The 115,343-nt window shown below is 70.7% G+C and carries 96 protein-coding genes and 1 pseudogene (2 of these 97 cut by a window edge); 57 read left to right on the top strand and 40 right to left on the bottom strand.

Features of this window, described 5'->3' with window-relative positions; all coding sequences use genetic code 11:
• Both OG266_RS07690 and OG266_RS07685 read left to right on the top strand, forming a co-directional pair.
• Positions 1 to 396, top strand: the 3' end of a protein-coding gene (locus tag OG266_RS07690) for an ATP-binding cassette domain-containing protein (RefSeq protein ID WP_266473245.1). Its footprint begins 528 nt before the window's first position; the window shows 396 of its 924 coding nt (coding positions 529-924); its start codon lies off the left edge, out of view; the stop codon is at positions 394 to 396.
• A gap of 1 nt (position 397) precedes the next feature.
• Complete coding sequence (locus tag OG266_RS07685) at positions 398 to 1,306, top strand: sugar phosphate isomerase/epimerase (RefSeq protein WP_266473244.1); 909 nt, start codon at positions 398 to 400, stop codon at positions 1,304 to 1,306.
• A 515-nt stretch (positions 1,307 to 1,821) separates the two neighbouring features.
• Here the strand turns inward: OG266_RS07685 and OG266_RS07680 are convergent.
• The 4 genes from OG266_RS07680 to OG266_RS07665 are packed head-to-tail and all read right to left on the bottom strand — an operon-like array spanning position 1,822 to position 5,851.
• Positions 1,822 to 2,844: a Gfo/Idh/MocA family protein gene (locus OG266_RS07680; protein ID WP_371543990.1), complete on the bottom strand. Its 1,023-nt coding sequence runs from the start codon at positions 2,842 to 2,844 to the stop codon at positions 1,822 to 1,824.
• On the bottom strand, positions 2,841 to 3,845 hold the full coding sequence (locus OG266_RS07675; RefSeq protein WP_371543988.1) for a Gfo/Idh/MocA family oxidoreductase: 1,005 nt from the start codon (positions 3,843 to 3,845) through the stop codon (positions 2,841 to 2,843). The genes OG266_RS07680 and OG266_RS07675 overlap by 4 nt, the downstream gene beginning before the upstream one ends.
• 45 nt (positions 3,846 to 3,890) lie before the next feature.
• Positions 3,891 to 4,667 (bottom strand): SDR family oxidoreductase, encoded by a 777-nt coding sequence (locus OG266_RS07670; protein WP_371543986.1) that lies wholly within the window; start codon positions 4,665 to 4,667, stop codon positions 3,891 to 3,893.
• A gap of 8 nt (positions 4,668 to 4,675) precedes the next feature.
• Entirely contained in the window at positions 4,676 to 5,851 is a 1,176-nt protein-coding gene (locus tag OG266_RS07665) for a phytanoyl-CoA dioxygenase family protein (RefSeq protein ID WP_371543984.1), read from the bottom strand.
• 107 nt (positions 5,852 to 5,958) lie between these two features.
• On the opposite strand from OG266_RS07665, the gene OG266_RS07660 reads away from it, so the two are divergent.
• Positions 5,959 to 6,990, top strand: coding sequence for a LacI family DNA-binding transcriptional regulator (locus OG266_RS07660; RefSeq protein WP_371543982.1), 1,032 nt, complete (start codon positions 5,959 to 5,961; stop codon positions 6,988 to 6,990).
• A 9-nt stretch (positions 6,991 to 6,999) separates the two neighbouring features.
• Here the strand turns inward: OG266_RS07660 and OG266_RS07655 are convergent, their stop codons facing one another.
• Complete coding sequence (locus OG266_RS07655; protein ID WP_371543980.1) at positions 7,000 to 8,160, bottom strand: Gfo/Idh/MocA family protein; 1,161 nt, start codon at positions 8,158 to 8,160, stop codon at positions 7,000 to 7,002.
• 109 nt (positions 8,161 to 8,269) lie between these two features.
• Between OG266_RS07655 and OG266_RS07650 the strand changes: the two genes are divergently transcribed.
• A complete protein-coding gene (locus tag OG266_RS07650; protein ID WP_371543978.1) occupies positions 8,270 to 9,295 on the top strand; it encodes a LacI family DNA-binding transcriptional regulator in 1,026 nt (341 codons plus the stop codon).
• 202 nt (positions 9,296 to 9,497) lie between these two features.
• Here OG266_RS07650 and OG266_RS07645 read toward each other — a convergent pair whose 3' ends face one another.
• The 3 genes from OG266_RS07645 to OG266_RS07635 all read right to left on the bottom strand — a co-directional run bounded on the left by OG266_RS07645 (position 9,498) and on the right by OG266_RS07635 (position 13,751).
• A complete protein-coding gene (locus OG266_RS07645) occupies positions 9,498 to 11,894 on the bottom strand; it encodes an ATP-binding cassette domain-containing protein (RefSeq protein WP_371543976.1) in 2,397 nt (798 codons plus the stop codon).
• Between the two features lie 278 nt (positions 11,895 to 12,172).
• Positions 12,173 to 12,817, bottom strand: a complete 645-nt coding sequence (locus OG266_RS07640) for a hypothetical protein (RefSeq protein WP_371543974.1) — start codon at positions 12,815 to 12,817, stop codon at positions 12,173 to 12,175.
• A 16-nt stretch (positions 12,818 to 12,833) separates the two neighbouring features.
• Complete coding sequence (locus OG266_RS07635) at positions 12,834 to 13,751, bottom strand: DMT family transporter (protein ID WP_371543973.1); 918 nt, start codon at positions 13,749 to 13,751, stop codon at positions 12,834 to 12,836.
• Positions 13,752 to 13,952: 201 nt separating this feature from the next.
• Here OG266_RS07635 and OG266_RS07630 point away from each other — a divergent pair, with 201 nt between their 5' ends.
• Together OG266_RS07630 and fusA are read left to right on the top strand one after the other, a co-directional pair.
• Positions 13,953 to 14,783, top strand: coding sequence for a DUF429 domain-containing protein (locus OG266_RS07630; RefSeq protein WP_371543971.1), 831 nt, complete (start codon positions 13,953 to 13,955; stop codon positions 14,781 to 14,783).
• A 359-nt stretch (positions 14,784 to 15,142) separates the two neighbouring features.
• On the top strand, positions 15,143 to 17,275 hold the full coding sequence (fusA, locus tag OG266_RS07625) for an elongation factor G (protein WP_371543969.1): 2,133 nt from the start codon (positions 15,143 to 15,145) through the stop codon (positions 17,273 to 17,275).
• Between the two features lie 50 nt (positions 17,276 to 17,325).
• Here the strand turns inward: fusA and OG266_RS07620 are convergent, their stop codons facing one another.
• Both OG266_RS07620 and OG266_RS07615 read right to left on the bottom strand, forming a co-directional pair.
• Positions 17,326 to 19,989, bottom strand: a complete 2,664-nt coding sequence (locus OG266_RS07620; RefSeq protein ID WP_371543968.1) for a DUF6493 family protein — start codon at positions 19,987 to 19,989, stop codon at positions 17,326 to 17,328.
• Positions 19,990 to 19,994: 5 nt separating this feature from the next.
• Positions 19,995 to 21,377, bottom strand: a complete 1,383-nt coding sequence (locus tag OG266_RS07615; protein ID WP_371543966.1) for an SWIM zinc finger family protein — start codon at positions 21,375 to 21,377, stop codon at positions 19,995 to 19,997.
• Between the two features lie 107 nt (positions 21,378 to 21,484).
• Here OG266_RS07615 and OG266_RS07610 point away from each other — a divergent pair, with 107 nt between their 5' ends.
• Positions 21,485 to 22,339 carry a PaaX family transcriptional regulator C-terminal domain-containing protein gene (locus tag OG266_RS07610; protein ID WP_371543964.1) on the top strand — a complete coding sequence of 285 codons (855 nt, stop codon included), beginning with the start codon at positions 21,485 to 21,487 and terminating at the stop codon, positions 22,337 to 22,339.
• A gap of 41 nt (positions 22,340 to 22,380) precedes the next feature.
• On the opposite strand, the gene OG266_RS07605 is transcribed toward OG266_RS07610, so the two are convergent.
• A complete protein-coding gene (locus tag OG266_RS07605) occupies positions 22,381 to 22,803 on the bottom strand; it encodes a RidA family protein (protein WP_266473212.1) in 423 nt (140 codons plus the stop codon).
• Positions 22,804 to 22,979: 176 nt separating this feature from the next.
• Between OG266_RS07605 and OG266_RS07600 the strand changes: the two genes are divergently transcribed.
• The 6 genes from OG266_RS07600 to OG266_RS07575 are packed head-to-tail and all read left to right on the top strand — an operon-like array spanning position 22,980 to position 30,986.
• Positions 22,980 to 23,462, top strand: a complete 483-nt coding sequence (locus OG266_RS07600; RefSeq protein WP_266473210.1) for a cupin domain-containing protein — start codon at positions 22,980 to 22,982, stop codon at positions 23,460 to 23,462.
• Positions 23,459 to 24,361, top strand: a complete 903-nt coding sequence (locus OG266_RS07595; protein WP_371543962.1) for an acyl-CoA thioesterase — start codon at positions 23,459 to 23,461, stop codon at positions 24,359 to 24,361. The genes OG266_RS07600 and OG266_RS07595 overlap by 4 nt, the downstream gene beginning before the upstream one ends.
• Before the next feature lie 41 nt (positions 24,362 to 24,402).
• The gene (locus OG266_RS07590) at positions 24,403 to 26,133 is read left to right on the top strand and encodes an AMP-binding protein (RefSeq protein ID WP_371543960.1); all 1,731 of its coding nucleotides are present in this window, start codon (positions 24,403 to 24,405) and stop codon (positions 26,131 to 26,133) included.
• A 14-nt stretch (positions 26,134 to 26,147) separates the two neighbouring features.
• The gene (locus OG266_RS07585; protein ID WP_371543958.1) at positions 26,148 to 28,538 is read left to right on the top strand and encodes a bifunctional salicylyl-CoA 5-hydroxylase/oxidoreductase; all 2,391 of its coding nucleotides are present in this window, start codon (positions 26,148 to 26,150) and stop codon (positions 28,536 to 28,538) included.
• Positions 28,539 to 28,563: 25 nt separating this feature from the next.
• Positions 28,564 to 29,346 carry a cyclase family protein gene (locus OG266_RS07580; protein WP_371543956.1) on the top strand — a complete coding sequence of 261 codons (783 nt, stop codon included), beginning with the start codon at positions 28,564 to 28,566 and terminating at the stop codon, positions 29,344 to 29,346.
• Complete coding sequence (locus tag OG266_RS07575; RefSeq protein WP_371543954.1) at positions 29,346 to 30,986, top strand: thiamine pyrophosphate-binding protein; 1,641 nt, start codon at positions 29,346 to 29,348, stop codon at positions 30,984 to 30,986. Before OG266_RS07580 ends, OG266_RS07575 begins: the two co-directional genes overlap by 1 nt.
• A gap of 21 nt (positions 30,987 to 31,007) precedes the next feature.
• On the opposite strand, the gene OG266_RS07570 is transcribed toward OG266_RS07575, so the two are convergent.
• Positions 31,008 to 33,377, bottom strand: coding sequence for an ABC transporter permease (locus tag OG266_RS07570; RefSeq protein ID WP_371543952.1), 2,370 nt, complete (start codon positions 33,375 to 33,377; stop codon positions 31,008 to 31,010).
• Complete coding sequence (locus tag OG266_RS07565) at positions 33,374 to 34,066, bottom strand: ABC transporter ATP-binding protein (RefSeq protein WP_266473196.1); 693 nt, start codon at positions 34,064 to 34,066, stop codon at positions 33,374 to 33,376. The genes OG266_RS07570 and OG266_RS07565 overlap by 4 nt, the downstream gene beginning before the upstream one ends.
• A 226-nt stretch (positions 34,067 to 34,292) precedes the next feature.
• On the opposite strand from OG266_RS07565, the gene OG266_RS07560 reads away from it, so the two are divergent.
• Both OG266_RS07560 and OG266_RS07555 read left to right on the top strand, forming a co-directional pair.
• On the top strand, positions 34,293 to 35,615 hold the full coding sequence (locus tag OG266_RS07560; RefSeq protein WP_371552680.1) for a sensor histidine kinase: 1,323 nt from the start codon (positions 34,293 to 34,295) through the stop codon (positions 35,613 to 35,615).
• Positions 35,612 to 36,301 carry a response regulator transcription factor gene (locus OG266_RS07555; protein ID WP_266473192.1) on the top strand — a complete coding sequence of 230 codons (690 nt, stop codon included), beginning with the start codon at positions 35,612 to 35,614 and terminating at the stop codon, positions 36,299 to 36,301. The genes OG266_RS07560 and OG266_RS07555 overlap by 4 nt, the downstream gene beginning before the upstream one ends.
• Before the next feature lie 121 nt (positions 36,302 to 36,422).
• Here the strand turns inward: OG266_RS07555 and OG266_RS07550 are convergent, their stop codons facing one another.
• Positions 36,423 to 37,442 (bottom strand): LacI family DNA-binding transcriptional regulator, encoded by a 1,020-nt coding sequence (locus OG266_RS07550; protein ID WP_371543950.1) that lies wholly within the window; start codon positions 37,440 to 37,442, stop codon positions 36,423 to 36,425.
• A 160-nt stretch (positions 37,443 to 37,602) separates the two neighbouring features.
• Here OG266_RS07550 and OG266_RS07545 point away from each other — a divergent pair, with 160 nt between their 5' ends.
• The 12 genes from OG266_RS07545 to OG266_RS07490 all read left to right on the top strand — a co-directional run bounded on the left by OG266_RS07545 (position 37,603) and on the right by OG266_RS07490 (position 52,070).
• Entirely contained in the window at positions 37,603 to 38,562 is a 960-nt protein-coding gene (locus OG266_RS07545; protein ID WP_371543948.1) for an NAD(P)-dependent oxidoreductase, read from the top strand.
• Entirely contained in the window at positions 38,559 to 39,791 is a 1,233-nt protein-coding gene (locus OG266_RS07540; protein WP_371543947.1) for a M24 family metallopeptidase, read from the top strand. The genes OG266_RS07545 and OG266_RS07540 overlap by 4 nt, the downstream gene beginning before the upstream one ends.
• A 13-nt stretch (positions 39,792 to 39,804) precedes the next feature.
• The gene (locus OG266_RS07535; protein WP_266473186.1) at positions 39,805 to 40,776 is read left to right on the top strand and encodes a thiamine pyrophosphate-dependent dehydrogenase E1 component subunit alpha; all 972 of its coding nucleotides are present in this window, start codon (positions 39,805 to 39,807) and stop codon (positions 40,774 to 40,776) included.
• The gene (locus tag OG266_RS07530) at positions 40,764 to 41,741 is read left to right on the top strand and encodes an alpha-ketoacid dehydrogenase subunit beta (RefSeq protein WP_266473185.1); all 978 of its coding nucleotides are present in this window, start codon (positions 40,764 to 40,766) and stop codon (positions 41,739 to 41,741) included. The genes OG266_RS07535 and OG266_RS07530 overlap by 13 nt, the downstream gene beginning before the upstream one ends.
• Positions 41,742 to 41,761: 20 nt before the next feature.
• The gene (locus tag OG266_RS07525; protein WP_371543945.1) at positions 41,762 to 42,988 is read left to right on the top strand and encodes an amino acid ABC transporter substrate-binding protein; all 1,227 of its coding nucleotides are present in this window, start codon (positions 41,762 to 41,764) and stop codon (positions 42,986 to 42,988) included.
• A 1-nt stretch (position 42,989) separates the two neighbouring features.
• Complete coding sequence (locus OG266_RS07520) at positions 42,990 to 43,871, top strand: branched-chain amino acid ABC transporter permease (RefSeq protein WP_371543943.1); 882 nt, start codon at positions 42,990 to 42,992, stop codon at positions 43,869 to 43,871.
• On the top strand, positions 43,868 to 45,730 hold the full coding sequence (locus OG266_RS07515; protein ID WP_371543941.1) for an ATP-binding cassette domain-containing protein: 1,863 nt from the start codon (positions 43,868 to 43,870) through the stop codon (positions 45,728 to 45,730). The genes OG266_RS07520 and OG266_RS07515 overlap by 4 nt, the downstream gene beginning before the upstream one ends.
• Entirely contained in the window at positions 45,724 to 46,455 is a 732-nt protein-coding gene (locus tag OG266_RS07510) for an ABC transporter ATP-binding protein (protein WP_266473180.1), read from the top strand. Before OG266_RS07515 ends, OG266_RS07510 begins: the two co-directional genes overlap by 7 nt.
• Entirely contained in the window at positions 46,452 to 47,519 is a 1,068-nt protein-coding gene (locus OG266_RS07505) for a S9 family peptidase (RefSeq protein WP_266473178.1), read from the top strand. Before OG266_RS07510 ends, OG266_RS07505 begins: the two co-directional genes overlap by 4 nt.
• Positions 47,520 to 47,652: 133 nt before the next feature.
• Complete coding sequence (gene frc, locus OG266_RS07500; protein ID WP_266473176.1) at positions 47,653 to 48,882, top strand: formyl-CoA transferase; 1,230 nt, start codon at positions 47,653 to 47,655, stop codon at positions 48,880 to 48,882.
• A gap of 209 nt (positions 48,883 to 49,091) precedes the next feature.
• Entirely contained in the window at positions 49,092 to 51,380 is a 2,289-nt protein-coding gene (locus OG266_RS07495) for an FdhF/YdeP family oxidoreductase (protein WP_371543938.1), read from the top strand.
• Positions 51,381 to 51,545: 165 nt separating this feature from the next.
• Positions 51,546 to 52,070, top strand: a complete 525-nt coding sequence (locus tag OG266_RS07490; protein ID WP_266473171.1) for a carbonic anhydrase — start codon at positions 51,546 to 51,548, stop codon at positions 52,068 to 52,070.
• A 16-nt stretch (positions 52,071 to 52,086) separates the two neighbouring features.
• On the opposite strand, the gene OG266_RS07485 is transcribed toward OG266_RS07490, so the two are convergent.
• Positions 52,087 to 52,782 (bottom strand): GntR family transcriptional regulator, encoded by a 696-nt coding sequence (locus OG266_RS07485; protein WP_266473169.1) that lies wholly within the window; start codon positions 52,780 to 52,782, stop codon positions 52,087 to 52,089.
• A gap of 231 nt (positions 52,783 to 53,013) precedes the next feature.
• Here OG266_RS07485 and OG266_RS07480 point away from each other — a divergent pair, with 231 nt between their 5' ends.
• Positions 53,014 to 53,814 carry an acyl-CoA dehydrogenase family protein gene (locus OG266_RS07480; RefSeq protein ID WP_371543936.1) on the top strand — a complete coding sequence of 267 codons (801 nt, stop codon included), beginning with the start codon at positions 53,014 to 53,016 and terminating at the stop codon, positions 53,812 to 53,814.
• 223 nt (positions 53,815 to 54,037) lie between these two features.
• Here the strand turns inward: OG266_RS07480 and OG266_RS07475 are convergent, their stop codons facing one another.
• Positions 54,038 to 54,727 (bottom strand): GntR family transcriptional regulator, encoded by a 690-nt coding sequence (locus OG266_RS07475; RefSeq protein WP_371543934.1) that lies wholly within the window; start codon positions 54,725 to 54,727, stop codon positions 54,038 to 54,040.
• 261 nt (positions 54,728 to 54,988) lie between these two features.
• Between OG266_RS07475 and OG266_RS07470 the strand changes: the two genes are divergently transcribed.
• Genes OG266_RS07470 through OG266_RS07455 form a run of 4 tightly spaced genes read left to right on the top strand, consistent with a single transcriptional unit; the run spans position 54,989 to position 60,111 of the window.
• Complete coding sequence (locus tag OG266_RS07470; protein ID WP_371543933.1) at positions 54,989 to 55,468, top strand: NAD(P)H-dependent oxidoreductase subunit E; 480 nt, start codon at positions 54,989 to 54,991, stop codon at positions 55,466 to 55,468.
• Positions 55,465 to 57,078 carry a formate dehydrogenase beta subunit gene (locus tag OG266_RS07465; RefSeq protein ID WP_371543931.1) on the top strand — a complete coding sequence of 538 codons (1,614 nt, stop codon included), beginning with the start codon at positions 55,465 to 55,467 and terminating at the stop codon, positions 57,076 to 57,078. The genes OG266_RS07470 and OG266_RS07465 overlap by 4 nt, the downstream gene beginning before the upstream one ends.
• Positions 57,075 to 59,897 carry a formate dehydrogenase subunit alpha gene (gene fdhF / locus OG266_RS07460; RefSeq protein WP_371543929.1) on the top strand — a complete coding sequence of 941 codons (2,823 nt, stop codon included), beginning with the start codon at positions 57,075 to 57,077 and terminating at the stop codon, positions 59,895 to 59,897. Before OG266_RS07465 ends, fdhF begins: the two co-directional genes overlap by 4 nt.
• A 31-nt stretch (positions 59,898 to 59,928) precedes the next feature.
• Positions 59,929 to 60,111, top strand: coding sequence for a formate dehydrogenase subunit delta (locus OG266_RS07455; RefSeq protein WP_266473163.1), 183 nt, complete (start codon positions 59,929 to 59,931; stop codon positions 60,109 to 60,111).
• Positions 60,112 to 60,168: 57 nt separating this feature from the next.
• Here OG266_RS07455 and moaA read toward each other — a convergent pair whose 3' ends face one another.
• Positions 60,169 to 61,158: a GTP 3',8-cyclase MoaA gene (gene moaA / locus OG266_RS07450; RefSeq protein WP_371543928.1), complete on the bottom strand. Its 990-nt coding sequence runs from the start codon at positions 61,156 to 61,158 to the stop codon at positions 60,169 to 60,171.
• 108 nt (positions 61,159 to 61,266) lie between these two features.
• On the opposite strand from moaA, the gene OG266_RS07445 reads away from it, so the two are divergent.
• Positions 61,267 to 62,241 carry a 2-dehydropantoate 2-reductase gene (locus OG266_RS07445; protein ID WP_371543927.1) on the top strand — a complete coding sequence of 325 codons (975 nt, stop codon included), beginning with the start codon at positions 61,267 to 61,269 and terminating at the stop codon, positions 62,239 to 62,241.
• 114 nt (positions 62,242 to 62,355) lie between these two features.
• Positions 62,356 to 63,291, top strand: coding sequence for a LysR family transcriptional regulator (locus OG266_RS07440; RefSeq protein WP_266473159.1), 936 nt, complete (start codon positions 62,356 to 62,358; stop codon positions 63,289 to 63,291).
• A gap of 12 nt (positions 63,292 to 63,303) precedes the next feature.
• Here the strand turns inward: OG266_RS07440 and OG266_RS07435 are convergent, their stop codons facing one another.
• A complete protein-coding gene (locus OG266_RS07435; protein ID WP_371543926.1) occupies positions 63,304 to 64,893 on the bottom strand; it encodes a FadD7 family fatty acid--CoA ligase in 1,590 nt (529 codons plus the stop codon).
• A 266-nt stretch (positions 64,894 to 65,159) separates the two neighbouring features.
• Here OG266_RS07435 and oxc point away from each other — a divergent pair, with 266 nt between their 5' ends.
• Both oxc and frc (OG266_RS07425) read left to right on the top strand, forming a co-directional pair.
• Positions 65,160 to 66,911, top strand: coding sequence for an oxalyl-CoA decarboxylase (gene oxc, locus OG266_RS07430; protein WP_371543924.1), 1,752 nt, complete (start codon positions 65,160 to 65,162; stop codon positions 66,909 to 66,911).
• A gap of 90 nt (positions 66,912 to 67,001) precedes the next feature.
• Entirely contained in the window at positions 67,002 to 68,258 is a 1,257-nt protein-coding gene (frc, locus tag OG266_RS07425) for a formyl-CoA transferase (protein WP_266473156.1), read from the top strand.
• A gap of 66 nt (positions 68,259 to 68,324) precedes the next feature.
• On the opposite strand, the gene OG266_RS07420 is transcribed toward frc (OG266_RS07425), so the two are convergent.
• From OG266_RS07420 to OG266_RS07410, 3 genes are all read right to left on the bottom strand, one after another.
• Entirely contained in the window at positions 68,325 to 68,756 is a 432-nt protein-coding gene (locus OG266_RS07420) for a PAS domain S-box protein (RefSeq protein ID WP_371543923.1), read from the bottom strand.
• 49 nt (positions 68,757 to 68,805) lie between these two features.
• Positions 68,806 to 70,365 carry an aromatic amino acid ammonia-lyase gene (locus tag OG266_RS07415; RefSeq protein WP_371543921.1) on the bottom strand — a complete coding sequence of 520 codons (1,560 nt, stop codon included), beginning with the start codon at positions 70,363 to 70,365 and terminating at the stop codon, positions 68,806 to 68,808.
• 97 nt (positions 70,366 to 70,462) lie between these two features.
• A complete protein-coding gene (locus OG266_RS07410) occupies positions 70,463 to 71,419 on the bottom strand; it encodes an ABC transporter substrate-binding protein (protein ID WP_329544478.1) in 957 nt (318 codons plus the stop codon).
• 383 nt (positions 71,420 to 71,802) lie between these two features.
• Between OG266_RS07410 and OG266_RS07405 the strand changes: the two genes are divergently transcribed.
• From OG266_RS07405 to OG266_RS07390, 4 genes are read left to right on the top strand one after another with little or no spacing between them, the layout of a single operon-like run.
• On the top strand, positions 71,803 to 74,340 hold the full coding sequence (locus OG266_RS07405; RefSeq protein ID WP_371543920.1) for an ATP-binding protein: 2,538 nt from the start codon (positions 71,803 to 71,805) through the stop codon (positions 74,338 to 74,340).
• The gene (locus OG266_RS07400) at positions 74,337 to 74,816 is read left to right on the top strand and encodes a roadblock/LC7 domain-containing protein (protein ID WP_266473148.1); all 480 of its coding nucleotides are present in this window, start codon (positions 74,337 to 74,339) and stop codon (positions 74,814 to 74,816) included. The genes OG266_RS07405 and OG266_RS07400 overlap by 4 nt, the downstream gene beginning before the upstream one ends.
• A 56-nt stretch (positions 74,817 to 74,872) precedes the next feature.
• Complete coding sequence (locus OG266_RS07395; RefSeq protein ID WP_266473146.1) at positions 74,873 to 75,307, top strand: DUF742 domain-containing protein; 435 nt, start codon at positions 74,873 to 74,875, stop codon at positions 75,305 to 75,307.
• Positions 75,258 to 75,869 carry an ATP/GTP-binding protein gene (locus OG266_RS07390; protein ID WP_371543919.1) on the top strand — a complete coding sequence of 204 codons (612 nt, stop codon included), beginning with the start codon at positions 75,258 to 75,260 and terminating at the stop codon, positions 75,867 to 75,869. The genes OG266_RS07395 and OG266_RS07390 overlap by 50 nt, the downstream gene beginning before the upstream one ends.
• Positions 75,870 to 75,921: 52 nt before the next feature.
• On the opposite strand, the gene OG266_RS07385 is transcribed toward OG266_RS07390, so the two are convergent.
• The 4 genes from OG266_RS07385 to OG266_RS07370 all read right to left on the bottom strand — a co-directional run bounded on the left by OG266_RS07385 (position 75,922) and on the right by OG266_RS07370 (position 79,137).
• The gene (locus OG266_RS07385) at positions 75,922 to 76,596 is read right to left on the bottom strand and encodes an ABC transporter permease (RefSeq protein ID WP_266473145.1); all 675 of its coding nucleotides are present in this window, start codon (positions 76,594 to 76,596) and stop codon (positions 75,922 to 75,924) included.
• Positions 76,593 to 77,303, bottom strand: a complete 711-nt coding sequence (locus OG266_RS07380; RefSeq protein WP_266473144.1) for an ABC transporter permease — start codon at positions 77,301 to 77,303, stop codon at positions 76,593 to 76,595. Before OG266_RS07380 ends, OG266_RS07385 begins: the two co-directional genes overlap by 4 nt.
• The gene (locus tag OG266_RS07375) at positions 77,300 to 78,439 is read right to left on the bottom strand and encodes an ABC transporter ATP-binding protein (RefSeq protein WP_266473142.1); all 1,140 of its coding nucleotides are present in this window, start codon (positions 78,437 to 78,439) and stop codon (positions 77,300 to 77,302) included. The genes OG266_RS07380 and OG266_RS07375 overlap by 4 nt, the downstream gene beginning before the upstream one ends.
• 119 nt (positions 78,440 to 78,558) lie before the next feature.
• Entirely contained in the window at positions 78,559 to 79,137 is a 579-nt protein-coding gene (locus OG266_RS07370; RefSeq protein WP_266473140.1) for a TetR/AcrR family transcriptional regulator, read from the bottom strand.
• A gap of 289 nt (positions 79,138 to 79,426) precedes the next feature.
• On the opposite strand from OG266_RS07370, the gene OG266_RS07365 reads away from it, so the two are divergent.
• The 7 genes and pseudogenes from OG266_RS07365 to OG266_RS07335 form a co-directional block, all read left to right on the top strand.
• Positions 79,427 to 80,875: an MFS transporter gene (locus tag OG266_RS07365; protein ID WP_371543917.1), complete on the top strand. Its 1,449-nt coding sequence runs from the start codon at positions 79,427 to 79,429 to the stop codon at positions 80,873 to 80,875.
• Positions 80,872 to 82,011 (top strand): serine hydrolase domain-containing protein, encoded by a 1,140-nt coding sequence (locus OG266_RS07360; protein ID WP_371543916.1) that lies wholly within the window; start codon positions 80,872 to 80,874, stop codon positions 82,009 to 82,011. The genes OG266_RS07365 and OG266_RS07360 overlap by 4 nt, the downstream gene beginning before the upstream one ends.
• 120 nt (positions 82,012 to 82,131) lie before the next feature.
• Complete coding sequence (locus OG266_RS07355) at positions 82,132 to 83,112, top strand: zinc-binding alcohol dehydrogenase (RefSeq protein WP_371543914.1); 981 nt, start codon at positions 82,132 to 82,134, stop codon at positions 83,110 to 83,112.
• A 128-nt stretch (positions 83,113 to 83,240) separates the two neighbouring features.
• Entirely contained in the window at positions 83,241 to 83,639 is a 399-nt protein-coding gene (locus OG266_RS07350; protein ID WP_266473132.1) for a 6-carboxytetrahydropterin synthase, read from the top strand.
• Positions 83,636 to 84,838: a glycosyltransferase family 4 protein gene (locus OG266_RS07345; RefSeq protein WP_266473130.1), complete on the top strand. Its 1,203-nt coding sequence runs from the start codon at positions 83,636 to 83,638 to the stop codon at positions 84,836 to 84,838. The genes OG266_RS07350 and OG266_RS07345 overlap by 4 nt, the downstream gene beginning before the upstream one ends.
• Positions 84,835 to 85,767 carry a class I SAM-dependent methyltransferase gene (locus OG266_RS07340; protein WP_371543912.1) on the top strand — a complete coding sequence of 311 codons (933 nt, stop codon included), beginning with the start codon at positions 84,835 to 84,837 and terminating at the stop codon, positions 85,765 to 85,767. Before OG266_RS07345 ends, OG266_RS07340 begins: the two co-directional genes overlap by 4 nt.
• Positions 85,764 to 86,627, top strand: a pseudogene (locus tag OG266_RS07335) (lysylphosphatidylglycerol synthase transmembrane domain-containing protein); the annotation flags it as partial. The gene OG266_RS07340 and the pseudogene OG266_RS07335, both read left to right, overlap by 4 nt.
• Positions 86,628 to 86,824: 197 nt before the next feature.
• On the opposite strand, the gene OG266_RS07330 reads toward OG266_RS07335, so the two are convergent.
• Positions 86,825 to 87,655 carry a creatininase family protein gene (locus OG266_RS07330; protein ID WP_329544470.1) on the bottom strand — a complete coding sequence of 277 codons (831 nt, stop codon included), beginning with the start codon at positions 87,653 to 87,655 and terminating at the stop codon, positions 86,825 to 86,827.
• A gap of 38 nt (positions 87,656 to 87,693) precedes the next feature.
• Here OG266_RS07330 and ribA point away from each other — a divergent pair, with 38 nt between their 5' ends.
• The 5 genes from ribA to OG266_RS07305 are packed head-to-tail and all read left to right on the top strand — an operon-like array spanning position 87,694 to position 92,768.
• Positions 87,694 to 88,425 (top strand): GTP cyclohydrolase II, encoded by a 732-nt coding sequence (gene ribA / locus OG266_RS07325; protein ID WP_329544469.1) that lies wholly within the window; start codon positions 87,694 to 87,696, stop codon positions 88,423 to 88,425.
• 3 nt (positions 88,426 to 88,428) lie between these two features.
• Positions 88,429 to 89,424 (top strand): ornithine cyclodeaminase family protein, encoded by a 996-nt coding sequence (locus OG266_RS07320; protein WP_371543909.1) that lies wholly within the window; start codon positions 88,429 to 88,431, stop codon positions 89,422 to 89,424.
• Positions 89,421 to 90,566, top strand: a complete 1,146-nt coding sequence (locus OG266_RS07315) for an NAD(P)/FAD-dependent oxidoreductase (RefSeq protein WP_371543907.1) — start codon at positions 89,421 to 89,423, stop codon at positions 90,564 to 90,566. The genes OG266_RS07320 and OG266_RS07315 overlap by 4 nt, the downstream gene beginning before the upstream one ends.
• Positions 90,563 to 91,618 (top strand): saccharopine dehydrogenase, encoded by a 1,056-nt coding sequence (locus OG266_RS07310; RefSeq protein ID WP_371543905.1) that lies wholly within the window; start codon positions 90,563 to 90,565, stop codon positions 91,616 to 91,618. The genes OG266_RS07315 and OG266_RS07310 overlap by 4 nt, the downstream gene beginning before the upstream one ends.
• Positions 91,611 to 92,768 (top strand): saccharopine dehydrogenase family protein, encoded by a 1,158-nt coding sequence (locus OG266_RS07305; RefSeq protein ID WP_266473117.1) that lies wholly within the window; start codon positions 91,611 to 91,613, stop codon positions 92,766 to 92,768. The genes OG266_RS07310 and OG266_RS07305 overlap by 8 nt, the downstream gene beginning before the upstream one ends.
• A 6-nt stretch (positions 92,769 to 92,774) precedes the next feature.
• Here the strand turns inward: OG266_RS07305 and OG266_RS07300 are convergent, their stop codons facing one another.
• The 3 genes from OG266_RS07300 to OG266_RS07290 are packed head-to-tail and all read right to left on the bottom strand — an operon-like array spanning position 92,775 to position 96,036.
• Positions 92,775 to 94,001, bottom strand: coding sequence for a serine hydrolase (locus tag OG266_RS07300; protein WP_266473116.1), 1,227 nt, complete (start codon positions 93,999 to 94,001; stop codon positions 92,775 to 92,777).
• A 56-nt stretch (positions 94,002 to 94,057) separates the two neighbouring features.
• A complete protein-coding gene (locus OG266_RS07295) occupies positions 94,058 to 95,458 on the bottom strand; it encodes an MFS transporter (RefSeq protein ID WP_371543903.1) in 1,401 nt (466 codons plus the stop codon).
• Positions 95,455 to 96,036, bottom strand: a complete 582-nt coding sequence (locus OG266_RS07290) for a TetR/AcrR family transcriptional regulator (protein WP_371543902.1) — start codon at positions 96,034 to 96,036, stop codon at positions 95,455 to 95,457. The genes OG266_RS07295 and OG266_RS07290 overlap by 4 nt, the downstream gene beginning before the upstream one ends.
• A 74-nt stretch (positions 96,037 to 96,110) precedes the next feature.
• Between OG266_RS07290 and OG266_RS07285 the strand changes: the two genes are divergently transcribed.
• On the top strand, positions 96,111 to 96,545 hold the full coding sequence (locus tag OG266_RS07285) for a PPOX class F420-dependent oxidoreductase (protein WP_266473111.1): 435 nt from the start codon (positions 96,111 to 96,113) through the stop codon (positions 96,543 to 96,545).
• Here OG266_RS07285 and OG266_RS07280 read toward each other — a convergent pair.
• The gene (locus OG266_RS07280) at positions 96,504 to 97,436 is read right to left on the bottom strand and encodes an NAD(P)-dependent oxidoreductase (RefSeq protein WP_371543900.1); all 933 of its coding nucleotides are present in this window, start codon (positions 97,434 to 97,436) and stop codon (positions 96,504 to 96,506) included. The two genes, OG266_RS07285 and OG266_RS07280, sit on opposite strands and share 42 nt — an antisense overlap.
• A 137-nt stretch (positions 97,437 to 97,573) precedes the next feature.
• Between OG266_RS07280 and OG266_RS07275 the strand changes: the two genes are divergently transcribed.
• Both OG266_RS07275 and OG266_RS07270 read left to right on the top strand, forming a co-directional pair.
• A complete protein-coding gene (locus OG266_RS07275; RefSeq protein ID WP_371543898.1) occupies positions 97,574 to 98,185 on the top strand; it encodes a TetR/AcrR family transcriptional regulator in 612 nt (203 codons plus the stop codon).
• A 238-nt stretch (positions 98,186 to 98,423) separates the two neighbouring features.
• Entirely contained in the window at positions 98,424 to 100,538 is a 2,115-nt protein-coding gene (locus OG266_RS07270; RefSeq protein WP_371543896.1) for a tetratricopeptide repeat protein, read from the top strand.
• Here the strand turns inward: OG266_RS07270 and OG266_RS07265 are convergent.
• The 3 genes from OG266_RS07265 to OG266_RS07255 form a co-directional block, all read right to left on the bottom strand.
• Positions 100,513 to 102,360 carry a hypothetical protein gene (locus OG266_RS07265; protein ID WP_371543895.1) on the bottom strand — a complete coding sequence of 616 codons (1,848 nt, stop codon included), beginning with the start codon at positions 102,358 to 102,360 and terminating at the stop codon, positions 100,513 to 100,515. The genes OG266_RS07270 and OG266_RS07265 overlap by 26 nt on opposite strands.
• 84 nt (positions 102,361 to 102,444) lie before the next feature.
• The gene (locus OG266_RS07260) at positions 102,445 to 103,797 is read right to left on the bottom strand and encodes an MFS transporter (RefSeq protein ID WP_371543894.1); all 1,353 of its coding nucleotides are present in this window, start codon (positions 103,795 to 103,797) and stop codon (positions 102,445 to 102,447) included.
• Between the two features lie 242 nt (positions 103,798 to 104,039).
• The gene (locus OG266_RS07255) at positions 104,040 to 104,705 is read right to left on the bottom strand and encodes a TetR/AcrR family transcriptional regulator (protein ID WP_266473106.1); all 666 of its coding nucleotides are present in this window, start codon (positions 104,703 to 104,705) and stop codon (positions 104,040 to 104,042) included.
• 102 nt (positions 104,706 to 104,807) lie between these two features.
• Between OG266_RS07255 and OG266_RS07250 the strand changes: the two genes are divergently transcribed.
• Positions 104,808 to 105,734 (top strand): shikimate dehydrogenase, encoded by a 927-nt coding sequence (locus OG266_RS07250; protein WP_371543892.1) that lies wholly within the window; start codon positions 104,808 to 104,810, stop codon positions 105,732 to 105,734.
• A 154-nt stretch (positions 105,735 to 105,888) separates the two neighbouring features.
• Complete coding sequence (locus tag OG266_RS07245; protein WP_371543890.1) at positions 105,889 to 107,697, top strand: bifunctional sugar phosphate isomerase/epimerase/4-hydroxyphenylpyruvate dioxygenase family protein; 1,809 nt, start codon at positions 105,889 to 105,891, stop codon at positions 107,695 to 107,697.
• A 22-nt stretch (positions 107,698 to 107,719) separates the two neighbouring features.
• Here the strand turns inward: OG266_RS07245 and OG266_RS07240 are convergent, their stop codons facing one another.
• The 7 genes in view from OG266_RS07240 to tkt are tightly spaced (at most 19 nt apart) and all read right to left on the bottom strand, a layout consistent with a single transcriptional unit that may run on beyond the window.
• Positions 107,720 to 108,310 (bottom strand): histidine phosphatase family protein, encoded by a 591-nt coding sequence (locus tag OG266_RS07240; protein WP_371543889.1) that lies wholly within the window; start codon positions 108,308 to 108,310, stop codon positions 107,720 to 107,722.
• 5 nt (positions 108,311 to 108,315) lie between these two features.
• On the bottom strand, positions 108,316 to 109,194 hold the full coding sequence (gene gnd / locus OG266_RS07235) for a phosphogluconate dehydrogenase (NAD(+)-dependent, decarboxylating) (RefSeq protein WP_266473102.1): 879 nt from the start codon (positions 109,192 to 109,194) through the stop codon (positions 108,316 to 108,318).
• A gap of 6 nt (positions 109,195 to 109,200) precedes the next feature.
• The gene (gene pgi / locus OG266_RS07230; RefSeq protein ID WP_371543887.1) at positions 109,201 to 110,850 is read right to left on the bottom strand and encodes a glucose-6-phosphate isomerase; all 1,650 of its coding nucleotides are present in this window, start codon (positions 110,848 to 110,850) and stop codon (positions 109,201 to 109,203) included.
• Positions 110,843 to 111,778, bottom strand: a complete 936-nt coding sequence (opcA, locus tag OG266_RS07225; RefSeq protein WP_266473099.1) for a glucose-6-phosphate dehydrogenase assembly protein OpcA — start codon at positions 111,776 to 111,778, stop codon at positions 110,843 to 110,845. The genes pgi and opcA overlap by 8 nt, the downstream gene beginning before the upstream one ends.
• Positions 111,775 to 113,439 (bottom strand): glucose-6-phosphate dehydrogenase, encoded by a 1,665-nt coding sequence (gene zwf / locus OG266_RS07220; protein ID WP_329544450.1) that lies wholly within the window; start codon positions 113,437 to 113,439, stop codon positions 111,775 to 111,777. Before zwf ends, opcA begins: the two co-directional genes overlap by 4 nt.
• Positions 113,436 to 114,581, bottom strand: a complete 1,146-nt coding sequence (gene tal / locus OG266_RS07215; RefSeq protein ID WP_371543885.1) for a transaldolase — start codon at positions 114,579 to 114,581, stop codon at positions 113,436 to 113,438. The genes zwf and tal overlap by 4 nt, the downstream gene beginning before the upstream one ends.
• A gap of 19 nt (positions 114,582 to 114,600) precedes the next feature.
• Positions 114,601 to 115,343 carry the 3' end of a transketolase gene (gene tkt / locus OG266_RS07210; protein ID WP_371543883.1) on the bottom strand. Its footprint extends 1,357 nt past the window's final position, so only the last 743 of its 2,100 coding nucleotides appear in the window; its start codon lies beyond the right edge, outside the window; the stop codon is at positions 114,601 to 114,603.

Below are 115,343 nucleotides of genomic sequence, written 5' to 3'. Positions count from 1 at the left end.
TGCGTCGCCATCGCCCGCGCCGTCTACTTCGGCGCCCGGGTGTTGATCCTGGACGAGCCGACCGCGGCGCTGGGTGTGAAGCAGTCCGGCGTGGTGCTGAAGTACGTCGCCGCCGCCCGCGACCGCGGCCTCGGCGTCATCTTCATCACCCACAACCCGCACCACGCGTACATGGTCGGCGACCACTTCAGCGTCCTGCGCCTGGGCACCCTCGAACTCTCCGCCGAACGCAGCGAAATCACCCTCGAAGAACTCACCAACCACATGGCCGGCGGCACCGAACTCGCCGCACTCAAGCACGAGTTGGCCCAAGTCCGCGGCGTCGATGTCGAGGAGCTGCCCGAGGTGAAGGACCTCAAGGCTCCGGCGACCGCTTCCCCCGAAGGGACCTCCTGACATGTCCGACCGTCCCTCTCTGGACCGCATCCGGGTCGGCTCCGCCCCGGACTCCTGGGGTGTCTGGTTCCCCGACGATCCCCAACAGGTGCCGTGGCAGCGCTTCTTGGACGAGGTTGCCGAGGCCGGCTACCCCTGGATCGAGCTGGGTCCGTACGGCTATCTGCCGACCGACCCGGCCCGGCTCACCGAGGAGATCGGCAAGCGCGATCTGAAGGTCTCCGCGGGCACGGTCTTCACCGGCCTGCACCGGGGCCACTCCGTCTGGGACTCCACCTGGGAGCACGTCAGCCAGGTCGCCGCGCTCACCCAGGCGATGGGCGCGAAGCACCTGGTCGTCATCCCGTCCTTCTGGCGGGACGACAAGACCGCAGAGATCCTGGAGCCGCCGGAGCTGACCGGCGAGCAGTGGGCCCACCTCACCAAGGGCATGGAACGCCTCGGACACGAGGTCAAGGAGACGTACGGTCTCGACATCGTCGTCCACCCGCACGCGGACACCCACATCGACACGGAGGACCACGTCGAGCGCTTCCTCGACTCGACCGACTCCGAACTCGTCAACCTCTGCCTGGACACGGGGCACTACGCCTACTGCGGCGGCGACAGCGTCAAGCTGATCGAGACGTACGGCGAACGCATCGGCTATCTGCACCTCAAGCAGGTCGACCCGGAGATCCTCGCCGACGTCGTCAAGAACGAGGTTCCCTTCGGTCCGGCCGTACAGCGCGGAGTGATGTGCGAACCGCCTTCCGGCGTACCGGAGTTGGAGCCGGTGCTGGTCGCGGCGCAGCGGCTGGGCGTCGAGCTGTTCGCGATCGTCGAGCAGGACATGTACCCGTGCGAGCCGGACAAGCCGCTGCCGATCGCGGTGCGCACCCGCAAGTTCCTCCGGTCCTGCGGCGCCTGACGGCACGACAGGACGGGGCGGCCCTCTCCTTACCGCCTTCGGTCCTTACGACCTTCGGTGCGACCTCCCGGTCCTGCGGAAGGCTGCTCACCGCGGACGCGGCCTCGGCGCCACCGTGGAGGAAGAGGTCGGCGACGGCTTTGGGCCGATCGAGCGGGACCCGTACAAGGGTCCCGCTCGCGGCGCGTCTGTCCCGAGGCCCGCGGCGGCCTTCTCTCCGACGTTCTGGACGACCTGGCCCGAGTCCAGCGGGGGCGGGGCAGGACCGACGCAAGGCTGTGGTGCCACGGAGCGCGCTGACGGTCCTGCGGTGCTTCGCCGCCCGGCGGTCCCGCGCCCTGTGAACCACAACTCACCCTGTTGTAGATCAAGGTGACCCTCGGTCAGAAGAACGCCGATGGCTCGCATCGGCTACGGGTGGCCTCCAACCGGCGCCTCGCCGAGTCCGAACCGGAATGCCTCCGGCCCCGCACGGGGTGGATGCAGGCGGCAGGGGAGCCGTACCCGCCGTTCGTCTACCGCGCCCCAGAGACACGCGGCCTGGGCTCGAAGCCCGCGGCGCGGTAGCACTCGTCGATCAGTGTCATCGTCGCCAGCGCGTCACCCGCGTCCAGCGGCAGCGGGGCGCCCCCGCGCACCCGGGCGGCGAAAGCATCCAACTGGTAGGTGTACGAGGAGCGGGTGCCCAGGCGCTCGGTGCGTTCGCCGTCGCCGGTGCGGACGACGACCCGGTCGTCCCGGTGCGGCAGTACGAAGTTCGGCGCGGTCGCCTCCCCCCGCGAGCCGACGATCCGGCAGCTCATCTCCAGCTCGTCGTACGCCATGTGACAGCGGGCGGAGCCAGTGGCGCCGCCGGGGAAGGCCAGGTCGGCGTCCAGCCACTCGTCGACACCCGGCGCGCCGGCGCGTTCGCCGCCCCGGGCGGAGACGAGCCGTGGCGCGCCGCCCGCCCAGGGGGCCAGCATCCGCACCGCGTGAAGGCTGTAGCAGCCCAGGTCCATCACGGCGCCGCCGGCCAGTTCCAGCGACCAGCGCGGGTCGGTGTCCGGCGGGGCGGGGATCGCGACCACGGTCTCGACGCGCCGCAGTTCGCCGAGTTCGCCACTCTCGAGGATTTCGTGCAGGCGCCGGGTGACCGGGTGGAAGAGGTAGTGGAAGGCCTCCATGAAGACCGTGCCGGCCTTGGCTGCCGCTTCCCGTACCTCGGCGGCCTCCTCGGCGTTGCTCGCCGAGGGCTTCTCCGACAGGACGTGCTTGCCCGCCGCCAGGGCGGCGAGGTTCCACGGTCCGTGCAGGCCGTTCGCAAGGGGGTTGTAGACGACCTCCACCTCCGGGTCGGCGAGCAGGTCGGCGTAGGAGTCCGCCACCCGCTCGACGCCGTGTGCGGCGGCGTACGCCTGCGCGCGAGAGCGGTCGCGCGCGGCCACCGCGACGACGCGGTGGCCGGTCGACCGGGCCGGGCCGATCAGGGAGTTCTCGGTGATCCGTGCTGCTCCCAGCACTCCGATGCGCAGTGGTTCCCGGCCCTGTTCGCTCATGCTTCCCGTACCTCCTGGATCGTGACGGGGCGGTGCTCGTGCAGGGACAGTGTGCAGGCATCGGCGATCCAGCCGGCCTCCAGGGCGTCGGCGACCGTGCACGGGGAGGGCCGGGTGCCGGCCACGACCTCGGTGAACGCGGTGAGTTCGGCCTGGTAGGCGGCCGTGAAGCGGTCCATGAAGAAGTCGTGCGGGGTACCCGCGGGGAAGGTCACGCCGGGCTCGACGGAACGCAGCGGCAGCTTGTCCTCCAGGCCCACCGCGATGGAGTCCGTGAAGCCGTGGATCTCCATGCGGACGTCGTAACCCCGGGCGTTGTGGCGGGAGTTGGAGACCACCGCGATGGTGCCGTCGTCGAGGGTGAGGATCGCGCCGGTGGTGTCGGCGTCGCCCGCCTCCTTGATGTAGTCGGCGCCCCGGTTGCCGCCGACCGCGTACACCTCGGTCACCTCGTGGCCGGTCACCCAGCGGATGATGTCGAAGTCGTGCACGGAGCAGTCCCGGAAGATGCCTCCGGAGGCGGCGATGTACGCGGCGGGCGGCGGCGCCGGGTCCAGCGTGGTCGACCGTACGGTGTGCAGCTTGCCCAGCTCACCGGCGTGCACGGCGGCGCGCGCGGCGACGAAGCCGGCGTCGAAGCGGCGGTTGTAGCCGATCTGGATCGGCACGTCGCTGCCCTGGACGGCCTTGAGGACCTGGACGCCCTCGCGCATGGTCTTGGCGACGGGCTTCTCGCAGAAGACGGGGATGCCGGCCTCGACCCCGGCCAGGATCAGCCCGGGGTGGGCGTCCGTGGCGGCGGCGATCACGATGCCGTCCACGCCGGCGGCCAGCAGGGCCTCGGGCGAGTCCACGACCTCGCCGCCGAACCGCTCCGCGGCGGTCTTGGCGGCGTCCGCGAAGGGGTCGGTGAGGACGAGCGACTCGACGACGTCGAGTCCGGAGAGGGTCTCGGCGTGAAAGGCGCCGATGCGGCCGAGGCCGAGGATTCCGATACGCATGAGGGTGTTGCTCCTTGGGAGGTGCGGGTGTCTTGCGAGGGGGAGTCAGTCGAGGGCGCCGAGGACGTTCTGGTCCCAGTCGATCACCGAACCGGTGACCACCCCGGACCGGTCGGACAGCAGGAACACGACGAAGTCGGCGATCTCGTCCGGCTGGCCGAGCTTGCCCATCGGCAGCTTCGCGGCGGCTTCCTCCCGCCAGTCGTCCCCGGCGCCGTGGAAGGCCTTCTGGGTCGCGTCCTCGCCCTCGGTCGCGGTCCAGCCGATGTTCAGGTCGTTGATCCGGACCCGGTCGAAGCGGTGGGCGTGCGCGGCGTTGCGCGTCAGGCCCGCCAGACCGGCCTTGGCCGCGGAGTACGCCGCCAGGTGGGGCGGCCCGCCGTGTGCGCAGTTGGAGCCGATGTTGACGATGGTGCCCGGCGCCTTGCGCGCCACCATGTCGGCCACCGCAGCCTGCATCGCGAAGAACGGCGCCTTCAGGTTGATCGCGATGTGCTGGTCGAACAGTTCGGGCGTGGTGGCGAGCAGGGTGCCGCGGGTGGTGAGCCCGGCGGAGTTCACCAGGCAGTCGACGCGGCCGTGCGCGGCGATCACCTCGGCCACGGCCGCCTTCGCCTGCTCGGCGTCCGACAGGTCGGCGCGTACGAACATCGCCTTGCCGCCCGCCCCGGTCAGCTCGGCCACCAGGGCCTCACCGGGCTCGGGTCGGCGGCCGCTGACGGCCACCACCGCGCCCTCGCGCACCGCGGCGCGAGCGATGGCGGCACCCACGCCCTGGCTGCCGCCATTGACGAGGACGACCTTGTCGTCGAGAAGTCCCATGGTTTTCCTCAGCTCTCGCGTCGCTCTGCACCGGCCAGCAGCTCCTCGCGGAGCGCCTCTGGGGTCCATTCCTCACGCACCGCGCGGCGGACCACGTCGGCCTGCGAGGGCGGGGCCAGTCCGTCGACCGGCGGGTCGTTGTCGAGGTTGGTGGGGAAGGGGTAGCCCTCGGCGCAGGCGGCGACGACCGTGTCCAGCCACTCCTCGCCCGCGCCCTCGGACTTGCGCTTGAGCAGCACGGGGAAGACCGCGTTGCTCACCGCCTCGCGGTCGACCGTCTCCATCGCCCGCCCGAACGCGGAGGACACCTGGAGCAGGTTGGCCATGCGCCGGACGTCCGCCGTGCGGTTGGTCCCGGCCGCGTGGAAGAGCGCGGGGTTGAAGAACGCGGCATCGCCCTTGGCGAGCGGGAGCTGGATGTGGTGCGCCTCGAAGTAGGCCTGGAACGCGGGCAGTCGCCAGGCCAGATAGCCCGGCTCGTACTTCTGCGAGTGCGGCAGATACATCGTTGGCCCCGACTCGACCGGCATGTCGCAGTGCGCGACCGCGCCCTGCAGCGTGAGTACGGGGGAGAGGCGGTGCACATGGGCGGGATAGCCGGCGGCGGCCTCGTTGCTGAGGAAGCCGAGGTGGTAGTCGCGGTGCACGGTCTGCGCCGCGCCGCCCGGGTGGACCACGTTGACCTGCGAGGTGACCTGGTAGCCGGGGCCGAGCCAGGCGGCCGACACCAGCGCCAGGATGTCGTTCGCGTAGTAGTCGGCGAACGCCTCCGGGTCGTAGAGCGCGGCCTTCTCCAGGGCGTTCCACACCCGGTCGTTGGCCCCCGGCTTGGCGAAGTGGTCCCCGGCGCCCGCGCCCGAGGCACGCTGCTCGGCGATCAGGGCGTCGAACACCGCGGTCGTACGGTCGACGACCGACGTGTCCGGGAAGGCGCCCTGGAGGACCACGATGCCGGGCCCCTCGGCGAACGCCCGGACCAGCTCGGCCTGGACCTCACGGCGCTCTCCGGCGGCCACGGCCTTGCGGAGCCGGTCACTGTCGTAGACGAGGACGTTCCGCTCCACGGAGGAGCCGTACGGGAACTCGGAGAGGTCGGTCGGCCGCTCGACCAGCGCACGGAAGGCGCTGAGGTCGCAGTCCTGCTCGGAGAGCCAGGCGCGGCGTTCTGCGGAATTGAAGGACATCGTCGTCCCCTCGGATCACGGTGTGGTGCGGCTCTGTCATTCTTGTCATGACAAACCCTTCGAACAACCAGCAGCAACCCATCAAAAACCCCTCAGGGAGCCGCCGCATGGGTCACCCTTTCCCGATCCGGGAAATAGCACGTCAGGCGGGTCTCAGCGAGGCCACCGTGGACCGGGTCCTGAACGGCCGGGGCGGGGTGCGTGACAGCACCGTGCGTGAGGTCCGCCTGGCCATCGCCGATCTGGACCGGCAGCGCACCCAGGTCCGGCTGGTCGGCCGTACGTTCATGATCGACATCGTGATGCAGGCACCGGAGAGGTTCACCACCGCCGTGCGGGCCGCGCTGGAGGCCGAGCTGCCCGACCTGCACCCGGCCGTCGTGCGCTCACGCTTCCACTTCCGTGAGACCGGGCAGGGGGAGGAGCTGGTCGGGATACTGGACCGGATAGCCCGGCGCGGCTCGCAGGGCGTGATCCTCAAGGCCCCGGACGTGCCAGAGGTGACCGCCGCCGTCGGCAGGCTCGTCGCCGCCGGCATACCCGTCGTCACCCTGGTGACCGACCTGCCCGCCAGCGCCCGGCTCGCCTACGTCGGCATAGACAACCGGGCGGCGGGCGCGACGGCCGCCTACCTCATGGGCCAGTGGCTCGGCGACCGGCCCGGCAATGTGCTGACCAGCCTCAGCAGCGGCTTCTTCCGCAACGAGGAGGAGCGCGAGATGGGCTTCCGGGGTGCGATGCGCGCCCGGCACCCGGAACGGACCCTCGTCGAGATCGCCGAGGGACAGGGCCTGGACGCCACCGAGTACGACCTCGTCCGGGCCGCTCTCAAGCGCGACCCGGACATCAGGGCGGTCTACTCGATCGGCGGCGGCAACATCGCGACCCTGCGCGCCTTCGCGGACCTGGGCCGCGAGTGCGCCGTGTTCATCGCCCACGACCTCGATCACGACAACACCCGGCTGCTGCGCGAACAGCGCCTGTCGGCCGTGCTCCACCACGACCTGCGACAGGACATGCGTGAGGCCTGCCGCCTTGTCATGCGGGCCCACGACGCCCTGCCGCCCGCCGGTCCTGCACTGCCGTCCGCGATCCAGATCGTCACGCCCTACAACATGCCTACGACACCGCCGCGTTGAACAACACGCCTACGACACCGCCAAGTTGACCCACGTGCCGCTCTCCGCCGACCGCGCCATGGCATCGAGTACGGCCGCACTGTGCACGGCGTCCTGGAGGGTGGCCCCGTGCGGTTTCCCCTCGGCGACGGAACGCAGGAAGCGGTACGCCTCGATCACCTTCAGATCGTCGTAGCCCATGGCGTTGGCGGCGCCCGGCTGGAAGGCGCCGAACTCCCCGTCGCCCGGGCCGACATACACCGTGCTGACGGGCTGGTCCTGGTACGCGGTGCCGCGGCTGACGCCCAGCTCGTTCATCCGGCGGAAGTCCCAGAACACCGCGCCCTTGGTGCCGTGCACCTCGAAGCCGTAGTTGTTCTGCTCGCCGACCGAGACCCGGCAGGCCTCCAGGACACCGCGGGCGCCGGAGGCGAAGCGCAGCAGGCAGTTGACGTAGTCCTCGTTCTCGACCGGGCCCAGTTCGCCGCCGGAGGCCCGGGTGTGGCCGGCGGTCGCGCCGGTCGGGCGGGCCCGCTCGGGTACGAAGATCGCGGTGTCGGCGGTGAGCGACTCGATGTCGCCGAGCAGATAGCGGGCCAGGTCCGCGCCGTGCGAGGCCAGGTCGCCCAGCACTCCGCTGCCGCCGCGCTCCCGCTCGTACCGCCAGGTCAGCGCGCCCTCGGGATGCGCCGCGTAGTCGCTGAACAGGCGGACGCGGACATGCGTGACCGTGCCCAGTTCACCGGAGGCGATCAGCTCGCGGGCCGCCTCCACGGCGGGTGCGTTGCGGTAGTTGAAACCGACCGTCCCCTGGACGCCGGCCTTGGCGACCGCGTCGGCCACCGCGCCCGCGTCCGCCGCGGTCAGGCCCACCGGCTTCTCGATCCAGATGTGCTTGCCGGCCTCGGCCATCGCGACGCCGATCTCGCGGTGCAGGAAGTTCGGGGCGGTGATGCTCACCGCCCCGATGCGCGGGTCGGCGGCCACCTCGCGCCAGTCGCGGACCGCGGTGGCGAACCCGAACTGCGCGGCGGCCTCCTCGGCCCTGCCCGGGACCTCCTCGGCGACCGTCACCAGCTCCGGGCGCAGGGCCAACTGCGGATAGTGGTGCCGGACACGGGAGTAGGCCTGGGTGTGCACCCGGCCCATCCAGCCGAATCCGACGACGGCGACACCGAGCGCATCCACCATGACAGCCCTTCTTTGGACCGGTCCATAATCTGTCCAGGCCACCCTGAGCGGGGTTCTACCTGGTGTCAACCCTTTGACAAGCGCGAGTGACGCATGGAACGGTCCAGAGATGCGACCGCCGACGAGTCCGGACACCAGACCGCCGACGATCCGCGACGTGGCCGACCAGGCCGGTGTCTCCAAGTCGCTGGTCTCCCTGGTGCTGCGCGGCTCCGACCAGGTGCGCCCCGAGAAGCGCGAGGCCGTGCTGCGGGCCGTACGGGAACTCGGCTACCGGCCGAACGCCGCCGCGCGCAGCCTCAGCGAACAGCGCACCCGCACGGTCGGCGTCCTCCTGAACGACCTGCGCAACCCGTGGTTCGTGGACCTCCTGGACGGCCTGAACCCGCTGCTGCACGACAACGGCCTGCACATGCTCCTGGCCGACGCCCGCCTCAACCGCCGCACCGGCCAGGACCCGGCCGGACCCCTGCTCGACCTCCGGGTGGACGGCCTGGTCGTGGTCGGCACCCTGCCCGACCCGGCCGCGCTCGGCACGGTCGCCGAGCGCATCCCGGTCGTCGTCGCGGGCGCCCGCGAGCCGGTACCGCCCGGCGTCGACGTCGTGGCGGGTGACGACGAGCGGGGCGCGCGGCTGATCACCGAGCACCTCATCGGCCTCGGCCACCGCCGGATCGCGCACATCGCGGGCTACGGCGCCGTCGGCGAACTGCGCCGGGCCAGCTTCGAGGCGACGATGCGGGCGCACGGGCTCGCGGACGGTGCGATCGTCGAGCCCAGCGACATGACCGAGGAGGGCGGCTACCGCAGCACGGTGCGGCTGCTCAGCGGCCCGCGGCGGCCCACCGCCATCCTCGCCGTCAACGACATCGCCTCGGTCGGCGCGCTGTCGGCCGCCGAGGAACTCGGCCTGAGCGTCCCCCGCGACCTCTCCGTCACCGGCTACGACAACACGAGCATCTCCCGGCTGCGCCACGTCTGGCTCACCACCGTCGACAACGCGGGCCACGAGGTCGGCCGCCGCGCGGCCCGCTGTCTCCTCGACCGCTTCGACACACCCGGCACTCCTGGCCGCGTCCACCTCGCCCCGCCCGCAGTGGAGATCCGGGGGACCACGGCCGCCGTCGGAGGCTGATCGCTCAGGTACTTGTGCGGCGAGTCGATGCCGGCAACGCGGTACACCCGCCCCGCCGTTGAGGACGACGAGCTCACCGACCGCCTCGGCGGACGCGACAGCGCGTGGGAACTCGTCCGGTAGGCGCCGCCATACGCCGCGGACGGGTTCGAGGCGCTGCTCCGCGCCTCGAACCCGTCCACGGTGTCCGCAGGGGCCTCGGTCAGCCGCCGACGTAGGCCGCGAGGTGCTCGCCGGTCAGGGTGGAGCGGGCGGCGACCAGGTCGGCGGGGGTGCCCTCGAAGACGAGGCGGCCGCCGTCGTGGCCGGCGCCGGGGCCGAGGTCGATGATCCAGTCGGCGTGTGCCATGACCGCCTGGTGGTGCTCGATGACGATGACCGACTTGCCGGAGTCGACGAGCCGGTCGAGCAGGCCGAGCAGCTGCTCGACGTCGGCGAGGTGGAGGCCTGTCGTCGGCTCGTCCAGGACGTAGACGCCGCCCTTGTCTCCCATGTGGGTGGCCAGCTTGAGCCGCTGACGCTCGCCGCCGGACAGGGTGGTGAGCGGCTGGCCGATGGTGAGATAGCCGAGCCCGACATCGGCGAGCCGCTCGAGGATCTTGTGCGCGGCCGGTGTGTGCGCCTCGCCGGCGCCGAAGAACTCCTCGGCCTCGGTCACCGGCATCGCGAGCACCTCGCTGATGTCGCGCCCGCCGAGGCGGTACTCGAGCACCGAGGCGTCGAAACGCTTACCGCCGCAGTCCTCGCAGGTGGTGGCGGTGCCGGCCATCATTCCCAGGTCGCTGTAGATGACGCCGGCGCCGTTGCAGGTGGGGCAGGCGCCCTCGGAGTTGGCGCTGAACAGCGCGGGCTTCACGTCGTTGGCCTTCGCGAACGCCTTGCGGATCGGGTCGAGCAGGCCGGTGTACGTCGCCGGGTTGCTGCGTCGCGAGCCGCGGATCGGGCTCTGGTCGATCGACACCACACCCTCGTCGGTGGGGATCGACCCGTGTACGAGCGAGCTCTTGCCGGAGCCGGCGACGCCCGTGATGACGCTGAGCACCCCGAGCGGGATGTCGACGTCGACGCCCTGCAGGTTGTTCGCCGTCGCGCCGCGGATCTCCAGCGCGCGGGTGGACTTGCGCACCTCCTCCTTGAGGGAGGCCCGGTCGTCGAGGTGGCGGCCGGTGATGGTGTCGCTGGCCTGCAGCCCTTCGACGGTGCCCTCGAAGCAGACGGTGCCGCCCGCCGTACCGGCGCCGGGGCCGAGGTCGACGACGTGGTCGGCGATCGCGATCACCTCCGGCTTGTGCTCCACGACGAGCACGGTGTTGCCCTTGTCCCGCAGCTGAAGCAGCAGGTTGTTCATCCGCTGGATGTCATGCGGGTGCAGGCCCGCGGTGGGCTCGTCGAAGACGTAGGTGACGTCGGTGAGCGAGGAGCCGAGGTGGCGGATCATCTTGACGCGCTGCGCCTCGCCGCCGGACAGCGTGCCCGACGCCCGGTCGAGCGAGAGGTAGCCGAGACCGATCTGCACGAAGGAGTCGAGGGTCTGCTGGAGCGCGGTGAGCAGCGGCGCCACCGACGGTTCCTTGACGCCGCGGACCCACTCGGCCAGGTCTCTGATCTCCATCGCGCAGGCGTCGGCGATGCTCTTCCGGTTGATCTTCGACGAGCGGGCCCCTTCGGTCAGCCGGGTGCCCTCGCACTCGGGGCAGACGGTGAAGGTGACCGCCCGCTCCACGAACGCCCGGATGTGCGGCTGCAGTGACTCCTTGTCCTTGGACAGGAACGACTTCTGGATCTTGGGGATCAGCCCCTCGTAGGTGAGGTTGACGCCGTTGACCTTGACCTTGACCGGCTCCCCGTAGAGGAAGGCCTGAAGCTCCTTCTTGGTGTACTGGCGGATCGGCTTGTCCGGGTCGACGAAGCCGGACTGGGCGTAGACCTGCACGGTCCACTGGCTGTCCGACTTCCAGCCGGGGATGGTGAACGCGCCCTCGGCGAGCGACTTGGAGTCGTCGTAGAGCTGGGTGAGGTCGATGTCGGAGACCGAGCCCCGGCCCTCGCAGCGCGTACACATGCCGCCGGTGCGGTTGAAGGTCGCCTTCACGGTCTTGGTCTTCGCGGCACCGCGTTCGACCGTGATCCCACCGCTGGCGTGGACCGAGGCGGTGTTGAAGGAGTACGCGCTGGGCGGGCCGATGTGCGGCTTGCCGAGCCGGCTGAAGAGGATGCGCAGCATCGCGTTGGCGTCGGTGGCGGTGCCGACCGTGGAGCGGGGGTCGCCGCCCATCCGCCGCTGGTCGACGCTGATCGCGGTGGTGAGGCCGTCGAGGACGTCGACCTCGGGGCGCGCCAGCGTCGGCATGAACCCCTGCACGAAGGCGCTGTAGGTCTCGTTGATCAGCCGCTGCGACTCCGCGGCGATCGTGTCGAACACCAGTGAGCTCTTGCCCGAGCCGGAGACGCCGGTGAACACCGTCAGGCGGCGCTTCGGGATCTCGATGCTGATGTCCTTGAGGTTGTTCACGCGCGCGCCGTGCACGCGGATCAGATCGTGACTGTCGGCGGCGTGCAGCTCAGGCGAGGGGGTGCCCGTCCTCTTGGCCGTGCTCATCGTGTCTCCATCTGTCGGGCGGCTCGTTCACCTGGCGCCAAGCCTGGATGCGGCGTGGGGATGTGCGCAACCAGCTTTGCGGGGTGACCGGCGCACGCTCCGTCGAGGATCGTCACGAGGGAGGAAGCTCGCGCGCGGGGAGATGTCCATGGCACTCACGCTAGGCGCGGTTCGAAGGTCGGCGCTTCTCGAATCCTGACCGGTCTGCTCGGACGTACTGGCTGGAGAGTTCCACGAAGGGGCCCTGCCCCGTTCCGCCAGTGCGTGTGAGCGCCCCGTCAGCGGCCCGCCCGTCCCTGCGGTTGACGAGTCGTCAGCCACGCGCTCGCGCCCGGCAGCGAGCGGACCTCACGCGGCCGGCGGAACCCGAGAGGCCGCAGCTGGTCACCGTGGCGGGCGGAGGTTGTGACCGCGACGGCGGTGGCGGCCTGGCTGTCGACGGCACGCAGCCCCGGGGCCAGCAGTTCGGCGGCGACGGTGTGGTCCCAGGCGCTCGTGTCGTCCAGCGCGCCGACGACGACCACCTTCCAGTGCGGCCCGTCGGGCCACGCCTCCTTCAGCCCCGTCGCCAGGACCGGGCGTTCCTGCGGGCGGGTGGCGAGCTCCCGGGAGAAAAGGCTGCTGAAGCGGGTGTCGGGGGGCTCGGACCCGGCGCCCGGCGGCAGCCAGACGGCGGCCGCGAGAAGTGTGCCGTCCTCACGCTCGGCCACCCATACCTGGCCCTCTTCGAGGGCATGGTGGGCCAGTACCAGCCGCATGGCGCTCTGTGTCTGCTCCCAGTCCAGCGCGCAGTCCTCCAGAACCGGGTCAGGGGCCGGAAGCGAGGCAGGGGGCGACGGGGCGATCAGGCGCACCACGGCGGGTACGTCCACCAGCCCCGCCGCACGCACGGTCGTCAGAGGACGCAGTTGAAGAGTCGTCATGTTCGTGTTCTCCATTTCAGGTGGCCCGGCTCGTGCCGGTGAAAAGCCGTGTGGGCCGCAGCCCTGGCACGGTTTCCGCCTTTGTCGGGCGTGGTACGCGCGGCCGGCCGTAGCCGCCGTCGGGATGGTCGTGGTGGGACTGGGACCGGCTGAGCAGGACCACACCGCGGGCGGCCGCCGCGGCGCCGGCGAGGGCGAGCAGGGTGCCGGTCGCGCCGTACTGGAAGCCTTCGCCGAGCAGGGTGATGCCGATGACGGACGCGGTGACCGGGTTGACGAGGGTGAGCAGGGCGAGCGGGCCACCGAGGCCGCTGCGGTACGCCTTCTGCGAGAGCACCAGCCCCGCCGCGGCGAACGAGACGGTGAGGACCGCCACCACCGCCGCGCTCCAGGACACCGTCGGCCCGACGGCGAGCTTCTGGGCCAGCGTGGAGCCGACTCCGGAGGCGATGCCGGAGGCCGCCGCGAAGCCGAGGCCGCTCGGGGCGATGCGGACGAGCGCCATGATGACGGTGGCGGCGGCGAGTGCGATCAGCAGCACCTCGGTGGTGCGCAGGGTGCTGTCCGGCGCGTTGCCCGAGGCGGTGGCGGTCAGCAGCGCGGTCAGCCCGACGAGGGTCAGGGCCATGCCGCGCCACTGCGTGCCCGAGGTCCGGCGGCGGGCGGCCAGCGAACCCAGGGGCACCGCCACCACGAGGGTCAGCGCGCCGAGCGGCTGCACCAGGGTCAGCGGCCCGTACCGCAGGGCGACCACGTGCAGCAGTGCACCGGTGGCGTTGAGGAGGACGGCCCACCACCACGAGACACGGGTGAGCGCGTCCCGCAGGTCCGGCGTTCCGGCAGCTGTCCGTTCCTGGACCACAGCGGCTGTGGCGTAACAGACCGCGGAGACCAGGGAGAGGGCGACGGCCAGGAACACCGGAGAGGCCGTCATCGCGAAGCCCGCGCTACGACGGTCAGGACCAGCCCCTCGGACCCCGCCCCACGCGGCACCTCGGGCTTGCTACTGCTGCGACTGGGCACGCCCCGGGCTCCCATCAATACGAAACGGTTTCGTACACATAAGCTACGGTGGCCGCGAGCGAAACGCAAGCGTTTCTTTAATGAGCCCGTCGTCATCTGGTACTACCGCTGCATGGAGACAGAGCGGTTCATCGGCATTGACCTCGCCTGGGCGCACGGCGGAACTCGCGCCAGGCCCAACGAGACCGGGGTAGCTGCTGTCGACCGTAGCGGCGTGGTGCTCGAGTGCGGCTGGACCCGTGGTCTCGAGGAGACGATGTCGTGGCTCGCCAGGACAGCCGCCGACGGATCGACCCTGGCTTTCGTGGACGCACCGCTGATCGTCGACAACCCGGCCGGGCAGCGGCCGTGCGAGCGGGAGGTCGGCCAGCGGTACGGACGCTGGAAGGTGAGCGCGAACAGCACCAACCAGAGCTCTCCGCGCCTCGCCGGTGTTCTCCTGCGGGAGGGGCTGGAGGAGTCCGGCTGGGTCTACGACGACGGCAGGGGCGGGCCGCCGACGGGCGGGACGGTCATGTCCGAGTGCTATCCGTACACGACCCTGGTCGGGGCCCACGAGCTGGGCTACGACCAGGAACGCCCCACCTACAAGCGCCGGCCGGCGCGCGTGCCGACGGCACAATGGCGAGCGGTGAGGGCAGCGGAGTGCGACAGGCTGATCGCGCGCATGGCGGGCCTCGCCACCGCCGATCCGCCCCTGCTGCTCGCCTCCCACCCGGTCTCCCGCCGGCTGCTCGACGAGCCCTCACCCCAACGGGCCGCCGACTACAAGCACCGGGAGGACCTCATCGACGCACTGCTCTGCGCGTGGACGGCCGCACTGTGGTCCCGGCACGGTCCGGCGCGCTGCCAAGTACTCGGAGCGGACAGCCCCGCACCACCCGGCCGCGCCGCCACCATCATCGCGCCTGCCCGCCCGGAACAGCGGCGTGGGGGAGAGTGACGGCGAGAGGCGGAAAAATCCGGTGTCCTGCCCCCGGCCCGGTTCCCTACACTCGCCCCACAACGCGTGCCGCGCATCACCGCGGCGCGCCCCGTGACGAATGAGGGGAGCCCGGCCATGCGTTACCGCACCGCTGTTGTTGTTCCCCCGTCGCGGTACGAGGTGATCCTCGTGTCTTCGGGTGTCCGGTGCCGGCTGCGCGGCCGGGACCGGATGGCCCTGACGAACGCCTGATCTCCGCACGCCCCGCATGCGCGTCCTTCTGTGGTTGCGCCCGTGCCGGAGTGCCCGTAGGTCATGGCCCGTTCGTCCGGGAATTGCGCCGACCCCTTCTGGATCATCCTGAAAGGCCATGGGCCGTGCGTACCGAACTGCACCGCGATCTCGTCAACCCGCTCACCGCCGTCCGTAATCTGGGCATCCTCGCCCACGTCGACGCCGGCAAGACCACCGTCACCGAGCGGATCCTGTATGTCACCGGGACCACGCACAAGAGGGGTGAGGTCCATGACGGCACGACCGTCACCGACTTCGACTCCCAGGAGCGTGACCGTGGCATCACCATCTTCGCCGCGGCGGTGAGTTGTGCCTGGGACGGGCATCGGATCAATCTCATCGACACCCCGGGACACGTCGACTTCTCCGATGAGGTCGCGCGGTCGCTGCGGGTGCTCGACGGGGCGATCGCGGTGTTCGACGCCGTCGCGGGGGTCGAGCCGCAGAGCGAGTCGGTGTGGCGGCAGGCCGACCGCTACGGGGTGCCCCGCATCGCGTTCGTCAACAAGCTGGACCGTGCCGGCGCCGACCTCGACGCGGCGGTCGAGTCGATCAGGGAGCGGCTGCATCCGGCCCCGCTGGTCGTGCAGTTGCCGATCGGCGCGGAGGACGGGTTCAGCGGGGTCGTCGATCTGCTGCGTATGCGGGCGTTGGTCTGGGCCGAAGGCCGCGACTCGGTCGAGGAGGGGCCCGTACCCGATGGCCTGCTCGAAGAGGCCCGGCGGCGGCGCCGGGTGCTGGAGGAAGCGGTCGCCGAACTCCATCCCGGCGCATTCGAGGAGTTCTGCGCGGAGTCCGGCCTCTCCGCGCGGACCCTCGAAGGGGCACTGCGCGACCTGACCCGTACCGGTGACGGTGTGGTCGTGCTGTGCGGCTCGGCCTACCGGAACCGGGGGATCGAACCGCTGCTGGACGCCGTGGTGGCGTACCTGCCCTCGCCGTTGGACGTGCCCGCCGTGCGCGGTGTCCGGGGCCGGGACGGCGGGGAGGAGGAGCGGGCCGCCGATCCGGCGGCGCCGTTCGCGGCGCTGGCGTTCAAGGTGAACGCCACGGCCACCGGGCGGCTGACCTACCTGCGTGTGTACTCGGGAACGATTCGGAAGGGAGAGGCTGTGGCTGTCTGGGACGCGGGCGCATTGCGCACCGAGCGGATCGGGCGGATCCTGCGCGTCCAGGCCGACCGGCACGACCGGTTGGACCGGGCGGTGGCCGGGGACATCGTCGCGGTGGTCGGGCTGAAGGCCGTCCGTGCCGGTGCGACCGTGTGCGCGCCCGGGGCTCCGCTGGTCCTCGAACCGCCGAGCACGGCCGAACCGGTCGTCTCCGTCGCGGTCGAGGCCGGTGCCCGAACCGATACGGACCGACTGGTGTCGGCGCTGGCACGGCTGGTCGAGGAGGATCCCTCGCTGGTCGTACGGACCGACCCCGAAACCGGTCAGACCGTGCTGTCCGGCATGGGCGAACTGCATCTGGAGGTGGCGGTGGAGAAGATCCGGCGCGCCCACGGGCTGGACGTCCGGGTCGGCAGGCCGAAGGTGACGTACCGGGAAACGGTCGCACGTGGGGTCACCGGACACGTCCACCGGCACGTCAAACAGGACGGTGGCGCCGGGCAGTTCGCGCATGTCGTCCTCGACGTGGAACCGCTGCCGGTCCCCTCGGGCACGGCCGGTGACAGTGCGACGGGCTTCGAGTTCCGGTCGGTCGTCGTCGGTGGACGCGTACCGCAGGAGTACGTCCGGGCCGTGGAGGCCGGTTGCCGGGACGCGCTGGGCGAAGGGCCGCTCGGCGGTCATCCGGTGACGGGGCTGCGCGTCGTCCTGACCGACGGCGCGACCCATCCGAAGGACTCCTCGGAGATGGCGTTCCGGACGGCCGGGCGGCTCGCGCTCCGGGAGGCACTGCGCGCCTGCGCGGTGGTCCTCCTGGAACCGGTGGTCGAGGTCACGGTCACCGCGCCCGACGACGCCGTCGGCGGGGTGCTCGGCGACCTGGCCGCCCGGCGCGGCCGGGTCTCCGGCTCGACGGCACGAGGCGGGGCGGGCACGGGCACGGTGGTGATCACCGCCACCGTGCCGCTGGCCGAGCTGTTCGGTTACGCGACCCGGCTGCGCAGCCGGACGCAGGGCCGGGGAGTGTTCACCACCCGGCCCGTCGGCTACGCCCCGGCGTCGGCATCGGGCCTGGCGTCCGACGGAGCACCGGCCGCCCGGTAGCCGTGGCGACGGTCCCGCCCGAAATCGGGCGGGACCGTTCCCGCGTCCCCTCAGCGCAACGCGTCACGCAGCAACCTGGCGTTCTTCACCGTCTGGCTCGACGTGCTGCGCCCGGCCACCGCCGTGACCTCGGCGATCTCTCCCTTGGCCGCGCAGCGCGAAGCGCACTCGACGGCGAGTGCCAGCAGGGCCGCCGTGCCCCGGACCGGGGTGTCGCGCAGCAGGCCGGGCAGGGCGGCTTCGAGTACGGACCACACGGTGGCGTAGGCGCCCGTCTCGGCGGCGGCCCGCAGCGAGCCGCCTGCCTTGTCCGCGTGGGGCAACCCGTGGTTCAGCAGCGCCTCGAGCTGTCGTCCGAGCAGTCCTGCGTCCAGCTGCCGCCGTGCGGCGAGTACCAGCATGGCGTCCACCGCCGAGTCGCTTTCCGGTTCCCAGAGCAGTCCGAACGCCAGGGCGAGGTGCACCGAGTAGCCCGCCGGGCCGCCGGACTCCACGACGAACGGCAGGTTGCGGGGCCACCCTCGCTGGGACACGCGCGGCTCGAAGTAGTCGCGGGCCATCAACTCATCGCGGTGGTGCGGGAGTTGCGCCACCCAGAAGGGTGCCATCGGGTCGGCCAGCCCCCGGTTGCCGACGTACGGCCCGATCAGGGCCGCGGCGACCGGCGGGAGCGGGGGATCGATGACCACTCCGGGCCGCACGGGCGTCCACCACCCCTGCGACGCGGGCTTCGGCGGCTTGCAGTGGGGCCACCCCTTCGGTTCCGAATCCTGGTGCGCCGGGCCGCCCTCGCGCAGCCAGCGTGCCAGCCGCTGTCCGGCGTCGGAACCGAGAGCCTCGGCTGCACTCAGCACCTGCTCGTCCGATGTCGGGGTGGCGCGCAACAGAGCCTGTGCCAGGTCGACCGGCGCGGGGGTGACACCGAGTTCGTCGAGCGCCGAGATCCGCTCCACCAGTACGGCGGCGTCCAGCGCGCCGGTGGCGAGGGTCGGCACGGCAAGGAGGAACGGCTGTGCACCGGACTCGATGACGTCCATCGCCTCGGTCAGGCGTGCCGCGAGCATCGAGCCCGCCAGGGAGTAGGTGGGGCTCGGGCCGGTCTGCGTGACGTGGACGGCCCGCCGCATCATCACGGCCCGTCTCCTCGGCTCGTCGCCCCGCACCGCGCTCGCCACGTCGTAGAGGTCGGACTGCACCCAGTCGACATGGCTTTTCGGTTCCCTGCGCATGACCGGCTTCAGCGCCTGGGCCAGTGCGGTCCGGTCGAGGTGGGCGTGCCGGACCAGTCCGTCCAGGGCGCGTTCGAACGCCACCACGTCCCTGTCGTTCGCGACGACCGCCGCGAGCTCCTGCGCGACCTCGGCGGCCGTCGAGATGGGACCCGGCACCGGGCGGGGTTCGGGAACGGAGGGCAGTACGTCGGCGTACGGCTCGGTGACGGTGCCCTGGGCCGTGCCGAGCAGTTCGGCGGCCCGCGCCGACAGCCCCGGGCTGAGCTGTTCGGCGGCCGTCCGAAGCTCCGGCAGCACCGAGTCGTCGGCGGCCTTGAGATGTTTCGCGACCAGCTTGAGCGCCTGCTCCTGCAGTGTCATCTCGCGGTGGCCGAACGTCGTCGCCGCGTCGACCAGTACCCGGCCCGCCCGCGCCGGATCCCGCCGCGCCACCCGGCCGAGCCAGCCGAGCTGTGCGCGCACCAGTTTCTTCTCCGGGCGGAGCAGGACCCGTTCGCACGTCTCGGTGAACAACCCGGGCTCCAGCAGCCCGGCCTCGTCAAGGCCGGTCAGGACCTCCTGGGCGTAGGTGGCCACCGGCAACGACCGGTCGAGCAGCGCCAGGTAGTCCCTCACCACGAGCGCCTTCTCGGCCGGTGTGGAGGCCAGGGCCCGCAGGAACACCAGGAAGGGCGCGATCTCCATGCGCGTACCGTCTTCGAGGAGACGCCCGAGAAGATGGTCGACCAGCGCGGCGCGTTCGCGGGCCACCCCGGCGTGTTCCGCAGGGCTGAGCGCGAGTGCTTCCAGCGTGACCACCGCCTGCGTCCCGTGCGGCGGATCGCCGACCATGTCCGCGAAGAGGTTGTGGATCAGCTCGTCACGGTCCACGACGCCTTCGGCAGCGAGGCCGATGAGCGCTTCCAGCGGCCGTTGAGACGTGTGCCAGCCGAAGAGGAGGCGCCCCGGTCGGGCCACGGCCAGTGGGAGGAGCTTCGGGGTGAAGTCGTCCGCGCGCAGCCGCTCCAGGAAGTCGGCACCCGGTGCTCCGCCCAGCACCCGCGGGCGCCGCTCCCGGCCGTCGGCGCGGTCGTACAGCCAGGTCAGGACGAACTCGTGCGAGGCCGGCAGCGGACAGCCGGTGTCGCGGACGAGGTGCTCGGTGACCGCGAACACCGCGCCGGCAGTCGTCGCCTGTTCGCCGAGGTGCGCGACCAACTCGGTCCGCCATGCGACGGGGTACAGGTCCAAGAGGTCCACCGTCCAGGTGTCCATCGTGAAGTACGGGTACGTCCGGATCCAGACCGCCGTGGCCTCGGGGGTGACCTGACACCCCAGCCGGGCGGCGAACAGGGCGATCCTCTCCGCCTCCGTGTTCTCACGCCGGACGATGACCTCGAACAGGGCTGTCAACTCGGCGGCGCACGCCCCTCGCTGATCCGGCGTCAGCTCACCCAGTTCCCGGACCACTCCGGCGACATCGCCGACCGTCACACGTTCCATCAGCTTCATCGTGCGGCCTCCGTCGCCGTGTCCCGGACCATGCGCACGGCGAGCGCGTGCGTGCACGGCCCGCGTCCGCCCCGGTACTTCGCCCACCACAGACACGTACAGCTCAGTCGTCCCGTGTCGTCGGCGCGTACGAGATGGCCCTGGTCGCCCCTGCCGACCGACGCCAGTGCGCCGTCCAGCCGTACGGCCCCGTCCGCGACCAGTGCCCGAGCACGCCGCAGCCTGGGGTTGCGCGCCTCAGCGTCGCCCGCCGCGTACGGCAGGTGCCGGTGGAAGTACGCCTCCTCCGCGAGGTCGTAGCCGACCTGGCCGGACGCCCCGAGCACCGTCAGCGCGGCGCGCACCCGGTCGGCGGGCAGGCCGGCCTGCCCGGACAGCTCGGCCACGTCGATCCTCGGCTCCCAGGCCAGCAGCGTTGAGACCAGGTCCGCGTCGTCCGCCGCCGTGCCGGTGGCGAGGTCGTGGAGTACGCCGCCCTCGCCGGAGAACCCCCGCGAGGCGTTCTGGGAGAGCATCAACGTCAGCCGCATGCCGGGTAGTTGGACCACCCAGGCGACGGCCGCCGCGTCGGACTCCGCGAGGTCCGGGGCGTACACCCGCACGGTCGTCGCGTGCCGCAGCACCTGCTGGAGCGCCAGCAGTCGTTCGGGGCCCGGCAGGCACACGGCGTCCGGCGCCGGCCTGCTCGTGGGGCGCAGCGTGCGGCCGTCCACGGGCACCACCCAGCGCGTCGTGCGGGCACTGGACCGGAGAGTGGGCCGTGGAAGGGTCCGCAGGAAGGCGGCCGCCTCCGCGGCCGGTACCTCGGCGCGCAGGGTGAAACCCGTCGCGAGCACCTGTGCCTCGGCGAAGCCGCGTAACCAGCGCTCCGGCAGCGGGACCTGCTTCTCCACGAACCGGCCGTCGAAGGTGGTGACCGCCAACTCGTCGGGTCCGACCGTCAGATGCAGTGGATCAAGCCCGCCGAGCCTGGCGAGCGCCCGCCTGAGGGGGGAGTTGATGTCGACGTTGGTCGTGCCGTGGCCGACGTCGTCGCCGTCGAGGCCCGGCGCGAGCACGTCGAGGCGGGCGTAGGCGCCGCAGCAGCCGGAGAAGGACTCCATCCGCAGCCGGTCACCGTCGGCCGTCACCACCGGGTCCAGCGAGGCCGGCGCGGCCGGCTGGTAGAAGCGGGTGGCCGCGATGTCGGCGACGGTGAGCAATGCCGCCGCCGCGGCGGCCGGCGCTGTCAGGAAGCCGCTGAACAGCTGCGGATTGGCCGCCTCGCCGGCCGGTGTGGCGCCACCGGAGGTCTCAAGCGCGAGGGTGCGCCGCCCGGCCGTGGACTCGTGCACGGCCGACGGGTGTAAGTAGGCGTAGGACTGTATGTGTGAGGTCACGCGGCCACGTTACGGCTGGGCAGTGACAGGGCCAGGAGAACCGTTGACAGACACCGCGGGCGCCCGCGACGTGTTCGTCGACGGCGACTGATGGCTATCGTGCTGGCATGACAGCGGATCTTCAGCCGGTCACGGTCGCCGCCGGCGGTGGCGACACCCGCCTCGGCCAGCTGATCATCACGGTCTTCGGCCTGTATGCGCGAGGTGAGCACAACTGGCTCTCGGTCGCGTCCGTGGTGCGGCTCATGGCGGACCTCGGGGTGGAGGGGCAGGCCGTACGGTCCGCGATCTCCCGGCTGAAGCGTCGCGGGGTGCTCCGTAGCGAACGCCACGAGAACGCGGCGGGCTACTCCCTCGCGGACCCGACCCTGGAGGTGCTCGCCGAGGGCGACGTGCGGATCTTCGAGCGGGCCCGGGCCGTCGCGGACGACGGCTGGCTCGTGGTCGTGTTCTCCGTGCCCGAGTCCGAGCGCGAGAAGCGGCACGCGCTGCGCACGAGCCTGACCCGCCTGGGCTTCGGCACCGCGGCCCCCGGGGTGTGGGTGGCGCCGGGGAACCTGGCGGGGGAGACGCGGCGGACCCTGGAGCGCCGCGGGCTGTCCGCGTACGTGGACATCTTCAGCGGCGACCACTTCGCCTTCGGAGACCTGCGGTCGAAGGTCCGTACGTGGTGGGACCTGGACGAACTCACCGCGCTGTACGCCGACTTCCTGCGGCGCTACCGCCCCGTCCTCGACCGGACGTCGGCGGACGGGACGACGCCCCTGGAGGCGTTCCGGACGTACATCCCTATGCTCACCCAGTGGCGGCGGCTGCCCTACCGCGATCCGGGACTCCCGCTGTCGCTGCTGCCCCCGGGGTGGAACGGGGTGACGGCGGGAGCGATGTTCGACGAGCTGAACGAGGCGCTGGGCGGGCCGGCGCGTGAGCACGCGATGGTGGTCGTCCACGGGGCGGGATAGCCGTACCGGCGGGTCCCTGAAGAACCGCGGGTGCGCACCGCCTATCCGCGCGGCGCCCGGAGCCGGTCCTCGGGGATCACCGCCACCCCGAGGATCTCGATCATCGCCTCGGGCTGCCACAGGGCCGTGCAGCCGATACCGGCCATGGCCGGGTACACGGGGCCGGCGAGTTCGCGCCAGACCTCGCCGATCTCCTTGCCGTGGGCCTGGTAGTCGGGGATGTCGGTGAGGTAGATGGTCACGCTGACCAGGTCCCCGGGCTCGCCCCCCACCTCGCGCAGCGTGGTCAGCAGATTGCCGAAGGCCTGGCGGAACTGCTCGACGATGCCGCCCGGCACGATCTTCATGTCGGCGTCGAGGGCGGTCTGTCCGCCCAGGTGGAGCGTGTTTCCCGCGAGGGTTCCGTGTGAGTAGCCGCGCGGGGTCGGAAGGGCGTCCGGGTTCACGGCGACGGGGGATGTCATGCGGCGGGCCTCCAGGGGAGTTCGGACCGGGTTCCGATCCGTCCGGCGATGCGTATTGACAATAAATGACGACGGTGAAAAATACGAGACATGACGCGCTCGGTCCCGCTCACCCGGCAGCACCGGAACCGGCGCCTCAACGGCCCGTCCCACCACGACCGAAACGGAGCCGACCCGTGGAGCCCGACCTCAGCAAGTACCGCCTCGAAGGCGACAACTCGATGTACCGACTGCCCAGCGGTCTTGTCGCCCCCGTCGTGACCCGCGGCGGCTCCGAGGACGGGGGCACCGCGGACTCGGGCGGGGCCGTCCGGATCTCGGGCGTGAGCATTCAGCACACCCCGGCCACCAGACTCTGGTTCGGCAAGGTCAGCAACGATCCCGGCTACCGCTCGGTCACCCACCACCACGGCGAGGCCGAGACCGGCGGCTACGTCCTGTCGGGCCGGGCGCGCATCTACTTCGGCGAGAAGTTCGAGGACTACGTCGACATGGAGGAGGGCGACTGGGTCTTCGTGCCGCCCTTCATGCCGCACGTCGAGTGCAACCTCTCCCGCACGAAACCGCTGACGTGGATGACCACCCGGACACCGGAGAACATCGTCGTGAACCTCCCCGACGTCGCCGACGCCGACCTGCGTGACTGGCTCGACCGATGACCGCAGCCGACTTCACCTCGGAGACGTTCACCACGGCCATCGCGCTGACGGCCGCCGAGCCCGAGCACTTCGACCTCGCCTTCACCGCCGTCACCCAGCCGTGCCCCTGGCCCAAGGCGTACGGCGGCGACCTGGTCGCGCAGGCCGCTGCCGCGGCGATGCGGTCGGTGACCGACGGCAAGACGCTGCACTCGATGCACAGTTACTTCCTGCGCCCGGCCGACATCGGGGCGAGCGTGCGGTACGAGGTGGAAGTGCTGCGCGACGGCCGGGGTTACAGCACCCGCCAGGTACGCGGCTACCAGAACGGCAAGCCCCTCTACGTCTGTCTGGCCAACTTTGCGGCGGGGGAGCCCGGCGGGACCTTCGGGACGCAACTCGCCGAGGTCGTACCGGGTCCCGAGGAGCTGCCCGACTCGGCCGCCTACCTCGCGGAGCGCTCCGGCGGCACCATGACCGAGGAGTCGAAGGCCTACTGGTCCGGCGGCCGCAGCTTCGACATGCGGCATGTGCCCGGCCCGGTCTACCTCACCGTCGAGGGGAAGCAGCTGCCGCACCAGGCGGTGTGGCTGAAGCCGTTCGACCCGCTGCGCTCCGTCGAGGGACTGACCGACGCCCAGCGGGACCTGGCCGCGCTCGCGTACGTCTGCGACTACACGATCCTCGAACCCGTCCTGCGGGTGCTCGACCTGCCGTGGGCCAAGCCCGGGCTCATCACCGCCAGCCTCGACCACGCCATGTGGTTCCACCGCCCCGGACCGATGGACGACTGGCTCCTCTACGTCCAGGAAGCGGTGGCCGCGGACGCCGGCCGCGGACTGGGCACGGGCCGCTTCTTCACGCGCGACCACCGTCACCTGGCCACAGTTGTCCAGGAGGGCATGATCCGCACCGCCTGACCCGCCGCCCCCGTCGGCGGGCGCCCGGAAGGACTCCTCCGTTGATCCCTCCGTCACCTCTCCCGAATCCCCATCCGGAATCCCATCCGAGCCTCTCGGCCTCGGCACACCTGGACACCTTCGCCCGCGACCATCTGCCGCCCGCGCACCTGTGGCCGACGATCGAGTTCACGACGCCCGAACTCCACTACCCGGACCGGCTCAACGCCGCCACCGAGCTCATCGACATCCCCGTATCGACGTACGGGGCGGACCGCCCGGCGCTGCGTACGCCGGCCGGGGAGACCTGGACGTACGGCCAACTCCTCAAGCGGGCCAACCAAGTTGCCCAGGTGCTGACCGAGGACCTCGGGCTGGTCCCCGGGCAGCGCGTCATGCTGCGGTCGCCCAACAACCCCTGGGCGGTGGCCTGTTGGCTCGGCGCGCTCAAGGCCGGTGGTGTCGTCGTGACCACCATGGCCGCACTGCGGGCCCGCGAGATCGCCCCGGTCGTCGAGCGGACCCGGCCCTCCATAACTCTGGTGGACCACCGGTTCGCCGAGGACGCCCACGCCGTCCGCGACACCACGCTGCCGTCGCTCACGGTCGTGGAGTTCGGCGGCACAGGGCCGGAGGATCTCGTCGGCCGAGCCGCGGCCAAGTCGGGCGAGTTCACCAACGTGGAGACCGCGGCGGACGACGTCGCGCTCCTCGGGCCGACGTCCGGCAGCACCGGTGTCCCGAAGATCACCATGCACTTCCACCGCGACATCCTCTCCATCGACAACACCTTCGGCCGCCACACGCTGAACCTCGTCCCGGATGATCTGGTCGCCTGTACCGCCCCCTTCGCCTTCACCTTCGGCCTCGGCATGCTCGTCGTCTTCCCGCTGCGGGCCGGCGCCTGCGCCCTGCTCACCGAGGCCGCCACCCCGCCGCAACTCGCGGAGATCGTCGAGCGGGAGGGCGTCACCGTGCTCGCGACGGCGCCCACGGCCTACCGGTCGATCGTGCGAGCGGGCCAGGAACAGCGGCTCGCCGGACTGCGCGCAGGGGTGTCGGCCGGCGAGCACATCGCCCAGGACACCTGGGAGCGGCTGCGCGACACACTCGGACTGAGGGTCATCGACGGCATCGGCGCCACCGAGCTGCTGCACATCTTCATCTCGGCCGCCGGTGACGACATCCGGCCCGGCGCCACCGGGAAGCCGGTACCCGGGTACCGCGCGGCCGTCCTCGGCCCGGACGGCGCGGAACTCGGCCCCGGAGAACCGGGGTTGCTGGGCGTCATTGGTCCGGTCGGCTGCCGCTACCTCGACGACGAACGCCAGAAGGACTACGTCGTGAACGGCTGGAACGTCACCGGTGACGTCTTCCACCGGGACGAGGACGGCTACTTCTTCTACCGGGCCCGCAGCGACAACATGATCGTCTCCTCGGGCTACAACATCGGCGGACCCGAGGTCGAGGCCGCCGTCGACACCCACCCCGATGTGCTGGAGTCCGCCGTCGTCGGCCGTCCCGACGCCGAGCGCGGCTCGGTCGTGTGCGCCTTCGTCGTACTCCGCGAGGGTGTGCCGGGCGACGCCGCCAAGGCCAGGGAGATCCAGGACCACGTCAAGCAGGTCCTGGCTCCGTACAAATACCCGCGTGACGTGCGGTTCCGCGACTCCCTGCCGCGCAACACGAGCGGCAAGCTCCAGCGCTTCGCACTCCGAAAGATCGTAGAAGCCGAGCAGGCACAGGAAGCCCAGCAGGCCGCCGCGCCTGCCGTGCCCGACGGCGAGCAGTGAGAGGAACAACCCCCTTGAAGATCGCGATCGTTGGCGGTGGCCCCGGCGGCCTCTACTTCGCTGCTCTCATGAAACAGCTCGACCCGGCCCACGACATCACCGTCTGGGAGCGCAACGCCCCCGACGACACCTTCGGCTTCGGCGTGGTCTTCTCCGACGAGACACTCGGCGGCATCGAGAACGCCGACACCGAGTTCGCCGAGGCCATGGCACGGCGGTTCGCCCGCTGGACCGACATCGACATCCACTTCCGCGGCGAGAGCCACACCGTCGGCGGCCAGGGCTTCGCCGCCATGAGCCGTAAGGAACTGCTCCGCCTGCTCCAGGAGCGCTGCCACGCCCTCGGGGTCGACGTGCGCTTCCGGACGCCCGCCCCCGACGGCCTGCCTGTCTCGTACGACCTGGTGGTCGCCGCAGACGGCGCCAACTCCCGTATTCGGGAGGCCCATTCGGAGGTCTTCCGCCCCACCCTGGACCGGCGCCACAACAAGTACATGTGGCTCGGCACCGACCGGGTCTTCGAGGCCTTCCAGTTCTTCGTCAAGCAGACCGAGTGGGGGACCATGCAGGTCCACGGCTACCCCTACTCCGACGGCGGCTCCACCTTCATCGTCGAGATGCACGAGGACGTCTGGCGCCGCGCCGGCTTCGACGCCACCGAGGGCGTCGAGTTCGCGCCGGGCGTCTCCGACGAGCAGGCCGTCGAGCGCATCCGCGGACTCTTCGCCGGGGAACTCGCGGGCCACCAGGTCTTCGCCAACAACTCGAAGTGGCTCAACTTCACCACCGTACGCAACGAACGCTGGCACCACGGCAACCTCGTCCTCGTCGGCGACGCCGCGCACACCGCGCACTTCTCGATCGGTTCCGGCACCAAGCTGGCGATGGAGGACTCGCTCGCCCTCGCCGCCTGCCTGCACGAACACCCGGACGTGGAGGCCGCGTTGACGGCCTACGAGACCGAGCGGAGGCCTGTGGTCGAGTCCACCCAGCGGGCCGCGCAGGCCTCGCTGGAGTGGTTCGAGAACATCGGCATGTACGTCCACCAGGAGCCGACCCAGTTCTGCTTCAACCTGCTCACCCGGTCGCGCCGCATCACGTACGACAACCTCCGCGCCCGCGACGAGGAGTTCGCCGGCCGCGTGGACACCGCCTTCGCCGCCGCCCAGGGGCGGGGACAGGACCAGGCGCTCGACGGCGGTACCCCGGCGATGTTCCAGCCTTTCCGGCTGGGGGAGTTGGAGCTGAAGAACCGGGTGATCGTCTCTCCGATGGACATGTACTCCGCGGTCGACGGCGTGCCCGGCGACTTCCATCTCGTCCACCTCGGCTCCAAGGCCATGGGCGGCGCCGGACTGGTGATGACGGAGATGGTCTGCACTTCGCCCGAGGGCCGCATCACCCCCGGCTGCGCGGGGCTGTGGACCGACGAACAGCGCGACTCCTGGGCGAGGATCGTGTCCTTCGTCCACGACCGGAGCACCGCGCGCATCGGCCTCCAGCTCGGCCACGCGGGCCGGAAGGGTTCCACCCGGCTCATGTGGGAGGGCATGGACGACCCGCTGCCGTACGGCAATTGGGAGACCGTCGGCCCCTCGCCACTGCCGTACGGCTCCGGATCGGCCGTTCCGCGTGAGGTGACCCGCGCCGACATGGACCGGATCGTCCAGGACTTCGTCGGCGCCGCGCGGCGAGGTGCCGAGGCGGGCTTCGACCTGCTCGAACTCCACTGCGCGCACGGCTACTTGCTGTCCTCCTTCCTCTCGCCGGTCGCCAACCACCGCATTGACGAGTACGGGGGCGCGCTCGAGAACCGGCTCCGGTTCCCGCTGGAGGTCTTCGACGCCGTGCGCGCCGCCTGGCCGGCCGGGCGGCCGATGATCGTGCGCCTCTCCGCGACCGACTGGATGCCCGACGGCAACACCGAGCACGACGCCGTCGAGATCGCCCGCGCGTTCATCGCCCACGGCGCGGACGCGATCGACGTCTCCTCCGGCCAGGTCACCGCGGACGAGCGGCCCGCGTACGGCCGTTCCTACCAGACACCGTTCGCCGACCGGATCCGGCACGAGGTCGCCGCCGCCACCGGGACGGCGGTCATCGCGGTCGGCGCCATCGCCTCGTACGACGACGTGAACTCGATCCTCCTTGCGGGGCGCGCCGACCTGTGCGCCCTGGGCCGCACCCACCTCTACGACCCGCACTGGACGCTGCACGCGGCGGCCGAGCAGGAGTACCGGGGTGACGCCGCCGAGTGGCCGGTGCAGTTCGCGGCCGGTCGCCGCAAGCCGCCGACCTCGCGCACCGACGCCGTACGGCCCCGGCTCTCGCTGCTGCGGGCCGACGAGTCCGACCGGAACGTGCATCTGCGCTGGACGCCGTCGCGTGAACCGGCGAATGTGTGACGCGTCGTCGTCCCAGGAGGTCCACATGCCCCAGCCGTCCGTCCTCCCCGCCCTGGTGGCCGCGTTGCGGGAGGGGTCGATCGAGGTCGTCGACCTCACCTCGCCGCTGTCCGCGTCCACGCCGGTGATCCAGCTGCCCCCGGAGTTCGGCCAGACCGCGGTGTTCGAACTGGAGGAGATCAGCAGGTACGACGACCGGGGTCCGGCCTGGTACTGGAACAACTTCCGCAGCGGTGAGCACACCGGCACCCACTTCGACGCACCGAACCACTGGGTCACCGGGAAGGACCTCGGCGACGTGGCGTCGGTCCCGGCGCGAAAGCTGATCGCACCGGCCGCCGTCCTCGACTTCTCCGCCGAGGCCGCGCAGAACCCCGACTTCCTCGTCGAGGTGGACCATGTGAAGGCATGGGAGGCCGAGCATGGACCGCTGCCCGACGGCGGCTGGCTGCTGCTGCGCACCGGCTGGGACGCCCGGTCGCACGCACAGGAGCCGTTCCTCAACGCCGACGAGAACGGCCCGCACACCCCGGGCCTGTCCCCGGAATGCGCCCGCTGGGTGGCGGAGGAGGCGCCGGTCATCGGCCTCGGCGTCGAGACGGTCGGCACCGACGCCGGAGCCGCGCACTCCTTCGACCCGGCCTTCCCCTGTCACTCGTACCTCATGGGCAGCGGCAAGTACGGCCTGACACAGCTGCGGAACCTGGCGGCGCTGCCCCCGACCGGTGCCGTCGTCGTCGCGGGACCGCTGCCCATCGTCTCCGGGTCCGGTGCTCCGGCACGCGTACTCGCACTGGTGGAGCACTGATGCAGGTCGCGGAAGCCGTCGGACGGGCGTTGGCAGCGGCAGGGGTCGACCGGGTCTTCGGTGTCGTCGGGTCGGGCAACTTCCATCTCACCAACGGCATGGTCGCGGCGGGCTCGCGGTTCGTCGCCGCGCGCCACGAGGGCGGCGCGGCGACGATGGCCGATGCGTACGCGCGGATGAGCGGCACGGTGGCGGCGCTGACCGTGCATCAGGGCCCCGGCCTGACCAACGCCCTCACCGGAATCACCGAGGCCGCCAAGAGCCGTACGCCGCTTGTGGTGTTGGCGGCCGAGGCGACCGAGCCGCGATCCAATTTCTACGTCGACCAGGAGGCACTGGCCCACGCGGTGGGCGCGGTCACGGCACGGGTGACCTCGGCGGAGCACGCGGTCGAGCAGGCGTGCGCCGCCGTACGACGTGCGCTGCACGAACGGCGGACCGTGCTGCTCAACCTCCCCCTGGAGGTGCAGGCCCTGGATGTCCCCGATGGTGCGGCGGCCCTGGCCGCACCGCCGCCCGCACGGGCCGCGGTCGAGCCGGCTGCCGCCGACACGGCGGCGCTGGCGGAGCTACTGGAACGGGCTCGACGGCCGGTCTTCGTGGCCGGCCGGGGAGCGCGCACGCCCGGCGGGCGGGACGCCCTCGCCGAACTCGCCGAGCGCTACGGCGCGTTGCTCGCGACCTCGGCCGTCGCCCGCGGGCTCTTCCACGGCAACCCGTGGTCCCTCGACGTGTCCGGCGGCTTCTCGTCGCCGCTGGCAGCCGAGTTGATCCAGGAGGCCGACCTGATCGTCGGCTGGGGCTGCGCGCTCAACATGTGGACCATGCGGCACGGTCGGCTGATCGGCCCGGACACCACCGTCGTACAGGTCGACGACGACACCTCGGCGCTCGGGGCACACCGGGAGGTGCGCCTCGGCGTCACCGGCGACGTGGAACTCACGGCGCGGCGCGTGCTCGACGCGGCGGGCGGGCAGCGGCAGGGGTACAGGACGGCCGACATCGCGGCGGCCATCGCCGCACGAGTGCGCTGGCGGGACGTGCCGTACGAGGACACCAGTACCCGTGAGCGGATCGACCCCCGGACGCTGAGCATCGCCCTCGACGACCTCCTCCCCGCCGAGCGGGTGATCGGCGTGGACTCCGGCAACTTCATGGGCTACCCGAGCATGTATCTGTCGGTCCCCGACCACAACGGCCTCTGCTTCACCCAGGCGTTCCAGTCGATCGGCCTCGGGCTCTCGACCGCGATCGGCGCGGCGCTCGCCCATCCGGACCGTCTGCCGGTGGCCGCCCTCGGTGACGGCGGCGCGCTGATGAGCGCCGTCGAACTCGACACCGTACGGCGGCTCGGGCTGCCGATGGTGGTCGTCGTGTACAACGACGACGCCTATGGAGCGGAGGTCCACCACTTCGGGCCCGACGGACACCCGCTCGACACGGTCCAGTTCCCGCCGACGGACATCGCGGCCGTGGGCCGGGGCTACGGCTTCGAGACGGTGACCGTGCGCACCTCCGCCGACCTGAAGGCCGTAGAGGACTGGGTGGTCGGGCCACGGTCGGCGCCGTTGCTGATCGACGCCAAGGTGGTCAGCGACCGCGGTGCCTGGTGGCTCGAGGAGGCGTTCTGCGGTCACTGACCAGTCGCGCGCGGAAGTCGGTTACTCCGTGCGCAGAGCCGTCGCCGTGCGGGTCTTGGCCGCCCAGCTCGCCGGAAGCAGGGCGCCGAGCAGGGCGATCGTGATGCCGGCGAGGCCCAGCAGCATCAGCTGCCACGGTTCGTACACGTCCAGGATCGACGGGGGCAGGTTGGTGCCCGCGGCGTGCCCCATCACCGGCAGTACGTAGCCGTGCAGGGCGAATCCGAGCGGTACGCCGACCAGGCCGCCGAGTACGCCGATCCCGGTCACCGAGGCGAGGACGAGGCTCACGGTCTGCCGTGGTGACATGCCGAGTGCCTTGCAGACGCCGAGGTCGTGGACGCGCTCCCGGGTGTCCAGGACGGCGGAGTTGAGCACGCCGAGGCCGGCGACGGAGACCAGCATGAGGGTGAGGAGCACCGCCATCGCCTCCAGGATGAGGATCATGTTCTCGCCCTCCGACGGGGAGTTGGCCATGACGTCGCCGCCCAGCGCCTGCACCACCGCTTTGAGCTGTGTGGCGTACTGGGTGGGGGAGACGCCCGGCTTCACGTCGACGAGGAAGGAATCGGGCTCGGCCTCGGGGAAGTTGGCGAGATCCGCGTGGAGATGCAGACCGTCATCCGAGGTGTCGAAGGCCTCGCCGACGATCCGCAGGGTCTCGGTGTCCTTCTCGAGGGTCACCCGCACCGTGTCACCGATCTCGGTGCCGGTCCTCTCCAGGAAACCCGTGGGCACCACGGCCTGCCCCGCACCGGTGATCCAGTGCCCGGAGATCATCTCGTAGGCGGCAGCGTCCAGATCACCCTGGTAGAAGCTGGCCTCGATCGAGCCGGAGAGCCCGGCCACGGTGACCTCGGTCCGGGTCATGCCGTAGTACGAAGCGGTGCCCGCCTGGGCCTCGATGGCAGCGCTCACCTTCGCCGGATCGACGGCAGAGGCCTCGGACTTGTCCTCCGCGGGGCCGGGTCCGCCCGGGCCCATGTGCCGGCCGCCGCTGATCACGGTGACCGCGGCGCTCTCCTCGGGATCCGACGAGTCGGCCACCGCGTTCAGCGACGCGGTCAGCCCCACCGCGAACGTCGCGGTGACCGTGCCGAAGGCCACCGCCAGCAGCATCGCGACCGTGCGGACCGGGTGGGCGAAGGGACTCGCGAGCCCGTAGGTCACCGCCCGCGGCAGCGGCAGCCGCCCCGCCGCGCGATGCGCCCACTGACCGCGCCCCGTGCGCGGCGCCCGGCCGACCGCGATGGCCTCGACCGTACGCAGCCGTCCGGCCCGCAGCGCGGGGACCAGCGCGGAAATCCCGACGATGACCAGCGCCACGGCCGGCACCACGACGTCCACCCACCAGGCCACCGTCAGTGAGGCGCTGCCGTACGCCTGCTCGGTGTCCTCCAGGAGCGGCACGGCCAGCAGGTTTCCGAGCACGACCCCGAGCGCGATGCCCGCGCAGGCCGGGATCAGCGCCTGGGCCACATAGGCGCGCACCACTTCGCGCGGTGTGAAGCCGATGGCCTTGAGGATGCCGATCCTGCGCAGGCTGGTGCCGACCGCACCGCTGACCACACTGCCGACGATGATCACGGACATGATGATGCCGAGCACGCCGAAGGCGATCAGGAACGGGATGGTCGGCGCCGCGCCCTGGTCGGCGGCACGCTTGGTGTCCAGATAGGACGTGGTGCCGAGCAGCGCCCCGGACGGTACGGCGGCGGTGAGCGTCTTCAAGCCGGCGGCGATCTGCCCCTTCGTGCCCGCTGAGTCGAAGCGGTACAGCATCTGACTCGTGACCGGACTGTCCTTCGACGCCAGCGCCTCGACCTGCGCGGGGGTCGCCCACGCGTCGGCGGTCCTGCTGGCCGACACGGCGAGGCCGACGACCGTCAGTTCCTGAGCGTCCGCGGCGTCCGAGGTCTCGAGGGTGGAGCCGAGCTTGAAGGCGGGTCCGGCGAACGTCGCCGACAGCACGACCTCGCCCGGCTTCGTCGCCCACCGGCCGGACCTGAGGTCCACGTCGTCCACGTCGGCCCCGGGCCCGGAACGGCCGACGAGAGTCAGCGTCGGCGAGTTCACCCCGCCGATCGCCGTGGTGGGGTACGGCCCCGCGGTCGCGGTGACGCCCTCCAGCTCTCCGGTGGCCTCCAGTTGCGCCGTACTCACCTTGGCCGGATCGAACGCCGCGGTGAGGTGGGCGCCGTGTTGTGCGGCGAAGGCGTGGTCGAAGGGCGCGTTCGCGGCGACCATGAGCGATCCGGCGACCACGGCGGAGGCCACGGCCATCATCGTGGCAATGGCGATCACCAAGGTCTGCACCCGGCGCCTGCCCACCCCGGAACGTACGACCCGGCCGAGCGCGCCGGTGCCGAAACCCGAGCCGAAGCGGCTCATCGGACGGCCTCCGCATGCGTGTCGAGGGCGAGGTGGCCGTCGACCAGATGAATCGTGCGGCTCGCGCAGGCCTCCGCGAGGGCCAGGTCGTGCGTGACAAGTACGATGGTCTGCCCGCCGCGGTGCAGGTCCACCAGCAACTCCCGTACGTCCTGGCCCGAGGCGGTGTCGAGGGCGCCGGTCGGCTCGTCGGCGAGCAGCAGCGCGGGCCGGTTGACCAGCGCCCTGGCCACCGCGACCCGCTGGCGTTCGCCGCCGGAGAGCCGGCCCGGGTAGGCGCGGGCGTGCTTCTGGATGCCCAGCGCCTCCATCAGCTCACCGGCCCTGGCCGCCGTCTTCCGCCGTGCCGCTCCGGCCAGTTGGGCGGGGAGCTGGATGTTGTCGGTGACGGTGAGGTCGTCGAGCAGATTGAAGAACTGGAAGACCATGCCGATCTGCTCGCGGCGGAACCGGGCCAGCGCGTGCTCGCTCAGGTCGCCGAGCCGGCGGTCGGCCACCGTCACGGAGCCCTCGGTCGCCTTGTCCAGACCCGCGACGAGGTTCAGCAGCGTGGACTTGCCGCTGCCGGAGGGGCCCGTCACGGCGAGCGCCTCGCCCTTGGCGACGGAGAGCGTGAGCGGTCCGAGCGCGGGTGTGCCGGAGCTGTCGTAGCGCTTGGCCACGTTCTCCAGTTGGATCACCTGAGTCATGGGAGTCGTCCGTCCTTGGGTCCGAGAGGCCTCGTGCCTTTCCCGGCGCCAGTGAACGTAGGGGCGGGGGCTGTTTCGCCGCGTCGGCCGCGGCACCGACATCGGGCCCTCCGCGCGGAGGACCCGGTCACGGGGTCATCCCTGCGACGTACGACTGTGGGACAGCGCCCTGGTCGCGCAGGCGGACGCGGACGGGGCGGGCGGGCCACACAATGTGCTGATGGGGATGGAGACGGAGGACCGGCGCGGCTGGCGCCGGCAACTGCGCGACGCGCTGCGGCCGGAGGCGAAGCCCGCCCCGCTGTCGCGGCGGGCGGTACGCGTCGATCTGGCGCTGGCGGTCCTGCTGACCGTCGTCGCGCTGATCGTGGCTTCGCGCTATCCCGGTGACGGGCCGGTCAGGATCATCTCGAAGGACGAGTACGGGTTCCCCGTCCCGCCGCGGCCGCCCGCACCCGGTGAGATGGTCGAGATCGGCGAAACTCCCTCCGTCCCCTGGCCACTTGTGGTCCTGTCGGCGCTCCCGCTGGCGGCCATGCGCAGGTATCCGCTGGCCGCGTTCACGGTGGTGCTCGTCGCGGTGCTGGCCATCGGCGACGACGCCTCCTGGATCAACGTGCTGACCTGTGTCATCGGCGCCTACAGCGCCGTCATGTACAGCCGTTACCGGGCGGGGGCGCTGGCCGCCATGGTCGTCGCCGCTGTGCTGGCCGGTGCCGCGTTCCGGGAGGCGGAACCCATGCTCCCGGCGTGGTCGAGCCCCGCGGTCGTACTGCTGGTCGCCGGGGTCACGGCCGGCCTGGTCCGATTCTCGCGGCGCCGGCTGGCGGCCAGCCGGGACCGGTTCACGGAGTTGCAGAAGGCGCAGGAGGAGACCATGCGCCGGGCCGTCGAGGAGGAGCGCGCCCGGATAGCCGCCGAACTGCACGACGTGGTGACCCACAATGTGAGCGTGATGGTGATCCAGGCGGGTGCGGCACGCAAGGTGATGGACGCGGCGCCGGAGCGGTCCAAGGAGGCACTGCTGGCGGTCGAGGCCGGGGGTCGCGCCGCCATGGCCGAACTCCGCCATGTGATGGGCCTGTTGGCCGCCCCCGACACCGGCCTCTCCGACAGCCCCGCCGACGGCCTCGAACCGCAGCCCGGCCTCGGCCAGCTCGACGCCCTGACCGAGCGGGTACGCGCTGCCGGGACGCCGGTGAACGTCGCGATGTCGCTGCCGCCGGACCCGTTGCCGCCCGGGGTGGAACTCGCGGCGTACCGCGTCGTGCAGGAGGCGCTGACCAACACGATCAAGCACGCGCCGGGCGCCGACGCGTCCGTCATGATCGGCTACGCCGGCGACTGTCTGGAGATCGAGGTCATGGACACCGGCGCCGCCTACGACCCCCCGTCCGCGGACACCGACGCCTCGCCGGCCGACGGCACCGGCCGCGGGCTGATCGGGCTGCGCGAGCGGCTCGCGGTGTACGGCGGCGAACTCACGGCCGGGCCGACCCTCGCCGGCGGATACCGGATCAAGGCCCGAGTCCCGTGGCGGACAGCGTGAAGAGGCCGCCTCTGCGTGCCGTCATCGCGGACGACCAGGCCCTGGTGCGTACGGGCTTCGGGATGATCCTCACCGCCGACGGCATCGAGGTGACGGCCGAGGCGGCCGACGGGGCCGAGGCGGTCGCGGCCGTCCGGCGCACCCGGCCCGACGTCGTCCTCATGGACATCCGGATGCCGCGGATGGACGGCATCGAGGCGACCCGGCGGATCCTCGACGGCGACGGCTCCGACGGGACGCGGGTCATCATCCTCACCACCTACGACCTCGACCACTACGTCTACGCCGCGCTCACCGCCGGCGCCAGCGGCTTCCTGCTCAAGGACGTCACCCCCGAGCATCTGGTGGGCGCCGTACGCCTGGTGCAGTCCGGCGACGCCCTGCTCGCGCCCGCGATCACCCGCCGGCTCATCGAACGCTTCGCCCACCGCGAGGAGGACCGGTCGGTCACCCTGCACCGCGACCTGTCCGGTCTCACCCCCCGCGAGCTCGAAGTCCTCCGCCTGCTCGCGACAGGCCTCAGCAACGCCGAGCTCGCGGACCGTCTGTTCCTCAGCCCGACCACGGTGAAGACGCACATCGGCCGCATCCTGTCGAAGCTGGACCTCCGCGACCGCGTCCAGGCCGTCGTCCTCGCCTACGAGACCGGACTGATCTCGCCGGGGGGCTCGACGGGGACCGGCTGACGCGGGCCTGCGCAGCATCGGCCCGTGGCGGACGGACAACGGATACACCCCTTGCCCGGCGACGACACGTCGCCGGGCGACCTCTGAAAATGGTCGGCGCGCCTCGTGTACCCGGTATGCGTCATTCCGGCCGTCCCGCGGCAGCGGTCGAGGCCCGGACGACCAGGCGGCAGGTGAGCCGGATGTGCAGGGGCTCGGGCAGGCCGTCGAGGATGCGGAGGATCAGGCGGGCGGCCTCCGCGCCGATCTCGTGCTGCGGGGTGCGGATGGTGGTCAGGGGAGTGGCCATGCGGTCGAGCATCGGCATGTCGTTGAAGCCGATGACGGACAGATCGCGCGGGCAGTGCAGGCCGGTCTCGGTGAGGGCGTCGAGGACGCCGAGGGCCATCAGGTCGTTCCCGGCGAGGACAGCGGTGGGGCGGGGGCGCAGGGCCAGGGCCGCACGGGCGGCGGACAGGCCGGCCTCGGTGGAGTAGGCGGTGCCCGGGAGGACCGGGCAGTCGCGGCGGTCCAGGCCGAGCTGGTCCACGGCATCGAGGAAGGCGCGGTGACGCAGATGCCCGGTGGACAGTTCCTGCGGGCCCGCGAGATGGGCGATGCGCCGGTGGCCGAGCTCGGCCAGGTGACGGACGGCGTCCAGCACTCCGGCGGCGTCGTCACAGGTCACGCTGGAGCGGCGGGGGCGGTCGGTGATGCGGTTGAGGAGCACGAGCGGGGTGTTCACGTCGGCGAGGCGGTCGAGGAGGGGGTGCTCGCGGCGGGCGGTGGCGACGATGAAGCCGTCGCTGCGCCTCCCCTGGAGCATGGCGACCAGCCGCTCCTCACGGTCCGGGTCGTTGTCGGTGTCGGTGAGCAGGGCCAGATGGTCGGCGGCGCCGAGCACCTGCTCGATGCCGCGCACGATGGGCGGGAAGAGCGGGTTGGCCAGGTCGGGGATGAGCACCCCGATGGTGCGCGAGCGCTGCGTGCGCAGGCCGCGGGCAAGGGAGTTGGGCTCGTAGCCGAGAGATTCCGCGGCCCGCACGATACGGCGGACGGTGTCCGCGGCCACCCGGTGGCGGGTTGCCGGGTTGAGCGCCTTGGAGGCGGTGCCCGGGTGGACGCGCGCCTTACGGGCCACATCGGCGAGTGTGACGGTCACCGTGCGCCGCCCCTTGACGGGCAGTCAGAGCATTCATACTGTCCTGAAGACAAACGATTGCCGTCCATGAACCCTGAGCTTAGATCCAGATCATGGAGCGCTCAACACCCCGCGATAGACCCATCGTTTGCCCTGCGTACGACAGCGGAGGAACCCCGCGATGACGACGCCGACGGATCGTACGAAACCGCGTATCGGCTGGCTCGGAACCGGCCGGATGGGAAGCGCGATGGTCCAGCGGCTGCTCGCCGCCGGATATGAGGTCGCGGTCCACAACCGCACCCGCGCGAAGGCCGAGTCGTTGCGGGAGTACGGGGCGACCGTCGCCGGATCGGTGGCCGAACTCGCCCACCGGGACGTGGTGTTCACCATGGTCGCCGCGGACGCCGCGCTCACCGAGGTCACCGTCGCCGAGGGCGGGCTGCTGCGACAGACGGCTGCCCCGGGCATCCTGGTGGACTGCTCGACGGTCTCGCAGAAGGTCGCCCTCCAGATCCGCGCGGAGGCGGCCAAGGCCGGGGCACCGATGCTCGCGGCGCCGGTCAGCGGCAATCCCTCGGCGGTCAGGGCGGGCACGGCGGCCTTCGTCGTCTCGGGGCCCCCACACGCGTACGAGATCGTGAATCCGCTACTGACGGCGATCGCCGGTGCGGCGGCGTACGTCGGCGAGGGCGAGGAAGCCCGGCTCGTGAAGATCGCCCACAATCTGTTCCTGGGCGCGGTCATCCAGTCCCTCGCGGAAATCACCGTGCTCGCCGAGAAGGGCGGGGTGCGGCGCTCGGACTTCCTGGCCTTCATCAACGCGTCGGTACTCGGGTCCGTGTTCACCCGCTACAAGACCCCAGCCCTCACCCACCTGGACTTCACCCCGACCTTCACCCCCCAACTGCTGCGCAAGGACTTCGAACTGGGCCTGTCCGCCGCCCGCGAGAGCGGGGTGAGCATGCCTGTCGCCGCCCTTGTCCACCAGCTGGTGCAAGCCTCCGTACAGGCCCAAGGGCAGGACGGGCCGGTCGACTTCGCGGTACTGCTCGCCGAAGTCGCCCGCGCATCAGGGCTGTTGCTGGAGGCGGAGAAGCAGGACGCAGGAGAGGCGGACGCAGAGGAGACCGGGGAATGACCACTCACGCGCCCGGCCACTCCGCCGTCGACTTCGAGTCCCGCGTCGACTTCGACCGGCTGCGCGCCTACCGCCTGGAGCGGGTGCGCGCGGCGCTCGACGCCAGCGGGCTCGGCGCGCTGCTCCTCTTCGACGTCAACAACATCCGCTATCTCACCGGCACCATGATCGGCGAGTGGTCGCGCGACAAGATGACCCGTTACGCACTGCTCACCCGCGAAGGCGACCCGGTCCTCTGGGACTTCGGCTCGGCGGCCCGCCACCACCAGTTGTACGCGCCCTGGCTGAAGCCGGAGAACTGCCGGGCCGGAATGCTGGGCCTGCGCGGTGCCGTACGGCCCGAGGCGGGCCTCTTCGACCGGGCCGTCGCCGAGATACGCGGCCTGCTGAACGAGGCCGGGGTCGCCGACGCGCCCATCGGCCTGGACATCGTCGAGCCGCCGTTCCAATTCGCCCTCCAGCAGGCCGGGTTGCGCGCCGCCGACGGCCAGCAGGTGATGCTGGACGGCCGGCAGCTGAAGAACCCGGACGAGATCCTGCTGCTCACCCAGTCCGCCGCCATGGTCGACGGCTGCTACCAGGCCATCTCCGAGGCCCTCAAACCCGGAGTACGCGAGAACGACATCGTCGCCCTCGCCAACAAGTACCTCTACGAGCAGGGCTCCGACGACGTCGAAGCGATCAACGCGGTTTCCGGGGAGCGCTGCAATCCGCATCCGCACAACTTCACCGACCGGCTGATCCGCCCGGGCGACACCTGCTTCTTCGACATCATCCAGTCCTACAACGGCTACCGCACCTGCTACTACCGCACCTTGAACGTCGGTTCATCGACGGCCCCGCAGCGCGCCGCCTACCAGCGCGCCCGCGAGTGGATCGACGCGGCGATCGCACTCGTCAAGCCGGGCGTGACCACCGACGCCATCGCCCGCGCCTGGCCCCGGGCCCAGGACTTCGGCTTCGCCACCGAAATGGACTGCTTCGGGCTGCAGTTCGGCCACGGCCTCGGGCTCGGACTCCACGAACGCCCGATCATCAGCCGACTGAACTCCCTGGAGCACCCGGAGGAGATCCACGAAGGCATGGTCTTCGCCCTGGAGACCTACTGCCCGGCCACCGACGGCTATTCGGCGGCCCGAATCGAGGAAGAGGTCCTGGTCACCGCCGACGGCGCCCGGGTGCTCACCCTCTTCCCCGCCCAGGAACTCTTCGTCGCCAACCGCTACTGAGTGAGGGCAACTCATGGACGTACGGCTCGAGCTGTACCGGCAGATGGTGCGGATGCGCGCCATGGAGAAGCGGGCGTACGACCTCTTCCTGCGCGGTCTTGTGAAGGGCACCAGCCACCTGTCGACCGGCCAGGAGGCCGTAGCCGCCGGATTCGCCGCCGCGATGCGCCCCGACGACTACACCTTCGCCACCTACCGCGGTCACGCCCACACTCTGGCGCGCGGCGCCCCCATGGCGGGGATCCTCGCCGAGCTGATGGGCCGCGGCAACGGCCTGATGTCCGGCAAGGGCGGCAGCATGCATCTGACCAGCACCGAGCACGGGATGATGGGCAGCTACGCGATCGTGGGCGCCCACCTGCCGATCGCGGGCGGCGCCGCCTGGTCGGCGCAACTGCGTGGCTCCGAGCAGGTCGCGGTCTGCTTCTTCGGCGACGGCACCACCAACATCGGGGCGTTCCATGAGGCGTTGAACCTGGCCGCCGTATGGCAGCTCCCGGTGCTGTACGTCTGCGAGAACAACCAGTACATGGAGTACACGCCGATCCGGGCGGTGACAGCGGTGGAGCGGCCCGCCGCCGACCGTGCGGCGGCGTACGGACTGGAGCGCGTCGTCGTCGACGGCAATGACGTCGACGCGGTCTACGAGACCGCGCTCGGCGCCCTGGGGAAGGCTCGCGAGGGCGGTGGGCCGAGCCTGATCGAGGCCGACACCTACCGGCACGGCGGGCACTCGCGGGCCGACCCGGGGACGTACCGCCCACAGCGGGAGGTCGAGGACTGGCTCGCCCGCGATCCCGTGCCGGCGTACCGCACCAAGCTGCTCGCTGCCGGGATCGCCGAGTCGAAACTCGCCGGGATCGAGGACGCGGCCGCCCGGGAGACCGATGAGGCCACGAAGGCGGCCGAGGACGGGCCGCTGCCCGAACCGGCCCTGGTGGAGCGGGACCTGTGGGCCGACGGAGGTGCGGCATGGCGCAACTGACCTACCGGGACGCGGTCGCGCGCGGCCTCGCGCAGGAGATGCGGCGCGACGAGCGGGTGGTCCTGCTCGGTGAGGACGTCGCGGAGGCGGGCGGGGTGTTCAAGACGACGCCCGGGCTGCTGGAGGAGTTCGGTCCGCGGCGGGTACGGGACACGCCGATCTCCGAACAGGCCATCCTGGGCGCGGCGATGGGCGCCGCGATGACCGGGCTGCGGCCCATCGCCGAGATCATGTTCAGCGACTTCTTCGGCGTCGGCTGGGATCTGCTCGCCAACCAGATCGCCAAGACCCGCTATATGGCGGGCGGCCAGCTGTCCCTGCCGCTGGTGGTGCGGGCCGCCAACGGCGGGGGGCTGCGCTTCGGGGCGCAGCACTCGCAGGACGTGGCGAACTGGGTGATGGCGGTGCCGGGCCTCAAGGTCGTCGTGCCGTCCACCCCGCGTGATGTGGTGGGCCTGCTGGCGGCCGCCGTACGCGACCCGGACCCGGTCGTCTTCCTTGAGGCCAAAGGGCTTTACCCGGTCCGGGGCGAGGTCCCGGACGGCGAGATCACCGACACGCTGGGGTCGGCCGTCCTGCGGCGCGAGGGTGGGGACTGCGTGATCGTCACCCTGGGGCTCATGGCGCCGCGCGCGCTGGCAGCCGCCGAGCGGCTGGAGCGCGAGCACGGCATCGCGGCCGCGGTGCTCGACCTGCGCAGCCTGGTCCCGCTGGACGTGCGCGCCGTACTGGAGCAACTGGAGCGGACCGGGCGGCTGTTCACCGTGGAGGAGAACCCCCGGCTGTGCGGCTGGGGAGCCGAGGTGGTGTCGATCTGCGCCGAGGAGGGTTTCACCAGCCTGGACGGGCCCTTGGTGCGGATCACCACCCCGCATGTCCCGCTGCCCGCCGCCGACTCGCTGGAGGACGCGGCGCTGCCGAGCGTGGACCGGATCACCGAGACCGTCGCCAAGAGCATGGACTAGCTGGAGTCGTCATGGGCGTCATGGGTGGAACGAACGGGCTTTCCCGGCGGGAGTTCACAACCATCGGACTGGGGCTGGGACTTGTCCTGGTCGGCTGCTCGGGCGAGGGCTCGACCGGGGGCAGCGGCAAGGAGCTAGTCATCGGTGCCTCGTTGCCGCTGACCGGGCAGTTCTCGCAGCCGGGCCAGGAGGCCGAGCGCGGCTACCGGATCTGGCGCGAGATGGTCAACGCCGACGGCGGAATCCTCGGCCGCCAGGTCCAGTTGAAGATCACCGACGACGCAAGCAGCCAGGACACGGTGGTCGCCGACTACACCCGGCTGATCACCCAGGACCGGGTGGACTTCCTGCTCGGCACCTTCTCCTCGCTGCTCAACTACCCGGCCTCCGCGGTCGCCGAGCGCCAGGGCATGGTCTTCGTCGAGCCCGCCGGCGGCGCGGAGAACATCTTCACGCGCGGCTTCGACAGGCTCTTCTTCGCCCAGCCCGCACTCTCCGCCGACCAGGCGAACACCTTCGTGGACTGGGTGAAGTCCCTGCCGGAGGCCGAACGTCCGGCCTCGGCCGCGTACACCACCCAGGACGACCCGTTCACCCGGCCGGTCATCGAGCGGCTGCAGGACCTTCTGGAGGACCTGGGTATCAAGACCGTGTACACCAGCGTCTATCCGGCCGAGACCACCAACATGCAGCCCATCGCCGCCGCCATAGCGGGCAGGAAGCCGGAACTCCTCGCGCACGGCGCGGTGTTCCAGGACGGCGTCGGACTCGTACGAGCCCTCAAGCAGCAGAACTTCTCGCCCAAGGCGCTCTTCCAGATGTCCGCGCCCAGCAACGCCGGGCAGTACAGCAAGGGCGTCGGCGAGGCCAACACCGAGGGAGTCTTCTACTCGGTCAGCTGGCACGAGAGCGCCCCGACCCCGCTCAACAAGGAGTTCGTGGCGGCGTACGCGAAGGAGTACGACAACGCCGTCCCGGCGGAGGACGCCGCCGATGCCTTCGCCGCCGCCCAGGTGCTACGGGCCGGTATCGAGGGGGCGGACGGCACCGACCAGGACAAGGTCGCGCAGTGGCTGCACGGCAACGAGGTCGAGACCATCCTCGGCCCGCTGAAGTGGGACAAGCGCGGCGCGCCGCTCGGCAGCTTCCTGCTCGCCCAGTGGCAGAGCGGCAAGGTGCAGATCGTCTCGCCCGAGGAGGCCGCCACCGCCGAGAAGGCCATCTACCCCAAGCCGGGCTGGAGTTGATGTGGCGGAGTTCGTCCAGACGCTGGCCCTGGGGCTGCTGATCGGCGGGGTGTACGCGCTGATGGCCTCGGGCCTCACCCTGGTCTTCGGCGTCATGCGCGTCATCAACGTCGCCCAGGGGGCCTTCCTCGTCCTGTCGGCCTTCGTGACCTGGTGGGTGTGGCGGGCGACCGGCATCGACCCGATCGCGCTGGCCGTCCTGACGACTCCGCTGATGTTCGGCTTCGGCTGGGTCTTCTACCGTCTGGTGGGGGCCCGGCTGCGGTCCGCGCCGCCGTCCATGTCGGTGCTGCTGATGTTCGGCGTGGCCCTTCTCATCGAGGGCCTGCTCAACGTGACCGCCGGCAACCGCTACCGGTCGGCCACCCCCGGGTACTTCGACGAGTCGTACACGCTGGGTCCCATCTCCCTGCCCAAGGCCCCGCTGTACGGATTCCTGGCCGCGCTCGCGGTTCTGGCCGCCTTCTACGCCGTCCTCAACCGGACCTGGACAGGGCGGGCGATCCGCGCCTGGGCGCAGAACCCGTCCGGCGCGGCCCTGGTGGGCGTGAGCGCCGTGCCCACCGCCACGCTCGCCTTCGCCCTGGGCACGGCCAGTACGGGCATGGGCGGCTCGGTGCTCTCCGTTCTGGTGCCGTTCTTCCCCGCCTCGCACTACGAGTGGATAGCCCGCATCCTCGGCATAATTGTCCTGGGCGGGCTCGGCAGCCTGCCGGGGGCGCTGACCGGCGCACTGATCCTCGGCCTCGCCGAGGCGCTGACCTCGGTGTACGTGTCCCCGCAGTGGTCGATCCTGGTGTTCTACGGCGTCATCATGGCGGTGCTGATCGTCCGTCCGCAGGGCCTGTTCGGCGCCCGGGTACGGGAGGACGTGGCTGCATGAAGACCGTGCTACCGCTTGGCGGCGTGAAGGCCGTGCTCACGTGGGCCGGGGCGAAGACAGCGCTCCCGGTCGTGGCGGTTGCGGCGGCCCTGGCTGTCTATCCGGTGCTGGGGATCGGCACCGAGTACCACCTGACGGTCGCCGTGCTCTGTCTGCTGCTCGCGGTCCAGGCGGTGAGCTGGAACATCCTTTCCGGGTACGCCGGTTACATCTCGCTCGGCCACAGTGCCTTCCTCGGCGCGGGCGCCTACATGGGCGGCATCGCCGCCGAGCGCCTCGGCATCAACCCGCTGTTGTCCGCACCGCTCGGCGGGGTACTCGCGGCAGGCGTCGCGGTGGCGCTCGGCGCGGTCGTGCTGCGCTCGCGCGGCGCCGCCTTCGTCATCGTCACCATCGCGCTGCTGCTCACCCTCCAGGTCCTCGCGACCAACCTCACCCGACTGACGCACGGCAACCAGGGTTTGGCGATGCCGCTGCCGCCCTGGTCCCGCGAGACCGGCAACCTGCCCTTCTACTACCTCTTCCTGGGCCTGCTGATCCTCACCGTCGCCTTCAGTGCCTGGGTGCGGACCCGGAAACTCGGCGCCGGCCTGCTCGCCATCCGGGAGGACGAGGGCAAGGCCGCCGCCATCGGCATCCCCACCACCCGCTACAAGGTGACGGCCTTCGCGTCGGGCGCCTTCTTCACCGGAGTCGCGGGCGGAATCTACGGTTACTTCCTCTCCTACATCAGCCCCACCACCATGTTCGCCGTTCTGGCGAGCGTCATGGTGGTCCTCGCGGCCCTGATCGGCGGGCGCGGCAGCCTGTACGGGCCGGTGGTCGGCGCGTTCGTCGTCGCCATCGGCAGCGAGGCGGCCACCGTGTACGGCGGCGGGTCGAGCAGCAGGCTGCTGCTGTTCGGGGGGCTGCTCACGGGTGTGGTGCTGTTCCTGCCGCAGGGGCTGCTGCCGGGGGCGGCCGCCTGGTGGCGGGCACGGCATCCGCGAACGGTGGAGTACACCGACCAGGAAGGCGCGCTGGGGCGGCTGCCGCCCGTGGTGGCCTCGCGTGTGGAGCGGCCGGCGACCGGTGAACTCTTGCGGATCAGCGGGGTGTCGAAGAACTTCGGGGGACTGGTCGCGGTGGACGGCGCCGATCTCGTCGTACGGCGCGGCACCATCACCGGTCTGATCGGGCCCAACGGCTCGGGGAAGACCACCCTGTTCAACCTGGTCACCGGCACCCTGCGGGCCGACGTGGGGGAGATCACCTTCGAGGGGCGCCGGATCGACCGGATGCCTCCCTGGGAGCGCTGCCACCTCGGCCTGGGCCGTACCTTTCAGACCACCCGGCTGTTCGGTGGGATGAGCGTCCTGGAGAACGTCGTCGCACCGCTCCCCGACGGCCGCTGGCGTACGGCGGTACGAGGCGGAGTCACCGGCGCCGAGGCCGCGCGCGCCCGTGAACTCCTCGACTTCATGGGGCTTGGACGGTTCGCGGAGGAACCCGCGGGCTCACTGTCGTACGGGCAGCAGAAGCTGGTCGAACTCGCCCAGATCCTGATGCTCGACACCCGGCTGATCCTTCTCGACGAGCCCGCCGGGGGCATCAACCCGGCCCTGGTCGATCACTTGAAGGGCATCATCCGTCAACTCGCCGACCAGGGCGTCGGTTTCCTGCTCGTCGAGCACAACATCCCGCTCGTCCTGGACCTGTGCGACCCGGTGGTCGTCTTCTCGCAGGGCAGGCCGATCGCCGAGGGGCCGCCGGGGCTGATCCGCGACGATCCGGCGGTCCTGGAGGCGTACTTGGGGGAGCGGAAGGAGCCGCAGGACAAGTCACCGGAGCCGGAGAAGGAGGCGGATCAGCCGTGCTGACCCTCGACGGGGTGGTGGCGGGGTACGGGGGCGGCGACGTCCTGCACGGGGTGTTTCTGGAGTGCGCGCCGTCCACCGTGACCTGTGTCATCGGGCCCAACGGCGCCGGCAAGTCCACCGTCCTGCGGGTGATCTCGGGACTGCTGAACCCCCGTACCGGAGAGGTCCGGCTGGATGGCAGCCCCCTGTCGGGGCTCTCCCCGCGCGACATCCTGCGTCACGGCGTCGTACAAGTCCCGCAGTCCCAGGCGCTCTTCCCCAAGATGACCATTGCCGAGAACGTCCTGATGGGCGGCTACCTCATCCGCAAGGACCGTGCCCTGCTGCGCGCCCGGCTCGCCGCCGTGGAGGAACTCGTGCCCCTCGTACGCGAGCGGGCCGGGGAACCCGCCGGGAACCTCTCGGGCGGCCAGCGCCGCATGGTCGAGATCGGCCGGGGTCTGATGCTGGAGCCGAAGGTCGTGATGTTGGACGAGCCGTCCCTCGGCCTGGATCCCCAGAGCCTCGCGGCGGTCGCCGCACTGATCGAGCGCATCCACCTCGCGGGCGCCACCGTCCTGCTGGTCGAGCAGAACGTACGGATCGGGCTCGGCCTCGCCACCCACGGTGTCGTCATGGAAGGCGGCCGGGTCCGGCTCACCGGCAGGGCCGCCGAGATCGCCGCCCACCCCGACATCGGGCAGCTCTACCTGGGCGCCCCGACAACAGGAGGAGCAGGACCGTGACCAAGGACGCGCGCATCACCTCCGCCCTCGCCAACTGGGCCCCGCGCTTCACCACCAACGGCGTGATCGTCTCCGACTTCCAGGCGGTCACCGGCCCACTGGAGCACTGGGGGCAGTGGTGCGCCGCCTGGTCCGGAGCGGCGGCCGGGCACGAACGGCTCGGCCGCGACGCCCTCGCGCAGGGCCGTACCCGCTCAACCGGCGAACACCTCGCCAGGGCCGCCCTCTACTACCACTTCGGGAAGTTCCTGTACTTCGAGGACCCGGACGAGGCCCGCGATGCCCACCGCGCGGCGGTCCGGTGTCTGAACGACGCCCTGCCGCACCTCGACCCACCGGGACGCCGTATCGAGATCCCCTACCAGGGCGCCACGCTGGTGGGCGTACTCCGCATGCCCGCCGGTCCGGGCCCGCACCCCGCCGTACTGATGATCCCCGGACTCGACTCCGCCAAGGAGGAGTTCCGTACCACCGAACGCACCTTCCTCGACCGGGGGTTGGCCACCTTCTCCGTGGACGGCCCCGGCCAGGGCGAGGCCGAGTACGACCTGCCCATCACCGCGGCCTGGGAGGATCCCGGCCGCGCACTCATCGACGCCCTCGCCGCCCAGCCGGGCGTCGACGCCGGGCGGATCGCCGTCTGGGGGGTCAGCCTCGGCGGCTACTACGCCCCACGGGTGGCCGCAGGCGACGACCGGGTGCGCGCCTGCGTGGCGCTCGCCGGCCCCTACGACTTCGGAGCCGCCTGGGATCTCCTGCCACCCCTCACCCGCGCCGCCTTCCGTCACCGCTCCCACGCGCCGGACGAGTCCGCCGCGGCTCGGGCCGCTCGCGCCCTCACCCTGTCCGGCCGTACGAAGTCGATCACCTGCCCCCTCCTCGTCGTCACCGGCAAACGCGACCGCCTCTTCCCCTGGCAGGACGCCCGCCGCCTCGTCGAGGAGTCCTCAGGCCCCGCCGAACTCCTCGCGCTGGACGAGGGCAACCACGGCTGCGCGAACCTGCCCGCCCACCACCGCCCGTACACGGCGGACTGGCTCGCCCGGAGCGCGCTTCTCCGGTAGCCGGCGAAGCGAAAACCATCAGCGCCCTCTGGACATCCCTCGTTCGTGCCGCAACCATGAAGCAACTCCATACGGTATGCAATCTACAGTATGGGGTCCCTGGGATGGCGACACACAGAGTGAGGCGGCGATCATGACGAAGGCTCTCGAGGGCGTGCGCGTCCTGGATATGACGCACGTTCAGTCCGGCCCGTCCGCAACGCAGATCCTCGCGTGGCTCGGTGCGGATGTGGTCAAGGTCGAGGCGCCGACCGGTGACATCACGCGCAAGCAGCTGCGCGACATCCCGGACGTGGACAGCCTCTACTTCACGATGCTCAACAGCAACAAGCGCAGCATCACCCTCAACACCAAGACCGAGCGCGGCAAAGAGATCCTCACGGAGCTGATCCGGGGCTCCGACGTCATGGTCGAGAACTTCGGACCCGGCGCCATCGACCGCATGGGCTTCACCTGGGACCGCATCCGCGAGATCAACCCCCGCATCGTGTACGCCTCCATCAAGGGCTTCGGCGAAGGCCCGTACACCAACTACAAGGCGTACGAGGTCGTCGCCCAGGCCATGGGCGGGTCGATGGCGACCACCGGCTTCGAGGACGGCCCGCCGCTCGCGACGGGCGCGCAGATCGGCGACTCCGGCACCGGTATGCACGCCGTGGCGGGGATCCTCGCCGCTCTCTTCCAGCGCACCCACACCGGTCGCGGCCAGCGGGTCAACGTCGCGATGCAGCACGCCGTGCTCAACCTCTGCCGGGTGAAACTGCGCGATCAGCAGCGGCTCGCGCACGGCCCGCTCGCGGAGTTCCCGAACGAGGACTTCGGCGACGAGGTGCCGCGCTCGGGCAACGCGAGCGGCGGCGGGCAGCCGGGCTGGGCGGTCAGGTGCGCGCCGGGCGGCCCGAACGACTACGTGTACGTGATCGTCCAGCCCGTCGGCTGGAAGCCGATCAGCGAACTCATCGGCCGGCCCGAGCTGGCCGAGGACCCCGAGTGGGCCACCCCCGAGATCAGGCTGCCCAAGCTCGGGAAGATGTTCCAGCTCATCGAGGAATGGACCAGCACCCTCTCCAAGATGGAGGTGCTCGAGGCGCTCAACGCCCACCACATCCCCTGCGGCCCGGTCCTGTCCACCAAGGAGATCATCGAGGACGCCTCGCTCGCCGCCAACGAGATCGTCGTCGAGGTCGAGCACCCCGAGCGCGGAACGTACGTCACGGTCGGCAACCCCCTGAAACTCTCCGACTCCCCGGTCAAGGTGGAGCGGTCCCCGCTGCTCGGCGAGCACAACGAGGAGATCTACCTCCGCGAGCTCGGCCTCTCCCGCGACGAGCTGCCGCTGCTCAAGGCCCAGGGTGTGATCTGACCGACTGCCGTCCACCCGGCGACCCTCGTCAGGGCAGGTCAGAAGGGGTGCCGACCGTTTGATAGACGGCTTCTATCGCGTGGAAGTTGTTCTCTCTTTGACTACTTCTCAAGGCCTGGCCGAAGCTGATCACGAGCGGGATTTCGGTTCCCGCCGCGGCGCTGGATTTGTCGTGCGCGCGGGAGCGGCAGAAAGGCACAGGCCAGATCATGAGCACCATCGAGGACCCGGAAGACCGACTGGAAGTCACCCCGCCCAAGACCTGGGCGACCGGACTCCCCGCCGTCACACACGCGATCCAGTACTCGCTGGGCCAGACCTCGGTCCGGCGCACGGCGCTGACCCTGCTGAACATCAACCAGACCAAGGGCTTCGACTGCCCCGGCTGCGCCTGGCCGGAACCCGCGCCGGGCCACCGGGCCAAGAACGAGTACTGCGAGAACGGCGCCAAGCACATCAACGACGAGGCGACCTCACGCCGCGTCACCGCCGAGTTCTTCCGGGAACACCCGGTGTCCGAGCTGGGCCAGAAGTCCGACTACTGGCTCAACCAGCAGGGCAGGCTGACCGAACCCATGGTCAAGCGGCCCGGCTCGGACCACTACGAGCCGATCGGCTGGGACGACGCCCTCGGTCTGCTCGCCGAGGAACTGCGCCTGCTCGACTCGCCCGACGAAGCCCTCTTCTACACCTCGGGCCGGCTCAACAACGAGGCCGCCTTCCTCCTCCAGCTCTTCGCCCGGGCCTTCGGCACGAACAACCTGCCCGACTGCAGCAACATGTGCCACGAGTCCAGCGGCTCCGCACTCGGGGAGACGCTGGGCATCGGCAAGGGCAGCGTGAGCCTGGACGACATCCACCACTCCGACCTCGTCTTCGTGGTGGGCCAGAACCCGGGCACCAACCACCCGCGGATGCTCTCCGCGCTGGAGGAGACCAAGCTGAACGGCGGCCACATCGTCGCTGTGAACCCGCTGCCCGAGGCCGGCCTCATGCGGTTCAAGCACCCGCAGAAGGCCCGCGGAATCGTCGGCCGCGGCACCGCGATCGCCGACCAGTTCCTGCAGATCCGGCCCGGCGGCGACCTCGCCCTCTTCCAGGCGCTGAACCTGCTGCTCCTGGAGGCCGAGGAAGCCGCGCCGGGAACGGTCCTCGACCACGGATTCATCGACGTGTCCACGATCGGCTTCGAAGCGTTCGCCGCGCAGGCCCGCAAGGCCAACTGGGACGACATCCTCGACGCCACCGGTCTCACCCGCGAGGAGATCGAGACGGTGGGCGAGCGGGTCCTCGCCGCGGAGAACATCATCGTCTGCTGGGCGATGGGGCTCACCCAGCAGAAGCACGCCGTCCCCACCATCCGTGAGGTCGTCAACTTCCTCATGCTGCGCGGCAACATCGGCAAACCCGGAGCGGGCGTCTGCCCGGTGCGCGGCCACAGCAATGTGCAGGGCGACCGGACCATGGGCATCTGGGAGCGGATGCCGCAGAGCTTCCTGGACGCCCTGGAGCGCGAGTTCGCCTTCACCCCGCCCACCAAGCACGGCCTGGACTCGGTGAACGCCATCCGGGCCATGCGCGACGGCGAGGCCAAGGTCTTCGTCGGGGTCGCCGGAAACTTCATCAGGGCCACGCCCGACAGCGACGTCACCGAGCGGGCGATGCGACGGTGCCGTCTCACCGCGCACATCTCCACCAAGCTCAACCGCTCCCACACCGTCTGCGGCGACACCGCGCTGATCCTGCCCACCCTGGGCCGCAGCGACCGGGACGTCCAGGCGAGCGGCGAGCAGTTCATCACCGTCGAGGACTCCATGAGCGAGGTGCACGCCTCCCGGGGCCGCCTACACCCGGCCTCACCGCATCTGCTCAGCGAGGTGGCGATCATCTCGCGGCTGGCCCGGCGGACCCTGGGCGAGCAACCGTCCATCCCCTGGGAGAAGTTCGAGGCGGACTACGGCACGATCCGCGACCGGATCTCCCGGGTCGTCCCGGGCTTCGACGACTTCAGCGTCCGGGTCGACCGGCCGGGCGGCTTCCGGCTGCCCAACCCGGTGAACTCAGGGGTGTTCCCGACCCCGAGCGGCAAGGCCGTCTTCACCTGCAACGACTTCGAGATGCTGAGCGCACCCGCGGGGCATCTGCTGCTCCAGACGCTGCGCTCGCACGACCAGTGGAACACCATCCCCTACGCCATGAACGACCGCTACCGGGGCATCCACAACGGCCGCCGCGTGGTCCTGGTGAACCCTGTCGACCTGGAGGCGCTCGGGCTCGCCGACCGCAGCGAGGTGGACCTGGTGAGTGTGTGGCGCGACGGCGTGGAACGCCGTGCGGAGAAGTTCCGGGTGGTCTCCTATCCGACCACTCCCGGTTCCGCCGCGGCGTACTACCCGGAGACCAACGTCCTGGTGCCGCTGGACAGCGTGGCCGACATCAGCAACACCCCGACCTCGAAGGGCGTCGTCGTCCGACTGGAGCCCGCGGCGGTCGCCTGAGACCTCGCCCCAAGTCCTCAGTCCGTGCAAGGGACAAGGGAACCCTTGCACGCACTCTGGACAAGGGGCCGCACGGTTACGAATACTGGCTACTTCATACCGTATACAGATCACCGTATGTAGATCCTCTTTCTCAGGCGTTCGACCGGAGTGAGGTAGCCCAGCATGTTGACACCAACACCCCGTCTCAGCGGGACGGTCACCGACCGGCTCCTTGAAGCCAATCGCGCGTACGCCGCCGGATTCGCCGATCCCGGCATGGGCGCCCGCCCCGTCCTGCGCGTCGCCGTCGTGGCCTGCATGGACGCCCGGATCGACCTGCATGCCGCGCTCGGCCTGGAGCTGGGCGACTGCCACACCGTCCGCAACGCGGGCGGAGTGGTCACCGACGACACGATCCGCTCCCTGACGATCAGTCAGCGCGCCCTCGGCACCCGCAGTGTCATCCTCATCCACCACACCGGCTGCGGTCTGCAGAGCCTGACCGAGGACTTCCGGATCGAGCTGGAGATGGAGGTCGGGCAGCGGCCGGCCTGGGCCGTCGAAGCCTTCACGGATGTCGATCAGGACGTACGCCAGTCGATGCAGCGGGTGCGCACCTCGCCGTTCCTGCCGCACACCGACGATGTGCGGGGATTCGTCTTCGACGTGTCGACGGGGCTGCTGCGGGAGATAGACCCGGGGCAGTGAACCGCTCGCGCCCCGGTCACCGGGTGCGGCGGGCGGTCACCGCGGCGATCTGCTCGCAGTAGAAGTCGGCGGTGTTCCGGGTGTGCCGGCGCATGAGCTGTTCGGCACGCTCGGGATCTCCGTCGGCGATCGCCTGGATGATCTGGGCGTGTTCGCTCCAGGCGTCCGTGCCGCGCGGCTTGGCGATGGGCATGTAGTACCAGCGCACGCGCCGGTCGACCTGGGGGATGAGTTCCGCCAGGACCGCGTTGCGGGACAGGTGCGTGATGTGGCCGTGCAGGGCGGCGTTGGCCTCGACGATGGCGCGGGCGTCGCCGGCTGCGAGGGCGGTGAGCCCCACCTGCTGCAGTTCCCACAGGCGGTCGACGTCGTGGGGTGTGGCGTGTTCCGCGGCGCCGCGTGCGGAGTGGGTCTCCAGGACGCCCCGGACGCTGAGGAGCTGGGCGCACTCCTCCGGAGTGGGGGAGTGGACGAACGCGCCCTGGGCGGGCCGCAGATCGACCCAGCCGGTGGTGTGCAGCCGTTGCAGCGCTTCGCGGATGGGCTGGCGACTGACGCCGAGATGGTCGGCGAGCTCGGCCTCGACGAGGTGCTGGCCCGGCTTGAGGGTGCCGTTGATGATCAGGTCGGTCAGGGCGTCGTAGACGGCCTGACGCAGCGGAGCGGGCCGGGCGATCGGGCCGCGGGCTGCCACGGTGGGCGTGTCGGGCATGGAACCCTCCCCCTCGTTGGACTGCTGTCCCGAAGCCTCTGGCTTCGGGATACTGACTGTAGTATGCAATAGCCACTCTGAGTGCCGTCCGTGACGCGAATTCGCGGAAATCGCCTCCCCCTCGCCAATTGCCCCCTCCTCACCTCTGGCGCATCCAACCGGATGCAGAATACTGTATGCAATCATGTGCGCCGCACAGCAGAGCTGCGCTCCCGAGGAGGGGGTCACCCCGTGTCGTACCGCACCGCTCTCTCTGAAGTCCTCAGGACCGTCATCGTGCCGACCGCCGAAGCGACCGGCACGCGGGCGAAGTTCCCCCGTGCCTCCGTGACGGCCCTCGGCCGCGCCGGGCTGCTGGGGCTCACCGTCTCCACGGAATTCGGCGGCCTCGGAATGGGCCTGCCGGAAGCCGCCGAGGTGGTCGCGCGGATCGCCCGTATCTGCCCGGCGACCGCGGCCGTGCTCCAGTCCCACTACGCGGCGGTCGCCGTCATCGAGTCGTACGGAAGTGCCTGGGTCCGCGGTGAGATCGCCGCCGGACGCCATCTCGGCAGCCTGGCGCTCGCCGAGGACGACCCCGCCGAACAGGGTGTGCAGGGCGAGTTCTGGGCGTCACGCTCCACCGCCGCGCGCTCCGGTGACGTGGTCGCGCTGCGTGCCCGTAAACACCAGGTGGTCGCGGCGGGGGAGGCCGACAGCTATGTCTGGTCCTCCAGGCCGCTCACCGGGCCGGACGGCCTGACCCTCTGGGTGGTTCCGGCGCACGCCCCGGACCTGTTCGTGCCGGCCAGACCGGACGGGGGAGGGCCGCACGGCAGCGCGACGTCCACCGTGTTCGCCGATCCGGTGCTGGTTCCCGCCGACGCGATGCTCGGAGCGGACGGCGGAGGGCTCGACATCGTGCTGCGTACGGTCCTGCCGTGGCTGCTCGAACTGCAGGCGGCCGTCGGCGCGGAGGCGGCCCATCCGGCGGTGGCCGATGTCTCGCTCCGGTCCGCCCGCCGTGCCACCGACTCTCTCGCGGCGTCCTGAACCCGGCCGTGGGGCGGTTCGGGCGGTCAGGACCTGTCCGGCCGATCACGGTGGAGGGAAGCCGCGGTGTCTTGGTGGTGCCGGTGAGCGGGGTGTGGTGCGTGCAGCTGCAAGGCGGAGGAGGGAGTCGGTGACCGACGACAACGCGGCAGATGTGCGCCCGCCGCGGAGCGGCTTATGTCACGGCCACCCCGCGTCTCCGCCGGGATCGGCCGGACAGGTCCTAGTTCTGGGTGGCCCCGGCGGCGATCTGCTTGCGGTAGAAGTCGGTGGTGCGTTCGGTGTGCTTGCGCATGATCTCGCTCGCGCGGTCCGGGTCTCCCTTGGCGATGGCCTTGATGAGCTGCGAGTGCTCGTTCCAGGCTTCCTTGCCGCGGGGCTGGGCGATCGGCGTGTAGTACCAGCGCACCTTCTGGCCCACCAGCGAGATCAACTCGGACAGTACGGCGTTGTCGGCGACGGAGGTGACGAAGGCATGCAGCGCGGTGTTGGCGGCGACCAGGCGTTCGACATCGCCCGCGGCGAGCGCTTCGACGCCCTCCTCCTGCAGCTCCCAGAGCCGTACGACGTCCTCGGGCTTCGCGTTCTCGGCGGCGAGCTGGGCCGAGTAGGTCTCCAGGACCGCGCGGACGCTGAGCAGCTGGGCGGCCTCCACCTCGGTGGGGGAGTGCACGAAGGCGCCCTGGGCGGGACGGAGGTCCACCCAGCCGTTGGTCTGGAGGCGCTGCAGGGCTTCGCGGACCGGCTGGCGGCTGACACCGAGGTGTTCGGCGAGCTCGGCCTCGACGAGGTGCTGGCCGGGCTTGAGCGAGCCGCTGACGATCAGTTCGGTCAGCGCGTCGTAGACGGCCTGGCGCAGCGGTGCCGGGCGGGTGACGCGCCGGGACGCAGCGGCCGTGAGTGCCTCGCGCATGGGAGCCCCGTTCTGCCACCGGGCCTGTGGGGCCGACGGCTTTGCCAAGTGGTGGCCGCCGAGAGGGTTGCCGACGGCGGGCCTCAGCATACAGGTTTTGGTATGCAAGATGGCGTCCGCAGTTCCGTGGCGGAGCGCGACTGGATGTGGCTGAGTGCGGCCGGGTGTGGCTGAGTGCGGTTGAGTTCTGTATACAGAAGCCTGTATGGGGTATTGTCTCAGTCCCCTGCAAGCATCGCTATCGGCTCTTGGAGAGCGATCATGACGACCAGCGGGAGTGACGTGACGGTCGAGCACGTGGTGCGGAGGGTGGCCGCCCGCCACCGGGGAGAGCGGGGTGCGCTGCTGCCCGTACTGCACGCCGTCCAGGCCGAGTTGGGCCATGTGCCGCAGGAGGCAATACCGGTACTCGCCGACGAGTTCAACCTCTCCCGTGCGGACGTCCACGGAGTGGTGACCTTCTACCACGACTTCCGCCGCGAGCCCGCCGGACGCACCACGGTACGGATCTGCCGTGCCGAGGCCTGCCAGGCCCTGGGAGCCAACAGCCTGGTGGGTTACGCCCGCGAGGCCGGACTGTCCCTGGGGGAGACCACGGCGGACGGCGCGGTGACCGTGGAGCAGGTCTTCTGCCTCGGCAACTGCGCTCTGGGGCCGGCGGTGGAGGTGAACGGCCGACTGCATGGACGAGTGAGCACGGCCGGTCTGGGCGCGATCCTCAACGGGACGGTGTCATCGTGAACAACACTTCGCAGGCCACGGCGAAGGTCTACGTCCCCCGCGACTCGGCGGCCAGGTCCGTCGGCGCGGACGAGGTCGCGGACGCTCTTCAACTGGCCGCCGTCGGCGGTGACTTCGACGTCGAGGTCGTACGCAACGGATCACGCGGCATGCTCTGGCTGGAGCCGCTCGTCGAGGTGGTGACCCCGCAGGGCCGCGTCGGCTACGGACCGGTGGCCCCCTCGGACGTGGAGGAACTCCTCGCCGCCGGCATGCTCGACGGCGCCGACCACCCGCTGCGGCTGGGCATCGTCGACGAACTGCCCTGGCTGGCACGCCAGAACCGTGTCACCTTCGCCAGAATCGGCGTCACCGACCCCTTGTCGACCGAGGACTATGTGGAGCACGGCGGACTCGCGGGGCTGAAAGCGGCCCTGGCCCGCGCTCCCGAGGACGTGGTCACGGAGGTCACCGATTCCGGGCTGCGCGGCCGCGGCGGCGCGGGATTCCCGGCCGGTATCAAGTGGAAGACCGTGCTCGGCTGCACGGACGAGCTCAAGTTCGTCTGCTGCAACGCGGACGAGGGCGACAGCGGGACCTTCGCCGACCGGATGGTCATGGAGGGCGACCCGTTCATGCTCATCGAGGGCATGACGATCGCCGCACACGCGGTGGGCGCGAGCGAGGGATACCTCTACATCCGCTCGGAGTACCCCGACGCGGTGGCCACGATGCGCGCGGCGATCGGCATCGCCCGCGAACACGGCTGGCTCGGCAAGGGCATCCTCGGCTCCGCGCTCGACTTCGACCTGCATGTCCGCGTCGGCGCCGGGGCGTACATCTGCGGCGAGGAGACCTCCATGCTGGAAAGCCTGGAGGGTAAGCGCGGCACGGTCCGCGCGAAGCCGCCGATCCCCGCGATCGAGGGCCTGTTCGGCAAACCGACGGTGGTGAACAACGTCCTCACGCTGGCCACCGTCCCCGTCGTACTCGCGGACGGCGCGAAGGCCTACCAGGAACTCGGCGTCGAACGCTCCCGCGGCACCCAGGTGTTCCAGCTCGGCGGCAACATCGCGCACGGCGGCATCGTGGAGACCGCGTTCGGCGTCACCCTGCGCGAACTCGTCGAGGACTACGGCGGCGGTACGTTCTCCGGGCGCCCGGTGCGCACGGTGCAGGTCGGCGGCCCGCTCGGCGCCTATCTGCCGACGTCGATGTTCGATCTGCCGATGGACTACGAGGCGTTCGCGGCGGCCGGCGCGATGGTCGGACACGGCGGTCTCGTGGTGTTCGACGACAGCGTCGACATGGCTGCCCAGGCGCGCTTCGCGATGGAGTTCTGCGCGGAGGAGTCCTGCGGCAAGTGCACACCCTGCCGGGTCGGTTCGGTACGCGGTGTCGAGGTGATCGACAGAATCGTGGCCGGTGAACACCGGGACGAGAACCTGGCGTTGCTCGAGGACCTCTGCGACCTGATGACCGACGGCTCGCTCTGCGCGATGGGCGGGCTGACGCCGATGCCCGTACGCAGCGCCATCACGCACTTCCCCGACGACTTCCTCGGCGGCCGTCGAACGCTGGAGATCCAACCCGTAACCGCGACCGGCACGAGGACGGAGGGCACGGCATGACACTGCTCAAGGAACCCGACTTCGGCACCCCGGAGAGGCCCGGCGAGGCGACTGTCTCGGTGGAGGTCGACGGGATGCCGGTGACCGTGCCGGAAGGCACCTCGGTGATGCGCGCAGCCGCGCAGGCCGGGATCGAGATACCCAAACTGTGCGCCACCGACAGCCTCGAGCCCTTCGGCTCCTGCCGGCTGTGCGTGGTGGAGATCGACGGCCGGCGCGGCACCCCGGCGTCCTGCACCACGCCGTGCGCCGACGGGATGCAGGTGAGGACGCAGACGCCGAAGGTGGAGAAGCTCCGCCAGGGCGTCATGGAGCTCTACATCTCCGACCATCCGCTGGACTGTCTGACCTGCCCGGCCAACGGTGACTGCGAGTTGCAGGACATGGCGGGCGTGGTCGGGCTGCGGCAGGTGCGGTACGGCTACGAGGGCGAGAACCACCTCGACGCCGAGAAGGACACCTCCAACCCGTACTTCGACTTCGACCCGTCCAAGTGCATCGCCTGTTCCCGCTGCGTGCGGGCCTGCGGCGAGGTGCAGGGGACGTTCGCGCTGACCATCGAGGGGCGCGGCTTCGAGTCCAAGGTGTCGGCGGGCGCCGGCGAGACCTTCATGGACTCCGAGTGCGTCTCCTGCGGGGCCTGCGTGCAGGCCTGCCCGACCTCGACGCTCCAGGAGAAGTCGGTCGTCGAACTCGGCATGCCCACCCGGTCGGTGATCACCACCTGCGCCTACTGCGGTGTCGGCTGCTCCTTCAAGGCCGAGCTGCGCGGCGACGAACTGGTCCGGATGGTGCCCCACAAGGACGGCGGCGCCAACGAGGGCCACTCCTGCGTGAAGGGCCGCTTCGCCTTCGGATACGCCTCGCACCCCGACCGCATGCTCAAGCCCATGGTCCGCGACAGGATCACCGACCCCTGGCGCGAGGTCGAGTGGGAAGAGGCCATCGGCACGGTCGCCACCAAGATGCGCGAACTCCAGGGCCGGTACGGGCCGAGTTCGATCGGCGCCATCTCCTCCTCGCGCTGCACCAACGAAGAGGTCTACGTCGTACAGAAGATGGTGCGCGCGGCCTTCGGCAACAACAACATCGACACCTGCGCCCGGGTCTGCCACTCCCCGACGGGATACGGGCTCAAGCAGACCTTCGGCGAGTCGGCGGGCACCCAGGACTTCCGCTCGGTCGCCGAGGCCGACGTCATCATGGTGATCGGCGCCAACCCCACCGACGGGCACCCGGTGTTCGCCTCCCGGATGAAGCGCCGGCTGCGTGAGGGCGCCGAGTTGATCGTGGTCGACCCGCGCCGCATCGACCTGGTGCGCTCGCCGCACATCGAGGCCGCGCACCACCTCCAGCTCAAGCCGAGCACGAACGTCGCGGTCGTCAACGCCATGGCGCATGTCGTGGTCACCGAGGGCTTGGCCGATCTGGCCTTCGTGGCGCAGCGTTGCGAAGGGTTCGCCGAGTGGGCCGAGTTCGTCGCCCGTCCGGAGAACAGCCCGGAAGCCACCGAGGAGGTCAGCGGCGTACCGTCCGGGGAACTGCGGGCCGCCGCCCGGCTGTACGCGGCGGCGCCCAACGGGGCCATCTACTACGGCCTCGGCGTCACCGAGCACAGCCAGGGCTCGACGATGGTCATGGGAATGGCCAACCTCGCGATGGCGTGCGGCAACGTCGGCCGTGACGGTGTCGGCATCAACCCGCTGCGCGGTCAGAACAACGTGCAGGGCTCGTGCGACATGGGCTCCTTCCCGCACGAACTGCCCGGCTACCGGCACGTTTCCGACGACGCCGTGCGCGAGGTCTTCGAGAGGCTCTGGGGCGGCACGCTGCTGTCCGAGCCGGGACTCCGCATCCCCAACATGTTCGACGCCGCGATCGACGGCACCTTCCGGGGCCTGTTCGTGCACGGCGAGGACATCGCCCAGTCCGACCCGAACCTCAAGCACGTCACCGCCGCCCTCGAAGCGATGGAACTGGTCGTCGTACAGGACCTGTTCCTCAACGAGACGGCCAAGTTCGCGCACGTCTTCCTGCCCGGCGCGTCGTTCCTGGAGAAGGACGGCACCTTCACCAACGCCGAGCGCCGCATCAACCGGGTGCGTGCGGTGATGAAGCCGAAGACGGGCAAGCACGAGTGGCAGATCATCAGCGAGATCGCCACCGCGATGGGCTACGCCATGTCCTACGACCACCCGAGCCAGATCATGGACGAGATCGCCTCGGTCACGCCGACCTTCACCGGCGTCTCCTTCGAGGTCCTCGACAAGCTCGGCAGCGTCCAGTGGCCCTGCAACGAGTCGGCTCCGGAGGGCACCCCGGTCATGCACGTCGACGAATTCGTGCGCGGCAAGGGCAAGTTCGTGGTCGCCAACTACGTGCCGACCGACGAACGCAGCACCCGGCGCTTCCCGCTGGTCCTGACCACGGGCCGCATCCTCAGCCAGTACAACGTGGGCGCGCAGACCCGCCGTACCGGCAATGTCGCCTGGCACCCCGAGGACATCCTGGAACTGCACCCGCACGACGCCGAGACCCGCGGCATCAAGGACGGCGACCTGGTGACGCTGGCCAGCCGGGTCGGGCAGACGACCCTGCACGCGGAGATCTCCGACCGGATGCCGGCCGGCGTCGTCTACACCACGTTCCACCACCCGGTGACCGGCGCCAACGTGGTCACCACCGAGAACTCCGACTGGGCGACCAACTGCCCGGAGTACAAGGTGACCGCCGTACAGGTCGGCCTTGCGCACCCGCTCGGGCAGAGCGGCACGGAGGTCGTCGAGGACGACCACCAACTCGTCACGGTGGTGGACTGAGATGGCGGGCGGGATGGCACCGGAGTCCAGGATGGCGAACCAGATCGCGGCGAACCATGTGCACCTGCCGGGCGATGCGGCCGCCGAGGCGATCGCCGGACACATCGGCAAGTTCTGGGACCCGCGCATGCGCAACCGGCTGTACGAGTTCGTCGACGCCGGAGCGGACGGGCTCGACCCGGTGGTGGTCGCCGCGGTCCGGCTGCTGCGTTGACCGGCGGGCCGCACCGGCGCTCGGGGCCGGTGCGGCTCACCGGCCCCAAGTCGGTGGTCAGCCGCCGATCGCGGACATCGGGCGCCCGGGCTGGAGGAACGACGGGTCGTCGAGGCCCGAGCCCGGCTTCTTGCCCCACATCGCGGTGCGCCAGCGGTCGGCGATCTGCCGATCGGAAGCGCCGGAACGCAGAACAGCACGCAGGTCGGACTCCTCGCGGGCGAACAGACAGTCGCGGACCTGCCCGTCGGCGGTGAGCCGGGTGCGGTCGCAGGCGCGGCAGAAGGGCCTGGTGACGGAGGCGATCACGCCGACCCGGCCGGGTCCGCCGTCGACCAGCCAGCGTTCGGCGGGCGCGGAGCCGCGTACCGCGGAGGGCTCGGGGGTGAGGGCGAAACGGGCCGAGAGCCGCTCGATGATCTCGGCGGCGGTGACCATGTCCTCGCGCTGCCAGCCGTGCTGGGCGTCCAGCGGCATCTGCTCGATGAACCGCAGCTCGTAGCCGTGGCGGAGGGCCCAGTCGAGCAGGTCGGGGGCCTCGCCGTCGTTGACGCCCCGCATCAGGACCGTGTTGACCTTGACCGGGGTGAGGCCCGCGTCGTGGGCGGCGGTGAGGCCCGCGAGGACGTCGTGGTGCCGGTCGCGGCGGGTGAGGGTGCGGAAGACCTCCGGGTTCAGGGTGTCGAGCGAGACGTTGACCCGGTCGAGCCCGGCGGTGCGCAGCGCCTCGGCGGTGCGGGCAAGACCGATGCCGTTGGTGGTGAGGGAGATCCTGGGGCGCGGCTCCAAGGCGGCGCAGCGCTCGACGATCCCCACCAAGCCAGGGCGGAGCAGCGGCTCGCCGCCGGTGAAGCGCACCTCGGTGACTCCCAGCTCGGTCACCGCGATCGAGACCATCCGCACGATCTCGTCGTCCGTGAGCAACTCCGGCTTGGGCAGCCACCGCAGGCCCTCTTCCGGCATGCAGTACGTGCACCGCAGATTGCACCGGTCGGTCAGTGAGACCCGTAGATCGGTGGCGATCCGGCCATGCGTGTCGATCAGCACGAGCTGCCCCCTTGGCTCCGTATCACGTGGCTCTGTGCCACGAGACTGTACATCCAGCGAGGATACTGCATACAGTATTCATCACGACCCCTTCGAAGAGGAGCCGCCATGAAAATCGCCGTTCTCGGAGCCGGTGCGATCGGCGCCTATGTCGGAGCGGCACTGCACCGCGGTGGGGCAGAGGTCCACCTGATCGCGCGCGGTGAGCATCTGAAGGCGATTCAGGCCCACGGGGTCCAGGTGAAGAGCCCGCGCGGCGACTTTGTCGCACATCCCCACGCCACGGACGACCCGGCCGAGGTCGGCGCGGTGGACTACGTGTTCCTGGGGCTGAAGGCGCACTCCTACCCCTCCAGCGGATCGCTGGTGGCCCCGCTGCTCGGCGACCGGACCGCGGTGGTGGCCGGTCAGAACGGCGTTCCGTGGTGGTACTTCCACAAACTGGCCGGCCCCTACGAAGGACGGCGGATCGAGGCGGTCGACCCGGACGGCGCCACCAGCCGGGTGCTGCCACCGGAGCGGGCCATCGGCTGTGTGGTCTACCCCGCCACGGTCATCGAGGCCCCCGGCGTGATCCGGCACCTGGAGGGCACCAGGTTCTCCATCGGTGAGCCGGCGGGCGGGGTCTCCGACCGGTGCACGGCCCTGAGCGAGGCCATGGTCGCGGGCGGGCTGAAGAGCCCGGTGGAGCCCAATCTGCGCGACGACATCTGGATCAAGCTGATGGGCAACGTCGCCTTCAATCCGATCAGCGCGCTGACCCGGGCGACGATGGCGGACATCTGCCGGCACCCGCCCACCCGGCGGCTGGTCACCCTGCTCATGGAGGAGACCCTCGACATCGCGTCCAGGGTCGGCAGCACACCCGACATCTCCATCGAGAAGCGGCTGCGCGGTGCCGAAGGGGTGGGGCACCACAAGACGTCGATGCTCCAGGACCTGGAGGCCGGCAAGCAGCTGGAGCTCGACGCCATCGTGACCGCGGTGGTGGAGATGGCCGACATCTCCGGCGCCGAGGCACCCAACCTGCGCGCGGTCCACGCCGCGACCGACCTGCTGGCGCGGAGCGGACAGCAGAGCTGACAGCAGCACGGGCAACGGGGCGGGCAACGGAGCTGACAACGGGGCGGACAACGGGCGTGACCAGCCAGGCTGGGTAGGCTTGGCCGATCACATGGCACCAGCGAGGAGTCGTTCATGCTGTTCCGTCAGCTGGAGTACTTCGTAGCGGTGGCCAGGGAGAGGCACTTCGCCCGGGCGGCGGAATCCTGCTACGTCTCGCAGCCCGCGCTCTCGGCGGCGATCGCCAAGCTGGAGCGCGAGCTGAACGTCACGCTGATCAACCGCGGGCACAACTACCAGGGCCTCACCCCGGAGGGCGAACGGCTCGTCGTATGGGCCAAGCGGATCCTCGCCGAGCAGGACGCCTTCAAGGCCGAGGTGGCCGCCGTACAGTCCGGCATCACCGGAACCCTGCGGCTGGGCACGGACCCCACGGCGTCGACGACCCTGGCGCTGCCCGTGGCCGCGTTCTGCGCGGCCCACCCGCTGGCCAAGGTGCAGGTCCGCTCCCGGCTGTCGACGAAGGAACTCCACCGCCAGCTGCGCGACTTCGAGCTGGACGTGGCGATCGCGCACTTCGACCCCGGTGACCAGGAGGGCCTGCAGGTCGTCCCGCTGTACCAGGAGCGGTACATGCTCCTGATCTCCGCCGACCAGCTGACCTCCCAGACCACCTCCACCATGACCTGGGCGGACGCGGCTCAGCTGCCGCTCGCGCTGCTGACCCCCGACATGAGGATCCGCCAGATCATCGACAGCGTCTTCGCGGACAAGGGGTTCGTGGTGACCCCGCAGGTGGAGACGGACTCGATCGCCTCCCTCTACGCGCACGTCGGCGGCGGTGAGTGGGCGAGCATCGTGCCGCACGCGTGGCTGCGCGCGATGCCGGTGATCGGCCGCACGAGAGCGCTGCCCCTGGTCGATCCGGAGGCCGGGGCGCAGGTGTCGGTGGCGATCCACGCGGCGACCCCCGGCTCGGTCGCGGCCCGGGCGTTCGTCAACGCGGCGACGGGACTGGCACTCGACGACTTCTTCAACCAGCCGCTGGCCGCGGAGCACCGCGTGCGCTGAGCCGTGGCCGGCTCAGGGCGCGTACGTGGCCTCCACCGCAAGCCGGTCGAGCGCTCCCTTGGCGGTGTGCGGCAGCGCGGCGACGAGCTCGATCCGGTCGGGAACCTCGAAGGGCGCCAGCCGGTCACGGGCGTACCGCAGGATCTGCTCGGACCCGATGCTCTCGCCCTCGCGCAGGACCACGGCGGCACCGACCCGCTGCCCGTAGACCGCGTCGGGGACGGCGAACACGGCCGCCTCGGCGACTCCGGGACACCCGGCGATGATGTCCTCGACATGCTCGGGCGAGATCTTCTCGCCGCCGCGGTTGATGAGGTTCTTGATGCGCCCGGTGAGGGACAGGTACCCGTCCTTGTCCAGGCGGCCCAGGTCACCGGTGCGCAGCCAGCCGTCGGCGAAACCGCGGGCCGTCTCGCCGGGGTCGCCGAGGTAGCCGCGGGCGACGGTCGGACCGTGCACCCACACCTCGCCCTCGGTGCCGACCGGACACGTCCGTCCGCTCGGGTCGACGACACGGAGCTCCACTCCGGTGGGCCGGCCGACCGACCCCTGCTTCAGGGGGCCTGGCGGCAGCGGCTCGCTGGTGGCCTGGTGTGCGGACTCGGTCATTCCGTATGCGGAAAGGAGCGGTGCTCCGAACGTGCGCTCAAGCGCCCGCTGGGTGGCCGTGTTGAGGGGCGCGCTGCAGCTGCGGACGAACTTCAGCGGCGGTGTCTGCGGGCCCGGGTACTCGGTCTCCGCCCGGTCCAGGAGGATTTCGTGGATGGTCGGGACCGCGGTGAACCAGGTGGCGCCCGCGGCGTGCATGTCGTCCCAGAACGTGCGCGCCGAGAACCGTCCCCGCTCGGGCAGCAGTACGCATCCGCCACTGGCCAGGGACGCCAGGAGCGCCGCGAACAGCCCGTGGCCGTGGAAGAACGGCATCACCGCGACCGTCGCGTCGGCCGGCCCCATCTCGTAGGTGGCGCAGATGCCCCGCACGGACGCGGCCACGTTGGCGTGCGTCAGCGGGACCATCTTGGCGCGGGCAGTGGTGCCCGCCGTGAACAGGACGAGGGCGTCCTGCTCCGAGAGTTCAGGGGCCGCGCCCCGCACCCGGCGCACCGCACGCGCGCCGGTGTCCAGGTCGACCGCCGCCGTCCCGGCACGGGAGGCGACCACGCGCAGCGGCCAGGTGGGGAGAGCGACCTCGGCGGCCGGCGGAGCGTCGGCCACCGAAGGACCGAGCAGGAGCGCCTGTGCGCCCAGCGCTTCGAGCCGGGCGGACAGCTGAGACCCGGGCAGCGTCGGGTCCAGCGGGGCGACCACCAGACCGGCCCGCGCCGCACCCAGGAGCGCGACGACGAACTCCACGTTGTTGGCGCAGATCAGCCCGATCGCGTCACCGCGACGCAGCCCCGTGCCACCGAGCCGGGCCGCCACGCCGTCGGCGAGGGCCGCGAGGGCGCGGTAGGACAGGTGCACCCGGTCCCCGGTGACGACGAGGGCCCGGGCGTGCGGACGCTCGCGTACGTGCCGGTCGAGGAGATCGGCGAGGCCCGTGACCGTGGGTGGCCGGTACCGGTCCGCGTCGCGCACAGATGCCGCCGCCGGAACGGCCATGACTCCACCTCCCGTGCCACGTCTGATGAACCAGTCCTCTGCGAGCCTGCGGTGGTGTGCGGTGCGCGTCCAATACGCACTGGCGACCGGCCGATAGCAGGTGTCTATCAAGGGGGTCGCGCCGCAGGTCACGGGCTCGCCACCGGCCATCGATAGATGCTGTTTATCAGCTGGTCGTCGATGGGTCTTGGACGCGGGGAGCGCGGCTCACGAAGGTGAGGTGAGTAGCCGCACTGGCAGGACCTGCCCAAGGAGGACCTCGGATCATGACCGCCCCCTCGACACTGGAGACAGCGGCGACCGCCGACGTTCCGACGGAGCTCACCGACGGGTATCACCTGGTCGTCGACGCGCTCAAGTTGAACGACGTGGACACCATCTACGGGGTGGTCGGCATCCCGATCACCGACTTGGCCCGCCTCGCGCAGGCGCAGGGCATCCGTTACATCGGCTTCCGCCACGAGAGCAACGCGGGACACGCGGCTGCGGCGGCCGGATACCTCACGAAGAAGCCCGGAGTGGCGCTGACGGTGTCCGCACCGGGCTTCCTCAACGGGCTTGTCGCGCTGGCGAACGCCACCACGAACTGTTTCCCGATGGTCCAGATCTCCGGCTCCAGCGAGCGCCACCTCGTCGACCTCAAACAGGGCGACTACGAGGAGATGGACCAACTCGCCGCGGCGCAGCCGTTCGTGAAGGCCGCGTACCGCGTGAGCCGGGTCGAGGACATCGGCCGCGGTATCGCCCGAGCGCTGCGCACCGCGATATCCGGACGTCCCGGCGGCGTCTACCTCGACATCCCGGCCGCGGTACTCGGCTCCATCATGGACGCGGAGGCGGGCGCCAAGACGCTGAGCCGGCTCGTCGACCCGGCGCCGCGCCAGCTGCCCGCGCCGGAGGCGGTGGACCGCGCGATCGAGCTGCTTGCGGGGGCGCAGCGGCCGCTGGTCATGCTCGGCAAGGGAGCCGCCTACGCGCAGGCGGACGACAAGATCCGCGAGTTCATCGAGTCCACCGGCATTCCCTACGTACCGATGTCGATGGCCAAGGGCCTGCTGCCCGACAACCACCCGCAGTCGGCCGCCACCGCCCGTTCGCTGGCCCTGAAGAAGGCCGACGTCGTGGTGCTCGTCGGCGCCCGCCTCAACTGGCTGCTCAACCACGGCGAAGCACCGAGCTGGAACCCGGACGCGAAGTTCATCCAGATCGACATCGAGCCCAAGGAGATGGACAGCAACCAGCCCATCGCGGCCCCGCTGGTCGGTGACATCGAGTCCGTGCTCGACGCGATCGCCGAGCGGACCAAGCCCGGCCAGATCGCCGCCCCCACCGCGTGGCGGGAGGAACTGGCCTCGCGCTCGGCGCAGAACGTCGCCAAGATGGCGGAGCGCCTCAAGGCCGACCCGAGCCCGATGCAGTTCATGGGCGCGCTGAAGGCGGTACGCGACGTCGTGGTCGAGCGCCCCGAGACGTACATCGTCAACGAGGGCGCCAACGCGCTGGACATCGCGCGCAACGTGATCGACATGCACGTACCCCGCCACCGCCTCGACAGCGGCACCTGGGGCGTCATGGGCATCGGCATGGGGTACGCGATCGCCGCCGCCGTCGAGAGCGGCGACCCGGTCGTGGCCGTCGAGGGCGACAGCGCCTTCGGGTTCAGCGGCATGGAGCTGGAGACGATCTGCCGCTACAAGCTGCCCGTGGTCACCGTGATCATGAACAACGGCGGCGTCTACCGCGGCGACGACGTCAACCCCCTCGACGACGCCCCGTCGCCGACCACCCTGATGCTCTCGGCACGCCACGACCTGATGATCGAGGCGTTCGGCGGCAAGGGCTATCGCGCGACCACGCCCGCAGAGGTCACCGCGGCTCTCATCGACGCGCTGGCCACGGGCGGCCCGGCGCTCATCGACTGTGTGATCGACCCCTCGGCCGGCACCGAGAGCGGCCACATCGCGCACCTCAACCCCAAGGGCATCACCGTCGGCAACATCACGCCCAAGAAGAAGTGAGCGCCTCGGCCCCGAGCGCTCCACCCCGCGACAACCGCCCCCGCACAGCCGACTCTCGCAACTGAGAGCATTCAGGAGAAGGAATACACCATGAGTGAAAAGCCGCTCGCCGGAATCAAGGTGATCGACTTCACCGGGGTCCAGGCCGGTCCCGCGTGTACACAGATGCTCGCCTGGTTCGGCGCCGACGTCATCAAGGTCGAGCGCATCAACGGCGGCGATGTGACGCGCCGTCAGCTCCGTGACATCCCGGACCTCGACGCCCTCTACTTCACCATGCTGAACAGCAACAAGCGCTCGCTGGCCATCAACACCAAGACCGCCGAGGGCAAGGCGATCATGGAGAAGCTGATCCGCGAGTCGGACATGCTGGTCGAGAACTTCGCGCCGGGCGCCATGGACCGCATGGGTCTCAGCTGGGACTACATCCACGAGCTGAACCCGCGTCTGATCCTCGGTTCGGTCAAGGGCTTCAACGACGACTCCAAGTGGAGCGACCTCAAGGTCTACGAGAACGTCGCCCAGGCCGCCGGCGGGGCCGCGTCCACCACCGGGTTCTGGGACGGTCCGCCCACCATCAGCGGCTCGGCCCTCGGCGACAGCAACAGCGGTATGCACCTGATGATCGGTCTGCTGACCGCGATCATCCAGCGCAACGCGACGGGCCTCGGCCAGAAGGTATCGGTGTCCATGCAGGACGCCGTGCTCAACCTGACCCGGGTCAAGCTCCGTGACCAGCAGCGCCTGGAGAAGATCGGCTACCTGGAGGAGTACCCGCAGTACCCGCACGGTGAGTTCGGCGACGCGGTGCCCCGTGGCGGCAACGCCGGCGGCGGCGGCCAGCCGGGCTGGATCCTGAAGTGCAAGGGCTGGGAGACCGACCCCAACGCCTACATCTACTTCACGATCCAGGAGCAGAACTGGGTGCGCACCTGCGAGGTCATCGGGCATCCCGAGTGGGCCGAGGACCCGGAGTACACCACCGCTCTGGCCCGCCAGCCGCGCATCATGGACATCTTCGGCGAGATCGAGAAGTGGCTGGCCGACAAGACCAAGTACGAGGCCGTCGACATCCTGCGCACCTTCGAGGTGCCCTGCGCGCCCGTGCTCAGCATGAAGGAGCTCGCCGCCGACCCCGACATGCGCAAGAGCGGCACGATCGTCGAGGTCGAGCAGAAGGAGCGCGGCACCTACCTGACCGTGGGCAGCCCGATCAAGTTCTCCGGCTTCAAGCCCGAGATCGAGGGTGCGCCGCTGCTCGGCGAGCACACCGACGAGGTGCTCGCGGACCTCGGCTACGACGCGGACGACATCCGCAAGCTGCACGAGGGCAAGGTCGTCGCCTGACCAGAACCCCGCACAACGAAGCAGGGCCACCGTAGTGACGGTGGCCCTGCTTCGGTGAGGCGTTTCTCAGGCTGTTGTGGCGGCCTCGTTGCGCCGCATCCGCTCCTTCTCCCGGGCCCGGCGCGCGGTGACATCCCGGATGACCGCGCCGCAGTGGGCCGCTCCGCCGTCGGGATCGGCGAGCAGCACGACGCTGAACTCGATGGAGAGCTTGCGGCCGTCCGCCCCGAGTGCGGGAACCGAGAGGAGGTCTGCTTTCCCGTACCTGCTGGTCCCTTGCTCCATGGCCGTCACGAAGCCGTCCCAGTGACGCTGCCGGTGCTTCTCGGGGATGATGATGTCCAGACTGCGACCGGCGACCTCGCCCGCCGAGAACCCGAAGATGCGCTCCGCACCCCGGTTCCAGTAGCGGATCAGTCCTTCGCGGTCGATGATCACTATGCCGTCGGGTGCCTGGGCAGCCATTCCCAGCACCACCTCGGGATCCAGATCTTCCATGTCTCCTCCGAGCCGGGGCCGTCAGAGCCGTCAGGATACTGCATACGATTCATATTGCATACAGTTTCGCGAAGGCGTCGGGCTCATCGGTCTCATCGGGCCCGCCGAGCTCGGCGAATCCGGCGAATTCGGCGAGGAGGCCCGTGGCCGCCGCCACGTCGTCCGTGAGCGGCCGGTCCGCCATGGCGGGGTCCAGGACCGCCGCCGCCCGCGCGTAGGCCCGGCCCGCCGGGGCCGCCGGGTCCGGCGAGGCACCCCGCTGACGCAACGCCCGTACCGCGGCCACGAGTTCACAGCCCAGCACCAGCCGGTACGCCTCGGTCAGCCGCAGCGCCTTGCGGGCCGCCTGGGTGGCGAAGCTGGCCGCCTCCTCCAGCCCGTGCGCCAGCACCACGTGCCCGAGGGCGGCCGGGGTGGCACACGCCTGGACCTCCGCGAGCGCGGCCGACGCGCTGTACTCCAGGATCATCACGCCCGAACCCGCTGATGCCCCGTCGGCCAGGAAGGAGCGCAGCCCGGTCAGTTCGGGGCGGCACAGTCCGGACAGCCGGGCGGCGGAGAGCCGCGTCGTGCCAAGCGTGGCCAGGCACAGCTGGTCGAGGGCCAGGGTGAGCGGCGCCGCGAAGAAACCGCCGTGATGGTGGGCGACAGCGGCGCCCCTGACCTCGTCCCAGCCGATCAGAGGGTTCTCGGTGGCGGAGTTGAGGTCGATGGACAGCACACGCTCCAGTCCCGCCCATGCCTCCGTCGCCGGACCGTGCACCTGGGGAAAGCACCGGAAGCCGAAGGGGTCCTGCACCCGCGCGGACGGCGGCAGGGGCTGCTCGGGCACCCCGGCCGGCCGGCGCTCAGGAACGCCGAGCAGCCGTCTTACGTATGCCGCGGAGCGCCCGATGGCCGGATGCGGGTGGGCCCGGTGAACCTCCGGCGCGTACGGCTCCAGGGAGCCGTCTATCGCGTACAGCGACAGCGCGGCCACCACATGCGCGGCGCGCAACAGCCCGCCCAGGTCGTGGCTGACGAGCGCGGACTGGCCCAGGGTGAGGGCGCTGCTGCTCAACAGGGCAAGGGCGTCACCGCGTTCGATCCGCAGAGCCTCCGGAACCGGCTTCCCGGCGTCCGCCGTGGAGCTTTCCCACCCGCCATGCCCGAACAGGGCCAGCCCCAACTGGGCCAGCGCCGTCAGATCCCCGGTGCCCACCGCCCCGTATTCGGTGACCGCAGGATGTACCCCCGCTCGCAGCGCGGCCGCGATGGTCTCGGCGATCTCCGGGCGCAGGCCCGAGCCGCCGGCCAGCAGTTGGTTGATCCGGACCGCCATCATGGCGCGGACCTGGCGTGCGGGCAGCGGCTCGCCCACGCCGCCCGCGTGGCTGCGCAGCAGCCGCAGATCGTGGCCGTCGCCGTCGCGCTCCTCGACGACGGTGCCCCGGTGCGCCCCGACGCCGGTGCTGCGCCCGTACACCCGGGCGCCCTCCGCCGCCAGCTTCCGCGCGGCGCACCGGGTGTGCTCCATCGCCTCCAGGGCCGCCGGGTGCACGGCGGGAGTCATCGTGCCCTCGGCGATCCGGCTGACGGCGTCCGCGTCGAGGTCACGGCCGTTGAGCATGCTGGACGTACTCCTCAGCCGTGTGTTCCAGGGCAACCGCGCGCCCAGAGGCGGGCGCCGGCCGGAGCGGCTGTCCGCCCCGGCCGTCATGCAGGGGTCAGGACAGTCCGGCGGAGGACAGCCACGTCTTGGCCACGTCCAGCGGGTCCTTGTTGTCGGCCTGCACCTCGCTGTTGAGCCCGATCAGGGTTTCGGTGTCGAGCTTCGCCGATATCTCATTGAGTACGGAAACGCCCTCGGCCGGAAGATCGCTCTTGTACGCCAGCGGAGTCACGTTCTGGAAACTGAAGAGATTCTTCGGGTCCTTGAGTACGACGAACTTGTTGGCGGCGATGGTGGGGTCCGTGGTGAAAAGGTCCGCGGCCTGAATGTTGTTGCCCTTGAGGGCCGCGACCGTCAGCGGACCGCCCGCGTCCAGCGCCTTGAAGGACTTGAATTCAAGGCCGTACTCGGACTTGAGGCCCAACAGCCCCTGCTGGCGCGTCTGGAACTCGGGAGAACCGCCGATGACCAGCTCAGAGGCCACGTCGGCGAGGTCGGCGATCGTCGACTCGCTGGTGAGGCTGTACTTCTTGGCCGTCGCCTCGTTGATGGCGACCGCGTCCTTGTCCTCGGCCTTGGACGGCTCCAACAGGGTGAGCTTGGAATCGAGTTCGGCGGTGATGGACTTGTTGGTGTCCTCGACCGAGGTCGGTACCGCGTCGGCATTCAGATAGGACAGCAGAGCGCCGTTGTATTCGGGCATGACCGTGATCGTGCCGTTCTTGATCAGTCCGTACGTGGTCTCACGGCTGCCGATGTTCAGCTTGTAACTGACCTTGATGCCCTTGGACTTGAGGGCCTCGCCGTAGATGTCGGCGAGCAGGATGCTCTCGGGGAAGTTGTTGGAGCCGACCACCACCGTCCCGCCGGCGGCGGCGTCGTCCTGCAAGGGGTCGTCGCTGCCGGAGTCGGAGGAGCCGCAGCCCGTCAGGGCGGCAGCGGCCGCAACCAGCAGGGAAACAGCGTACGTTGCGGACGTTCTGGTGCTTCTGGCGAAGGTCACTTTGGTCATCCAGACTTGGCATGGGGCGGAGCGGCGGCCCGACGGGCGCGGCGTTGCGGATGGTCCCGACGATCCAATCGAGCCCGCTTACGGACCGTCAAGACACGAATAGATCACCGACGGAGACCACTTCATCACCACAGGATCACCACTGGATCACCTTTGGAGACCGCGCGGCTTCATTCCGTGGGCGCAACGTGGCCAAAATGCGCGCGAACGGGACGTATCCGCATGTCGGAGTTTGGTTGATCATGGCCGAACACTTCCGGCAGCCGCTAATGTTGGCGGAGTCGAGGGCCTTGTTCCACTTGCCGGCCTGAGCGCGCTGTCGCGATCGTGACCCCACCAAGCCCGGGCAGCGGGCTTCCATGGAGTGAAGTCAAGGAGGTTTGGTGCCCGCGCACAGGAAAGCCGTCCTGGGAGAGCCGTCCGCGGCAACCCGAATAGGCCGGACTCCGACCCTCCTTGACCGTTGGCCCTTCCGCCGGAAGCTCAACGTCCTGGTGATCGTGCCGCTCACGGTCGTCTCGGTGATGCTCTCCTACTTCGTCTACCTCCAGGTCGACCGGGCCGTCTCCGCCGCCGACACCGCCCAACTGGTGCGGGACAGCGCGGAGGTCACCAAGCTCATCGACGGCGTGCAGACCGAGCACCGGCAGGCGCTCCTCGTCTCGCTGCGCTACGAGGCCGCCGCCTCCGACGAGGGCCCGCCCGAGACCGCTGCCTATCTTGACGCCCAGCAGCAGGTCAACACCCAGGCGGATGCCGTCCGTTCGGCCTTCGGGGACCGGCTGCCCGACGCCGAGGCGCAGGCGCTCAAGGAACTGGAGGGCCTGGACAGCCTCCGGCAGACCGTCGAGTCGGGGCCCATTCCGGCCGACAACATCGACCCGGCGTACGGATCGGTCATCGAGGGACTGATCAACGGCCTCGGACTCGGCCAGTCGCCCAGCGAGTCCACGTCGTCCGCGGGCAATCTGCTCGACGCGCTGCTGCGCGCCGACACCGCCCACGCCTCCTTCGAGACCAGCGTCTTCGCGGCCCGGACCAAGAACTCCAACGCGCTGATCGAGTACACCGGCGCCGTCGGTGACTACGACCAGTACACCTACCAGGCCGAGCGGTTCACCCGGTTCGCCAGCCAGGAACAGGGCAGCGACCTCGCCGGGATCGAACACAGCCCGTACCAGAGCGTCATCGCCCAGCACTACGCCGAGCTCCAGGTCGACCCCGGCGCGCTGGTCGCCGAGAACGCGCAACAGCTGGGCAGCGTCCTCGACGAAGCGTTGAGCGCCGACCCCACCTACGAGCGCCAGGCGCAGAACCGGCTGAAGATCACCGAGTCGCTCATCGGCGAGATCGCCGCCGAGACCCAGGACGCGTCGAACACAGCCTGGTGGCTGGTGGTCTGGCTGGTCGTCGGAAACCTGCTCGCCTTCGTGGCCTGGTTCCTGTTCTCGGTGCTGATGCGCCGCTCCGTGGTGCGGACCGTGCAGAGCCTCACCTCGGCGGCCCAGCATGTGGCCGCGGCGGCGGAGCACGAGCTGGCCCGCGTCGCGGACGACGACGCCGAGGACGCCAGCCCGCCGCGCCTGGAAGCCGTACCCGTGCCGGTCCGCGACGAGATCGGTGAACTCGCCGAGGCCTTCAACCAGGTTCAGGTCACCGCGACCGCCCTGCTGGAGCGCCAGGTCGTCAGCCGCCGGAACATCGCCGAGATGTTCGGCAACGTCGGCCGTCGCGTCAGCAACCTGACGGCACGTCAACTCGCGCTGATCGACTCGGTGGAGCGCGGCGAGACCGACCCCGAGGTACTGGACCGGCTCTACCGCATCGACCACATCGCCGTACGTCTCCAGCGCAACGCCGACAGTCTGATGCTGCTCGCCGGAATCCGTGAGGGCGGCCTCAGCACCGGCCCGATGCGGCTGAGCAACATCGTCCGCGCCGCGCTCGGCCAGATCGAGGGCTACCAGCGCGTCACCCCGCACGCCGAAGGCGATGTCACCGTAGCCCCTGACATCGTTGGCGATCTGACGCTGATGCTCGCCGAACTGCTGGAGAACGCGGTGATGTTCTCCCCGGCGTCCAGCAGCGTCGAAGTGGTCCTGCGGCCCCGGCACGGCTCCATCGGCGGCGCCCTGGTCGAGATCATCGACCACGGGCTCGGGATGAACACCGAGCGGCTGGCCGAGGAGAACGCCCGCCTGATCCGCCGCGAGCGGCTCGACCTGGCGCCCACCGAGGTCCTCGGCCTCTTCGTGGTCGGCGGTCTGTCCCGGCGCTGGGGCATCGAAGTCGTCCTGTCCCGCACCCCGGGCGGCGGCGTCACCGCCACGGTCGCGGTCCCCTCCTCGCATCTGCTGCTCGCCGACCCGACGGGAGCCGCGGCGCGGGCCCCGCACATCATGCCGGCCGCCCGCCGCTCCGGCCCGCCCGAGCCGCGCCCTTCGACGGTCGAGCCTGCGCCCGGCGCCTCGGCCCTGCCCCGCAGGGTTCCGTCACGGTCCCGGGTCGAGGAAGCCCCCGGCCACGGGCGCAGGCAGGAATCCGCGACGGTGTCCGGCGGCGAGGAAGCCCTGGCCCATCCGAGGGACGGGCTCATTCAGCGGCGCGGCAAGGCCAACTCCGGCGCCGCCCCGTCGGGTTCAGACGACGCCACCGGTTCGCTGCGGCGCCGGGTGCGCGGTGCGACCCTGTCGTCGAGCACCGCGTCGACCCGCCTGCCCAAGCAGCCCATGCCGACTCCGCGGCCGCCCGCCTGGCAGCCTGTCGATCCGGAGGCCACCCGGTCCGAGCTCGACGAGTTCGAGGCCGCTGTCCTGCGGGCCCAGAGCGAGTGCGAGGCTGAGGACATGAGCCCCGGAGCACCGACCGAGCAGACCACCCAGAACAACAGATCCTCATTCCCGGAAGGCACGAGCAAGTGACCAATTTGACAGGCAAGCCGGAATCCGGAGCCGCGGAACCGGTGACGGACGTCAAGGCCGCCGCTGCCGACTTCAATTGGCTGCTCAATCGATTCGCCACCGAGACCGCCGGGGTCGTCGACGTCATCGGTGTCTCCTCCGACGGCCTGCTCCTCGCGGTGTCCCAACTGCGCGGCCAGGCGGACTCGGAGAGGCTCGCCGCGATCGTCTCCGGCATCACCAGCCTCGCCATGGGCGCGTCTGGGAACTACGGGCTCGGTGGCCTGAACAAGGTCATCATCGACCTGGAGGAGGGACACGTCCTGGTGTCTGCGCTCGGCGCGGGCGCGGTGCTCGGCGTGGTCGCCTCCAAGGAGGCGAAGCTCGGCAACATCGCGTACGAGATGACGCTGTTCGCCAACCGCGCGGGTGCCGTCCTGAGCCCCCAGCTGGTCATGGAACTCAAGAACACCGTGGGCATCGCACCGACCGGCTGACGGTCGACGAGGACGTCGCCGGTCCATGACGACCCGCGAGGCGAAGGGATCAGGACGTGACGACGGCCGGCGAGCCATCAGGCGACGACGACAGCGCGTGGGGCACGGAGCCCCCCGCGTCGGTCGTCCGGCCCTTCCTGCTCACCGCGGGCCGGATCGCCGGCGGCGACAGTCTCGTACCGCCGATCCCGATCGAGACCCAGGTGGTGGCAACGGACTTGGGTCTTGCCGCACTTGACGCCTTCGTCTTCGACCAGCACCGCGACATCATCGCGGTCTGCCGCCAGCCGCAGTCGCTGGCGGAGATCGCGGCGAAACTGCGGATGCACTTGAATGTGATCAGGGTGCTCGCCGACGATCTGCGCGCCGACGGTCAACTGGCCTTGTACGCACCGCAGGCCGACTCCGCCCGCGACGCCACCGTATTGCGAAGGGTTATCGATGGTCTCCGAGCTATCCCCGACTCCCGGGGCGCGATCCGTGAGCGCTGACACCGAGGGTCCCCGGCCGCCGATGCCGGTGAAGATGGTCATCGCGGGCGGCTTCGGCGTGGGCAAGACCACGACGGTGGGCGCCATTTCCGAAATCGAGCCGCTGACCACCGAGGCGTCCATCACCTCGGTCGCCGCGGGCGTCGACGACCTCTCCCACACCCCGCAGAAGGTGACGACCACCGTCGCCATGGACTTCGGCTGCGTCACCCTCGACCCGACGCTGAAGCTCTATCTGTTCGGCACCCCCGGCCAGGAGCGCTTCGGGTTCATGTGGGACGACCTGATGGAGGGCGCGCTCGGCGGCCTCGTCATCGTCGACACCCGGCGACTCGACGACTGCTACGCGGCCGTCGACTACTTCGAGCACCGCGAGATCCCCTTCGCGGTGGCCATCAACGCCTTCGACGGCAAGGTCGAGCACGACCTGAACGACGTACGGTGGGCCCTCGACGTCGGCGAGCACGTGCCGCTCACCGTGTTCGACGCCCGCGAACGCGGATCGGTACGCGACGCACTCCTCGTCGTCCTCGAACACGCCCTGGCCACCGCGCAGAAGTAGGACACAAGGGAGGGGGCGACGGACCATGTCCGTCGCCCCCTCCCTATTTCCGTCAGGCCGTACGGCGCCTGCGCACCCCCGGGGACACCGCCACCCGGGCCACCGCCCAGAACACCACGAGGACGAGCAGCGCCAGGATGGCGATGAGGGCGGCCCCGCCGGCCGTCTTCTCGAAGTTGCGCTGGTACAGGCCGTCCAGGATGTACCGGCCGACCCCGCCCAGCGCCACATAGGCGGCGATCGTGGCCGTCGACACGATCTGGATCGTCGCCGAGCGCAGACCGCTGAGGATCAGCGGCAGCGCCGCCGGCACCTCGACCTGGAAAAGGATCTTCCCCTCCGACATGCCCATGCCGCGGGCGGCGTCGACGGGGGAGGGGTCCAGGGTGCGGATCGCCTCGTACGTGGTGATGAGGATCGGGGGGATCGCCAGCACCACGAGCGGGATCATCACGGGCACGATGCCGAGGCCCAGCCAGACGAACATCAGCACCAGGAGCCCGAACGTCGGCAGCGCCCGGGCCCCCGAGGCCACGAACGCCAGCGCGTTGCCGCCGCGGCCGGTGTGGCCGGTGACGAGGCCGACGGGCAGGCCGATGGCCGCGGCGATCGCGAGCGCCGCGGCGGTGTACTGGACGTGCTCCCAGACGCGCTGCGGGATCCCGTCGTACCCGTGCCAGTGGGATCCGTCGGTGAAGAAGTTCTGCATGAAGTTGAGTACGTTCACGAGACGCTCTCCGGGGTGCGGGCGGCGCCCGCGGTCTTGGGCGGCGTACGGCGTGCGGCCTTGCTGCCGGAGGGCGGCTGCCAGGGGGTGAGTACGCGCCGCAGCAGGACGAGCACGGCGTCGACCAGCACCGCGAGGACGGCGGTGGTGACCACCGAGTTCACGGCGAGGATCGGGCGGTGGTAGAGCATCGCGGTGGTCAGCAGATTGCCGAGCGCCCCCTCGTTGCCGATCAGCGCCCCGACGCTGACCAGGCTGATGCTCGACGCGGTCGCCACCCGCAGTCCCGCCATGATCGCGGGTACGGCGATGGGGAGTTGGACCTGGAAGTAACGGCGCGCGGGACCGATGCCCATCGCCGTGGCGGCGGCGATCGTCTCCTCGGGCACCGAGCGGACGCCGTCGACGACCGCCGGGACCAGGATCACCAGGCTGTAGAGGCACAGCGGGATCATCACGGTCGTCTTGCTCAGTCCCGTGTAGTCGATGAGCACCACGAAGAAGGCGATCGACGGGATGGCGTACAGCACCGTGGTGAACCAGAGGACCGGCGGATAGATCCAGTTGAAGCGGAGGCACAGCAGGCCGATCGGGAGCGCCAGCAGAAGGCCGACGAGCACCGGGATCAGCGCCTCCTGCATATGCGTGGAGATCAGGCCGAGATAGCTGCTCTGGAGGTCGCTCGGGATGTCGAAGAAGCCGTTCATCGCGCGGCCTTCACCTGCGGGGGAAGCTCCGGTGAGTCCGCCGCCCGCTGCTGCCTGGCCGCGCGGATCGCCGCGGCGATCTTCTCCTGCCCGGCGAGGCCCAGCACCTTCCCCGCGCCGTCCACGGCGACCGCCTGGCCGGTGGGCGACAGCACCGCCCGGTCCAGGGCCACGCGCAGCGAGTCCCGGCCGATCTCGAAGGTCTGCCCGTACGGTTCAAGGGTCTTGACGTCATCGGCCCACGTCGCGAGGTCGGCCCAGCCCAGCGGCCTGCCGTCGGCGTCGGTGACCAGGACGGGTGCCTCCGCGCCGATGCGCCCGGCGGTCTCCTGCCAGTCGGTGCCGACCGGGAGGACCCGGGAGCGGTCCAGGGGGAGGTCGCGCGTGGACAGGAACGACAGACCGCGGATGCCCCGGTCGGCGCCCAGGAACTCCTCGACGAAGGAGTCGGCCGGCGACGACAACAGCTCGTCCGGAGTGGCGAATTGGGCGAGCTTGCCGCCGGTGCGCAGCACCGCGACGCGGTCACCGATCCTGATGGCCTCGTCCATGTCGTGGGTGACGAACACGATCGCCTTGCCGAGTTCGCCCTGAATGCGCAGCAACTCCTCCTGAAGGCCCCGGCGTACGACCGGGTCGACCGCGGAGAACGGCTCGTCCATCAGCAGCACCGGCGGGTCCGCGGCCAGCGCGCGGGCGACACCGACACGCTGCTGCTGGCCCCCGGAGAGCTGGTAGGGGTAGCGGCGGGCCATGTCCTTGTCGAGGCCGACCCGTTCCATGAGTTCGGCGGCACGGGCCCGGGCGCGCTGCTTGGTCCAGCCGAGCAGCCGCGGCACCGTGGCGATGTTGTCGAGGATCGTGCGGTGCTGGAAGAGCCCCGCGTTCTGGATGACGTAACCCATGGACTGGCGAAGGGCGTTGACCGGCTGGCGCTGGATGTCCTCGCCGTTGACCCGGATCGTGCCGCCGCTCGGCTCGACCATGCGGTTGATCATGCGCAGCGTGGTGGTCTTGCCGCACCCCGAAGGCCCGACGAGCACGGTGATGGAGTGGTTCGGTATCTGGAGTGACAGGCGATCGACGGCCACAGTGCCGTCGGCGTATCGCTTGCTGACATCTTCGATGGCTATCAAGCGTCGAAACCCTTCGGGAGCGCATGCACTCGCACGTGGTGCGATCACGTGTACGAGGGTGCGCAGTCTAGCCAGTTGGGGTTCGCGCCCGGTGCGGCGCCCGTCGGGAAGTTCCCTCGTCAGCGTGCGGTGCGGACGCCGTCGAGGGCGACGGCAAGGACGCGGTCGCGCTGGGCGTCGTCGAGGAAGGTCGTCGAGGTGATCCCGGCGACCATCCGCAGGAGGTCGTCGAAGGCCATGTCGGCTCGCGCCTCGCCGGCCTTCTGCGCCCGCTCGAACAGCGGACCGCCCGCCGCGTACATCGAGTCCCGGCAGGCCAGGAAGATCTCCGACTCGTTGTTGAGCGCCTCGCGGATGGCCCGCTTGGTCACCGTGTAGTCCACGAACCGGCGCAGCCACGAGGCCAGCGCCTCCCACGGCTCCAGTACGGCGACGTCCTGGGCGACCTGGCAGAGGTCGTCCACCTCGTCCGCGTAGACGCTCTCGAAGAGGTGGCGGCGGGTCGGGAAGTTCCGGTAGAGGGTGCCGATCCCGACGCCCGCGCGGCGGGCGATGTCCTCGAGCGAGGTCTCGGCGCCGTTCTCCGCGAACGCCTCGCGCGCGGCGGCGATCAGGGCGTCGTAGTTGCGCGCGGCGTCCTTCCGGTGCGGGCGGCGGGCCGCGACGATCTCGCTGACGGGGAACGGCTGAGCCGTCACTGCTGCCTCCCGGGGCCGGTACGAGGTTGAAGCGGAGGTTGGCCTCCGCTACAGTGGAGGCGTACCTCCACTTTACCAGTCGGGGTGTTCTCCGCGTGGATGCGTGCGGCCGCACGCATCGCCGACGCGCCGGCTCCCGCTTCGACCCCGTACCGGGCCCTGCGCACGCCGCACCGCCCGTACCCACCATCCCTTCCCTTCAGCGACCGCCCCGCGCCGTCGCCGGAGTGCTCGGCGCTGCCTCGCGGCGACTCTGCTCCGCTCTGCCCTGCTCGGAGAGGCCCTTTTCATGCCCCGGAAGTCCACCCGCCTCACCTTCGCGGTCCTCGCGACCGGTGCGGGCGTGTTCTCCATGCTCCAGTCGCTGATCGCGCCGGCCCTGCCGACCGTTCAGCACGCACTGCACACCTCGCAGTCCACCGCGACCTGGGTGATGACGGCGTACCTGCTGTCCGCATCGGTCTTCACCCCGATACTCGGCCGCGTCGGCGACCTGATCGGCAAGAAACGCACCCTCGTCGCCGTCCTGGTGACCGTGACCATCGGCTGTCTGCTCGCCGCGCTCGCCCCGACCATCGGGGTTCTGATCGTCGCCCGGGTCGTCCAGGGCATCGGCGGCGCGCTGTTCCCGCTGTCCTTCGGCATCATCCGGGACGAGTTCACCCCCGCCGAGGTCAGCCCCAGCATCAGCAACCTGTCCGCGGTGATCGCCGCGGGCGGCGGCGTGGGCATGGTGGCCGCCGGTCCCATCGTGACCGCGCTCGACTACCGCTGGCTGTTCTGGCTCCCCGTCGGCATCGTCGCCGTCACCACGCTCATCGCCCTGCGCTACGTTCCCGAGTCGCCCAGCCGGGCCGAGGGACGCGTCAACTGGCTCGGCGCCGTACTACTCTCCGGCTGGCTGGTGGCCCTGCTGCTCCCGCTCAGCCAGGCGAGCCGGTGGGGCTGGGGATCGGCCCGGGTGGTCGGTCTTTTCGCCGCCGCCGTGCTGCTCTTCGCGCTGTGGCTGCTGGCCGAGGCGCGCTCCCGCTCTCCGCTGATCGACCTGCGCATCATGCGGCTGCCCGCCGTGTGGACCACCAACGCCGCCGCCCTGCTGTTCGGCGCGGGCATGTATTCGATCTGGTCCTTCCTCCCCGGCTTCGTACAGACCCCGAGCTCCGCGGGTTACGGCTTCGGCTCGAGCGTCACCGCGGCCGGACTGCTCATGCTGCCGATGCTGATCGCGATGTTCTGCTCGGGCGTGCTGAGCGGTCGCCTGGAACCCGTACTGGGCGCCAAGAAACTGCTCACGACCGGCGCCGCGCTCGGCGCCGTGGCCTGCGGCTTCCTCGCCCTCTGGCACGACCAGCAGTGGCAGGTGGCCGTCGCCGCGGGCATCTTCGGCCTCGGCATCGGACTGGCCTTCGCCTCGATGGCCAACCTGATCGTCGGCAGCGTCCCGGCCGAACAGACCGGCGCCGCGACCGGCATGAACGCCAACATCCGCACCATCGGCGGCTCCATCGGCGCGGCCGTGACCAGCGTCCTGGTCACCGGGCACCTCCAGCCCTCGGGCCTGCCGTACGCCTCCGGATACACCCACGGCTTCACCCTGCTCGCCCTGCTCTGCCTCGCCGCGGCCCTGGCGGCGCTCCTCGTGCCCGTCCAGCGCCCCGGGCGGATCTCCGGTAAGCCCCGTGCGTCCTTCGAGGGATCACCTGCGGAGTCGGAGACCGGTGCCATGATGCCCAGGTGAGTCGCGACGACGTGGGTGCACGGATGCGGGCGCGGGTGGGTGCCGTCCTCGAACGGCTCGTGGAGTCGGGGCAGGAGAACGGTCTCCAGGTAGCGGTGTATCTCGACGGCGAGCTGATCGTCGACGCGTGCGCGGGCGACGCCTCCCCGGGCAGAGCCCTCGCACCCGACACGCTGATCCACAGCTTCTCGCTCGGCAAGGGCTTCACCGCGACCCTCGTTCACATCCTCGCCGACCGCGGGCTGATCGACTACGACACCCCGATCGCCCACTACTGGCCCGAGTTCGGAGCCCACGGCAAGGACCGCGCCACCGTACGGCACGCCCTGACCCACGCCACGGGCGTACCGCAGCTGCCCGCCGCCATCACCCCGGCCGAGCTGTGCGACTGGGACACGATGTGCGCGATCGTCGCGGCGCAGGAACCCCTGTGGGAGCCCGGCACCGCCAGCGGCTACCACGGCTGGACGTTCGGCTGGATCCTCGGCGAGACCGTGCGCCGGATCACCGGCCTGACTCCGGCCGAGGCGCTGCGCACGTACGTCGCGGAGCCCCTCGGCGTCGCCGACGAGCTCTTCTACGGACTGCCGGAGAGCGAACTGCCGCGCACGGCACCGCTGGTGGAGGGCGACTGGGCGGCGTACCTGGAAAGCCTGCCGCCGTCCGTGCCCTTCGTCCGGCTCGTCGCACCGAACCGCAGCGTGTGGACCACCGCCGAACTGGCCAACCGCCGCGACTACCTGCTCGCGGACCTGCCCGCCGGCGGTACGACCACCGCACGGGCGGCGGCGCGCATGTACGCCGCGCTCCTCGGCGAGGTCGACGGCGTACGGCTGCTCACCCCGGAGCGGACACGGCTCGCCTCCGCCGTAGCGGTCGACGGCAAGGACAGGACGTTCCTCGGCAGGTCCACCAAGGGGCTCGGCTACTTCCTCGGCCTGCCCGAAATGGCGAGGGAGACGACATCCTTCGGCCACCACGGAAGCGGCGGCAGCATCGCCTTCGCCGACCGCGAGCGGGGCCTCTCCTTCGCCCTCACCCGCACCCGACTGGTCTCTCCCGAGGTGGACACGGGCCGGGTACTGGCGAACGAGGTCCGTTCGCTCGTGTCCCAGCCGGACTCCCACGCCTTCTGACGCAGTCGCCTGATGTCGCGCCGGTCGGCCCGTATGACAGAGTCGATCAACGCCGCGTACAGTGCGCGGCTTGTCACCGCTCCGTACGTGAAGATCTGCCGGATCGTTCAGGGGACCCTCATGGAACTCACAGCCCGAGCCTTCTGGATCGGCTCGCCGGGACACGGCGAGATACGGGAAACAGCCTTGTCGGAACCCGCCGAGGACGAGGTGCTCGTACGCACGCTCTATTCCGGGGTGAGCCGGGGTACCGAGACCCTCGTCTTCCGTGGCGGTGTACCGGAGAACCAGTACACCGCGATGCGCGCACCGTTCCAGGACGGCGATTTCCCGGCACCCGTGAAGTACGGCTATCTCAACGTCGGCCTGGTGGAGGAGGGGCCCGCGGCGCTGCTCGGCCGGACCGTCTTCTGCCTGTATCCGCACCAGACGCGGTACGTCGTCCCCGCGAGCGCCGTGACCGTCGTACCGGATTCCGTGCCGGCCTCGCGCGCCGTGCTCGCCGGGACCGTGGAGACCGCGGTGAACGCCCTGTGGGACGCCGCGCCGCTGATCGGCGACCGGATCGCGGTGGTGGGCGGCGGCATGGTCGGCTGCTCCGTCGCCGCGCTCCTTGCCCGGTTCCCGGGGGTAAGGGTCCAGCTCGTCGACGCCGATCCGGCACGCGGTGACATCGCGCGGGCACTCGGTGTCGACTTCGCGCTTCCCGAGGACGCGGCCGGCGATCTCGACCTCGTCGTGCACGCCAGCGCCACCGAGTCCGGGCTCTCGCGGGCGCTGGAACTCCTCGCCCCTGAAGGCACCGTGATCGAACTCAGCTGGTACGGCGACCGGCGGATCAGCCTGCCGCTGGGGGAGGCCTTCCACTCGCGGCGCCTGACGGTCCGCAGCAGCCAGGTGGGTTCCCTTTCCCCCGCGCGGCGAGCGGGCCGTACGTACGCCGACCGGTTCGCGCTCGCCCTCGAACTGCTCGCCGACCCCGCCTTCGACGCGCTTGTCACGGGCGAGTGCCGATTCGAGGAACTGCCCGACGCGATGGGCAAATTGGCTTCCGGTTCGATACCCGCCTTGTGTCACCGCGTGGTCTACGACGGGGTTTGAGTCCGGAACAAGCTGCCTGACCTCCGAAGAAAGGGGAACAGGCAGCTGAACAAGGAGTACGGACCAGCCGTACTACACGGCACGGTCCCGGCAGGGGATCAGACGCACCGCACCTGGAGGGTCGTCCGTTGTTCAGCATCACCGTCCGCGATCACCTGATGATCGCCCACAGCTTCCGTGGCGAGGTCTTCGGCCCCGCGCAGCGCCTGCACGGGGCGACGTTCCTGGTGGACGCCACCTTTCGCCGCGCCGAGCTGGACGACGACAACATCGTCGTCGACATCGGGCTGGCCACCCAGGAGCTCGGCGCTGTCGTAAGCGACCTGAACTACCGCAACCTCGACAACGAACCGGTCTTCAAGGGCACCAACACCTCGACGGAGTTCCTGGCCAAGGTCATCGCCGACCGCCTCGCCGACCGCGTGCACGCCGGGGCGCTGGGCGAGGGCGCCCAAGGGCTCGCGGGCATCACCGTCACCCTGCACGAGTCGCACATCGCCTGGGCGAGTTACGAGCGTGCGCTGTGACCGACACGACCATCGACCAGGCATCCGTGAACGGGAACCAGGCTTCCCTGAACTACGTGCCGGTGCAGAACGCGGCTCTCCAGAAGGCCGAGATCATCCCCATGTCCCTGAACTCCGTGCACTTCGTCATGCCGGGCGGCGTCGACGACCCGGCCGCGCCGAGCGGCGGCAACGCGTATGACCGCCGGCTCTGCCTGGACCTGCCCGGCTTCGGCTGGCAGGTCCACCGGCACGCCGTCGCGGGCGAGTGGCCGCGCCCCGGAGCCGCCGCCCGCACCGAACTCGCCCGCACGCTGCGGGAACTGCCGGACGGCACAACCGTCCTGCTCGACGGACTCGTCGCCTGCGGCGTCCCCGAGATCATCGTCCCCGAGGCCGAACGGCTCGCCCTCACCGTCCTCGTGCACCTGCCGCTCGGCGACGAGACGGGGCTCGCACCTGCCGTGGCGGCCGAACTGGACGCCAAGGAACGTACGACGCTGCGGGCCGTGTCGGCCGTCGTGGCCACCAGCGAATGGGCGGTGCGCCGGCTCGTGGCCCACCACGGGCTCGCCCCCGACCGGGTCCATGTCGCCGAACCCGGCGCCGACATCGCGCCGATCGCCTCCGGCACCGACGGGGTCTCGCGGCTGCTGTGCGTCGCGGCGGTCACCCCGCGCAAGGGGCAGCACCGGCTGGTCGAGGCCCTCGCGACCGTCACCGACCTGCCCTGGAGCTGCGTCTGCGTCGGCGCACTCGGCCAGGATCCGGCGTACGTCACCGAGCTCCGCGCCCTGATCGAGAAGCACGGCCTCGGCGACCGGCTGCACCTGGCCGGACCGCAGGTGGGCGCCGAACTCGACGCGAGCTACGCTGCGGCGGACCTGATGGTCCTCACCTCTTACGCCGAGACGTACGGCATGGCCGTCACCGAGGCGCTCGCGCGCGGCATCCCGGTCCTTGCGACCGACGTCGGCGGCCTGCCCGAGGCCGTCGGGCGCGCACCCGACGGCGGAGTGCCCGGCATCCTCGTACCACCGGAGGACCCGGCGGCTCTCGCCGTGGAACTGCGCGGCTGGTTCGGCGAGGCCGACGTACGCCGTCGTCTGAAGGCGGCCGCCCGCGGCCGGCGTGCCGCGCTGAACGGCTGGGCCACCACGGCCCGGAGCCTGGCCGGCGTCCTGGGACGGCTGCCGCGGGAACCCAGGAGGGCGGCATGAGTACGGCCACCACTCCCTCAGGTCTGCCCGGCGTGCCCGAGCCGGAGATTCGGGCGGGAGTGCCGGGGGAGCGCGTCGACGCGGTCGGCGCCGATGACGTGCCTCGTTACGCGCCCCAGTGGCTGCAGCTGCGCGAAGGCGCCGATGCCGCCGCACGGGCGTCCGACTTGCTGGACCCGCTGCGTATCCGTCTCGCGAACCGGCCGGTACGCGGCGACGACCTGGTGATTCACGACCTCGGCTGTGGCACGGGGTCCATGGGCCGCTGGCTCGCGCCCAGGCTCGACGGCGGTCAGCACTGGATCCTGCACGACCGGGACCCCTATCTGCTCCACTTCGCGACGGTGGGCGCACCGCGCGCTGCCGCCGACGGCAGCCGGGTCACGGTCACCACGCAGCGCGGTGACATCGGCCGGCTGACCGCGGACGCCTTGGCCGGGGCCTCGCTGGTGACGGCCTCCGCGCTGCTCGACGTGCTCACCGGTGACGAGATCGACCGCCTCGCGGCGGCCTGTGCGGGCGCCGGAGTGCCGGCCCTGCTGACGCTCTCCGTCGTCGGCCGGGTCGAATTCACCCCGGCCGAACCGCTCGACGCCGAGTTCGCCGAGGCGTTCAACGCCCACCAGCGCCGCGGTGACCTGCTCGGTCCCGAAGCCATCACGGCCACCTGCGAGGCCTTCGCCCGCTACGGCGCGACGGTCCGCACCCACCCGAGCCCCTGGCGGCTCGGCCCCGACACCGCCGCGCTCACCGAGGAGTGGCTGCGCGGCTGGGTCGGCGCGGCCTGCGAGGAGCGACCCGAACTCGCCGCCCACGCAGAGACGTATCTGCGGTCCCGGGTGGCGGCGGCCGCCGCGGGTGAACTGCGCGTGGTGGTCCACCACAGCGATGTGCTGGCGCTTCCCCGGCCGACGGGTGGGGCGCTGTGAGCGCGGGGGCGGACGTGACCACGAGTCCGAAGCGCACCCGCGTCAACTCCCGCCGGATCCGCACCCACATCGGCACCGTCGCCGGTGCCGTGATTCTCGCGGTGCTGCTCTGGCGGCTCGGTACGGGTGTCTTCCTGGACGGGCTGCGGAGGGTCGACGGGATGGCGCTGCTTGCGGCCGTCGCGATCGGGCTGGTCACCACGGTGTTCAGCGCCTGGCGTTGGTGCCTGGTGGCGCGCGGGCTGCGGATCCGGCTGCCGCTGGTGCAGGCCGTCGCGGACTACTACCGGGCGCTGTTCCTCAACGCGGCGCTGCCCGGCGGGGTCCTCGGCGATGTGCACCGCGCCGTACGGCACGGCCAGAGCGCCGGGGACGTCGGGCGCGGCGTACGGGCGGTGGTCCTGGAACGGACCGCGGGCCAGGCGGTGTTGGCCGTGGTCGGAGTGGTGGTGCTGCTCACCCAGCCGTCCCCGGTGCTCACGGAGACCCGCCACTTCGCCCTGGTCCTGGCGATCGTCTCGGTGTGCGGAGTCGTGACCGTCGGCGCGGTGCGCCGGGTGCGGACGCCCAGCCGCTCCCAGCGGTACGGTGCCTTCCGCGCCGCGCTCGTCGAAGCACGCGGCACTCTGCTCGCCCGGGGGAGCTGGCCGGGCCTGGCGCTTTCCTCGGTCGTGGTGCTGGCCGGTCACCTGGCCACGTTCCTGCTCGCCGCCCGCGTCGCCGGATCCACCGCGTCCCCCGCCGAGTTGCTGCCGTTGGCGCTGCTGGCCCTGATCGCCATGGGGCTGCCCCTGAACGTCGGCGGCTGGGGCCCGCGTGAGGGCGTCGCCGCCTGGGCGTTCGGTGCCGCGGGGCTCGGCGCGAGCATGGGCCTTACTGTCGCCGTGGTCTACGGCGTGCTCAGCTTCGCCGCGAGCCTGCCCGGCGTCGCCGTCCTGGTCGTCCGGTGGGCGGCGGCGCTCCGGCGCCCCCGCGAGGAGAGCGCAGGAGGGCACGAAGAATGCCGACGATCAGCGACCGCCGAGGTGCAGATCTCCGAGGTGCAGACCCCCGAGGTTCAGATCTCCGCAGTCCCGGTCCTGCGACTCCCGGTCTCGCCGCTCCCGGTCTCCGAACTCCCGGTTTCCAAGGGCAGTGTCTTGGCCGTCACCAGGGAGAAATACGCCGCGAACGCCTCGGTCAGCCCGGCCAGGAGTTCCTTCCCCTTCTCGGCGCTGGCCATCGAGGGACGGCCGATGACACCGGACTCGGTATAGGCGGACATACCGAGGGTGAGCAGATGCCGCCGGTCGTCCGCGAGGAAATCGGAAGTCTCGTAACCGGCCTTGACCAATTCCGGATGGGCGTGCAGAAGAATGGAGGTCTCTATTTCCCCCGCGTGCATATCGCTGAGCAGCGAGGTCTGTACTCCGGCCCGTTCCCTCGCGGCGTCCCAGTCCTCCATGGCCGGGAAAAGCGCCATCCGCGTACCGCTGCCCGCGGATTCCTGAACCACATTGCCCAGTACGTAGTTTCCGCCGTGTCCGTTGACCAGCACCAGCGTGTCGACGCCGGACCGGCGGAGCGAATCGGCGATGTCCCTGACCACCGCGTGGAGCGTGACGGAAGAGATGCTGACGGTCCCCGGCCACGCGGCGTGCTCGTGCGAGCAGGAGATCGTCACCGGAGGAAGGAGATGGACCGGATACGCGGCGGCGACCTCCCGCGCGATGGCACACGCGACGAGCGTGTCCGTCGCGAGCGGCAGGAACGCACCGTGTTGTTCGAAGCTTCCGACCGGAAGCACGGCGACCTGCCGTGACACATCCGCCCCGCGCGCCCGTACGTCTTCGGTGGTGTCAACCGGCAACAGACCGGATACCGTCGAGCGCGTTCCCGAACCACTCATGTTTTCACGGCCTTTCGACTCTGCTTAGGAATCAGATCATGACAGATAACTTTGGAGTACTCGGCGGGAATGCCCACCTCACAGGTGTCGAACGCGTCGTGATTGCCCCATTGCCCACCGTGTACGGCGCTTTCCACGCGGTCGGTTACCTCGACCACGACCGTGAAGAGGAACAAGTGGCCCTGGTGTACGGGGACTTGGCCGATATCGGGGAAGGGGACACGCTCACCCGTCTTCATTCGGAGTGCCTGACCGGGGACGCCTTCGGATCCATGCACTGCGAATGCGGTGACCAGCTCGCCGCCGCGCTGCGCGCCATCGTGGCGGAGGGCCGCGGCATCCTCGTCTACCTCCGGGGCCACGAGGGCCGGGGCATAGGCCTGCTCGCCAAGCTCCGTGCGATGCAGCTCCAGTCGGAGGGCATGGACACCGTCGAGGCGAACCTCGCCCAGGGCCTGCCGGTGGACGCCCGCGACTACCGGGTGGCGGCGGAGATCCTGCACGACCTCGGCGTGCGGTCCGTGCGGCTGATGTCGAACAACCCGCGCAAGCGCGAGGCACTGCTGCGCCACGGCATCAAGGTCGCCGAACAGGTCCCCCTGCTGATCCCGCCGTGCGAGGAGAACCTCAGCTATCTGCTGACCAAGCGGGAGCGAATGGACCACCACCTCCCCCACTTGGACGGAGCCCACCTGGGCGGATCCCACCTCAACGGATCCCACTTGGTCGACCGCGATCTTTTGCGGATCGGCAAAGACGGCTATCACTGAGGAATGAGAGAAGACGACGACGCCGACGGCGGTCCGCTGTATTTGTCGCGCGAGCAGGTGCGGGAGCTGCTCGACCCCGATACAGCGATCGCCTCGCAGCGCGCGGCCTTCACCGCGCTCGGCGACGGCACCGCCGAGCTCCCGGGGAAGATCATGCACCCCAGCCGCTTCGACGACAGCGTCGTCTTCGCCTACCTCGCGCGGCTGTCCGCGGCCACCGGGGCCGTCGCCAAGATCGGCAGCGTCAACCCGGGCAACGCGGCGGCCGGGCTGCCGACCGTCCACGCGGTGATCAACGCGCTCGACCCGGTCACCGGACAGCTCGCCGCCGTCATGGACGGTACGGCGGTGACGGCCCTGCGCACAGCAGCGGCGAGCGCCGTCGCCTTCGACGCGCTGGCCAACGCCGACAGCGCGGAACTCGGCGTCCTCGGTTCCGGCACCCAGGCCCTGGCCCATGTGCGGGCCGTCGCACGGGTACGGGAGCTGGCGTCCGTACGGCTGTGGAGTCCGGACCCGGGTCGCCGGGCGCACGCGGCGCAGCGCCTCGCGGCCGAACTCGGAGTCGCCGTCAAGGCGGTCGAAACGGCCGAGGAAGCCGTCGCCGGACTGCCGATGGTCGCGGCCTGCACCCTCAGCAGCGCGCCTGTCGTACGGGGCGAGTGGCTGGCGCCGGGGTGCACGGTCGTCAGCGTCGGTTCCTTCGAGCCCAGCAGGAGCGAGGTCGACGCGGAGGTCGTACGGCGGGCCGCGGCGGTGGTCGTCGACGACCCGGAGACGGCGGCGGAGCACGCCGGTCCGGTCGTCGACGCGCTGCGGGACGGGCGGCTCGCCCAGGAGGACCTGATTCCGCTCGGCGGCGTACTCACCGGCACGCACCGGGGCCGGGGGCACCCCGACGACATCGTCTTCTACAACAGCGTCGGGCTCGGCATCCAGGACGCCGCCGCGGCCTGGGCCGTCATCGACGCGGCCCGCGCCGAGGAGTCCCGCCGGTGAACGGGAGGGCGCGGGTCCTCGTCATCGGCGGCGGGGTGATGGGCGCGAGCATCGCCTATCACCTGGCGCGTGCGGGCGTACCCGACGTCGTGCTCGTCGAGCGCGACGAACTGGCCTCCGGATCGACCTCGCGGGCCGCCGGCGGGGTCCGGGCGCAGTTCTCCGACGAGCTCAACATCCAGCTGGGCGCCCGGAGTCTGGAGGCGTTCGGCCGCTTCGGCGAGGAGCCGGGCCAGGACATCGGGCTGCACCGGGTCGGCTATCTCTTCCTGCTCTCCACACCCGAGGAGGTCGCCTCCTTCGAGGCGGGCGTGCGGCTGCAGAACTCCCTCGGCGTGCCCAGCCGCATGATCGACCCGGCCGAGGCACACCGGCTCTCACCCCTGATCAGCACCGACGGGCTGCTCGCGGCGGCCTTCTCACCGGACGACGGGCACTGCACGCCCGAATCCGTCGTCCAGGGCTACGCCGCCGGCGCCCGCCGGCACGGCGCGACCGTGCTGCGGCACTGCGAGGTCACCGGCATCGAACTGCGTGGTGACGAGATCACGGCGGTGGTCACCAGCCGGGGCCGGATCGAGACCGACACGGTCGTCTGCGCGGCCGGTGCCTGGTCGCGGGCCATCGGCGCGATGGTGGGCGTGGACCTTCCGGTGGAGCCCCTGCGCCGCCAGATCGCGGTCACCGAGCCCGTACCCGGGCTGCCGCCGGACGTCCCCATGACGATCGACTTCACCAGCAGCCTCTACTTCCACACCGAGGGCCCCGGTCTCCTCCTAGGCATGTCCGACCCCGACGAGACCCCCGGCTTCGCCACCGAAACGCACGACCGCTGGATCCCGCGCCTGTACGAGGCCATGGAGCGGCGCGCCCCCGCCCTGCTCGACCTGCGCAGGACGGGCGGCTGGGCCGGCCTGTACGAGATGACACCGGACCATAACGCGCTGATCGGCGAGGCCGGTTCGTGTACGCGGTTCCTTTACGCGACAGGGTTTTCCGGCCACGGATTCCTGCAGGGACCGGCGGTCGGCGAGGTGGTCCGCGATCTGTATCTGGGCCGCGTACCCTTCGTCGACATCAGCCCCCTCAGCGCCGAGCGCTTCGCCGCCGACGCCCTGCGCCCGGAGATCAACTGCGTATGAACGCCCTCCACTTGTGGCTCCGACACGAGACCCGTACGACCGAGCGGCGCACGCCCGTCGTGCCCGCGGACGCCCGACGGCTCGTCGAGAGCGGCGTGACCCTCACCGTCGAGGAGTCACCGCAGCGGGTCTTCCCGATCGAGGCGTACGAGGAAGCCGGCTGCCGTGTCGCCGTGACCGGAACCTGGGTCTCGGCCCCGTCGGACGCGGTCGTCCTCGGCCTCAAGGAACTCCCCGACGAACCGGCCGCACTGACACACCGCCACATCTTCTTCGGGCACGCCTACAAGCAGCAGCCCGGCGCCGAGACCCTGCTACGCAGATTCCTCGCGGGCGGCGGGACCCTGCTCGACCTCGAATACCTGGTGGACGACGACGGGCGCAGGCTCGCCGCCTTCGGCTACTGGGCCGGATACCTGGGCGCCGCCCTCGCGGTGCTGCATCACCGGGGCAGGCTCCGGACCCCGCTCCGGCCGACGTCCAAGGAAGAGCTGGACGTGGAACTGGCCGGAGACGGCGGTGAGTTGAAGGCTCTGGTGGTCGGCGCCCTGGGCCGCAGCGGCCGGGGCGCCCGGGTCGCGCTGGAGGTGGCCGGTGTCGAGCCCACCTGCTGGGACCTCGCCGAGACCCGCGATCTGGACCGGCACGCCTTGCTGGAACACGAGTTGATGGTCAACACCGTCCTGACCACAAGCCCGGTCCCGCCCTTCCTCACCGACAAGGACCTCGACGAGCCCGGCCGCCGACTCCGCACCCTGTGCGACGTCACCTGCGATGTCGGATCGCCGATGAACGTACTGCCGGTCTACGACACCACCACGGACTGGACGGAGCCCGTCCGCCGGCTGCGCGAGCGGCCCGCCCTCGATCTGATCGCCATCGACAACCTGCCCTCCCTGCTGCCGCTGGAGGCGAGCGTCGACTTCTCGGCGGCCCTGCTGCCGATGCTCCTGGAGTTCGAGACCGGCGGGGCGTGGGGCCGCGGTCTCGACCGGTTCCGTCAAGCCTGCCGTGAAATCGGCGCAAGAGAAGGGGAGTTCCGCGATGCCTGAGGCGACGGCCGCGAGCGGCACCGTGCACTGGATCGGTGCGGGCCTGTCCACCGGAAGCGGTCTCGCCGCGACGTGCGACGCCGCCGACCGCGTACGACTGTGGCATCGCACCGAGGAGCGCGCCGCACACAGTCTGGCCGCCTTGGGTCTGACCGGGCGTGCCGAGCCCCGCGCGTACACCCTCCCCGCGCTCACCGCCGAACTCGCCCCCGGAGACGTCGTCGTCTCCATGCTGCCCGCGCCCGAACACGCCCCGCTGCTCGCCGCCTGCGTCGAACGCGGCGCCCACTTCGCCTGCTCCAGCTATGTGTCCGACGCGGTTCTGGAACAGGTGCCCGGGGCCGCGGCGGCGGGTGTCGTGGTGCTGACCGAGTGCGGGCTCGACCCGGGCATCGACCATCTCTTCGCGCACAGTCTGATCGCCCGCGCCCAGGAGGCGATCGGCGCCGAGTCGGCCGCCTCGTACAGCCTCACCTCGTACTGCGGCGGCATCCCTGCCGTGCCCAACGACTTCAAGTACCGCTTCAGCTGGGCACCGGCAGGCGTCCTGGGCGCCCTGCGCTCGCCCGCCCGTTACGTCGAGGACGGCGCGGTGACGACCGCCGCCCGCCCCTGGGAGGCGACCCGCACTCATGTGATCGACGGTGAGAGCTTCGAGGTCTACCCCAACCGTGACAGCGTCCCCTTCCTCGACCAGTACGGGCTTCCGGAGGCCTGGAAACCGGGGACGTTCGTCCGCGGCACCCTCCGTCTCGACGGCTGGCTGCAGGCCTGGGACGCGGTGTTCGAGGAGCTGAAGGCGGGCGACGACCAGCGCATCGTGGCCCTCGCGCGGGAGTTGGCGACGGCCTACCCGACCACCGAGGCCGACCGTGACCGGGTCGTACTCGCCGTCTCGCTGGATGTGCGCGGCGGCTCGGGCTCGGGGGAGGACTGGTCCGGGCGCTATCTCCTCGACCTGGAAGGCACCGCCGAGGAGAGCGCCATGGCCCGCTGCGTCTCCCGCACGCTCGCCCTCGGTGTCCGTCACATCCTGGACGGCTCGCTCCCGCCGGGCCTGAGCCGCGCCGCGGAGACAGCCGGCCGGTCGCAGGAGTGGCTCGCCGAACTGGCCCGGGACGGAGTGGACTTCACCCTGCGGACCGGGTGACCGGGGTCAGTCCAGCACCGCCTCGTGCACCAGTCGCTTCAGCTCGCGGAAGACCGAGTGGGAGGAGGTGGGGCGGACCTGGGTCAGGAACTGCACGGTCAGGTCGTTGGCCGGGTCGACCCAGAACGTCGTACCGGCCACTCCGCTCCAGCCGTACGCGCCCTGCCCCGTCGGGGACTGGGTGATCTCCGGGTCCACCACGACGGAGACGCCGAGGCCGAAGCCGAGGCCCGCGTTGCCGGGCTCCTGGTGGACCGGGCTGCCGAAGGTGCGGCGGTCGGCGTTGCCGGGGAGGTGGTTGGACGCCATCAGGTCCACGGTCCCGGGCTTCAGCAGGCGGGTGCCGTCGAGTGTTCCGCGCAGGCGGAGCAGTTCCATGAAGCGGTGGTAGTCGTGGGCGGTGGCCACCATGCCGCCGCTCCCGGACACGCAGCGGGGGCGGCCGTGCAGGGGCAGCCCGGCGATCGGGGTGATCCCGCCCTCGTCGTCCTCGCCGTACAACTCGGCCAGCCGGCCCTCCTGCTCGCCCGTGACACAGAATCCGGCGTCCTTCATACCGAGCGGTGCGAAGATCCGCTCGGCCAGGAACTCGTCGAGGTCCTGGCCGGAGACCACCTCGATGACGCGGCTGAGGACATTGGTGGCGACCGAGTAGTTCCACTGCGTGCCCGGCTCGAACTGGAGCGGCAGTCCGGCGTACACCTCGCACGTCTCGGCCAGATCCGCGCCCGGCGGCACGGACGACTCAAGACCGGCGCCCCGGTACAGCGCGTCGACGGGATGCGAGTGGTAGAAGCCGAAGGTCAGGCCCGCTGTCTGCGTCAACAGGTGCCGGATCAGGATGGGTTGTGCGGCAGGGCGGGTCCTGGTGTCCGCGCCGGATCCGTCGACGTACACCTGGGGGTCGGCGAAGGCCGGGAGGAAGTCGGCGACGGGGTCGTCGAGCCGGATGCGTCCCTCCTCGAGGAGCATCAGCGCGGCGACCGAGGTGACCGGCTTGGTCATCGAGTACATCCGCCACAGGGTGTCGGTCTCGACGGGGAGCCCGGCCGCCCGGTCACGGCAGCCGTAGGCGGTGAGGTGGGCGACGCGGCCGTGCCGGGACACGGACACGAGGTACCCGGGGAGTCTTCCGTCCCCGACGAGGTGGGCAAAATGCTGATCGAGGCGGGCCAGCGCCTTCGGATCGAGGCCGGCCTCGCGCGGCTCGGCCTCCTGTCGCAGGTGTCCCATGGTTCTCCTCCGGGCTGCGGCTCTTGGACCAACTCGCTTCATGGTCCCCTACGGATTCATGAACCGTCGCCTGCCCCGTACTTGTTGATGGACTCCTGGCGAATGCGTCCCGGGGATCCCGGTGGCCCCGGTAGCCTCACCGCGAGCATGACGCCGAGCGCGGACACGGCCGCGAGTGCCGTCAGCGGCGGGCCCATGTCGACACCGGTCCCGAGTGCCATCAGCAGGGTCGCGGTCGCGACGCCCAGCGTCGGGCCCACATTCATCGCCGTCTGCTGCAGCCCGCCCGCCACTCCGGCCGACTCCGCCGAGGCCTGCCGTACGAGAACAGCCGTCGCGGTGACCATCACCGTCCCGAAACCGGCGCCGAGCAGCAGGAACCCACCGCCGATCGACACGGCCGTCGAGGCCCGGTCGAGCCGGGAGAGCAGCAGGACACCCGAAGTCAGGGCGATCATCCCGGCCAGCGTCGTCCGGCGCGCACCCTGCCGGCGCAGCAGCACAGCCGCAACCGGCGCGCCCAGCACCATCATCACGGCCCCGGGCAGCGCCCGCAGGCTGGTCTGCAGCGGGTCCAGCTCCAGGACCTCCTGCAGGTAGTAGCTGCCGACGAACAATGAGCCCAGCATCGCCGCCGACCCGGCCACCAGAATGCCGAGCGCCGCACCGACGGTCGCGGAGCCGAGGACGTCGTAGGGCACCAACGGGCTCGCGGTGCGGCGCTCGTGACGTACGAAGGCGGCGCCCGCGGCCATGACCACCACAAGGCCGAGCGTGGACGCCGTCGTCCAGCCGGCCTCCGGTATCCCGACCAGCGTGTGCACCAGACTCACCAGCGCGACCGCGAGCAGACAGGCCCCCGGCACGTCGAGTCCGCCCGAGGCGGCCCTGCTCCGGGCCGGGCCCCGGACGGCGAGCGCCAGGACGCCCATGACCAGCGCGGGCACGACGTTGAGGAAGAAGACCGCGCGCCAGCCCAGAGCGGTCACCAGCGCCCCGCCGAGCACCGGACCGGCGGCGGCCGCGAGACCGATGGCACTGGTGCGCAGTGCGATGGGCATCCCGAGCCGGTCGGCGGGATAGGCGGCGCGCAGCATCCCCAGCGTGGCGGGTTGCAGCAGCGCGCCGAACACGCCCTGCGCGACCCGCAGTCCGATCACCGATTCGATGCCGGGCGCGAAACCGATCGCGGCCGACGTCGCGCCGAATCCCAGGATCCCCACGGCGAAGACCTGTTGGTGTCCGTAGCGGTCCCCGAGCCGGCCCGCGAACACCAACAGGCTCGCGACCGCGATGAGATAGCCGGTGCTCGTCCACTGGACCTGCGCGAACGTGGCGTGCAGATCGCGTTGCAGGGTGGGCTGCGCGACGGTGAGCACGGTTCCGTCGAGGGCGACCGCCACGGCGCCGGTGACACTGCTCGCGAGCGTGAGCCGACGGTGGAAGCGGGAGTTCATCGGGGCTCGGGCCCCAGGTGCGCGTCCAGTGCCGCATGCAGCAGGGGTACGAAGTCATCGGCGCCCGTGGTGAGTTGGAGGCTGCCGAAGCTCCACAGCTGGGCGATCCCGTGCAGGTTCGCCCACAACGCGCCCGCGACGACCCGTGCGTCGGCCTCGGGCAGTACCTGGCCGACCAGTTCCGCCAGGGCGCCGAACAGCGGCAGGCTCGTCTCGCGGAGTCCCAACTGATTGCTCTCCAGCAGATCGTGACGGAACATCAGCTCGTACATTCCGCGGTTGGTGAGCGCGAAGTCCAGGTAGACCCGCCCCAGCGTCGTGAGCTGGGCGCGGGGAGACGACGCCTCGCTCGCGACCGCCTCCGCCGCCCGGGCTCCGAGGTCGGTGAAACCCCGGCGGGCGATGGCGGACAGCAACTCCAGGTGTGTGGGGAAGTAGCGGCGCGGGGCTCCGTGGGAGACCCCGGCCCGCCGGGCGATCTCACGCAGGGACAGCGCCTGGGCGCCTTCGGCGGCCACCAGGTCGACCCCGGTCTCGATCAGGCGGGCCCGCAGTCCCGCCTCTTGCTCGCTGTTCATAGACACTGTCTACCAGGGTGAGTAGACAGTGTCTACCAGGAATGCCCGGCGCTGCCCGCAGCGTTGACCAAGCCATGACTCAGGACGCGACGCAGGACGCACTGCTCAAGCTGCTCTCCGAGTACAAGGGCGGGGTGCTCGTCACCCTCAAGAAGGACGGCCGGCCCCAGCTGTCGAATGTCAGCCACGCCTACTACCCCGACGAACGCATCATCCGGATCTCACTCACGGACGACCGCGCCAAGACCCGCAATCTGCGCCGGGACGCACGGGCCTCGTACCACGTGACCAGCGAGAGCCGGAGGGCCTACACGGTCGCCGAAGGCACGGCGGATCTGACGCCCGTCGCCTCGGACCCGCACGACGAGACCGTCGAGGAACTCATCCGCTACTACCGGGACGTGGTGGGCGAGCACCCCGACTGGGACGACTACCGCGCCGCCATGGTCCGCGACCGCCGACTGGTGCTACGGCTCCACGTCGAGCGCGCCTACGGCATTCCCGGCTGACACCGGACCTTCTCTGCTCGCGCCTTCGGTGCGGGCCTCGATCGCGTGGAGCACGGCGGCCATGTCGGACCCGCCGTGTCCCAGCGCCACGGTCTCCTCGAAGAGGGCGTGGCAGACGTCCAGCAACGGCGAGGCCAGGCCGGACTTCCTGGCCGCCTCGGCGATCAGCTCGTTGTTCACCAGGACGTTGCGGACCGCGGCCTGCACGGCGAAGTCACGCTCCAGCAGCTTCGGGGCCTTCATGCGGGATACGGCACTGGACATCGGCCCGGCGCCCAGCACTTCCAGGAACAGCTTCCGGTCGAGGCCCTGCCGGTCGGCGAAGTGGAACGCCTCGCTGAGGCCGGTCACCAGGGTGATCAGGAACAGATTCACCGAGAGCTTCATCAGCAGGGCGTTCGGCACCGGCCCGCAGTCGAACGTCTCGTGACACATCGGCTCGAGCAGCGGGCGCACTTCCTCGGCGGCCGCGGGGTCCCCGGCGAGCATCGCCACGAGTTGCCCGGCCTCGGCAGGGACCCGTGATCCGGAGACGGGGGCCTCGGCGTACCGGCCGCCCGCCTCGCGGATGTCGGCCTCCAGTCCGCGCGAGTACTCCGGCGACGTCGTCCCCATGTGGACCACGGTGTGCCCGGCGACGTGCCTGGCGAAGTCGGGGGTGCCCCGTCCCAGGGCCTCGTCGATCGCGGTTCCGTCCGCCAGCATCAGGAACACGACGCGGGCACGCTCGAAGACCTCGGCGGGACGGGACGCCACCTCGGCGCCGGCCGCGCGCAGCGGCTCCGCTCTGGCGGCCGTGCGGTTCCAGACGAGGAGGGCGGTTCCGGCCCGGGCCAGATTGAGGGCCATGGGCTGCCCCATGGTTCCGAGGCCGATGAAACCCACGTACACGACGCACCGCCGTCTCTGGCCGGCGAGAAAGCCGGGCCACCCCGTTGCTGCCCATGACGGCTGTCATAGTAGCGAGCTTCATGACGGCTGTCATAATGAGATCCGATGCGTACGGCAGTCAGGGCGGGAGGCCGATGATGACGGGTTCCGAGCGGGGACCGCGCGAGCGGATGGTGTTCAGCGCGGCGCAGCTCATCCGGCGCGACGGGGTCACCGCGACGGGCATGCGCGAGGTCGCCGTACATGCCGGGGCGCCGCGCGGCTCGCTCCAGCACTACTTCCCGGGCGGCAAGGAGCAGTTGGTCAACGAGGCAGTCGACTGGGCAGGGCGCTACGCGGGCAAGCGCGTCGCCCGCTTCCTCGCCGAGCTGCCGGAGCCGACGCCGAGTGGTCTGTTCGCGGCGATGGTGCGGCAGTGGACCGAGGAGCTCCGGACAGCGGGATACACCTCGGGCTGCCCCGTGGCGGCGGCGACCGTGGACTGCGCGGAGTCCACCGAGTCCACGAGGACCGCTGCCGCCGCCGCGTTCGCCCGCTGGAACCGCCCGGTGGCCGAGGCGCTGACGGATCTGGGCGTACCGCGCGACAGGGCCGAGCCGCTCGCCACCCTCATGATCAGCGCGTTGGAGGGAGCGCTCCTCATCGCCAGAACCGAGCGGGACGTACGCGCCCTGACGACTGTGTCCCGGGAACTCGGCCCTCTCCTGGACGGGGCGCGAACGACGAACCAGGCGCCGCCGGAGCGGTAGGGAGCTCTCGCGCCGCTCAGCGGGCTTCCGGCGGGCGGCGGCCGACCGGGCCGCGAGCCTTTCCGACACGCTCGGTTCGGTGGCCGCGGATGCGGTGGTGCGCCACCAACTGGGCTACTGAAACGGCCGGTTGTGTCGTCGCCTCGCTTCACGTGCCGCGTATGGTCGAACCCGACATCGGTGTGAGGTGCGAGACGCCCTGCTGGGCGCGGGTGCGGGAAGCGGGGAGTGCGGGGGCATGCTGGATCCCATCTCGTTGGCGGCCATCTCGGCGGTGCTCGGAACCGTCGGCTCGGGAATGGCCAACGAAGCGGGCAGATGGGCCTGGGAGTCGACCGGGGGACTGGTGCGCCGGATCGCGGGCCGGGAGGTCGCGGCACCGACGAACGCCGAACAGCTGACGCAGGTCGCGCAGTTGGTGCACGAGCGCGTGCAGGGCGATCAACAACTCGCCCGCGCCTGGACCCTGTTCGCGCAGGGAGTGCGGCTGCCGGGTGCCGGATCCCGGCCCGAGCATCCCCGTCTGCCCCCGTCCACCAGATACTTCACGGACCGTCAGAAGGCCTTGAAACTCCTGGACAAAGAGGTCTCGCGGGCGTTCGACGGCAGCCCCCGGGTGGCACTCCTGCACGGCCGCGAGGGCATGGGCACCAGCACGCTGGCCGTGCACTGGGGCTGGCGCCAGGCGGACCGTTTCCCGGACGGCCAGCTCTACGCCGACCTGCGCGGCCCCGGCGCGACCGACGCGGGGGCGCTCCTGAGCTCACTGCTGCGCCAACTCGGCCTGCCCGACGAGGAGATACCGCCCTCCACCGAGGACCGCGTCGACCGCTTCGGGCGTCACCTGGCCGACCGACGCCTGCTGCTGGTGCTCGACCATGCCCAGTCCGCCGCGCAGATCCGCCCTCTGCTCACCCCCGCGCCCGGCGTGTTCACGGTCGTCGTCACCCGTCGCCCGTTCCCCGGCATCGACGCCCTGCCGGTCCAGGTCGACCCCCTGGCCCGGCGCGACGCGTTACGACTGCTCACCGACCTGGCCGGCAAGCCCGCGATCACCGCGGCAAAGGCCACGCTGCCCGCCGTACTGGAGCGCTGCGGCGGCTCGCCGTACGCCCTGCGCGCTGCCGCGCCCCGCCTCTCCGCACCCCCGGTGGAAGAGCCACCGCAGCCCGGCAGCGATCCGGTGCGCGCCGCGGCCGAGGACTCCTACCGCCTGCTGCGCCCCGAAGCGGCCCGGCTCTACCGGCTGACCGGCCTCCGCGACTGGCCCGCCTTCGACGCCGCGGCCGCCGCACGAGCCGCGGACATCGAGGAGACCGAGGCGGCCCCGCTCCTGGAGGAACTCGCCGACACGCTGCTCCTTGAGCGCACCGGCGCCGGCCGCTACCACTACCGTCCCGTCGTCCGCGCCCACGCGGAAGCCGCCGCGGCCGCCACCGACGGCATCGCCGTCTGCTCCGCCGCCGTGTCCCGGACCGTCGAGGGATATCTGCACCTGGCGGTCGGCGCCGCACAGGCGGCACTCCCGGAGAGCTGGCGGGTCCCCTCCGGCACCTCCCCACTCCGGTACGCGGACCGGGGCGAGGCCCTGGCCGCACTCGCCACCGAATCACGCAATCTGGTCCAAGCGGTGTACGCCGCCGAGGAGTTCCGAGACTGGGACACCGTCGCGAGGCTCTGCCAGGCCCTGTGGCCGCTCCAGCTCAAGGCAGGCCACCACGACGTCCTCCTGCCCGCCCTCCGAATTGGCGCGCGCACGGCCGACGCCCACTTCCCCGGCACCCGGACGGCCGGATCGCTGCACGCCCAACTCGCCCACACCCTCACCGAGTTGCGCCGCTGGAACGAGGCCGAGCCCGAGGCACGCGCCGCGGCGCGGGACGAGCACGCGGCCGGTCACGCACGCGGACACGCCTCCGCCGTCGAGTTCCTCGGGCTGCTGCGACTGCGCCAATGGCGCTGGCAGGAGGCGTACGACTCCTTCGAGGAGGCGTCCGTCGTCCTCGACGGAATCGGCCCCGAGGGCGAAGGCGCAGGTGATCTGCCGCGCGCCCGCGCCCTGTTGGAGCGCCACAGGGGGCGCGCCCTGCGCGGCCTCGGACGCCGCGATGAGGCGCGGGAGCGGCTGGAGCGCGCGCTGCGGTTCTTCCGGGAGAGCGGCGAGGCGTACAACACGGCACGGGCCCTCACCGATCTCGCCGAAACCCGCCTGGACGGCGGCGAGTTCGCGCAGGCGCTGCCACTGATCGACGAGGCCGTCGCGGCCCTCGCGAAGGAGAACGCGGCCTATCACCTCGCGCACCTTCGGTCGTTGCGCGAGCGGTGCGTCAGCGCTGCCGGTCCTCGGGAGTGATCCGTACGCGATGAACCGCCGGGCCGGTGCGCACGGTCAGGCCCTGGGCGGCCAGTTCGTCCAGCGACTTGCCCGCCGCCAGCCAGGCGTGCAGGGCGGAGGCGTACGCGGCCGGATCGGCGTCGGCCGCCGACGGCTCGCCGGTCAGCCGGAGCAGGTCCCCGGCGCGAGTGCGGACGGTGCAGTCGCCCGGCCCCGTGACGTAGGCGGCGAGCGCGCAGTCCGGGAGACAGACGAGCACCTCGCGGGTCCACTCCGCAGGGGAGCCGAACCGCGGATCGGTCGCTGACCCGTGCCTGAACACGACATCAGCGAGGGCGAGTTGGCCGGGGTCGCGAGTGTCCTCGTGCACGGCCGTGTGCGCCTCGCCGACACCCTCCGGCTCAGTGCCGGGGTCGGCATGGCGTACGACCGAGACCTCGCCCGAACCGAGGAGCCGCGTCAGGACGCGCAGCGGCGCGGTGTGCGACGGGGGCTCGTACGGCGGGAGGGGGAGCGGTTCGAGGAGCGCAGGCCGGTCCGGTTCCGGGATGCCGATGATCTCGTAGAAGAGGCGGCGCAGCCGGGCCGCCGACTCGCCCGGCACGGAACTGGCGAACCCGGCGGGATCCGGCAGCGGGCGGTGGGCGGCGAGCAGCGACTCCACCTGGGGGCGTAGCGCGGCTCGCGCGTCGAGACGTGGAGCCTCCCGTACGAAGTCGTACATCGGAGCGTCCGGATCGAGACCGTCCAGGGGTGCGGCGCCGAGGAGCACGGGTGTGCCGAGTGCGGCGGCGTAGTAGGTGACCGAGCCGTGGTCGCCGATCACGGCGTCCGCCGCGAGCAGAGCCTGGCGCCAGCCCTCCAGCGGATCGACGAGCGCCAGCCCCGCGCGCCGGGCCCGGTCGAGCCAGGCACGGATCTGGCCGGGGCCGTGACCGTGCCAGATGTTGGGGTGCAGCACGGCCGCGAGACGGTACTCGTCGGCCGGCAACTCCGAGGTCAGCCGGGGGAGCAGCGAGGGGAGTACGTCATCTCCGCCGCCGTCCCCGAAGAGCGACTCCGGGTTCCAGGTGGAGTTGAGCAGGATCAGCCGCTGGCCGGTGCGTACACCGAGGGCGCGGCGGAAGCGTTCGCGGTAGGGCCGGGCCGCCAGCATGCGGTCGAAGCAGGGGTCCCCGGCGAGCACGGCCGTGGGCGCCGCCTCGGGACAGGCGACGCGCAGTCGCTCGTACTGCTCCGGATGCGACAGCACGAGCGCGTCGGCGATCGGTTCCCCGTCCTCGCCCAGGAGCCATTCGCGGGACATCCCGAACACGGGCAAGGGCGAGGGCTCTTGGTATCCGGTATCCGGTATCCGGTATCCGGTATCCGGTATCGCCAGCCTCTTAGTGTAGCCAACGCCATGGGACAAGACGGTCAACTTGCCGGAAAATGCCTGGAGTTGGCCGCCGAAGCTCGCCGAGATGACCAGGGATACGCGGGTCTCCACCGCCTGCTCCCAGGGCAGTACCGGCACGGCGGTGTCGGCGAGCAGCTCGGCGACCCCCGACCGGAACGCGGACGACCCCGTGCACGTGACCAGCAACTGCACCCGGAAGTCGTCGTGGAACAGGGGGAGGACGTCGAGGAGCCGTGTGGCGGACGTGACGTTGTGCACGACGAGCAGCACACGGTGGCTGTGCCCGCGCGTGGCCCACCGGGCCGGCTCGTCCCCGACCGGCACCCGTATCCATCCGTCCCGCCCCACGCTCGTACACCGCCCCTCGCGTCCGTCGGCCCAGCTCAGGGCAGGGCGCCACTCGTGTGATCGGGCAACGGTAGTCGACGGAAGCTCCACCATGGCCGGAGGGACTCCGGGGGAACACCCGAGTCCCCGAACGCCTGCCGGGCGCCGGGGACTTGGGGAGCGAGAGAGAGCGCGGGCTCAGGCCGCGACCGTCTCCCGTCCCGCGGGCTCGTGAACCGGACGCTCGCCGAGCTGCTCGGTCGGCACCTTGTGGGTCTCTCGCGCGGTGAGCGCGGCGACGACCGGCAGGACGCACAGGGCCGCGGTGAACAGGGCGACGGACGACCAGTCGTCGCCGTCCGGGCCCGCGATCTGCGCGGCGAAGGTGACGGCGAACCCGGCCACCGCGAAGCCGATCTGGGTACCGATCGCCATGCCGGAGAGCCGGACGCGGGTGGAGAACATCTCGCCGTAGAAGGACGGCCAGACACCGTTGGCCGCGCTGTAGACGATGCCGAAGGTGACGATGCCGAGCACCAGGATCAGCGGGTAGGAGCCCGTGGAGATGGCCCACAGGTAGACGAACATCATGATCGCGCTGCCTACGGCGCCTACCAGGAAGACCGGGCGGCGGCCGATGCGGTCGGAGAGCTTGGCCCACAGCGGGATCGCGCCGAGCGCGGCCAGGTTGGCGAGCGCGCCCACCCACAGCATCTGCGAGCGGGACAGACCCACCGAGTCGCTCGTCCCGTAGGCCAGCGCCCACACCGTGAAGATCGTGCTGACCGAGGCGATGAGTGCGGCGCCGACGACCCGCAGGACGTCCGCCCAGTGCTCGCGGAACAGGATGGCGAGGGGCAGCCTGGCGACGCCCTCGGTCGCGGCCTGCTGAGTGAAGGCCGGGGTCTCCTGGAGCGTGCGGCGGATGACGAAGCCGACGACGGCGACCGCGACGCTGGCCCAGAACGGGATGCGCCAGCCCCACGAGAGCAGCTGGTCCTCGGGCAGCGCGGCGACCGGGAGGAAGACCAGGGTCGCGAGGAGCTGGCCGCCCTGGGTGCCGCTGAGGGTGAAGCTGGTGAAGAAGCCGCGCCGGTTGGGTGGCGCGTGTTCCAGCGTCATCGAGTTGGCGCTGGCCTGCTCGCCGGCGGCGGAGATGCCCTGGAGGACGCGGCAGAGGACGAGCAGGACCGGGGCGAGGCCGCCGACCTGGTCGCGGGTCGGCAGGCAGCCGATGAGGAAGGTCGACAGACCCATCAGGATCAGCGTGAAGACCATGATCTTCTTGCGGCCCACCCGGTCACCGAAGTGGCCGAGGAACAGCGCGCCGATCGGGCGGGCCGCGTACGCGACACCGAACGTGCCCAGCGAGAGGAGGGTCGCGGTGGCCGGGTCCGACTCGTCGAAGAAGACCTTGGGGAAGATCAGGGCGGCGGCGCTGCCGTAGATGAAGAAGTCGTAGTACTCCAGGGCGCTGCCGATCCAGGCGGCCATGGCGGCCTTCCTGGGCTGGCCGGGTGGCGCGTCGAGCGGGGCGGCGGGGACGGACACGGCGGGCTCCTTCTGGGGAACTCCGGGGACGGGAGTGGCGGAGGGGGAGAGGTGCCGGGGCCCTGGGATGGCGGGTCGGCCGTTCCGGGTGCGCGTCTGCTGGGCGCCCCGGCTAATTAACCCACTGGATAGTTAGTAGCGGATGGCTACGGATGTTGCGCGCACGTTTCCCGGGTGTCAAGAGGTCGCGTCGAGGGATCTTCCCCGAATTGGTCCGGGGGCCGGTCCGGCTCAGGGGGCTCTCAGTCCGCCGAGCGGTCCGCCGTGAGGTAGGCGATGACCATGTCGCCGAGCATCGTCCGGTAGTGCTGCCGCTGGTCGGGGGCGACCAGGTCACGGCCGAAGAGGGCGCCGAAGGTGTGCCGGTTGGCGACCCGGAAGAAGCAGAACGCACTGATCATCGCGTGCAGGTCCACGGCGTCGACGTCGGCCGTGAACACTCCGGACTTGCGGCCGGTCTCCAGGATGCGGCGGATCACGTCGAGCGCGGGCGAGCCGATCCTGCCGAGCTCCTCGGAGGCCGCGATGTGCTCGGCCTCGTGGATGTTCTCGATGCTCACCAGGCGGATGAAGTCGGGATGCGCCTCATGGTGGTCGAAGGTGAGCTCGGCGAGCCGGCGGATGGCCGCGATCGGGTCCAGGTGCTCGACGTCCAGCTCCTGTTCGGCCTGCCGGATCACCGAGTACGCGCGCTCCAGGACGGCCGTGAACAGCTGCTCCTTGCCGCCGAAGTAGTAGTAGATCATCCGCTTCGTGGTGCGGGTGCGGGCGGCGATCTCGTCGACCCGGGCGCCTGCGTAACCGGCCCGAGCGAACTCCACGGTCGCCACGTCGAGAATCTCGGCCTTGGTGCGGGCGGCGTCACGGGTGCGCCCGTTCGGTCGTGCCGGTTCTTCGACGCTGGTCATCGGGTTCCTTCGGGCGATGGGTCAGTGCCCGCGATTCTAGAAGCAGGGTCCGACGGCGGGCGCCTCGATGCCTGCCCCTTCCCATCCGGCGGGCGGCTTGATATGACTAACGAACCAGTTCGTACATTAGCCAGCCGCTCCCGGAGGCCCGCCGTGCCCCAGAACTCCTATCTCGTCGGCCTCATCGGATCCGGAATCGGCCCCTCGCTCAGCCCGGCGCTGCATGAGCGTGAGGCCGACCGGCAGGGCCTGCGCTATCTGTACCGGCTGATCGACATCGACCGGCTCGGCGTCGGTCCGGAGGCGGTGGGCGACCTCGTGCGCGCCGCCCGCGACCTCGGCTTCGACGGCCTGAACATCACCCACCCCTGCAAGCAGCTGGTCATCCCCCACCTCGACGAGCTGGCCCCGGGGGCCGAGGCGCTCGGCGCGGTCAACACCGTCGTCTTCGAGGGCGGCCGCGCGATCGGGCACAACACGGACGTCACCGGGTTTGCGGCGTCCTTCGCGCGCGGGCTGCCCGACGTGCCGTTGGAGCGGGTGGTGCAGCTGGGCGCGGGCGGGGCGGGGGTTGCCGTCGCGCACGCCGTCCTCACTCTGGGGGCGGGGCATGTCACCGTCGTCGACCCGGTGCCCGACCGGGCCTCGGGTCTTGCCGACTCGCTGAACCGGCATTTCGGTGAGGGGCGGGCCGCCGCTGCTTCGCCGGACTCGCTCGGGGGGCTGCTTGCCGGCGCCGATGGCGTTGTGCATGCCACGCCCACGGGGATGGCTGGGCATCCCGGGCTGCCGTTCGGGGCTTCGCTGTTGCATCCCGGGTTGTGGGTTGCCGAGGTTGTGTACCGGCCGTTGGAGACCGAGTTGTTGCGTGTAGCTCGGGCGGTTGGCTGCGCCGTTCTTGACGGTGGGGGGATGGCTGTCTTCCAAGCTGTGGACGCCTTCCGGTTGTTCACCGGGAGGGAACCCGACAGTGGGCGGATGTTGGCGGACATTGCCGAGTTGGTGGGGGCCGCGGGTGCGCGGAGCTGAGGGGGCGCCTTATGGGTGGGGTGGCTGTGGTGAGGGTGGCGGGTGCGGGTCGGTGGGGGTTTCTCGCGCAGTTCCCCGCGCCCCTGAAGGGGCGCTCCTGCGGCGGTGCCCCTTCAGGGCCGTGCCGGTGAAGCGACAACGAAGGAGTGACAACGTGCGTACGTCCATTGCCACCGTCTCGCTCAGTGGGTCTCTGACCGAGAAGCTCACGGCTGCTGCCAGGGCCGGCTTCGACGGAGTCGAGATCTTTGAGAACGATCTGCTTGCCAGCCCGCTCCTCCCCGAGGAGATCCGGGCGCGGACGGCCGACCTCGGACTGAGCATCGACCTGTATCAGCCGATGCGGGACATCGAGGCTGTGCCACAGGAGGAGTTCGCTCGGAATCTGCGGCGGGCGCGGCACAAGTTCGAGCTCATGGGACGGCTGGGCGCGGACACCGTGCTGGTGTGCTCCAGCGTCTCGCCGCTCGCCGTGGACGACGACGCGCTCGCCGCCGGCCAGCTGCGCCAACTGGCCGACCTGGCACAGGACTTCGGTATCCGAGTGGCGTACGAGGCGCTCGCCTGGGGCCGCCACGTGAGCACGTACGACCACGCCTGGCGCATCGTCGAGGCCGCGGACCACCCCTCCCTCGGCACCTGCCTGGACAGTTTCCACATCCTCGCCCGCGGTTCCGATCCAAAAGGCATCGAGGACATCCCCGGCGAGAAGATCTTCTTCCTACAACTGGCCGACGCGCCGCTGATGGCGATGGACGTCCTCCAGTGGAGCCGCCACTACCGCTGCTTCCCGGGCCAGGGCGGCTTCGACATCGCCGGGCTGCTCGGGCATGTGGTGCGCGCCGGATACCAGGGGCCGCTCTCCCTCGAGGTCTTCAACGACGTCTTCCGCCAGGCGGAGGCCGGGCCGACCGCCGTCGACGCCCGGCGCTCCCTCCTCGTACTCCAGGAGGAGACCGGTCTCGCCACCCCGCCCGCGCCCGTGGTCCCCACCGGCGTGGCCTTCGCCGAACTCGTCACACCCGACGTCGTACCGGTCTCCGCGGTCCTCGGTGCCCTCGGTTTCACCCGCACGGCCAGGCACCGCAGCAAACCGGTGGACCTCTGGCAGCAGGGCGAGGCCCGTGTCCTGGTCAACACCGGTCCGGCCGCCCGGCGCGACGGCACCGCGCTCGCCGCCATCGGCCTGGAGTCCCCGGACCCTGCCGCCGCGGCCCGGCGCGCCGAATCCCTCCTCGCACCCGTCCTGCCACGCCGCCGCGCCCTCGAGGACGCGCCCCTCGACGCGGTGGCCGCCCCCGACGGCACCGAACTCTTCTTCTGCGCGTCCCCCGGGCTCGCTGCTCCCGGCCGACCCGAACACCCCACCTGGACAAGCGACTTCGAGCCGGTGGAGCACGGCCCGGACCCGCGGCGGGTGGCCCGCATCGACCACCTGGCCCTCACCCAGCCCTGGCACCAGTTCGACGAGGCAGCCCTCTTCCACCACAGCGTGCTCGGGCTGAGCGCGCAGGAGAGCGTCGACGTCGCCGACCCCTACGGCCTGCACCGCAGCCGCGCCGTCACCAACTCCGACGGCACCGTCCGCATCGCCCTCTCCGTCGGCCCGGCCCCCAGCGACGACGGCGCCCGCGCCCAGCACATCGCGTTCGCCACGGACGACGTGGTCACCGCCGCCCGCTGCTTCCGCGACGCCGGCGGCCGAATCCTCCGGATGCCCGCCAACTACTACGACGACCTCGCCGCCCGCTTCGAGTTCACCGACGCCGAGCTGGCGACGTACCGCGAACTCGGCATCCTCTACGACCGCGACACCGACGGCGAATTCCGCCACTGCTACACGGAGACCGTCGGCCGCGTCTTCTTCGAACTCGTCCAGCGCGATGGCGGCTACCGCGGCTACGGCGCGCAGAACGCCCCGGTACGGCTTGCCGCGCAGCACGCGGTGCGACCGGGGCGTTGAAGCGCTCCTAGGGCGGAAATCCTCAATTCCCTCTGGCGTTCCACTGAGCGATCACCGGACGCCCGTGCTCCGTGGACAGCCGGCTGACCGTCCCCGTCGCGAGCTGGAACAGGCGGCCGTCCGCGGCGGGGAGGCCGAGGCGGCGGGCGGCGAGCACCCGTAGGAAGTGGGCGTGTGCCACGAGGACGACGTCGCCTTCGGCGAGTGCCGTGTCGATGTGGGAGAGCACGCGGTCGGCGCGCTGTCCCACCTCTGTCGGGGACTCGCCGGGGTGGCCCGAGGGGCCGGGCGGTACCCCGTCGTTCCAGAGGTACCAGTCGGGCCGGGTGCGGTGTATCTCGACGGTCGTGATGCCTTCGTACGCGCCGTAGTCCCATTCGTGCAGGTCGGGTTCGGGTACGGCCCCGTACAGGCCCGCGAGTTCCGCGGTGCGTATCGCGCGGCCCAGTGGGCTGGTGAGCGCGAGGGCGAAGGTCCGGTCGGCGAGCAGCGGGGCGAGGGACTTGGCCTGTTCCTCGCCGCGCTGGGTGAGGGGCAGGTCGGTCCAGCTGGTGTGCTGGCCCGACACGCTCCACTCGGTTTCGCCGTGGCGGACCAGCAGAAGGTCCCCCATGGCGGTTACTTCGCGGACTCGACGGCGTGGCCGCCGAACTGGTTGCGCAGGGCGGCGACCATCTTCATCTGCGGTGAGTCGTCCTGCCGTGAGGCGAACCGTGCGAACAGCGAGGCGGTGATCGCGGGGAGCGGGACGGAGTTGTCGATGGCCGCTTCGACGGTCCAGCGGCCTTCGCCGGAGTCCTCGGCGTAGCCGCGGAGCTTGTCGAGGTGCTCGTCCTCGTTGAGGGCGTTGACGGCGAGGTCGAGGAGCCAGGAGCGGATCACGGTGCCTTCCTGCCAGGAGCGGAAGACCTCGCGTACGTCGGTGACGGAGCCGACCTTCTCCAGGAGCTCCCAGCCCTCGGCGTAGGCCTGCATCATGGCGTACTCGATGCCGTTGTGGACCATCTTGGAGAAGTGGCCGGCGCCGACCTTGCCTGCGTGCACGAAGCCGAAGTCGCCCTCGGGCTTGAGCGCGTCGAAGACCGGCTGGACCTTGGCGATGTTCTCGGCGTCGCCGCCGACCATCAGGGCGTAGCCGTTCTCCAGGCCCCAGACGCCGCCGGAGACGCCGGCGTCGACGAAGCCGATGCCCTTGATGCCGAGTTCGACGGCGTGCTTCTCGTCGTCGGTCCAGCGGGAGTTCCCGCCGTCCACCACGACGTCGCCGGGCTCCAGGAGCACGGCCAGCTCATCGATGGTGGACTGGGTCGCGGCACCCGCCGGCACCATCACCCACACCACACGCGGGCCTTCGAGCCTGCTCACGAGTTCAGCGAGGCTGCTGACGTCGGCGAGGTCGGGGTTGCGGTCGTATCCGAGGACGGTGTGGCCTGCGCGGCGGATCCGCTCGCGCATGTTGCCGCCCATCTTGCCGAGGCCGATGAGTCCGAGCTGCATGTCAGTTCACTTCTTCCGGAGAGTGCGGTAAGCGGCCACGAGGGCGGCGGTGGAGGGATCGAGGCCGGGCACGTCGGCGCCTTCGGTGAGGGCGGGTTCCACACGCTTGGCGAGGACCTTGCCCAGCTCGACACCCCACTGGTCGAAGGAATCGATGTTCCAGATGGCGCCCTGCACGAAGACCTTGTGCTCATAGAGGGCGATGAGCTGGCCGAGGACCGAGGGGGTCAACTCGGCTGCCAGGATGGTCGTGGTGGGGTGGTTGCCGCGGAAGGTGCGGTGCGGCACCTGCTCCTCGGACACCCCTTCGGCACGTACCTCGTCGCTGGTCTTGCCGAAGGCGAGGGCCTGGCCCTGCGCGAACAGGTTGGCCATCAACAGGTCGTGCTGGGCCTTGAGTTCGTCGCTCAGCTCGCCGACCGGGTTGGCGAAGCCGATCAGATCGGCCGGGATCAACTTCGTGCCCTGGTGGATGAGTTGGTAGTACGCGTGCTGTCCGTTGGTGCCGGGAGTGCCCCAGACCACCGGACCGGTCTGCCACTCCACCAGGTGGCCGTCCCGGTCCACCGACTTGCCGTTGGACTCCATGTCCAGCTGCTGCAGGTATGCGGTGAACTTGGACAGGTAGTGCGAGTACGGCAGCACGGCGTGCGACTGGGCGTCGAAGAAGTTGCCGTACCAGACGCCCAACAGGCCAAGAAGCAAAGGTGCGTTGGCGTCGGCCGGGGCGCTCTTGAAATGCTCGTCGACGATACGGAACCCGTCGAGCAGCTCCCGGAACCGGTCGGGACCGATCGCGACCATCAGCGACAGGCCGATCGCCGAGTCGAACGAGTACCGCCCGCCGACCCAGTCCCAGAACCCGAACATGTTCGCCGTGTCGATGCCGAATTCGGCGACCTTCCCGGCGTTCGTCGACAGCGCCACGAAGTGCTTGGCCACCGCCTTTTCGTTGCCGTCGAGCCCGTCGAGCAGCCAGGACCGGGCGGAGGTCGCGTTGGTGATGGTCTCGATGGTGGTGAACGTCTTCGAGGCGATGATGAACAGCGTCTCGGCCGGGTCGAGGTCCCGCACGGCCTCATGGAGGTCGGCCCCGTCCACGTTCGAGACGAATCGGACCGTCAACTCCCGGTCCGTGAAGGCCCGCAGGGCCTCGTACGCCATGGCCGGGCCGAGGTCCGAGCCGCCGATGCCGATGTTGACGACATTGCGGATGCGCTTGCCGGTGTGTCCGGTCCACTCGCCGGAGCGGATCCTGAGAGCGAAGCCGGCCATCTCGTCGAGCACGGCGTGCACGGCCGGGACGACGTTCTCGCCGTCGACCTCGACGACCGCGTCGCGCGGGGCACGCAGCGCGGTGTGCAGCACCGCGCGGTCCTCGGTCGTGTTGATCTTCTCGCCGCGGAACATGGCGTCCCGCAGCCCGAACACATCGGTGGCGGTGGCCAGTTCCTGGAGCAGGGCGAGGGTCTCGTCCGTGATCAGGTGCTTGGAGTAGTCGATGCGCAGGTCGCCGACCCGTACGACGTAACGCTCCGCGCGCGCGGGGTCGGCGGCGAACAGCTCACGCAGCTGCGGGTGCAGGAGCGCACCGGCGCGGTGGTCCTCCAGGGCCACCCACTCGGGGCGCCGTGTGAGCTTGGGGGAGTCAGACATGACTGGGGTTCTCCTTGGTGCCCTCGCCCTGCAGGGCGACGGCGTACATCTCGTCCGCGTCGAGACGGCGCAGCTCCTCCGCGATCAGCTCGGAGGTTGAGCGCACCTTCAGCGCGAGGGTGCGGGAGGGCTGTCCGGGCAGGGACAGCGTGGCCAGCGGGCCCTCGGGGCGGTCGATCACGATCTCGCCGCTCTTCGTGCCGAGCCGTACGGCGGTCACCACCGGACCGGCGGTGACAACCCGCTCGACCGGGACCTTGAGGCGGGCCTCCAGCCAGCGGGCCAGCAGTTCGGCGCTCGGGTTCTCCGCCTCGCTCTCGACGGCCGCCGAGGTCACCTTCGTACGGGCCTGGTCGAGCGCGGCGGCCAGCATCGAACGCCACGGCGTCAGCCGGGTCCACGCCAGGTCGGTGTCACCGGGCGCGTACGCCGCGGCGCGGGCCGCCAGTGCCCGCAGCGGGTTCTCGACGGCGTACATGTCGGTGATCCGGCGCTGCGCGAGGGCACCCAGCGGGTCCTTGACCGGAATCTCGGGGGCGTCCACCGGCCACCACACGACGACCGGCGCGTCGGGCAGCAGCAGCGGCAGGACCACCGAGTCGGCGTGGTCGGACACGTCGCCGTAGGTCCGCAGGACGACCGTCTCACCGGTGCCCGCGTCCGAACCGACCCGCACCTCCGCGTCCAGGCGGGAGTTCGTGCGGTCGCGCGGGGTGCGCGCGACCCGCCTGATGACGACCAGGGTGCGTGAGGGGTGCTCGCGCGAGGCCTCCTCGGCCGCCTTGATGGAGTCGTAGGCGTTCTCCTCGTCGGTCACGATGACCATCGTGAGGACCATGCCCACGGCAGGTGTGCCGATTTCGCGGCGGCCCTTCACGAGCGCCTTGTTGATCTTGCTTGCCGTGGTGTCGGTGAGGTCGATCTTCATGGCCTGCGCCAGCTCCGTCCGTCTCGTGCGAGCATCTCGTCGGCTTCCTTCGGGCCCCAGCTGCCCGAGGGGTACTGCGCGGGCTTGCCGTGCTTCTCCCAGTAACCCTCGATCGGGTCGAGGATCTTCCAGGACTCTTCCACCTCCTGGTGACGGGGAAAGAGATTGGCGTCGCCGAGCAGGACATCCAGGATCAGCCGTTCGTACGCCTCCGGGCTGGACTCCGTGAACGACTCGCCGTAAGCGAAGTCCATCGTGACGTCCCGGATCTCCATCGACGTACCCGGCACCTTCGAACCGAAGCGCACGGTCATGCCCTCGTCGGGCTGGACGCGGATGACGATCGCGTTCGCGCCGAGCTCTTCCGTGGCGGTCGAGTCGAAGGGGGAGTGGGGGGCGCGCTGGAAGACCACCGCGATCTCCGTGACCCGCCGGCCGAGGCGCTTTCCGGTCCTGAGGTAGAAGGGGACACCCGCCCAGCGCCGGTTGTCGACCTCCAGCTTCACGGCCGCGAAGGTGTCGGTCGTCGACTTGGGGTCGATACCGTCCTCCTGGAGATAGCCGCGCACCCGCTCGCCGCCCTGCCAGCTCGCCGCGTACTGCCCGCGCACCGTGTGCTCGCCCAGCTCGTCCGGCAGCTTCACGGCCTTGAACACCTTGAGCTTCTCGGTGAGCAGCGACTCGGCGTCGAAGGCGGCCGGCTCCTCCATGGCGGTCAGCGCCATCAGCTGGAGGAGGTGGTTCTGGATCACGTCACGGGCGGAGCCGATGCCGTCGTAGTACCCCGCACGGCCGCCGATGCCGATGTCCTCGGCCATCGTGATCTGTACGTGGTCGACGTAGGACCGGTTCCAGATGGGCTCGTACATCTGGTTGGCGAAGCGCAGCGCCAGGATGTTCTGGACGGTCTCCTTGCCGAGGTAGTGGTCGATACGGAACACCTGCTCCGGGTCGAACACCTCGTGCACGATCTTGTTCAGCTCACGCGCGCTGGCAAGGTCGCGCCCGAACGGCTTCTCGATGACCGCTCGCCGCCAGGAACCCTCCGGTGCGTCGGCGAGCCCGTGCTTCTTGAGCTGCTTGACGACCTTCGGGAAGAACTTCGGCGGTACGGAGAGATAGAAGGCGTAGTTGCCGCTGGTGCCGCGCGAGGAGTCCAACTCGTCGACAGCGGAACGCAGTTGCTTGAACGCCGTGTCGTCGTCGAAGTCGCCGGGGATGAACCGCATGCCCTCGGCGAGCTGCTGCCAGACCTCCTCGCGGAACTCCGTACGGGCGTGCTCGCGCACCGAGTCGTGCACCACCTGCGCGAAGTCCTGGTCTTCCCACTCGCGGCGGGCGAAGCCGAGGAGCGAGAAGCCCGGCGGGAGCAGACCGCGGTTGGCGAGGTCGTAGACGGCCGGCATCAGCTTCTTGCGGGACAGGTCGCCGGTGACGCCGAAGATGACGAGGCCCGAGGGGCCCGCGATACGGGGGAGACGGCGGTCCCGGGGGTCGCGCAGGGGGTTGGACCAGTCGAGGTCGACCCCGAGCGCGGCACTCACATCGCCGCTCGCACCCGCTGTTACTGCGGCCGGTTCCAGGGCCGTGTCACCAGATCCCGCCGTCGCGGTGGCCGCAACCTGCGGGGTACTACCGGGAAGCGCCTCACGCCTGCTCATTCCCCCTCAGCTCCCTTGCCGCGCAGCGAAGTCGCCACCGCGTCGAGAAGATCTTCCCAGGCGGCCTCGAACTTCGAGACGCCCTCGTCCTCCAGCTGCTTGACGACCTCCTCGTACGAGACACCGAGCCGCTCGACGGCCGCCAGATCGGCGCGGGCCCGGTCGTAGCCGCCGGTCACCGCATCGCCGTGGATGTCGCCGTGGTCGGCGGTGGCGTTGAGGGTCCCTTCCGGCATGGTGTTGACGGTGCCGGGCGCGACCAGCTCGTCGACGTACAGGGTGTCCTTGTACGCGGGGTCCTTGACGCCCGTCGAGGCCCACAGGGGGCGCTGCTTGTGGGCGCCGGACGGGGCGAGCGCGGTCCAGCGGGCGGAGCCGAAGACCTCTTCGTACGCCTCGTAGGCGAGCCGGGCGTTGGCGAGCGCCGCCTTTCCCTTGAGGGCGAGAGCCTCGTCGGTGCCGGCCTTTGTGAGGCGCTTGTCGATCTCGCTGTCGACGCGGGAGACGAAGAAGGAGGCGACGGAGTGGATGGTCGCGAGGTCGATGCCCGCGGCCTGCGCCTTCTCCAGGCCCGCCAGGTAGGCGTCCATGACCTCGCGGTAGCGCTCGAGCGAGAAGATCAGCGTGACGTTGACGCTGATGCCCCTGCCGATGACCTCGGTGATCGCCGGGAGGCCGGCCTTCGTCGCCGGGATCTTGATCATCACGTTCGGGCGGTCGACCAGCCAGGCGAGCTGCTTGGCCTCGGCGATCGTCGCGGCGGTCCGGTGGGCCAGACGGGGGTCGACCTCGATGGAGACCCGGCCGTCGCGGCCGCCGGTCGCTTCGTACACCGGGCGCAGTATGTCGGCGGCGGCGCGGACGTCGGCGGTCGTCATCATGCGGACGGCCTCGTCGACTGTCACCCCGCGCGTGGCGAGGTCGGCCAGCTGCTCCTCGTAACCCTCTCCGGAGCCGATCGCGGCCTGGAAGATGGAGGGGTTGGTGGTGACGCCCACCACGTGCTTGGTCTCGATGAGTTCGGCGAGGTTGCCGGACGCGATCCGCTTGCGCGAGAGGTCGTCCAGCCAGATGGAGACGCCTTCGTCGGAGAGGCGCTTCAGGTTTGCCGCGGGTGCGGTTGCTTCGGTCACGGTGATCATCTTCCTTTGTGCGATCGGATTAACCGCGGAGGGCGGCGAGGGATTCCCGGGCCGTGTTGGCTACGTTCTCGGCGGTGAAGCCGAACTCGGCGAACAGGGTCTTGGCGTCGGCGGAGGCGCCGAAGTGCTCCAGCGAAACGATGCGTCCCGCGTCACCGACGTACCGGTACCAGGTCAGGCCGATGCCCGCCTCGACCGCCACGCGGGCCTTCACGGACGGCGGCAGCACGGACGCGCGGTACTCGGCGGACTGCTCCTCGAACCACTCCACGGACGGCATGGACACGACCCGCGTGCCGACCCCCTCGGCCTCCAGCCGCTCGCGCGCGGCGACGGCGAGCTGCACCTCGGAGCCGGTGGCGATGAGGATGAGGTCCGGCGTGCCGGTGGAGGAGTCCTGGAGGACGTAACCGCCGCGCGCCGCATCGGAGTTCACGGGGTACGTGGGCACGCCCTGCCGGGTCAGGGCCAGGCCGTGCGGAGCCGGGTTCGTGGCGTGCCGCTTGAGGATCTCGGCCCAGGCGATGGCCGTCTCATTGGCGTCGGCGGGGCGGACGATGTTCAGGCCGGGGATCGCGCGCAGCGAGGCCAGGTGCTCGACCGGCTGGTGGGTCGGACCGTCCTCGCCGAGGCCGATCGAGTCGTGCGTCCAGACGTACGTCACCGGAAGCTGCATCAGCGCGGAGAGGCGCACGGCGTTGCGCATGTAGTCCGAGAAGACCAGGAACGTTCCGCCGTAGATGCGGGTGTTGCCGTGCAGCG

Origin of the sequence: Streptomyces sp. NBC_00554 (assembly GCF_041431135.1) — a bacterium.
Lineage (GTDB): Bacteria > Actinomycetota > Actinomycetes > Streptomycetales > Streptomycetaceae > Streptomyces.
This window is presented reverse-complemented; position numbering and strand designations above follow the sequence as displayed.

Bases quoted from the DNA above. Each gene is read 5' to 3' on its own strand.
- OG266_RS07685 (WP_266473244.1), top strand. From the start codon at position 398: ATGTCCGACCGTCCCTCTCTGGACCGCATCCGGGTCGGCTCCGCCCCG.
- OG266_RS07680 (WP_371543990.1), bottom strand. From the start codon at position 2,844: ATGAGCGAACAGGGCCGGGAACCACTGCGCATCGGAGTGCTGGGAGCA.
- OG266_RS07675 (WP_371543988.1), bottom strand. From the start codon at position 3,845: ATGCGTATCGGAATCCTCGGCCTCGGCCGCATCGGCGCCTTTCACGCC.
- OG266_RS07670 (WP_371543986.1), bottom strand. From the start codon at position 4,667: ATGGGACTTCTCGACGACAAGGTCGTCCTCGTCAATGGCGGCAGCCAG.
- OG266_RS07665 (WP_371543984.1), bottom strand. From the start codon at position 5,851: ATGTCCTTCAATTCCGCAGAACGCCGCGCCTGGCTCTCCGAGCAGGAC.
- OG266_RS07660 (WP_371543982.1), top strand. From the start codon at position 5,959: ATGGGTCACCCTTTCCCGATCCGGGAAATAGCACGTCAGGCGGGTCTC.
- OG266_RS07655 (WP_371543980.1), bottom strand. From the start codon at position 8,160: ATGGTGGATGCGCTCGGTGTCGCCGTCGTCGGATTCGGCTGGATGGGC.
- OG266_RS07650 (WP_371543978.1), top strand. From the start codon at position 8,270: ATGCGACCGCCGACGAGTCCGGACACCAGACCGCCGACGATCCGCGAC.
- OG266_RS07645 (WP_371543976.1), bottom strand. From the start codon at position 11,894: ATGAGCACGGCCAAGAGGACGGGCACCCCCTCGCCTGAGCTGCACGCC.
- OG266_RS07640 (WP_371543974.1), bottom strand. From the start codon at position 12,817: ATGACGACTCTTCAACTGCGTCCTCTGACGACCGTGCGTGCGGCGGGG.
- OG266_RS07635 (WP_371543973.1), bottom strand. From the start codon at position 13,751: ATGACGGCCTCTCCGGTGTTCCTGGCCGTCGCCCTCTCCCTGGTCTCC.
- OG266_RS07630 (WP_371543971.1), top strand. From the start codon at position 13,953: ATGGAGACAGAGCGGTTCATCGGCATTGACCTCGCCTGGGCGCACGGC.
- OG266_RS07620 (WP_371543968.1), bottom strand. From the start codon at position 19,989: ATGGAACGTGTGACGGTCGGCGATGTCGCCGGAGTGGTCCGGGAACTG.
- OG266_RS07610 (WP_371543964.1), top strand. From the start codon at position 21,485: ATGACAGCGGATCTTCAGCCGGTCACGGTCGCCGCCGGCGGTGGCGAC.
- OG266_RS07605 (WP_266473212.1), bottom strand. From the start codon at position 22,803: ATGACATCCCCCGTCGCCGTGAACCCGGACGCCCTTCCGACCCCGCGC.
- OG266_RS07595 (WP_371543962.1), top strand. From the start codon at position 23,459: ATGACCGCAGCCGACTTCACCTCGGAGACGTTCACCACGGCCATCGCG.
- OG266_RS07580 (WP_371543956.1), top strand. From the start codon at position 28,564: ATGCCCCAGCCGTCCGTCCTCCCCGCCCTGGTGGCCGCGTTGCGGGAG.
- OG266_RS07575 (WP_371543954.1), top strand. From the start codon at position 29,346: ATGCAGGTCGCGGAAGCCGTCGGACGGGCGTTGGCAGCGGCAGGGGTC.
- OG266_RS07570 (WP_371543952.1), bottom strand. From the start codon at position 33,377: ATGAGCCGCTTCGGCTCGGGTTTCGGCACCGGCGCGCTCGGCCGGGTC.
- OG266_RS07565 (WP_266473196.1), bottom strand. From the start codon at position 34,066: ATGACTCAGGTGATCCAACTGGAGAACGTGGCCAAGCGCTACGACAGC.
- OG266_RS07560 (WP_371552680.1), top strand. From the start codon at position 34,293: ATGGAGACGGAGGACCGGCGCGGCTGGCGCCGGCAACTGCGCGACGCG.
- OG266_RS07545 (WP_371543948.1), top strand. From the start codon at position 37,603: ATGACGACGCCGACGGATCGTACGAAACCGCGTATCGGCTGGCTCGGA.
- OG266_RS07540 (WP_371543947.1), top strand. From the start codon at position 38,559: ATGACCACTCACGCGCCCGGCCACTCCGCCGTCGACTTCGAGTCCCGC.
- OG266_RS07535 (WP_266473186.1), top strand. From the start codon at position 39,805: ATGGACGTACGGCTCGAGCTGTACCGGCAGATGGTGCGGATGCGCGCC.
- OG266_RS07530 (WP_266473185.1), top strand. From the start codon at position 40,764: ATGGCGCAACTGACCTACCGGGACGCGGTCGCGCGCGGCCTCGCGCAG.
- OG266_RS07525 (WP_371543945.1), top strand. From the start codon at position 41,762: ATGGGTGGAACGAACGGGCTTTCCCGGCGGGAGTTCACAACCATCGGA.
- OG266_RS07515 (WP_371543941.1), top strand. From the start codon at position 43,868: ATGAAGACCGTGCTACCGCTTGGCGGCGTGAAGGCCGTGCTCACGTGG.
- frc (WP_266473176.1), top strand. From the start codon at position 47,653: ATGACGAAGGCTCTCGAGGGCGTGCGCGTCCTGGATATGACGCACGTT.
- OG266_RS07495 (WP_371543938.1), top strand. From the start codon at position 49,092: ATGAGCACCATCGAGGACCCGGAAGACCGACTGGAAGTCACCCCGCCC.
- OG266_RS07490 (WP_266473171.1), top strand. From the start codon at position 51,546: ATGTTGACACCAACACCCCGTCTCAGCGGGACGGTCACCGACCGGCTC.
- OG266_RS07485 (WP_266473169.1), bottom strand. From the start codon at position 52,782: ATGCCCGACACGCCCACCGTGGCAGCCCGCGGCCCGATCGCCCGGCCC.
- OG266_RS07475 (WP_371543934.1), bottom strand. From the start codon at position 54,727: ATGCGCGAGGCACTCACGGCCGCTGCGTCCCGGCGCGTCACCCGCCCG.
- OG266_RS07470 (WP_371543933.1), top strand. From the start codon at position 54,989: ATGACGACCAGCGGGAGTGACGTGACGGTCGAGCACGTGGTGCGGAGG.
- fdhF (WP_371543929.1), top strand. From the start codon at position 57,075: ATGACACTGCTCAAGGAACCCGACTTCGGCACCCCGGAGAGGCCCGGC.
- OG266_RS07455 (WP_266473163.1), top strand. From the start codon at position 59,929: ATGGCGAACCAGATCGCGGCGAACCATGTGCACCTGCCGGGCGATGCG.
- OG266_RS07445 (WP_371543927.1), top strand. From the start codon at position 61,267: ATGAAAATCGCCGTTCTCGGAGCCGGTGCGATCGGCGCCTATGTCGGA.
- OG266_RS07440 (WP_266473159.1), top strand. From the start codon at position 62,356: ATGCTGTTCCGTCAGCTGGAGTACTTCGTAGCGGTGGCCAGGGAGAGG.
- OG266_RS07435 (WP_371543926.1), bottom strand. From the start codon at position 64,893: ATGGCCGTTCCGGCGGCGGCATCTGTGCGCGACGCGGACCGGTACCGG.
- oxc (WP_371543924.1), top strand. From the start codon at position 65,160: ATGACCGCCCCCTCGACACTGGAGACAGCGGCGACCGCCGACGTTCCG.
- frc (WP_266473156.1), top strand. From the start codon at position 67,002: ATGAGTGAAAAGCCGCTCGCCGGAATCAAGGTGATCGACTTCACCGGG.
- OG266_RS07420 (WP_371543923.1), bottom strand. From the start codon at position 68,756: ATGGAAGATCTGGATCCCGAGGTGGTGCTGGGAATGGCTGCCCAGGCA.
- OG266_RS07415 (WP_371543921.1), bottom strand. From the start codon at position 70,365: ATGCTCAACGGCCGTGACCTCGACGCGGACGCCGTCAGCCGGATCGCC.
- OG266_RS07410 (WP_329544478.1), bottom strand. From the start codon at position 71,419: ATGACCAAAGTGACCTTCGCCAGAAGCACCAGAACGTCCGCAACGTAC.
- OG266_RS07390 (WP_371543919.1), top strand. From the start codon at position 75,258: ATGGTCTCCGAGCTATCCCCGACTCCCGGGGCGCGATCCGTGAGCGCT.
- OG266_RS07380 (WP_266473144.1), bottom strand. From the start codon at position 77,303: ATGAACGGCTTCTTCGACATCCCGAGCGACCTCCAGAGCAGCTATCTC.
- OG266_RS07365 (WP_371543917.1), top strand. From the start codon at position 79,427: ATGCCCCGGAAGTCCACCCGCCTCACCTTCGCGGTCCTCGCGACCGGT.
- OG266_RS07355 (WP_371543914.1), top strand. From the start codon at position 82,132: ATGGAACTCACAGCCCGAGCCTTCTGGATCGGCTCGCCGGGACACGGC.
- OG266_RS07340 (WP_371543912.1), top strand. From the start codon at position 84,835: ATGAGTACGGCCACCACTCCCTCAGGTCTGCCCGGCGTGCCCGAGCCG.
- OG266_RS07330 (WP_329544470.1), bottom strand. From the start codon at position 87,655: ATGAGTGGTTCGGGAACGCGCTCGACGGTATCCGGTCTGTTGCCGGTT.
- ribA (WP_329544469.1), top strand. From the start codon at position 87,694: ATGACAGATAACTTTGGAGTACTCGGCGGGAATGCCCACCTCACAGGT.
- OG266_RS07320 (WP_371543909.1), top strand. From the start codon at position 88,429: ATGAGAGAAGACGACGACGCCGACGGCGGTCCGCTGTATTTGTCGCGC.
- OG266_RS07310 (WP_371543905.1), top strand. From the start codon at position 90,563: ATGAACGCCCTCCACTTGTGGCTCCGACACGAGACCCGTACGACCGAG.
- OG266_RS07305 (WP_266473117.1), top strand. From the start codon at position 91,611: ATGCCTGAGGCGACGGCCGCGAGCGGCACCGTGCACTGGATCGGTGCG.
- OG266_RS07300 (WP_266473116.1), bottom strand. From the start codon at position 94,001: ATGGGACACCTGCGACAGGAGGCCGAGCCGCGCGAGGCCGGCCTCGAT.
- OG266_RS07295 (WP_371543903.1), bottom strand. From the start codon at position 95,458: ATGAACTCCCGCTTCCACCGTCGGCTCACGCTCGCGAGCAGTGTCACC.
- OG266_RS07290 (WP_371543902.1), bottom strand. From the start codon at position 96,036: ATGAACAGCGAGCAAGAGGCGGGACTGCGGGCCCGCCTGATCGAGACC.
- OG266_RS07285 (WP_266473111.1), top strand. From the start codon at position 96,111: ATGACTCAGGACGCGACGCAGGACGCACTGCTCAAGCTGCTCTCCGAG.
- OG266_RS07275 (WP_371543898.1), top strand. From the start codon at position 97,574: ATGACGGGTTCCGAGCGGGGACCGCGCGAGCGGATGGTGTTCAGCGCG.
- OG266_RS07270 (WP_371543896.1), top strand. From the start codon at position 98,424: ATGCTGGATCCCATCTCGTTGGCGGCCATCTCGGCGGTGCTCGGAACC.
- OG266_RS07265 (WP_371543895.1), bottom strand. From the start codon at position 102,360: ATGGTGGAGCTTCCGTCGACTACCGTTGCCCGATCACACGAGTGGCGC.
- OG266_RS07255 (WP_266473106.1), bottom strand. From the start codon at position 104,705: ATGACCAGCGTCGAAGAACCGGCACGACCGAACGGGCGCACCCGTGAC.
- OG266_RS07250 (WP_371543892.1), top strand. From the start codon at position 104,808: ATGACTAACGAACCAGTTCGTACATTAGCCAGCCGCTCCCGGAGGCCC.
- OG266_RS07240 (WP_371543889.1), bottom strand. From the start codon at position 108,310: ATGGGGGACCTTCTGCTGGTCCGCCACGGCGAAACCGAGTGGAGCGTG.
- gnd (WP_266473102.1), bottom strand. From the start codon at position 109,194: ATGCAGCTCGGACTCATCGGCCTCGGCAAGATGGGCGGCAACATGCGC.
- pgi (WP_371543887.1), bottom strand. From the start codon at position 110,850: ATGTCTGACTCCCCCAAGCTCACACGGCGCCCCGAGTGGGTGGCCCTG.
- opcA (WP_266473099.1), bottom strand. From the start codon at position 111,778: ATGAAGATCGACCTCACCGACACCACGGCAAGCAAGATCAACAAGGCG.
- zwf (WP_329544450.1), bottom strand. From the start codon at position 113,439: ATGAGCAGGCGTGAGGCGCTTCCCGGTAGTACCCCGCAGGTTGCGGCC.
- tal (WP_371543885.1), bottom strand. From the start codon at position 114,581: ATGATCACCGTGACCGAAGCAACCGCACCCGCGGCAAACCTGAAGCGC.